The sequence below is a fragment of the Cerasicoccus frondis genome, from assembly GCA_031296915.1.
GTDB lineage: Bacteria > Verrucomicrobiota > Verrucomicrobiia > Opitutales > Cerasicoccaceae > Cerasicoccus > Cerasicoccus frondis.
The window spans coordinates 1-115343 of sequence record JAVDPC010000018.1 but is presented as its reverse complement, the minus strand read 5'-3'; the positions used below and the strand labels follow the sequence as shown (position 1 = coordinate 115343).

The window sequence follows — 115343 nt, the reverse complement described above, 5'->3', positions numbered from 1 at the left end:
GCCTCGACACCGATGTCGATGCCCTGAAAAAGCTGGGTGCTACGGAAATTCTCGCCCAAGCGAACGTACCCGGTCCATTAGCAGTGCCCAGCGCGTGTGACCTTCCAACCTCGCAAGTCAATGCATTTACAATTCTTACCACGGACTGGCAGATGATCTTGTCGAGTTTCGTTGGTCCAAATGGCTTTCAAGAGTGGCGGGGTGCCGACATTCCTACTGAACTAGTCGTTAATGATACGCGACCGGTTTCAACAGGCCATAACGTCGATCCCAGTGCCCCGGTGTTGGTAAAAGAACTCATCGGATTTGTTCTCCGTGCCTATAAAACGGGCGATGCACTTACTGAGGACTTCATACCGCATCGCGTAAACATCGAAACCAACGAACTCGGGAATATCGTCCGCATTTGGTTCGGCTAGAATTCAATCATCCAATAATAACAAAGTCTCTACTTACTCAGCCACTACTATGAAGCACGGAAAAAACAGCCCTTCATTCGTTCCATCATCTCCTTTCTATCAAGGGCCATTTGGCCGCTTGTTCCCAAGCTTACCGGGGTGGGTTCCAAATAATGCCCAAGGCTTGCCCATGCGTGAACACGAACTCGATGCCCATTTTCTCGATTTTGCTAACACTCAAATGATCGAAGCCCCTGGTGTGACTCCCCAGGATATTGCTGGCAATAATGATGAAATTGCACGTTTAGATGCGGCATTTGGTGCCGAGAAAACGCCAGCAGGATACACATACTTTGGGCAATTCGTAGACCACGATATTACCTTTGACCCTGCATCGTCTCTAGTTCGTCAAAATGATCCTGAAAAGCTCAAAAATTTTCGCACACCACGACTAGACCTAGATAATGTGTATGGTCGTGGGCCCGATGACCAGCCATACCTGTATGATCATGCCGATAAAGGGAAATTCAACATAGGCCAAATCGAAAACTCGCCGCTTCTGGATCTTCCCCGCACAAACCGTCGAGATGCACAGGGCAATCCCATTGGTCGAGCAATTATCGGCGATCCGCGCAACGATGAGAATAGCATCGTGTGCCAGGTGCAGTTGGCGTTTCTCCTTGCACATAATACGCTGGTCGACCGAGCAAAGAAACTCGGCATCCGCGAGGATTCTCGATTCGATGAGGCAAGGCGTGCCCTTACATGGTTATACCAGTGGATCGTTTGGAACGATTTCCTCAAGCGCATCGTAGATCCCAATATTCATAGTGCGGCGCTAAAGTTGGCGACAACACCCGACGGTAGACACAAGTGGGAACTTGGCTTGGAAGACATTTTCTCATGGCGCAACCAGCCTTTCATGCCCGTTGAATTCTCCGGTGCAGCATATCGATTTGGCCATTCAATGGTCCGCAACAGCTACCAAACCAACCAGCCGCACCAAGGCTTCGGCAACTTCATTCCAATTTTCAATAACACCGGGGATCCCGCAACAGTTGACCTGAGAGGTTTCCGGCCGCTGACCGAGCAGAACTATATACAATGGGATTGGTTCCTGCCAATGACGAGCTCTTCTGGGCCATTTCCTCAGCTTGCCCGACGAATCGATACAAAGCTATGCAACGCTTTAGCCTTTCTACACGAGCGACCCATGCCGTCACCGATGAACATTTTGCCCTATCTAAATCTGAAGCGCGGATGGTCACTTGGATTACCATCCGGACCAGAAGTAGCCAAAAAACTTGGCCTGCCCATCACCCCTTTGGGCACTTGGACCAATAGCAATGACGTAGAGGTGCCTGAACCAGAGTCACTTTGGTTCTACATCCTGAAAGAAGCAGAAGCTATTGACGGTGACCGTATGGGCCCACTTGGTTCGATTATTCTTTGCAGCACCTTCGCTGGTCTGCTCAAGGGCGACCCGAATTCGTTCATGAACCTCGACCCAAACTGGAATCCTGATGACGAGTCACTGCTGAATGCTGCGGTGGACCGAAAGGATTCTGGGGATGATTGGGAGTTGTCGAGTATTATTCGCCTATCTGGATTACCAATCGATTTCTCAAATGAGGATATTGTTCACCGAGCAGCCCTAGGTGCCACAATCTCTTAACCCATCCAATTATCGACATACTAGTCATCCAATATATCATTACGATGCGTGGCTTCGACAATGGTTTATGAGTGATGCTGCCCGTTTAAAACGACTCTACGCAGAGAGCATTGCTTCTCGCGCTGATTGCTGACACCACACTAGAAATGCGCTTACTTCGGATATACCTATTCAAATAAGGCGGGAAATTTGGAATAATGTGAACCTAAACGGCGAAATTCCCCCACTTATACCCCCACTAAATGCAGACTTTTGCAGTCCTTTCCTGTCACGGAATGACAATTTAAACGCCAGGCATCCAAACGTCTAAGTCGTTGAAAATGTGACACTTATCTCACTTCGACCCACACTGTCACGGACAGTCAAATGGTGCTCAGGGCGGGAGTCGAACCCGCACGCCTCTCGGCACTGCCGCCTGAAGACAGCGTGTCTGCCAATTCCACCACCTGAGCAAAGACAGAAGCGCGAAAGCAAAGACCGATGCCCAACCGGTGTCAAGTGCGCTTTTTTGAAAGAATCAACCCCGATTTCCTGACCTCAGGCAACCGAGCAATCGAACTTGCTGAACCACCTTAAAGCGACGCAGCGTAAGACCTCGACACTGTCGATGCCTGCCACTCAGTCGATAGCAGTAGCGATACTCATTGGGGGAAACCCGATGCAGCACACTATCAATGGCAAACGGCCTCTTGTTCACAAACAACCTCCACTGGAAGGAATCGCTAAAGTTATGCCCGCGTGAATTGCGAGAGTCGACAGAACAGAAACGGACCAATGGAGAGGTTGAGGAATACGAGATTGTCATTTGCACAATCCGGCCTATTCTCATGGACCATGAATTTGCCAGTTCGCCTTCTACGGCTCTCTTTGCCATACTTCATCCTGCTAGTGACTGTCTTGGCGCAAGCGCGCACCTTTACGATGAAAGATGGCGAAAAAATCGAAGGAACGGTCGTTTCCTTTAAAAACGGCATGATCGTCCTGGCCAAGGATGGCGGTGGTAAATCGCTTCACTCACTCGAAACCTTTTCGCCCGCAGACCAAGCTTACCTAAACGAAAAATTCCCCAGTGGCGATAAACGTGAGTCAGTCCGCGCAACCGCCACCGCAACGCCAGCGCCCACCCCCGGCCCCACGGTCGAAACCACTCCCCCCACCCCCAGGCAGACAGCGCCTCAATCAGCAACACAGGCCGGACACCCCGGGCTAACAAAGCTTCGGGCTGGTTCTCTGGCGCCTGAAGTAAAAGCGCGTCCGCAAGGTAAGCCTGACTTCGTAACTAATCGCGACATGACCGGGAAAATTGTTGTCGTGCATTTTTGGTCAACCAGCGTTCAACAATCTCTGGAAGAGTTAAAAGGCTTAGCCTACCTCTACCATAAGTATCATGATCGAGGATTTGAGTTGATCGGCGTGGCCATGGACTCCAGCCGTCGCCGCGTCAATGGCGTAGAAGAGGCGATCGGCGTAACTTGGCCAATGCGCATGGACGAAGAACGCGAGACAATCGCCGAATGGGGAGTTACTGCGCTACCAACGAATGTGCTCATCGACCAGGTCGGGGTGATACAGCGCCCTCATATATCTGCCCGCGAACTGCAGTATTTCCTAGCCGATCAGCTCGGTCCAGCAAACTAAAGGTACAGGCTGGACAGTTGGACCGAATCCAACGAGACTTCCATCGTTAGCAACTGCCTGCGACTACCAAACAGAATGAAACCTCGCAATCTACGTCACCGGCTGGAGAAAGCCGCAAAATTACTGGTTATTGTGCAAAAGCATCATCCCGATGTCTTGTGCCAATTTGCGGACGACAAAGGTCAAGATGGCCATCTCATGGTTCGGCTGCCCTTGGGCGGCGACCCATCTAAGCTCGGCGGCGATTTGGAGAGCAAAGGCTTTGCTTTCACCAAGGCCCGCAGCCCATGGCTTGGGGCTGAGATTTACCGCGGCGCCAAAGAAGGCCAGCCGCGCGTTATCATCGAAGTGGAAATACCAGCCAACCGCCTTAGCCGCGGACCTGAGGTTGCCGAGCTACCCTTCAGCTTCAAAAAGTAAGCATCATCTGTAGACGCCCTGGTGCACTTCCAAGAGATTACGGAGAGCATCGAGAGAGACGGGCTTCGGCAAAAAGTCCACCATGCCGCACTCCAGGCATTTGGCCCGCATGCCTTCGGACGCATGCGCGGTGACCGCGATGATTTTAGGCTCATTGCGACATACGCCCAGAATGCGCTGCGTCGTTTCAAAGCCATCCATTTCCGGCATGCTAATATCCATCAGCACAACATGATAATCATGCATGCGACAGCGCTCAACTGCGGTGGGCCCATCTGGCGCGGTCATGACATCGGCGCCGATCCTTTGCAAAAGGCCAACGATCAGCTTGCGATTGTCCGGATTGTCCTCCACCACCAGTATCCGTGTGTTGGCGAAAGCACGCACTGAGAGGTCGCTCAACTCGTCGACTGCCTCCTCACTGGACACGGCCTCAGCGGGAAGCTCAAACCAAAATGTTGAGCCCTCATCGACCTCGCTTTCAAAACCGATTTTTCCATTGAGCACATCGATGAGCTTTGCGCAGATGGCCAGCCCTAAGCCGACCCCTTCATAGCGGCGGGTATAGTTGGACTCGACTTGAGTAAATGGTAGAAAAATCGCGTCGTGCTTATCCCGGGCTATACCGATGCCGTTATCGATAATTTCAAAGCGGACAACCCCGCCAGCGCCACTGCGCCAACCGACGCGCAAGGTTACTTTGCCACGCAAAGTAAATTTAAAGGCGTTCGTGACCAGGTTCGCAATGATCTGACTCGTGAGTTCGTGGTCGATCAACACACTCGTTGATCCATCCACTGCGCCCGCCAGTTCCCCACAACCATTCACCACCTGAAATTCATTGCCATTGCTCAGCGATTCCAAGTCTCGCGAAACGGTTTGCGCAAAGGCCCACAAAGGCGCCGGCCGCAGGTCCACTTTCGTCTTCTGTTTATCGATGCCAATAAAATCTAATATATCCTCAATCTGATGAAGAAGCTTGTAAGCGGAGCGCTCAATAATTTCCAGTGACTCCCGGGTATCCGCGTCCTTGCACTCTTGAAGCAACATATTGGAAAAGCCGAGGATCGGATTCAGGGGAGTGCGCATTTCATGACTGATGACCGCCAGGAATTCATCCTTTGCACGGTTCGATGCCTCGGCGCGCTCCTTGGCTTCACGCAAGGCAAGCTGGGTCTGCTGCTGTTCCGACACATCTTCCGCGACTCCCAAGAACCCAATCAGTTCGCCATCGCCATCCCGCACGGCGGTCACAATAAGCTCTACCGGAAATTGTGACCCATCCTTGCGAACATAATTCCATTCACTGCGGTCATGCCGCCCTCGCTTCGCGAGCGCGATCAACGCCTCCATCCCGGCAATCGTTTCACCCAACTCCCGCGAAAGCTGCTGACCGTGAGATTCAATTTCCGACGCATCGTGAAATAAGATGGGAGTCGCCAGACCAACAACTTCCTCTGCGGCATAACCGAGGAGATTCTCGGCGCCTCGGTTAAACGTCGTAATCACACCATCTGTATTGGTCATGATGACCGCAGTTTGCGTCGCCGCATTCAGTAAGTTTGTCAGCTTGGTATTGGTGTCTCTCAGTTCCGCCTGGGTTTCGATCAACGGCGTCGCGTTGGCGACGAACCCTTCGAGGGCAATCACATCGCCTCGCGCGTCGAAGATGCCCATACCGCGCTCCCATGCCGTTTGTATTTTCCCCTCCCGCGTCTCATACTGATAATAAAGAGTAAAGGGCTCACGCTTCTGAATCGCCGAGATGACGGCCTCCCACACGGCTTGGCGATGCTTTTCGACAATGACATCGCCCCCCCATGAAATTTCCCCGGACTGCAACTGTTCGCGGGTGTAGCCCGTTAACGCCACCACCCCCTCACTGACATATTCCATTGTCCAATCACGATCCACCCGGCAGCGGTAAACCATGCCGGGAAGGTTGCCCAGCAGACGGTCGTGGCGGCGGACCCGCTCCGCCAATTGGTCAAATTCACTACGGCTGCTGTCCGCTGAGTCGACCGTGTTACCGAAGAGTAAGATCGTCCCTTGCTCACTGTCCACATCCGCCTCCCAGAGCACGCTACGGTTTGCCTTCGGGTAGTATTCAGCACGCGGAAAAAAATAATCCTTGTCTGACAACTCGATGGGCCAGGCATTGGCGGGTATGCTGGTTAGTAGTTGTTCACTAACGGATACGCCTTCCAGTCGCTCCAAGTTTAAGCCCAGCAACGTCGCCTTGCTCTTGTCGAAACGCAACAGTTGTCCGTTGAAATCTACAATGGCAAAAAAAGCGCCGAAGTTTTCTGATATCAGACGCGCCAATCGATCAAATTCAATAGAATCGCCGCTAGCCATTAGGTAAATTATCTAAACGCATTTAAAGAATAATGTCCAGAACCGCATACAACTGTTTTTACTTTGGCAATCAGGCCATTGTGCATTATATTACTCACAATATCTATCGTGAAAAACTTACTTATAGTATTCGCTTTTCTGACGCTCGCCGGTTGCAGCCCCAAGCCCAACGCCAACGCCACCGATGACGGCTTTGGCCTGCTTTACAGTGTCACAAGCCAACAGCAAAACGTGGATAAGCTGCTTTGGATCAAAGACCCCGGCGCGGACATAACCGCATGGATCGAACAGATCGCCCAATTCAACCAAGAGGTCACCAAACAGCTTGAGGCCTGGAAAAAGGCGGGAAAGATCACCAGCCTTAAAGCACTGGGGCTTCCTCCAGCCGAGCTCGAAGCACGCGAGCGCGCGACCAAACGCACCACGGGAGATTTACTCTTTAGCGAAGACGTCAGTTTGCGGTTATCGCTCGTGATCGCTCAACTCAAGGCGCTTGGCTACTGCTCTGACCTGTCCTACGCCATCGCCGCCGAAACACAGGATAAGGCGATCCAGGAAACCGCAACCCAATGGGAGTCCAAGTTCAAAGAACTCAATGCCCAAGGCATGACGCTACTGGAAACGCCCCAAATCACCTCGCCCGAAGAAAGTCCGGCCAAAGTTCCCAGCGCGCCCCAACACCGCTGAATCGACGACCACCCAACCGGCGCTGGCCAAAAATGAATAGTTCGGGATGACAAAGCGGAGTTGACGATTACCCTGTCGAAAATGAGCTCCGCCTTCGACAGTCATGAGCTTAACCAAAATGCCATTACACTGGCGAACAAGAACGGCTGGCTTTGCCAAACCATGCCAGCAGTTCAAGGCTACGCCCGGCCTTGGTTCCAACTTCCGGCGACTACGGAAAACCCGCTCCGCCTTTACATATCAGCCGGCATTCACGGTGATGAACCTGCTAGTAGCTATGCGGCTCTAAAACTCCTCGACCATCCCAACTGGTTCGCCGGGTGCGAGGTCTATCTTTTCCCGTTGTTAAATCCGCTGGGCATGGAAATGGGCACTCGGGAAAATGCACAAGGCATCGACCTGAACCGAGACTACCAGTCGCCGACGACCGACGAAACCCGTGGGCATCTGGCCGCGCTCGATCAATTGCCACGCTGCCACATCTACCTGCACTTACATGAAGATTGGGAGTCCACTGGCGCCTACCTATACGCAGTCAAACCTCTCAACGAGCCCAGCGCGACCAGGGTGCTGCTTGACGCGATGAGCGAATGTCTGCCCATCGAGCATGCCACCGAAATCGACGGCTTCCCGGCAGCTAATGGCGTGATCGACCGACCTCCTCCCTTGGCCGACCGCGAAGACTGGCCGGAGGTCTATTACCTGGATCACCTGCATGGCTCTTATCATGGCTACACCCTTGAGGCGCCCTCGGCCTTTGCCTTGGAGAAACGAGTCGGCGCACTCGTCCACGCAACACGCACATTGGCTCAATTTCTGCAGGACAATCGTGCGAAATTTGAGCGGCGGTAGGACCAAGTTTACGGCCAACGAATGCTCGCCATAAAGTATCAGCCGGAACCGACTTTCGATTGCGCTGTCACAGCAAGTCGTTTACTTACAACCACGAATGAAACGAGCCGGCATCTATACTTTGTTACTCCTGAGCAGTTGGGCGTCCCTGGCTTGGGGCAAGCCTCCCCCCCCTGCGGCCGATATAATGCCATTAGCCGAAATCAAACCCGGCATGATGGGAACTTGGCGCACCGTCATCACGGGCAATGACATTGAAGAATTTTCGTTCAAAGTCCTGGGCGTCTCCAATAACTTCGCCGGCCCGGATGCCCCGGTTATCATTGCGGAGGCAGTCGACGATTCTCAAATCCTCAGCGGCCCGGTCGGGGGCATGAGCGGCAGCCCCTGCTACATTGACGGTAAGCTGGTCGGGGCCTACGCCTATGGCTACCTCTGGCCCAAAGAACAAGCACTGATCGGCATCACCCCTATCGAGCAGATGCTTGAGGTGTTCGCTAAAGAGCGGCCTCAGGACCATATGGCGCCAGGCGCCGGACGCGCTAAACCCAGCGGCGCCATGCGTATCGAAGACCTCCCCCGCCCATCCATGCGACTCAAGGAATCGACGGCTTTCACTGGGCTGACTCAGCCGAGCAGCAGCAATTTTACCGACCTCAAACCGACCCCTACGCCATTGCTCGCCGCCGGCATTTCCAGCCAGGCGCTGGAGCCATTTCGCGCCTATGCGCAAACGATGAACTTGGACTTGATGAGTGCGCCTTCCGGCTCTGCTCCAGGTTTAACCGCCAGCGACATTGAGCCGGGCTCTCCTGTGGCGGGCGTGCTCCTCGATGGCGATTTCTCCGTCGTCGCCACCGGCACCTGCACTTGGCGCGAGGGAGACGACTTCCTGGCCTTTGGCCACCCTTTTCTGCAGGGTGGTCCCACGGATATACCCGTTGCCCCAGCGGAGATCATCACCGTTGTGCGCTCGGTGCCACGCTCGTTTAAGCTCTCCAACGCAGGCCCGATTGTCGGCGCCATCTATCAGGATCGCCTGACCGCCGTTGCTGGCGAAGTCGGGCGCAAAGCTCAGATGACGGACTATTCCGTCAGGATCACCGATCCCGGCGGCGAAACGCACGACTACGGGGGCAATTTGTTTCAGGACGACGCCATGTCCCCCTACATCGCAGTCCTCGGCCTCTACAGCGCCGTCACCTCCACCCTTGAATCCGAGCAAGACCTGACCTACCAGCTCACCGTAACCGCCGACTACGAGGGCTACGATCCGCTCGTCTGGCAACGCACCAGCCCGGGCAACATCCTTTCTGCGCTGTTCGAAGTTTGGGACATGCTTGGCATGCTGGCGGAAAACCCGTTTGAGCCAACCGACCTCACCAAGCTGAGCTTCGACGTGAAGCTCTCCGCGCCACGCGAGTCGACCATCATGGATCGCCTGCAAATACTCAGCGGCCAGGCCAAGCCCGGTGAGAACGTCGAGTTGGCAATCCGCCTCAAAAGCTACCGCGACGAGATCGCACGCGAGCTGATCAACGCGCCCATTCCCAGCAGCGCCGCCGGAGAAAAATTATCGCTCTTCGTGGGAGACGCTGCGGCGGCGGACCGCATTGACGACGGCTACTCGCCCACTGTATCGACCTTCGGCGAAATCCTCGACTACTACCGCACCCGCCGTGACAACCAGCGACTCTATGTGAAGCTCCTGCGCCCCGGTCGCGGCTACCGCGCCAAGGGGCAAAACCTCGAAGACCTCCCCCCCTCCGCGCGTTCGCTGCTCAGCTCATCGCAAACAGTGGAGCCCATTGCCTCAACTTACGAAATTACCGTCTGGGAAACATCCATTGAAACCGCCGGTTCCTTTTCCGGCTCCCACCGCTTCAGCATCCCAGTAGCAAATTAGACTGCCTTTTCATGAATCATCCGCGACTCACCCTGACTACGCTTTCGACCCTTGCGGCGCTCAATCTCCACGCCGTTCGCACCGAGCAGTTGACCCAAAATTCCTACACGGACTTCTTTACCGGCGAGCTGGAAAACGTATCGCTCGACAACCTGGGAACGCTCAGCGCCGGGCCAGAGCTGAAGGAAATCCTCACGCTTGACGACGCCAATATCTGGACCGCGATCGCGGGGCCCAACGGCAAGCTCTACCTGGGCACGGGCACAGACGGCGTCGTATACTCAGTCGATCCCGCCGCCGAAGAGCCAACAGCTGAGGTCATCTACAAGCCGGACACGATCATGACACGCGCTCTGGCGCTCGACGCCGATGGCAATCTCTATGTCGCCACCTCCCCCCAGGGCGCAGTCTTCCGCATCGCGCCAGGCGGACGGCCCGAAGTCTTTTTTGACCCGTCCGAACTCTACATTTGGGACATGACTTTCGGCGCTGACGGCAACCTCTATGTCGCCACTGGCGCAGAAGCCCGCATCTACCAAGTCACGCCGGACCACCAACTTAACGACGAGCTTGAGCCATATTTTAAAAGCGACCGCACCCACTTCACCCGCTTGGCGTGGGATGAACAGGGCGCGCTCATTGCTGGATCGGGCCCCAAGGCTTATCTTTACCGCATCACGGGAGAAGAAGAGGGCGAGGTCCTCTACAGCGCAGGCACCGATGAAATCGCCAACCTGATGGTCAACGGCGAAGACATCTACTTCACCACTTGGCACAAGGGCGGCGGCAGCGACAAACCACCCAAAGACCTCGCCACGCTACTGGCAAAGTTTCAAATGAAGTCTGCCGATGGCGATTCTGATAACGGCGACGACAACAACAGCGAAAAACCAGCTGCGGCCAGTGCGCCCAGCTTCCTGCTCAAGCTCGACGCAGAAGGCTTTGTCTCGCCCGTCTGGTCCCCCGGCGGCGCCAACATGCAATACACAACGCTCACGGACGAAGGCCATTTCCTGGCTGGGTCCGACATCGACGGCCGCCTTTATTCAGTGACCAGCGCCGACCAGTGGAGCCTGCTCAACGAAGCCGCACGCGGAGGTGAAGTATCCAGCATCCTGACCAACGTCGGCCCCGATAAGGCCACCTACGTATTCACCAGTAACCCGTCCGCCATTTATCAACTCACCGATCCTGCCGAAAAACCCAGCTTCACCGCAGAGCCGATCGACGCTGGCGCAGTCGCCCGGTGGGGACGCATTCGCCCACTCGGCGCGCCAGCGCAAGCTTCCGGGCTGACCATCGAAACCCGCACGGGCAACGCCGCCGATCCAGACGACACCTGGAGCCCTTGGACCGCCTTGGATAACCAAGCGGTTGCCTCCCCCGCCGCCCGTTATTTACAGTATCGCATCCAGTTCACAGGCAGCTCCACACTGCGTGGGCTAACGGCCTATTATGGCACGCGCAACTTGGCGCCTTTGGTCGGCGTCATCAATGTTCTGCCCGTTGGCTTAAGCATTTTCACGGCGGAGAACTCCTCGCCGACCACGCTCAATCCCAAAGAGCTGGCCTACTCCGCCAAAACCACCGCCGCGCTGAACAAAGAAAAACCAGACGGACAAAAGGTTCTGGTCTCTGAAGCAACCGGGCACATCTCGGTTGCCTGGAAGGCATTTGACCCCAATGGCGACACGCTACGCTATTCGGTGGCGCTCAAACAAGACAGCGAGAGCGACTGGGTCACGCTGGCCGACGACCTCGCCGACAGCGCCTACTCCACGCCGACTCGTGGTTTTGCGGACGGCTACTACAGCTTCCAAATCACCGCCAACGATTCGCCCAGCAATTTGCCGAGCGAAGTCCGTAGCGGCTCCATGGTCAGCCAGCCGTTCCTCATCGACAACACGAGCCCGGACGTCACCTTGCACAACCAGACAAAGGACGCCGATGGCGCAACCGTCCTCGTATTTGCCGCCAATGATGAGTGGGGCAACATTAGCAAGGCCAGTTACCGACTGGACGGCCAACCGGCCATTGATGCGATCCCGACGGACCTCCTGTTCGATTCCAACGAAGAAGTCTTCCGCCTGATTTTACCAGGCCTCAAGGCCGGCGCCCACAGCATCGTGTTCGAAGCGCTCGACGAGAATAACAACCGCGGATTGGCCAAGACCGTTTTCAAAGTCGAATAACGGCGACGGCCAAGCCGCGTTACTTCCAGCCACTTTTATTCGTGGGGCTGGCTGACTTCGCGACGACGCGGGATGTGGATCATCGCGTCCTCAATGTCGCTGGCGTCGATCTTCAACAGGCGCGCAATGCGGTAGCACTCGTCGATCTCTTCCTTCAAAATGCGGCCATCAGCGGCGGAAATCGCCAGCAACGTCTTGAGCATGAGCTTACGGTCAACATCGGTAGTGGCTTCGTAAAAGCGGCGAACGACCAACGCCAAATCAAGCTCACGAGCCGGATCGCTCTCCATGATGGCGAGCACGTAGTTGGCGACTTCCGGGCTAAATTTCCACCGGCGGAGCATGTATTCCTTCGCCACTTGCTTTTCAGATGGATCCAGCGAACCATCGGCATTGGCCACCACCGCCAGCAAACAACCAATCAGGCAAATGCGGTCACGGTCGCCTTGAGGCACGTCCAGTTGCAATCCTTGCTCAGCAAAAAATACGCTCACCGAGGCCGGAAATCCAGTCGTCTTGTCTTCGGCAAACTGTGAAAAAGGCGAAGCGCTGTAGCTTTGCTTAAGCCGGGCCAGATGCGCCTTGATGACATTGCTCATCTCGACGTCCGCATCTTCCTCGGTGCCTTGCAAGATACGCGTAATTTGCCGCGCAGCTTTCACTTCCTCGGGCAGCACACGCCCATCGGCCAGGAATACCTGGCGCACGGATTTAGTGACCAGATGCAGCTGTGTGTCACGCGTGAGCAAACGCCGCAATTCCTGCAGTAAGTATATCCGCTCCGCGTCATCAACCGGATCTTCAAAATAAGTCTGCAGCCCCTCCCAGGACGTTTCGTTCATGTGGGGGAGACTGAATACAAAGTCTTTGAGGAAGTCACGCTCGGCGGGCTGAATCTCACCATCCACCCATGCGGCCGAAATGAGCATTTTGGCCAATGCCAGCGAAAATTCAGGTGAGTCTGGAGAGTTCATGGCGCTTTCTGCAGAATTTAGAGGTTAATAAAGGGGTGATTATCAGTCAATGACCTAGTTGTAAACCTTCATCCACTAAGTGAGTGAATTTTCATAGATCAGACAGTGGGCTTGTAGGGCCGATAATGCATAACACGCAGCGGTCTCGGCACGCAAAACATGTGGTCCCAAAGTGACTGGCAGAAAGCCCTGCGAGCGAACCAAGGCGTATTCTTCACGCGAAAAATCACCCTCCGGCCCAATGAGCACGCAGACCTTCTGAACGCCTGGCTTGACCCGGCCAAGAAGCGGCGTTGCTCCGTCCTCCAAGCTGGCGACCAAGCGCAGTGCGCCTCCATCGCCTTCGCTCAGCCAGTCAGCAAGCGCGATAGGTGAGCGGACTTGAAATCCGGCGAGGTTGCCGCATTGCTTCGCCGCTTCAATCGCAGTGGTTCGCCAATGAGCGGCCTTGGATTCTGCACGACTGTCATCAAGACGCACCTCACTATGCTGCGTGAACAAGGGCACGACGCCAACGGCGCCAATCTCCACCGCGCACTTAATGACAGCATCGAGCGCCTTCCCTTTGAGCAAAGCGATCGCCAGAGTGAGCTCCACTGTTGGCTTGGCGACGGGTAATTCTGCCTCGATCCGCACCTGCGCCTCACGGCCAATGCTTGCCAACGCTCCCTGCCAAGCGTGGCCTGCCCCATCGAACAAGGTGACGGCGGCCCCCACCCGCGCACGCAGCGCCTTGGTCAAGTGACGGCCTTCGGCAGCGTCCAGCTCAACTAATGCGCCAGCAGTCAGGGCGCCTTGGGGATAATAACTGCGGAATCCAGCCACGCCCATAAACTATGCGCCTGAGGACGCATGTAAAGTCCGCGAAACGAACAAAGAAAAAGGCCGCCCAACGGGCGACCCTTCTCTAACCTAAATGCAAACTACAAACTAGACTGAAACTAACGCTGAACTAACTGGTGTTAGCTTACATAAAGTAAGACGACGCCTAGTTGAATTTCGTTCAAAAAAATCGGAGAAAAATTAAAAACTTTTTAATAAAATTTTTAAACAACTCTATACGAACGACTTAAAAAAGCGCACTCGCTAAGATTCCCACGGCGGTAATGGGGCCGCTGTCGTCAAAACGGCTCACCGCGCCGTTGACCTTGCTGAGCGTGTCCTGCGCTTGCACGTACAGATCGTCGTCGTTCAGGAAGCGGCCCAGCGAGCTTTCCTGTGAGTTCAGCTTGCTTGAAAACTCCTTCACGTTCGCCACAGCCACCTTGATATCCTCGCCTGTTTGCTGGTCGTAAATAATCGTGCCCAACGCGCCCTTGCCTTCCTTCACCTGATCGACGATGGACTGCGCCTCAGTCATGAGGGCCGAAGCGTTGTTCGCGGCGATTTTGATGTCGTCAGCCGTCGTCATGATCTTGTCGTAGGCGGCCGGGTCCTGGATCAGCTTGCCGATCGTGCCCTTGCCACTGGCGATGTCCGCACTGATCTGATCAAAGTTCGCCAACGTGCTTTTGATCGTTTCACGGTTCTCGATGACAATGGCGTTCAAATTGGAAAACAGGTCGCCGTCACCCGAGTCGTCGGTCGAACCGCCGCCCGTCAGACCGCTCAAGCCGTCTAAAGACCCTTCGACCTTGGCGAACACCTGATCAAGCCGCTCGCCGAGCTGCCCCACTTCCGCCACAACATCGTTGAAGCCGGGGGTCTTAAATGTCCCAATGGGTTGCCCCGCCGCCAGCATCTCCGTGGAAACGCCTGGCACGATGGCCACGTAATTGGTGCCCAGCAAACCAGCGGTGGTAATCGTCGCTTCGGAATCCGCAGGAATTTTGATATGGTCGTCGACGAGGAGCACCGCAACCGCCCGGGTGCCGTCGAGACGGGTTTCAGCGACGTTGCCAATGCGCACGCCGGCCATCCGAACCTCGTCACTGGCCTTGAGCTGTTGCAAGTTTTCAAAAGTGGCCTCAAGCCGGTAACCAGCCGCTCGTTCCAGGCGGCCGCCGGACAAGGTTTCATAGGCAATCCAGATCAGGGCGACGCCCAGGACAAAAAACAAGCCGACTCGGATAGACTGACTAGCGGTATTCATATGATGCAGACTTTAAACGAAATGTAATTTTTAGCAAGCGAGAGATGACTTGCGCAGTTGCATGATTGCGTTATCTGTTTTGAGCAGCAATATTTCTTTCATGGATCGGGAATTCGAAGTCGAAGCCGGCAACACAATCATCGAACAAGGTGAGCAGGGACAGGGTTTTTACATCCTGAAATCCGGCGCGGTCGAAATCTACAAAGACGGCCTCTTGCTGAATGTTCTGATGTTCCCCGGAACAATTTTCGGCGAAATGGGCGACATTCTCGGCAAACCGCGCACGGCGACCGTCCGCGCCAAGACGGATTGCCGCCTGGTCCACTGCGGCGACTCCGATGTGGAGTCACTCATTGCCCAACGCCCGCAAATCGCGGTGAAAATCATCAAAACGCTCGCCGCCCGCTTGGAGCGCACCACGCAAAAACTTGCCGACCAGTTTAAGGAACCACCCGTTTGGTCCGTTGAACCTGGTAATAAATAAAACACTCCCTCACGGCAAAACCAGTTTCACCCCTCCCAACGTTGCTCGTAAATCCATTAAGAATCACCCGTGCGATTCCATTCGTCCGGGAATTTGGCTGGCTCCTCTTGCTGGCCTCAACCACCGTATCGGCAGACCCCAATGCTTCGCTGGGGCTCCTGCAGGCCGTTAAAAAACAGGAAACGCCCGCCCTGGCGCCCACTGCGGTCCTCGACATGCTCGGGCTGCTTTATTTTGGCGCGGAAGGCCGGACTGAAGCCCAGTTGGGCGCGCTCTTTGGCGGCAAAAGCCAGGAGGAAGTCGCCGCTGCAGCCGCCAAGGCCCAACGACAACTCCCGGGCTACCAGCGCATTGGATCCGTATGGTTCGACGACCGCGTGGCCGTAACAACTGATTTTCTCAAAGCAGTTGAGCAGCAATGGCAGTTTTACACCAGTTCCGCACCTCTGCGCACGGACGCCCAAGGCGCCGCCGAGCAAGTAAACTTCTGGTATGGCCAGAAGACCAATGGCCACATCAACGAAGTGGTCACCGCCGCCAATCTTGCCGATCAGCCCGACATGCTCGCCGTCATCGCGACCGCGCTGGTCTCCCCCTGGAAAGATAAATTCTCGCCCGGCGCCACCTTCAATGGCTGGTTTTACCGTTCGTCGACCGAGAAATTTATGGTCGAGACGATGCAAGGCGTCGCCAAGCGGCCATACTTTGCCGATGACGCCTTGCAAATCGTCGAACTGGAGTTGGAAGCCAAGGATTTTGCCGTTTTAATCTGCCTCCCCAAGGACGCCAGGCAGTTTGACGCCGCTCTGGCGAAGCTTAATGGCGCCTACCTGAGCGATACAATGGGCAAGCTCAAGCCCACCGAGGTGAAACTTGCCCTGCCCAAAGTCAGCTTCAAAAACAGTCTGAACTGGCGCGAGGTCTTTGTGAACTCACGCTTGTCGGCGCCTTTCACTGCGGGGCAGGCGAATTTCTCGCGGATCAACAACAACGACCCCGCCCCCCTCTACATTGCCCAGTTGGTCGAGGAAGTCGAAATCCGCTGGAATGAAAATGGCGTGTCGGCCAGCTCCACCACCAATGCCTTGGCAGCGCCCTGGGGAGAGAAGCCTGCCGCAGTCACCGTCAACGCCAACCACCCGTTTGGTTTCCTCGTCTACAATAAGGCCGAGAAAGACATCGCCTTCGCCGGCATCATTCAGTCTCCCAGCCAGATGGAAGTTGCCCAATAGCGGTTCTTCAGAAAAAGCAAATGAGGGCGCAACTTTTGCGCGGACCATGGGTTACAGTGGGTAGTGATAGCTGCTCACTCCCAGATGCTTCCAGCTTGGCAATGCGCATCGGGCCACCCTAGTATGATCAATATGTCCGACGCCCCCCCCACGCCTGCCGACTCCACCGAGCCGGATGTCGATGCTGAGCGCATGCTCCGCGTGGCGCAGGGCGACCAACAAGCCCTACGCGAAATAATCGAGCACTGGCAGGGACCGCTGATCAACTTCTTCTACCGCTCGCTGCGTTCGGTGGAAGCCTCGGAAGACCTCGCGCAAACGGTGTTTATCCGCATTTACCGCGCGGCGGACCGCTACCAGCCCACCGCCAAATTTTCCACGTATCTGTTCCACATTGCGCGCCGCATCCTCATCAACGAATACCGGCGCCAAAGCCGCAAGCCGTTGGACGCAGTGGACCCGGCCGACCTTCACGCCAGCACGCCGGGCACCGATAAAATCCGCCTCATTGAGCTGGAGGAAGCTTTTGCGCTGGCGCTCGAAACCCTGCCCGAGAATCAGCGCACCGCAATCCTCCTACTCAAGCAACAGCAGCTCAGCTATGAGGAAATCGCCGCCACAATGGACGCCTCGGAATCCGCCGTGAAAAGCTGGATTCATCGGGCGCGCCAAAAACTAAAGGAAGAACTCGCCGATTTCTATCAACCTGAGTAAAGTTGCCCCGCAAGAAACATCTGCATAGATTTTTGAAACTTTTTTAGTCCGCCAGCGTTTGCGTTAAGTAGACAGCCAACCATGAAACCAGAACCCAACAGCCCGGATCCCCTGGATGCGCTCTTCAAGAGCCAGCCCGTAAAGCCCCCAGCGGACTTTGCGGAGCGCACGCTCGCGCGCCTGGAGGACGAACTTGCGGCCCGCCCCGATCCATCGGCGCTGGACGACGAGCTCGACGCGCTGTTGGCCGCGCAACCACTTCAGCCCCGCGCCAACCTCGCTGACCGCGTGCTCGCTGAGCTCGACGCTGAAACAGCCAAGGAACCGCAGGACAATAAAGTCGTTGGCTTCCCCTCCTGGGTTGTCGCGCTTGGGTCTATTGCCGCGCTCATGGTGCTCGGCATGTTCAGCTTCATCATGCTGTTTGACCACGCCAAGCAGCAACAAGGCGGCGCCAACGGCGGAACAATGGCCAAAGTGGAGCAACCGGCGTTCGATACGCCAGCAGTCAATGAGCTCGATCTCAATCCAGTGGAGACGACAACAGTGTTCGAGATCCCGGCCACTGAGACCGACACGATTGAATACTATGCTGAGGTGGAGCCCGCTGTTGGCGACATCCTCCCGGAAAATTCCGAAGTCGCCGAGTACGAGACCGTGCTCTCACTGGATGAAACCCTGGAAGACGCGCTCATGCTCGCCGATTTAGAAACTTTGAACAGCCTTCAGGCCTTCCTCAACTAGCCATGACGCCGCGCCATTCCATAAGCCGTTTCCTCCTGGGTCTGACCAGCAGCGCCTTGCTCATTGGAATGCTGCAGGCGGAAAATCAACGCTACCCCGGGCTGCACGCGCCTTTCGGTTCGCCACCGCATCAGATGGAGCAGGGTGGCGACAGTCTCCCCCCGCCCCCTCCTGGGATGAGGCCGGAAAGTGCGCAAGACCGGCAACAGGCAAAGAAGCTTCTGGACGAAATCAACGACTCCAGCGCTAATGCGGCATCGGCCGACGAACGCATCAGCATCGAGCAATTATACGCTCTTCAGCGCTTCCTTGAAATGCCTCCGGAGCAACTGGCGAAAATTCGTCAAACCATCGAGCGCGTCGAAACGATGTCCGATGAGGAAAAAGCAGCAATCCGCGCCAAGATCGAAGCCTTCCGTAATTTACAGGAGGACAAGATTCAGAAATTTCGCGATACGCACCGCATGTGGTCCGACCTCAAGCCCGAGGATCGCCGCCTCCTCCATCGCTACGTGATGAGCCTGCCCCGCGAAGAAGCGGAAGCCATCCGCGAGTCCATTTCCCAGATGAGCCCTGAGCAGCAACAGGCCGCCTTTCAAGCGCTGCTAGAAGACGCCCGCGTGGCTGAAGCTGAGGGCACATTGCCCTCCATGGCGGACAACATTCGCAAGTGGCGCAAAGATCGCCGCGAAGGCGATGACAACCGCTGGCGCAAGCGCGAGCGCGAACCCCAGCAGGAAGAGCCGCTACCTGGCCCCCCTCCGGAATTGCCCTGAGTCGCCCAACCCGAAATGGGCTGAGCTTGGCGCGCTGTGCGCTAAAAATTCTATCATCTGGATATGCCTGAACATGATGGGCTTGCGCTAGAATCAACCGCTTGTGTGCGATTCTTTTGAACGAGAAGCCTGCTTTCGCGTCTATATATGCGATACACCCCATCGTATTCGCACGCTCCCCTGTGGAGAGTGTAAAGTAGCGTAGCATAGCAACCGAAGTATCAGGCAGGACCTATTTCAAGGTATCTGTCGTCTGTGTAGAGCCGTCCTCCGCCCGGGGGACGGTTCAATGCATTTTAGGGAGTGTTTTCCGCTTTAGGCTTAGCCGACGAATAAGTTTTGCGGATTGAAACACAGTCGCCAACTGACTGGTGCCCGCTTAAGTCATCAATGCGGTTTGCAAAAAGGCGTTTCTGAGTTCCATTTCTGAAATCACTTTTTATTTTTACTTTGCACAACCGAAAATTCCATGAGCGGCATCGAACACGAGACACGACGCATCCTATTTATTTGCACTGGCAACTACTATCGCAGTCGTTTCGCAGAAGGCTTGTTTAACCACCATGCCAGCGAGCGTGGCTTGCCATGGTGGGCGTATTCCCGAGGGTTGAACATTAACTGGATCATCGACAACAGCCAGATCTCCCCGTTTACCGAGGAGGCGTTTCGCTCCAGAAACATCGACCTGAGGCACACCGGCACACGCCGCATGCCTCTGTCCTCGTTGGACTTAAAGGGAGCCGAGCGTGTTATCGCGCTCAAGCGTGATGAGCATTTTCCGATGCTCGCGCATCAGTTTCCCGGCTGGGAAGAACGCGTGGACTACTGGGCTGTTCACGACATTGACTTCGCATCGGCTGAAGTCGCATTAGCGGAAATCGAAAACCACGTCCACCAACTCCTCGACGAGTTGGTCGCCAGCGCTTAATTGCGGTCCAACCGATCCTCTTTCAAGTTGCCACGCAGTTGTTTCTCCAACCGGAGCTGGTCATTCGTTCGCTGCAAATAATCCAACAAACGTCGATAACGACGGCGGGTATCCAGAGTCTCCAGAAGCTGCTGCTTGGTGTCGCTGTCGTCGCATAGCGTGAAGCTAACCAGGTCGAGATAAGTCTCAGGATCAGCCAGGTCGTCAAGAAAGTCGTAGATCTCCGCAGGCTCCTCGGTGGCCAGGCATTGTCGGCTACGCACTGCATCGGCCAGTTGGCTACGCATGTCACTGAGCGTATCATCGCCCCCCCCAATAGAGCTGAGGGCTTCAAACTCCCCCAGACGATAAGGCTGCTCACGCACGATGCGGGAAAACTTCACGCGCGCAAGTCCCTGCAAAATCAAGTGCGAGCAACCATCGTCCTCCTGATGGCTGGCGCGGATGACCCCCACCGTCGCCACCGGAAAAGGGGGTTCGAATTCACCCGTTGACTGGCCACGCAGCACATCCTCACGGGCAACAACAAAGAGTCGGTCCCCCTGCAGCGCCTCTTCGAGCATCTGCCGGTACCGCGGCTCAAAAATATACAACGGCAACATCGCATGCGGAAAAAACACGGTGTTCGACAACGTCATTACCGGCAATGTCCGTGGGATGCATAGATCAGCGTTCACACCTTAAACAGTAGTCGCTCAACCGCAGATCGCAAACGAAAGCCTGCATATTTATGGAGCTGTCGGGGCAGTGGCGCCCACAGGCTTTGGCGGATCGATGAAGGTTTTGACGGTATTGAGCCACTCCTCCTGCTGCTCAGGCGTCGATAAAAACTCAAACCAATTAATGGCGCGCATGTAGTCCACCAAGTCTTCCAAAAAGCCGTAAGTCGAAAGCACTTCGTTTTGCTTCTGCACAAAGGCCTGGTTTTGCGCATCCAGCAAATCGACAATGCTCACCCGACCAACCCGATATTTCTCCGTGACAATGTCGAGGTTCTTCTGAGCGCGGTCAGCTGCGATACGGCTAAAGCGGATATCGCTGTAGGAAGAACTCAGCGCATAGAGTGAGTTCAGCACCCGCTCCTCGATAATCTGCCGTGTGAAGGAGCGGTCGTATTCGCGCCCACGAACTAACGCCTTTTGCCGCAACACATTATAGACGCGGTTGCCGCCTTCGAAAATCGGAATGCTTGCCTGGAAGACAAATTGCCATTCGTCAGTCGGCGTATTTGCACTGCTGGGCAGCGACTCGTAGGAGTCCTGCTGGAAAGTGTTCAGGTAATTGAAATTCACCCCCACGGACGGCACCAGAAAACTGCGCTTCGCGGCGCCCAGGCTCAGCTCTTGCGCGATGACGCGGCGGTCCGCTACGTCCAGCTCCGGCGCGTGGGACATCGCATACTGCATCGAAAACAAGCGAAAACGCTGAGCCCGCGATTCACTGGTGATCAGCTCGACGACGCGGCGCGATGTGGTGTCAAAGGAATCCGAACTCAGGCCGATTTCCTCAGCGTCCCAAACGGTCGCCAAATCATCGGCGCCCATCACGCGGTTCAATGCAGTCAGCGCGGTCTGCACCTGGCTTTCCGCCAACGCCACAGTTGATCGATCCGATGCCTCCTGCGCCTCAAAACGGTAAACTTCCTCCGGGCCTGAGGTGCCCACATCCAAACGCACCCGGGCGAGCCCCAGGTTGGTCCGAGTGACATCGAGGTTTTCTTTCGCAATCGCCAGGATTGACTTGGCCGCCAAGTAGCGCAGGTAAGCGACTGCGGAGACTTGAACCGTATCCGACTCCAAACTTTGCTCCTGATATTGAGCTGCCGCAGTCTCCTGCTCCGAAATGCGGTAGCCAGTCACGATATCGTCATCATAAACCATCTGCGAAACGCCGATGCCCACGCTGTTCGATTGGCGCGGAATGGTTCCCAGCGAATCGCGCGCCTTGGCGTCATTGTTGCGCGTGTATTGGTAGACCGCGCTGACCTGCGGCAACATCTGCGACAGCGCCTGCCGCTGCGCTTCATAGACCGCATCGGTGTCTTCGCGACGCGCGCGCAGTTCGTAGTTGGTCTGCACGGCAAAGCCCACGGCCGACGTCAGGCTCAGTGGCTCGGCATTGATGCTCGGCGCTTCTCCCCCCACCAGCACTGCGTCGAAGAGCATGTCTGTCGGCAGGTCGAAGTCGATGCCCGCTGCCGTGACAACGTTCACGTAGAGCTTTTTTTCCACCCGGAAAAGCGCGTCAATCTGAGTTGCGGTCCGACCTTCGAGTAACTCTTTGACGTTGAGCGCGGCGCGACGCGCCAGCTGTGTGCGCAGGTTTGGCATCGTGCCAAAAAGAAATCCCTGGGCCACACCCGTCTCACCAGTCATCGCAAATGTCGGGATGGCGCGCGCATTAACGCCCGTCACATAATCGTCCAGTTGGTCCTCGCTGGGGAAACGCAAAGGCGGGAAAAAGAAGATCGCCTCCGCGTGGTCAGGCGTCGCCTTCAATGAGTCAGCCGCCGTCGCGCTGAGCGGCACAAAGCCATGCTCGATGCCAAGCTCGGCATCCATTTGGTTGAGCAACGCCTGGACCGCGCTATCCCCCTGCACATCCTGCAAGTAAGCGTCCGTCACTGCGTAGAGAACTTTCTTAAACCCCACCAGTTCGTGGAACTGCTTCACGTCATCATGCAGCGATATGTCCGATACGATGACGGATAGGTTTGGAATGGTGGAACGGCCATTTTTAATGAACGGCGCCACGATTTTCGGGTCCTGCACATACGCGCCGATGCAGGGCTTTGTCAGTGGCAGAGCGCCACTGGCCGCCTCTTCCAAGCTGAAGTAGCCCTGTAAAATAACCATGTCGATGCTGGCGTCATCCAGCGCGCGCTTGAGCGCGATCCGGGCGCCGCCGGGAAACCAGTTGGCGTTGAAGTCCGCATCTTCGCGGAAGGAGACCTCGTATTTACTCTTAAGAAGCGCGGTGGTCTCCTTTTTGACCTCATCGATCATCGCATCGAGGATGTAAGATGGACCGTCCCGCACGATCGCAATGGTCAGCGGAGTCTTCACCTCTTCGATGGACGCATCGTTCTGCGCCAAACAGGGTGCGGCCAGAATCAGGCAGAGGCCCATTGTGCGCAGCAGCGCGTAAAAACAATTCTTCAGCAACATGATCAATCAGGAGTTTGCTCAGCCAACTGTGGCTTACGGCCAAATTTTTCAGAGACAGTTTGCACCACGTAATAAAGCATCGGCACGACGACCACGCTGATCACCGTCGCGACCACCATGCCGCCAAACACGGCCGTGCCAATCGCTTTGCGACTTTCCGCACCAGCGCCCGAGGCGATGAGCAACGGAATGACGCCCAAAATAAACGAGAAGGCCGTCATCAACACCGCCCGAAAACGCAGGCGCGCCGCCGTTAGCGCCGCATCAAATATCGGCATGCCCTCATCACGCTGCGCCTTGGCGAACTCGACGATCAAGATTGCGCTTTTCGTCGATAAACCAATCAGCAGCACTATGCCAATTTGCGTGTAAACGTTGTTGTCGTAGCCACGGGCCATCAGCGCAACCACCGCGCCCAGCAACGCCGTCGGCACGGAGAGACACACGGAAATTGGCAACGTCCAGCTCTCATACTGTGCGGCGAGAACGAGGTAAACCAAGATGATCGCGAGTGCGAAAATGATCGTCGTTCCACCTTGCGCAATCTTTTCCTGGTAAGATAAATCGGTCCAATCGTAGCCGAAGGCAGCGGGTAAATTACTGCTGGCCATGTTTTCAATGACTTCCATCGCGGCCCCCGAACTGAAGCCCGGCGCCGGGCTTCCCATGATTTTCACCGACGGATACATATTGTAGCGGGTGATGGTCTGCGGACCGAGCGTCTCCTCGACATTGATGAAATTCGCCAACGGCGCCATCTCCCCTCCGGGCGTCTTAATCTCCAAATTGCCGATGTCGGACGGCGTCGAGCGGTAGTCACTGCCAGCCTGAGCGTAGACCTTGAACACGCGCCCGAAGTCTGTGTAGTCGTTGATATAATTAGAGCCGAGGTAGGTCTGCAGCGCATCCCAAATACTGCCCAGCTGGATGCCGCGGTTCATCACCTGCTCGCGGTTTACATCGATGAACAGTTGCGGCACATTCGCCCGAAACGGCGTATACATGCCCGTCAGCGCGGTCTGCGCATTCCCGGATTCGATCACGTAATCGGCTGTCTGCTGCAACGTCTGCAAGCCAACCCCCTGACGATCTTCCAGCATAAAAGTAAAGCCGCCACTCAGCCCCAAGCCAGGCAAAGATGGCGTTGGAAAACTGAACGCCAGGCAATCCTGCAACTGGCTAAGCCGACGGTTCAGCCCCATGATAATCGCTGACTGGTGCTCCTCTGGCGGGCGCTCCGACCAGTCCTTAAACACCACCACGGCAAAGCCGGTATTTGACGTCACCGCGCCATCGATCAGCGAATAGCCGGAAATCGTCAAGTAGCGCGCAACGCCTGGCACGCCTTTGACCACGTCGTCCACCTGATCCATCACAGCCCGGGTACGGTCCAGTGCGGACGCCTCCGGCAATTGCACGCTGGTCAGGCAATAGCCCTCGTCTTCTTGGGGAACGAAGCCACCGGGCAGATTCACAAACCCCAAACCGGCCAGCACCACGAGCCCCACGAAAATCACCAAACCTATTGCCGCCTTGCGCAAAGCAAACTGCACCAAGCTGCCGTAGCGCTTCGTCGTGCCATCCATGCCTTTGTTGAACATGCGGAAAAACCATGGCGTCTTGCCCGAAGACTTACGCAATAACACACCGCAAAGCGCGGGGCTGAGCGTGAGCGCATTGATCGAGCTAAAGACCGTTGCGATGGCGATCGTCAGCGCGAACTGGCGGAACAAAGTGCCGGAGATCCCGCTTAAAAACGCAGTGGGAATAAACACCGCGAGCAGCACCAGGGTGGTCGCAACCACGGGACCGGAAACTTCCGTCATCGTTTTCATCGCCGCTTGCTTCGGGCTCAGGCCATGCTCCTCGATGTTCAGCGTGCAATTTTCAACCACCACGATGGCGTCATCGACCACAATGCCGATCACCAGCACCAAGCCGAAAAGCGTCAGCGTGTTGATCGAAAACCCCATCACCGCCATCACCGCAAACGTACCGATGAGCGACACGGGAATCGTGAGCGAGGGGATCAGCGTCGCACGGAAATTCTGGAGAAAAACAAAGACCGTGAGCACAACCAGCAGTAGCGTGATGAACAACGTCTCCACGACCTCGGCGATGGACGCGCGAATCGCAACCGTGTCGTCATACACGATGTCGTAAGCAACGCCCTTGGGAAAATTTTTGGACAACTCGGCGAGCTTAGCCTTCACGCCGTCGACCACCTCGATCGCATTCGCGCCCGGTATCTGGTAAATCGCAAACGCCGCGCAGTCCTGCCCATTGAAGCTCGACGCCAAGCGATAGGATTCAGAGCCAACCTCCACCCGCGCAATGTCCTTAATCCGCAGTGCGCCGCCATCACCGGTTGAGCGAATGATAATTTCCTCAAACTCGGCCGGGTCCACCAGACGCCCCTGCACATTCACCGTCAATTGAAAAGGTTGACCGGGCGGCGCCGGCGGCTCGCCAATAGAGCCCGCGGCAACCTGCACATTTTGCTGCTGCACAGCGGACACAATTTCGTTCACCGAGACCTTACGCGCAGTCATCTTTTGTGGGTCGAGCCAAATCCGCATCGCGTATTTGCCCACGCCGAACGTCTGCACTTCGCCAACGCCATTGACGCGGGCGACTTCATCCTTGATTCGCAGTTCCAGGTAGTTGGATAAAAAGACATCGTTGTAAGTCCCATCCGGCGAAGTAATCGCGACGTACATGTTGGCCACCGACGATTTCTTTTTTACCGTGACGCCCATCCGCTGCACCTCTTGCGGCAGCTGCGACTCCGCCTTGGACACGCGATTTTGCGTCAACACGTTCGACATGTCCTGATCAACCCCTGATTCGAAGGTAACGGTGAGGCTCATTGTGCCGTCATTCGCCGATACGCTCGACATGTAAATCATGTTTTCGACACCGTTCACCTCCTGCTCAATGGGCGAAGCAACTGTCTCGGCAACGGTCTGAGCATTGGCGCCCGGATAAACCGCCGAAATGGTCACCTGAGGCGGCGCGATTTCCGGGTAACGCTCAATCGGCAGCGAAAGGTAGGCAAAGCCACCCAACAGCATGATGACAATGGAAATGACCGCAGCAAAGATCGGCCGACGTATGAAGAAGTGGCTGAACATCCGCTTACTCCGGCTTCGGGGTGGCCTGGTCTTCGATTTTCACCGGCATGCCTGGTCGAGCCCGCTGGATGCCGTTGACAATCAACTTTTCGTCAGCCTCCAAGCCCTCGGTTAAAATGATGCCCTCCTCGACCCGCGCGCCCTTCTTCACGTAGCGGGTTTCGACGAGGTTGTCCGCACCCACGACCAGCACAAAGTCGCCGGCCAAGTCCTTTTGGATCACGATCTCCGGCACCACAATGGCGTCTTTTCGCACGTTGCCAAATTTCAGGTTGCCGAACAACCCTGGGTAAAGGAGACGATCCGGATTCGGGAACACCGCACGGATTTCAATGGTGCCCGTTAGCGAATCCACCTGATTGTCGGCATAATCAACCTCGCCTTCGTGTGCGTAGATTCCGCCATCGGCCAACTCCAGCGATACCTTGATGCGGGCGTCCTTGTCCTTGGCCTTGAGCGAGCGATCCAGTTTCTGGTATTTCAGGAAAGAGCGCTCATCCACATTGAAATAAAAATACATGGGGTCAAGGCTGACGACCCGGGCTAATGCGTCACTGACACCGGGCCCCACCAGATTCCCTGGGCTAACAAACTCGCGCGAAACCTGCCCATCGATCGGCGACTTGATCTTCGTGTAGCCAAGGTCCAATTTGGCGCGCTCCACTTCCGCCTTCGCTTGCTCCACTCCACCTTTGGCCAGATCGAGATCCGCCTCGGACTGCAGCATCTCGAGCTCGGATATTGCCTGAGTCGCAAAGAGCTCCTTGTTGCGCTTATAGGTGGTGTCCGCCAAGTCTCTCGACGCCACGGCGCTGGAGAACTTACCCTGAGCTGCATCAAAGTTTGCCTGATATTCGGCGGGATCGATGGTGAAAAGCAGCTGATCCTTGGCAACCTGTGCTCCATCCTCAAAATCCTGACTCTGCAAAAAACCCTTTACGCGCGCCACGACATCCACGATTGCCGCAGCGGCCGTCTGGCCAGGCATGCTGTCGTAGACCGTCACGGTTTGCGGCTGAACGACTTGAACCGACACAGTGGGCGGCGGCGGTTCAGCGAATTCGTTACGTTTAGGACATCCGGTCAGCGCAATCGCCCCCAGACCGATAATGACTAATTCACAATAGCGCATAGCAACAGTTTCACCTACACTATGTAGGCACTGATTCTCGCCACTGCAACCCCCGTTTATCGGGTGTAAGTTTTATCGCTTGCCGGGCAGGAAACAAAGCGGCGCCAAAACCAGCACGCCCAATGCGATCACAACATACATCAGCCCACTGAGATGGACGCCATAAAGCGCGAGCAAAGCGACCGCACCGGCGGGAAACACCATCAGCATTGAATACATCCCATTCCACTTCATGTCATTCAAACGACGAATGGCTTGAGTCAGTAAAATCGAGACGCCGAAGATCCCGACCAGGATTGCAAGGAAGATGATTAACCCGCTGAGGTGGTGGTTTGTGTGCAACCATAGGTTGATGCCTTCCGCCAAGAGCACAGAGACCACTGATATTATGAGAAACGAAGCAAGAAATCCAGCGGGCCCGCGCGTCCCGCGCATGTCGAGGTAGGAGTTAATCATGGGGCAATCAGAACTGTGGCTTATTGATTCGGTATGGCAACCACGGCTACATTGGAATAGGTCCCCGTTGTGCCCGCAGAGGAAACTGGTCGCACACGATAGGTATAGGTATTACCGGCCGATACCGACTCATCATCGTAACGGAAAGTGCCACTTTCCAACGGAGTCAGAAGCACACCTATCAGCTCAAAATCAATAGCAGTCCCCAATCGACGTTCTATGTGGTATGCGCCGTTAAGCGTATCGTCATTCGGGTCATAGACCGCAGCGCCAGTCCAGGTCAGAATTACAGACTCTAAAGATGAATCTTCATAATAGATGGTGCCAGTGAGGTCATCGGGCACGGTACTCGGTTGGGCAGAATTGGACTCAATTTGTAGTCGCATAAACCGCGCACCATCATAGGGCACCGAATCACGCACTGTAATACGAGCCGTGTAGACCTGCTGAACGCTCGAGACGTTCCCCTCCAGAGCCATAACCACAGGCTCATATATCAATCCGTTAAACCCTGTCAGACTCTGCTCACCATTCACAGCCGTGTAAGGCGGTGTAATGGACAGTATAGTCGAAAGATTATTCGGATCATCACCTGCTTGAACATTGATGGTCAAATCTGACGCACGAACATTGAAGTCAAAGGTCATGGCTAAGAAATCCTCCGAACCATACGGCTCAATGTTATAATTAAAGATGCCGTTTGCATAATCAGGACGATACAATGGTGCTGTTTGCGCGTAATCCTCCTCGCTGACTGGGTCATATCCAGGCGTCGGATTCAAACCCAGCGCATAAGCCATGAGAGCCGTTAATTCCGGATAGCCAGGAACTAAAGCAGCATTTGGATTCGTCAAGCTTAGCGCAGGATCAGCAGTAATGACATACCTACTGAAAGCAAATTGACTGGTGTATAAACCATAGTTTTCAAACAACAAAGTTAACACAGTATCATTAAAGGTAGCCTGATAGGTGACAGGAGTAATCGTAAAGAAAGAACTCGTTAACCAAGATAAATTAGTTTCACTCGATTCCAGAATATTGTCAAAAACATCGACGTTGATGATGAAGAAATATGAATATAATTCTATATCATAAAGGTTTTCATCTACTTCATTATCATCTTCGGAAGTTCCTGCTGGAATGGACCCAAGCGCGACCAAGATATCTCGGACACTGGGTATTTCGAGTTGGTGAACGACGTGTGAACTCCCCCCATTGGGATACTGCGCACTCAGTTCTGGCAAGAACAGGCTATGCTCGATAGCGTCATATATTTTAATGGGAATGCTGTTCGTGGCCTCATCGCTAGTACGCAATTTGGCATACATGCCGACCTCTACTGAAAATTCGTCAGACTCGGTTATAGTCCCTAGGCCAAGATTCCTGATGTCGTATTCAATGTAACTAAGCTGTTCAGGACGATAAGGGTAAGTATCTGAAAACGTAATTGCGTTGCCAATGGATAAATCCGGAGCGCGCACGATGACAAAGCCAGGTCCTTGGTTATATTCATTGTTATTGAGAGTAAACTCGCCCTGCTCAGCGGATGAATCAAAACGCACCAACACGTAGTAATTACCGGCTGGCGTCGTAAAGGGCAGATTCAGCTCAGCCTGGAAGATAATCTGATTGCCACTGCTCAGCACATTGGACTGAGCAAAATTGCCGAGATTAACGTCGTCGCTATTCCCGTAAATCTGGTCCAATGACAAGTGGACCGAAAGATTCGTGGGATCTAGAAAATCATCAGTCGTGCTTGCGGGCGAACCGACATCGAAGTTGGCGCCGACATTTTTGACCGAGACCGAGATGGGCAAACGGCCAGTCCCTTCAGCGTCATCCAAGATATAAGTGCCTTCAGTCAAGACAACGGACTGAATCGCCATATCGACATTGGATACCGGAACAAATATGAAGCTATATGCCGTCGGCGCAACACGCGCATAGGCGTCCCCGTCAGCACTGTTTTGCGTGTAGGTCCACTGAATCTTCCACGGATACGGATAGGCCGCGCTGTCATCTGCATCGTAGAGTTCCGATTTCTGATTGATCACAATGCTTTCCGTTTGGTAACTGGTGACGCCACCGACAAGCTCAACCGTAAAGGGACCTGCGCCACTCGCCGCAGGGATAGGTGCATCGTTAGCTGCAAAGAGTGTATAGCTCAGAGTATCAGCGTCTCCATCGTTCTCGCTCGTAGTGGAGCTGATCATCCAAGGCGCTAAGATGACGCCTGCACCATCCAATTTTCCATCCAAATCAGCAGCGCCCAAATCAAAGGTGAAGGACTTGGATTCAGTTTGAGGGACTCCACTGATTTCGTAGGCCTGCTCATTGGGCGCATTGGTGTCTACAATCTGGACCCAATCACCCGGATCAGAAATGACTGGGATCAGGTTTGGATTTGGATTCGTGCGATTAAACACATTCGTATCCGGTAATGGATCCAAAATCTGCAAGCCATCAATGTAGGCGTTCGCATTTGGATTATCGCTCGTTTTCGAGTAGCTCCAACGAAGCGTATGCGGACCTCCACTCACAATGAAGGCTACCTGCTGCCAGGCAGAATTCCCCGTCAATGTTGCGGTCGTAGCCGTCACCCCAAATGCCTTAGTGGGTTTCGCCTGAACAACGCCATCAATAGAGAAACTGAAGGTATCGAAACCTGCATCACCATCGGTGCGCCACCAGAATTTAACCAGGGACGTGCCAGTGAAATCATAACTCAGGTTCATGATAGCGCTGTCGCCTGCGGCAAAATCACCATCGTCAAGGTCAATTGAGACAACGCGACCATCGCCTAGAGGAGAGCTCTCATCGTCGACTCCAAGAAACACAAAAGAGTTGGAATCGGGCACAAAATTTGGCACCTCAAGATCGACTCGCGCATAACCGTTTACGCTGCTGCCGCCTTGTATGTAGGACCAAGTAATCGTCCATGGATAAGGATGGTTTTCCCCATCGACATACAAATCCGATTGTTGGTTGATGACAATTTCCAGCGGCTGGTAATTAGGCTCGTAGTAATCCAAAATCGGAGCGCTGCCTACAAAATCGATTGTGTTACCATCTGCATCAGTCAGTGAGTAACTGATGGAACCATCACCAGCGTTGAGTAGCCAAGGTGCGGAAACATTTGTAGGCCCAACAACCTGCAAAGACATCTCCCTGCTTTGGTTATAAGGGGACTGCAGCGCATCGCCATTGAGCGCGAATTGGTCAGAAATATATTCCCACTCACCAGACTTGCCAATATCATCTGATTGGCCCTGCAAATCGCCAAAACCGATGGCTGGCGCAACCGAGTTCGGAGATTTGATACGAACCACCTGCGTTAAGTAATTATTCTCGGTGACCCCATCTTCCTCCGACGGCGAGTCGCCCTCATTCACTACGAAAACAATCATGAAGTATTCACGACTATTTTGAGTATCGGGCACATCCAAAGTGCTGAAACCAAAATCGACCAATACTGGCGGGGAGCTGCCGATTTCTGCATTATAGGCATTCAGACCGCCGCTATAAATAGTCTCACCGGAAGGAATCAATTGGACGGACTTATCTGAATCGGTGAGTGTGTCCTCAGAAGGATCAAAATCCACATTATTGATCAAGTAAGCGCTGATGGTGATGTCCGTGAGCTCGGGCACGATGCCAATCGTGCCGTTTGTCATCTCCAGTGTAACGTTGGTAAAATCTTCGCCGTAATCGATGGTCGTGCCATCTTCAAAGCTGAGGTTTTGCAGCTGTATGTCCGGGCGCACGATCGTGATTGCAGTCGAGTCAACCGTGCCATCTGCAGGATTTACGCCCGTATCATCGGCAAAATAAACGCGACTAATCAGGTAAAAAGTTCCAGAGCTTTTGTCACCGGGAATGGTGACCGGGAAAAAGGGCAGCTCTTTACTATCGCCTACGTTCAAATCGTCCGAAACAGTGACCGAACCCAGTACATCGCCAGGAGAATTCGGATTATAAGTCGACGATGTCGACAGGTATAGAGTCACATAATAAGTCTCTTCAATGTTGACGGAGCCGGTGTTTTCAACCGTAACAATGACCTCCGTCGAAGCATTAACCCCCAACGTGGCAGAATCGATGGTCGTTCCAGAAATTTCGATCGATGCGCCATCAGCCGTCGTCTTGACCAACGTGTAGCTCGTTGAGTAGGAGGTTGAACCGTTGCCCAACTGCCCGGAGACGTTGCCCCCAAGTGAAAAAATGCCTTCTGCTTGATTCGTCGGCGTCCCTGCCAGCAAGGTAAAGCCGATAACCTCAGTGCCATCAGGCAAACTACCGCCTGAGCCAGCCACATCTCGGCCACCGTCAACGGAATTGAAAACACCCGAAGCCATCAGAGTTGGTGAAAGGAGCCGGTAATTATAGGGCATGCCAGATAGATTAACGGTCACATCAAGGCCAAGCTGCTCACTGCTATTCAGCCCCCAACCATAGGCCATGCCAGAAGAATTAATGGCATAACTTTGGCTTGAACCAGCGGCAATGTAAGTCCAATCAGAAGCAGTCCCGACACGGGTTGGCGTAGTTTTACTGGTCGTATTACCAAGCCCCAATTGGCCAACTGCATTAATGCCCCACGTATAAATCCGCCCATTCGTAGTCAAGGCAATCACATGGTTATCACCAGCTTCAACTTCGGCCCACGAAATGCCAGTGCTTCCAGTAACCTGAACTGGTGATAAAAAATTTGATGGAGTTAAACCGAGCACGCCAATGGCGCCACCGCCCCAAATCCAAAGCGTGTTGTCACTGCGCACAGCCACGGTGAACTGATTTCCAGCAGCTACATCAAGCCAGGTGGAGGTTCCAACGCGAATCGGCGTTTCCACAACTGTGTCATCGAGGCTTTCCGCTACTGGATCCTGAAAAACACCTAATCCCAATTGGCCTAATTCGATGCTGCCCCATGCGTATAGATACCCCAACGAGTTAATCGCCAATGCGTGATCAGCGCCGGCGGCAACCTCGACTGCGGAATTTGCGATGTTGATCGACGCAGGAGAGGACTGGCTCGTCGTGCTGCCGATGCCAAGTTGGCCGTAGGTATTACTCCCCCAGCCATTCAGATCCCCACTGTCTGTAATGCCAAACATGAAATCTGGCCCAGCCTCAACGAGGCTATAAGTCGAATTGGGGTCGATAACCGTAGGCACCGGATTGGTGCCTCCAGTTGTCCCCTGGCCCAATTGACCCGTATCATTGAGTCCCCATGTTCTGAGGGTGCCAGACCTGACGGAGGCCCCGAATTGGTCGCCTGCGGTGATCGTGCCAGCCCCATGCAACGTGCAAATCGCCATCAAGGCGCTCCCGATCAGACTTAGGGATTTAGCTGAATGCTTGAGAGAAAAAATAGTTCTAGAATTCATGACGTCTTCCTTTTGTGCAACGCGCCCCGGTAGTTTATGTAAATAACACAACGGCCTGTTTGTGAAAAGACAGATTCGCTGAGCGCGTGTGTTAGCATATCGGATTCACTAGAGTTTAACAGAATTCAGATTTGCGCAGGCACTTTACCTTATTCTTCCTCATCGGTTTCATCGGTCTCGCTGAGGGTGCTCACCCGCTCAAGCAACTCAAGCTGAGCCTTGTCGTTGGAGAATTTCGTCTGCAAATCCATAATTTGCTTAAACGCATTGGCTTGCTCTTCTGGAACTTGATAGCCCGGAATCTCGTTCTCCAGGATGCCCATTTGGTAAAGCACGCGTGGGTCGATGATGTCCTTGTAGGTCGTGCCGTCGGGATTCAGCGTCTTGGCGGTGATAAAGATAACCAGGTTGCGACGGGACGTGATTTTGGTCGTGGACTGGAACAATTCGCCCAAGAGCGGAATTTCGCTCAGGTAAGGCACGCTCGTGTCCTGGTCGTTGGTCAATTCTTCGATCAAGCCGCCAATCGCCAGCGTAAAGCCGTCTTTCAAGATCACGTTACTCTGCGTTTCCGTGGTCTGGATAATCGGGATGGTTGCGCCACCGGCGCCGCCGAAGGTCGTGCTCGTATCACTACGGGAAAGCTGCGGACGAACGTTCAGGCGAATAAAGCCAGCGCTGTTCACATTCGGCGTTACGGAGAGAATTGTGCCGATGTCTTTGTATTCGAAGCCGCTGACCTCGAAAGAACCGGTTTCATCGTTAAAGGTATAGCTTGGAATCGGGAACTGCTCGCCGATAACCAACTTGGCTTCTTCGCCATCGAGAGTAACAAGAGTTGGGTTATTAACCAGCTTGGCGTTCAGATCCTGTTGCAAGAAGCTCAAAATCACATTGAATGCATCTGCGGAGAAGACCGCAGTGTCCGTGCGGGCCACATCATTGAGCCAACTCGTATCGCCCAGTACCGCCGTGTTGAATGCGGAGTTCGCAACGGTCTGCAGCGAAGACGCCGTGTTGGACGAGAAGGTGCCTGGAATGTCTTGGTTGGTCGTCAAGGAATTCGTGCTGTCAGTCTCATTTTCAGTGATTCGCTCAGACTCCGTTGAATTCTCGCCAATGCGCCCGGAGGTCCGGGTGTATTCACGATTGAACGGGCCAGCGGTGACTTGATAGCCCTGCAATGACTGCCAGTTAATACCAGTGTCCTTGCGGTCGTCATCGGTGATTTCGATGAACTTCGATTCGATCATCACCTGTGGGTTCGGGCGGTCCAGGCGCTCGACAATCGCTTGAATGTCATTCATGCGCGAAGGGCGCTCAGTCACCAGCAACGCATTGGTGCGCTTGTCAACCTGCACGCGACCACCATTAGTGGAGTCGATCAGTGGAGCCAGGGAGCCTTGTAGCGTGTCGGCCACTGCGTAGTTGATCAGAAATACACGGGTAACAGTCGGCTCATTAGTGAGCTCGTCGATGCTCTTGATCTTAATGATGTTGCGGTCAACGATGTAAGTGTAGCGCAGTGGTTCGAGAACGACTTCAAACACTTGCCGCCAGGTAACGTTGCGCAGCTTAATCGAAGTGCTGCCCTGCAAGGTATCGGGGATGACAACGTTCAGGTCATAAAGATCGGCCACGTTGCGGATAATCGTCCGCACCTCTTCCTCTGGAAAATCAACCGAGATAGTGTCGTCCTCGCCCATGAGCGTTTCCATGTCGGCCTCTTCGGTGGGGAACTCTACCGTGGCGGTTCCGCCGCCACCGCTGAAGTCGATCTCCATGGCTGGAATCTCCACTGCTTCGCTCTTTACGCTTGGCGCGCCATTAGCGCCCAGAACTTCCTCGGTGACCGTCTTCTCCTCGTTGACTTCGCGGATCGTCATGCCAGACTGGTCTGGCGCGTAAGCGGTGGCGGGCTCGGCAGGCGATGCCGCGCTGCTGCCGCCAGAGGAACCTCCAGTTGAGCCATCAGCGGGGGCCGCCGGAGCTGGTCGGGAGCCAGTGCTGGCGCCCTGGACTGGATCAGAACCTTCCAGGCTCGACCCTGCGTAGGGGATATTCGTGTTGGGTGAGGGGATCGAAGTGCCGATCATGTCTTCGGCATCATCGTCCGTGGGCTCAACCGATGGGTCATCCGCCGCAGTCTTCGAATCTACCTCATCTATTTGTTCTTGAGTTTGTGCATAGCCCGCAGGCGTCCATGCGAGATTGGCGATAACTGCAAGCAGCGCCAGGAGCGAGAGATTCAAGTGCTTCATATCGATCAGGAGTTTGTCGTTCAGGCAGTGGCGAAAAATTAACAGGAGAGAATTACGAGTTGTGTGATTAATCACGTTTAACACCGCGACCGGAACCAGCATCGATCTTGCGAACAAGCGATGCGTCATCCAGCCGAAGAGTGAAGGAATCAGTGGTCACATCGGTGACCTTGATGATGTAAGGCTTGCCACCGTAGTTAACACGGATGGAGCTGCCATCGGCCAATTGGCCCTTGTCTAAAATAAGGACCCCCTTGCCACGCTGAAACATAACGCCAGTTGGCATGATTTTAGGGGATATCTTATCGAGAATTTCTTGATTGGAGACCTCAACAACCTCAACGACTGGCGCTGGCTTGTCGTTAACAATGACCGGCTTGGGGGCTTCCGGCGCTGGTTCAAATTCAAAGAGATAACGGACCGACGGAATTTCCTTCTTCGCCTCAGGGTCCGCAACCTGCAAGCATTGCCGACAGTCTTTGAGCAGGTTGATGCGCTTGGTCCGGGGCGTCACAACGTTGGCTGCCTGGGCCAGAACTGGCGCCAACAGTAGCAGCAGGATGATGCGATGGATATTTTTCATAGCGATGCTGCGTTACTTTTTCTTGCCCTTCTTTGGTTCTGCCTCCGGCCGTCTTTTGGCCAGACCTGAGATGTTCAGCGAGGCGACGACCTCATACTTGCCGCTGGAAGGCTTGGGGCTGATCGAAAGACTGTTCACCCGCATCAGGTAATCGCCAGTGCGCAGCTCATATAGGTAATTGAGCACGTTTTCGTAACTTCCCTGAATCGACACGCTGGTGAATTCAGCGGACGCGTAGGTTTTCAGGCTTGCCGGGGCCGAGTAGGATGCTGCGGGCGGATCGTTCGCGTAGCGAATCTTGGAGCGCTCCCCCATGGCCAGGAAATAACGGTAATTGGCAGTGATGGAATCGGCGTCAATCAGTCGTGAATCGACATTGGCGACAAGCTTGTTCAACTCGTCCAGATTGGCCGCCAGATCGACTGCATTGCTGCTATTGCGGCTGATGATATCCGCTTCTTCCTGCAGGGTGTCATACTCAGCGTTTAAATTGGGCAAGTTGCTGCTCCGCAGGTAAGTGAGCGCCAACATCACGATGACAATCAGCACACAGATGGCCGCCAACGGATATTGCTTGAGCTTTGTGAGTATCTGCTGGGAATTCATGACGCCTCCTTCAGGTTAATGACGATGGTGAACTCAAACAGACCAAGCTCTTCGTTACGTGTCGGCCGATCCTCATCAATGGAATCCACGCGATCCTTAAAAATGGGTAGCTCGCTCAAAATTTTCTTATAGGCGTTGACCTGTTCCAGGGATTCCTCGTCGTTTCCTTTCAGGACAACCCGCAGCGTGTAGCGCGGGGAAACCACTAATTGCGGGCGGCGCGTCGTCCCGACATTGCGCGTGTAACTACCCACCACCAGGCTTTGCAGAGCGATCGTCTTGGGGCGCGACTCAGAAAGCGCCATGATTACGTCCAGCGGGTATTGGTAGCCCCTGTAGAAAGACAATAAATCCTCAGCTTGTGGCGTACTCTTATTGAACTCGCTGCTCAGCTTGAGGTTGTTCCGATTATCCTTGGACTTGGCCTGTATCTGCGCCTGTAAGTCTTCGATTTGCGACTGGACCGACATCGCCTGGAACTCCTGGTAGATAAACCAGCCCGACACGATAATCGCCAGGGCCAACGCAATAAAATTGACCAGGAAGTTCGTGCGGACTGCCTTAACGTCCGGCAGCACATCATTGTCCCGGAAATTAGGACGCCAGTTGGGCGCGAATCCGCTGTTATCCTTAGCTTTAGCTTTTTTCTCGGCCATCGTGACTAGGATTTCGGCGCATAATCGCCCATGAGACTGAAAAGACCAAACCAACGCGGACCCAGACTACCCAGGTCAACGCCGCTTGCCACCTTGATGCCCTGGTGTTCGAGCCAGGACTCATAGTCAGGCTTGAGCACATGCACGCCCAAAGATTTGGACAATGTTGTGCCAATCCAACTGAGATTATCGGGCGCCAGCCCGAGGAAAATGTTGCCGATGGTCTGACCAGTTTGCACTTCGTAGAAGCCGGTCGAAGCTTGTAGCTCCTTCATCAACTTCTTGAGCAAGACCTGCCCCATCTCCGCAAAGTCAAAGGTGCTAGAACCAAAGAGCTTCTGGGCGGATTCCTCATCCTTGAGGCCCAATTCCTTTTGCACGATCGGATACATGCTGCGCAGGCCGTAGGGCACCGGACGCGCCACATCGAGCTACTTGCCATTGCACACGAGCACCATGGCGTCCTCGTAACCCATTTCCAAGATCAGCGTGGGTGATTTCTCACCTTTTAGCTGCTGGTAGTCGAGCACCGCGCCCACCGTAGCGACTGAGCCAATTTCCACACGCGTGGGGAAAATGCCAAAATCGATCAGGCGTTGCTGCTCAGCGGCCAGGGCGGCCCGTGGCGCGCCGCAGAAGACCAGCTCCTTACCCGACGCTTTATCCGTGCCAAACTCCCCGCCGCCAGCGGCGTTGAGCACCGACATCGCGTAGGTGGCGACATCGATTTTAAATTGATTTTTCAGGAACTCCGGCAAATAGGCCGGGTCTTTAGTTTTGGCTGGGTTATCCAGCGTCGCTCGGCGAATCACCCGAGTCGGCGGATAAATGCCACACACCGAATAGGCGTACTGTATTTTAGGATTCCCTACCAATGACAGAATCGTGGAGCGAATCGACTCCACCCCATCACTTAATGGAATCTCCTCAATACCTTCGATGGTAATGGGCGGCTCCAGGCTGGAGGCGCGCGCAACCAGAAGAGAAAACTCAGAAAGTTCTACAAATAGCGCTTTGGAACTACCCTTGGACATCGTTAAAAGGCGAATACTGACGCCGTCCCCAATAGGGTAAAGACGCAGCAATAGTTGGAGTGATCAGTGTGACGAACAGTTCGCATAATAGCCAGCTAGCGAAAAATTAACTACCCACCGGCCCCTTATTTCACAAGGAAAAAAAATTCATGTGACAACGTTTTTGTCCCGATCTATGAACGGTTTACACTTGTTTCACCAACTGGTGATTCCGAGTAAACCCAACCCCCTAGTTCGCAGGCAGAGAATAGGCTAGCCAATCACGCAAGGATTTCTGAGGGCGCTCCAACCGCGCACGCCCATTTCAACCACCAGCAAGCAAACCGGCCCAACATCCCCAGAAACACAAAAAGCCGACGGGCAATCCGTCGGCTGTGCATACAGTCGTCTCGCGGCAGCAAGAGCCGCAACCCGGATATTACCAGGTGCGCTTCTTGTGACGATTTGCGTGCGAGCGTTTACGACGCTTGTGCTTGTTCATCTTCAGACGACGCTTCTTCTTGAGATTGCCCATGAAAGGTAAGGGTTTTGTGACTTGTTGGTGCTAAGTTGGAATTTGGAAAAACCGCCTATCTTGCGCTGTGATCTTCGTTTGTAAAGGCCAAAGTCGAACAATCTGCGGCTACTTGAATTCACGCCAGATCTGCGCCAAACGCCCATCAACACGGCTCTCCACCGGCGTAAAGCCCTCCACGCCATCAATCGCCTCGATCCGCGTGAGGTGAATCAGCGGCCGGTCGACTATGGCGCCCTTGAGCCCCCGCTTGCCCAGTAAATCCTTCCAGGACAACGCCTGCGGGCCGCCATACAGCGGATCTCCCGGCAGCTTGAGCCCAATTTCCATGGCGTGCAGGCGCACCTGATGCAGCCGTGGCAAATGCGTGGTCGCCGTCCAGATTTCATACCCTCCGCACTGCGCCTTGCGGCGAAACTCCGTCCGGCTCTTCTTGCCCGTCTTGTGCGAAACCAACATCCGCGGTTCGGACTTGTGGCGCGCCTTGTGGCGGGCAACCGGCAACTCGCAGACAGTCCCGTCAGCCACCTCTCCGTTGGCGACAGCCAGAAATTCATACGTGAACACCAACTGCTGCGAGCCAAATGCGTTGCGCCAACGCTCCACCCCGGCGCGCGTCACGCCGAGCAGCAACAAACCACTCACCTCAGGCTCCACGTAATTAACCGCCAGCGCGACATCCATGCCCAGCCGCTGGAGCTCGGCCTTTTCCTCGCGCAACTGCGCCTGCAGGCAAGCGATCACACAGGGGAAATCCCGGTAAAATGGATGAGCGTCGGAGACAACTCCGCCCGGCAGATCCAGGGCCAGCAGACCTTCTGCGGGCTGCCCCGCCGCCAGGCGCACTGGCTCAGGCCCCAGCATGGGCGGCGGAAAGCCGATTTTCAGTTCGCTGTCAGCATTTAAGAGAAGGGTGTCGGGCATGAGTGGGTGCTACAACAGCACAGGCGGTTTAAGATGTATAGTTTTAAAACCAAGAAGGGACAACGCTCCAACGATCATTTGCACCATGTGCAAATCTTTGGCCGCAGCGGCGCGCCGCCAATCGGTCCAGCCAGAGGCTGGCGGCACATTGCCTGCAAAAAACCCCCACCGCCGCTGGGCAATGGGAGTTGGTAAATCCAAATAATGGACGCGCCTTACTTGGCGGCTTCGAAGATGTACTTCGAAATCGCGGACTTGTGGCGGTTGGCGGTGTTGGTGTGGATGATGTTGCGCTTGGCGGCCTTATCGAGCGCCGATGCGTACTCAACCGCAACCTTCTTCGCCTCTTCCGGTTGCTCGGAGAGGGACTGAACCTTCTTCGCCAAAGTGCGCAGGCGGCTGCGAACGGCGCGATTGCGATCCGTGCGAGTCGCGGTCTTACGAATGTACTTCTGGGCTTGTTTGGTGTTAGCCATGGTCTGGTAAAGGTGTTGGAATGTGGAAAAGCCGATCAAAAAATGCGGATTTTGGCGGCGTGTCAATCGTGAAAATGAAGGTTTTCGGAAAGCGTAAGCCGGATTCTGTGCGCCGCGGGCCGAAACCCATGGCGTGCTCCCATTCATCTGTAAGGCCGAAGCCTTGCCTCCGCCGAAGCGAAATGCGACTTACCCGGGGCTTTAGCGGGCGGGCAACCCGGCCCCCTACATAGTCTTGCACCGGATTGGGCTTGCCGTGCCGCCTTGGTTACCCAAGACGCGGTGGGCTCTTACCCCACCTTTTCACCCTTACCCTCCGAGAAGGGCGGTCTGTTTTCTGTGGCGCTATCCGTCAAACGGCGCTTGAACGCCGCCTGCCCCCACTTTCATGGGGAATCCTGCCCTGTGATGTCCGGACTTTCCTCAACTGTTTCAAAGAACGGCTGCGAGAGCTGCCTCCCGAAAACCAAGCGAGCATCCACGCAAATCGACGAGAAAAAAGCAATCATGGAAAAATAGGTTCGAATGTTTGGAAGTTCGGATGTTCGAAAGTTTGGGAAAACGCCCGTTATCCTTGATAGAACCTTCGAACTTCCGAACTTTCAAACCTAATTACTCCACATCCGCATTCGCATAGCGGGGGCCCAGGGTTGCGTTGGGGGCCAGGAAGGGCGCGTGGAAGCCCCAGCGCTTGCGGATGTCGTAAACGACGTCGCTGAAGTAAAAGTGCGACCGCCGCTTGTCTGTACTGGAGAAGATTTCCTCCAACTGCGGCAGCAAATAATCGTCACGGAAATACTTCGTGGGCTCGTTGTTCGGGAAATACGGCGCTTCGTGATACTTCGCCTGCAATTGCTCGTCGCGGTCGACTTCGAGGATGTAGTCGATGGCCTCGGCGTCGCTGGCGAAGTCCGCAATGTCGATAAAACTGGCGGGGTTAAAATCCTCCGCGACATCCGGGTTGCCCCAATAAATCGGGATGCAGCGCGCGGCCATCGAGTGGTAAAGTTTCTCCGTGGTGTAGCCCGGCATGGCGTAGTTCTCCATCGACAGGCAAAAGCGACCACCTTTGATGAACGCATGCTTGTCGGCCACCGGCCCGCCCACGTTGTTAAATGCGCGGCCACCGGAGTCCACATGCCGTTGCGCGTGGAGCTTGTGAAAAAATGACAGGCGTCGCGCCGTGCGCCGCGGGTTGGCGTTACTGGTGACAAACGAACAAAAGCGCGTGCGCCGGCCCCGCAGCGCCGCCTCTGCCGCCGCGTCCTGGCGGATGAGCGGCTCCGGCCCCTCGCCGACGAGCACATAGAACGGCAAGCGCAGGTTACGCGGGTCCTTCAAGTCGCGGAAGGTAAACGAGTAGTCGCACACGCGGTAGTTCGGCACGCGATCCTCAATCGCCACGTAAATCCGGCGCGCATCGATGTTGCGGTGCTCCTCCGCCTGCCCGTCCGAGTAGAAAACGAAGTCCGGATCATCGGATATCTCCACATTGCACAGCTTCTGGATCTGACGCACAAAGAAGTGCCGCTCCGGGCGAAAATTCTCCCAGAAATCCACAAACGCAATCTTCAGTTTTGGCCGTACCGTCTCCATCGAAGCGCCACACCCAAAACAGAAACCACCGCCGCGCCAACTTTTTTCAAAAAAATGTCCGCAGCCTATCGCCCAACCCCCGGAAAAGGCCAATTTCGGCGCCCACTACCACGAGTGAAAGCCACTCACTATTAGTCACTGGCTTTGGCTAATAGCAAAACGACGCATTTTGCGCCACCGAGGCCTAAAAAGCAGCCAACTGAGCCAACCAAGCCAACTGAAGCAACTGAGCCAACTGAGCCATTTACGGTTCTCCTGCACGTTGATATAATGCGGACCATGAACTCAATCAAACACTCCCCAGCGTCCCGCGAGGCCGATTCCCTTGCACATAGCGCAAATCCCACTCTCCCAGGAAGGCTACTTTCATCAAGCAGACAAGGTGGCGCGGATCGTCCGCAGTTTCATCCTGCAGCCAACAGAGCGCATGCGGATCGAGACGGTCCGCGCCCCCTTTGGCATTCAAAAGTGAAAACTTTTATCGATTGACCGAGTAATCTAGCAATAACAAGTTATATAAACAGCCTCCCCCCTCGAAACTCATTATACGTTATGCACCTCCCCCCTCTTACCAAATTCCTTGGCCCCTGGTCGCTCAAGCGCGGCGCCATCGCCGCATCCTGCCTGGCCGCCGCCATGGTCGCAACGTGCACGCTGTTTGCCCAACAGACTGCCTCCGATCTGCGCGTGGCGGAAATCTTCTCCAGCAACATGGTGCTCCAGCGCGACATGGACGTGCCCGTCTGGGGCTGGGCCAATCCAGGAGAAACGGTCAACGTCCGCTTCGACGGCCAAACCGTCAGCGCCAAAGCCGACGCCACTGGCAAGTGGATGGCCAAGCTCCCCCCCATGCAGGCCAACGCCGACGGCCAAACCATGACTATTGAAACCAGCAGCGGCGACAAGGAAACCTTCTCCGACGTTCTCGTGGGCGAGGTCTGGCTCGCCGCCGGACAATCCAACATGGTTGCGGGCGGGCCCGACAAACCCACCGGCGTCTACCCCTTCCACCAGAGCCCGAACACCGCGACCGCCCCCATGCGCTTCCGCGTCTTCGGCTTTGGAACCAACCAGGAGCCCGTTGAGCGATTCCCCGACGTCTACCGCGACGACGATGACCGCGAATGGAAAGAGCTCGAGATCCGCAACGAGACCGCCATCCCCCAGTATTTCACCCGCGTCGTCCGCGATGGCTTAAACGTGCCAGTGGGCATGATTCGCGTGGCCTTCCCCGGCACCAACCAAACCGCCTGGATGTCCAAGGAAACCCTGGAGCAATTCGACGGCCGGGGCGGTAATTACTACCTGGAATACAAGGGCATGAAGGACAAACAACTCGCCGAAAAGCCCAAGGAAACCACCGACGGCGAAACCATCTCCACTTTCGAAGCATTTACCGAATATCAGCAAAAGTGGATTCAGGACCCCAAAGGCAAAGGGCGTTACCCCGGCGGCAAACTGCGCGAAATGGACTTCGTTAACTGGCCCACCACCCTCTACAATACGCGCATCCACCCGCTGGCGCCGTTTGCGATCCGTGGCGTCATCTGGCATCAGGGTGAAGGCGGCCCACGCGGCGGCTACGACGAGCGACTGATCGCCATGTTCCAGCAGTGGCGTCAACTCTTCGGCCAGGACTTTTACGTGATCTGGGGCACCCTCAGCCGCGACAACAGCAAGAGCCCCCCCCTGGCCCCCGCCCGCAGCGATTTCTACCGCTCTACGACCAACAGCGAAATCCGCAACGCTATCCACCTGGCGGACGACAAGATGGAATACGTCGAGTTCTACGACCTCGGCCACTGGAACACCCACTGGATCGAAAAAGCGGAGTCCGGCCGCCGGATGGGCCTCGCCGCCCTGGACCTCGTTTACAACCAGGACCACCTCTACACCGGCCCCCGCGCCGTAGACATCAAGGCCGAAGGCGGCGCGGTTTACGTGAAGTTCAGCCACGTGGGCGAACGCCTCATCTTCGAGCCGTCCATCAACGGCAACAGCGGCGTCATCCTCGTATCACCGGAAAAGGAATCCCGCTGGGCTGAGGTGGAGGTGATCAACCAGGACACCATTAAGGTCTCCCACCCCGACATCGCCGACGTGGCCATCATCGCCTACGGCGACGCCGTCAACCCGCTGGAAACCTTGTTCAACTCCGCTGGCCTGCCCGCCTCCCCCTTCACGGAGAATTTTGCCGATCTGGGCCGCTACAAAGAGCCCGACCAACCCTTTAACCTCGTTGAACCCCTGGAGAAAACGAAAGCCAATCTGGGCATCGGCCACGTTCGTCGCGACGGCTACTCGTTTGACCTGACGGGCAAAAAGACGCCCGACGTGCAAGTGAAGGCCTACATCCCCGCCGAATGGCCCAACTTCACCGTCCAGACCCGCGGTAAGCCGGTCGATTTCGAAACAACCGAGGTCGATGGCCAGCAATTCGCCGTCTTCACGGTCAAGACCGATGGCGCCCCGTATGCAGTCACCAAGAAAGCAAGCGCGGCCAAGTTTGCCCCGATCCACCGTTATTAACAGGAATAGGCCTTATTAGCCGCCGCTCAAATACTTGATAGAGATTGACAGCCTCCGTGTGAACCCTTCTCATGCGAAGATGGTCTTAACGTTATGGTTAGGGCCTTTGGCGACTTCACGCATCACCTCCTTGCCCGGATTTACCCATGCCCAGAAAGAAAAAAGTTAACCTGCCTCTGATCGAAGTGGTTGCAATCAGCCTCATTGCCCACGTGGCTGGGTTGTTCGTACTCGGCGGCCTGACGATTTGGCAGGCCATGAAGCCCGAAAAGCCGGAGCTGGAAGCGCCCGCCATGCCCCCTCCCCCCCCCGAGCCGCCTCAGCACCAGGTAACGCTGAAGGATTCGCAAAAGAGCAGCGCACGCCCCAAGGCCCGCATCGCGGTGACCAACATTTCGCAGATCAACCTGCCCGACCTCGATGTCAACATGCCCGTCGTGGAGTCCAAGGTCGCCGTCGGCACCGGTGGCGTCGTGGGCGGTCGCGGTGGTTTCGATGGCGGCGGCGTGGACTTCTCCCGCTCCGCAGTGGACTTTTTCGGCATTAAGGACAACGGCGAAAACGTCGCCTTCATCCTCGATACCGCCAAGAGCATGGTCGAAAAGCAGCGCGGCGACGTCTGGGGCTACGATGTGGTTAAGACCGAGATCGCCGGCATGATCAACAACCTCAAGCCAGGCACCTTATTTAACATCTACGCTTTTGACGACAACCTGGAAGTCTTCCGCCCCAAGCCAGTCGCCGCCAGTGTGGCCAATCGCCAAGCGGCCGGACGCTGGATCGAGCGCTTTTGGAAGTGGGAAAACAACCGCTTCTCTTATCAGGGCGCGCGCGGATTCGACATGATCCCGGACATGACTGGCCTGCCCATTCGCCGCGAAAAGCTCGTTCGCGTATCCGGAGCCAAAGACGATCCCAAAGCCAAATTTGAACTCCAGCCCCTCTCCGAGGACATGCAAAAGCGCGGTGAAGGCAGTTCACGCATGGACATGGCCATTCTCGCCGCTGCCGAGAATGGCGCTGACGCCATCTTCATGATCACCGATGGCACGCCCAGCCTGGCTCGCGCAGTCGACGACAAAGACCTGAAGCGCTATCAGCAGGCTTACGAGGAATACCATCGCAAGAAGGAAAAATGGCACGCCTCCAAAGAGTGGAAGGAGTATCAAGAAGCCTTGAAGGAATTTCACAAGAAAATCGCCGATTATCAGGCGGACCGCAAACGCCGCGGCCTGCCGCCAGAAATCAAGGAGCATGGCTACCCGGGCGGTTTCAAGCGCCCTGACGCCCCCAAGGAAGTCGGCTGGCCACCCAGCTTCTGGCACCGCATGTCCAGCGAAATGTTCGTCGACATGGTGGGCGACCGCGTGAAGGAAATCTATCGCCAGGTCCACAAAACCCAGCTCCCCCCCCTCCACGTCGTAGGCTACTCCACTGGCGATAAAGAAAAGAAAATCATGGAGCAGCTCCAGCGCCCATTCCGCGGCGGCAAGTTCCGCAAGATCGAGGAAAAAGACCTCAAGGAATTTGCGGAAAAGGACGGCAAGGGAAGCCAATCCTAGGAGTAATTTTCAATCAGCATTTGCCCAAAGGCGCAGCCTCCCAAACGGAGCTGCGCCTTTTCATTCGAAGCTTTTCCGGCTGTTTATTCTTCGTCCAGTAGGCCAACCTCATGACAGGCGGCGATGTATTCACTGCACGACCAGGCTTGGTAGGCCTTGCCCATTGGCTTGCCCGTCACACCATGCGCCCATTCGTTGAATTCCCATTCAAACTGCGCACCCGCATAATTGATTTCCGCCAACTTGTGGAGCTGCTCGTAGGCCAAATCCTTGAGGCCCAACCGGCTTAAAAAGCGCACCCAGACGCCCCCCACCAAAGGCCAGATGCCCCCGTTGTGGTAATGATGCGGCAGGTTGAGCAAGTTCACCGTATAGTAGCGCTTCCAATTCGGGTCGCCCGATTCGACTGCCGGGTAGAGGTTTTTGGCCGGAAAGGGCTCCGTCACTCCAGCGCCCCACATGAAGCGGAACGCCGTCTGCGCATGCTCGTGGTCGATCACATTGAACAGGAACGCCAGGCAATTGCCGAAGACATCGCAACGCCAGTCGTGGTCAAAGGGCGTGATCTGCGCCAGCAGATAGCTGGTGTCCCCCATCGTGGCTTGGGAATCCGCAAAACTATAGGCGCGCTCTGGAGCCGATCGGAGCGAGGGCCAGAATGAGCGTTGGATTTTCTTTTTGATCGTTCCCGACCACCGCAGGTAATCCCCCGCTTTGCTCCATTGACCCAGGTATTCCATCAGCCGCCCATAGGCAATGTTCGCGCGGAACCACAGCACCTCGTCCACGAGCACATGATAGCTGCGCCCAAAGAGGTCCGTCCAGTCGCCAGCCTCCGGAATTTCCAAGAGTGCGTCATTATTGCTGTCGTGCGCGCTCAGCCAGTCCATCGCCTTTTGCAGGCGCTCCGCATGCTTGCGCAACAGCTCGTAATCCTGGGTGGCGCGCACATACTCAGCAAAAGCGATGATCACCCACAAGCCGCTGTCGATCGAGCAAATGCCGCCGACTCCGGAGTAGTCCGGCTTGCCCGTATCCAGGCTGACATTGGCCGGAATCTGCCCGTTAAGCGTCATGCAACTGAGCAAGGTATCGAGCGAAGCGCGCTGGCAGGCGCGGATGTCGGGATCGTCCAATTCGATGGTGCCAACGATGGTCACGCTGGCGTCGCGCGCCCACACGCTACGGTAATTTTCATCGGTGCCGCGCGTATTGTTGTCTGCCAGCGAACAGGCAGAGAAACCCTTGGGCGTGATGTTTTTGCGAATGCCCGCAATGGCTTTTTCGTAGCCCATCTTGATGAAGGCGCGCTGCGGCTCCTCCACCGGCGTGGTTTCTTCCACATCGAGCAAGTGCTGAATTTCCGGCGCCTGGCTGGGCGACGCTTCGCTCGGCGAGGCGTAAACCACCCCCTTGATCACGCCATAATATTGCAAGCCTTCGAGCACGCCATCAGCGCAGGCCCCTTCGGCCCGGTAAACTTCCTTGCGGCCGACCATGCGCTCCAGCAACTCCGGCTGCGCATTGCCTACGACAATTCCGCGCACCCCACGCTTGAGGAACATCGCGTTGTCATTTCCCGTATCGCCAGCCACCAGGCATTCCTCGCGTTGGATGTCCAGGAATTTGAGCAACCATGAAAGCGCATTGCCCTTGTCTGCAAACTTCGGCAGCACGTCCAAGTCACGGCCACTGGAGTAAATGACGTTCGTTTCCAGATTACGGGCAGCCAATGCTTCTTCCAGCCGCTCCAAGTCCTCCTGCTCGGACTCGGAATACCAACTGCTCTTCACCCCGGTTTGAAAGTGATCAGGCTGCTTGATCGCATCGGGCAGGCATTCGCGCACGGCGTTCTCGACCAACACCAAGTCCCAGCCTTCTTCCAGGATGACGGAAAACTCTTTGATCAGCTCGCCACGTTTGAAATCGAAAATTTCCACGCCCACGCCACAGATGCAGTAGTCGGGTTCAGGCAGGTGTTTTTTCTTAATCAGACGCAGCAAATCGTCGAGCATTCGCCCCGTGTTATAAACGAGCAGCGGTCGGTCGTCTTCCGGCAAGCTTTCCCACGTGCGGGAAAAGGACAAAGCGGAATCCGCCTTGCCCAACAATGTGCCGTCAACATCCGACGCAAACACGCGGAATTTTGTGGAGTGATCTTGAGCAGTAACGTCTCGAAGCATAGCGGGTAAATTAGGTTTGAAAGCCATTAGCCAGCAGCCGTTACTTCGAGTCGGGGCATGCCGCGACCTTCAACAACCTTGAGCAATTGCTGCGCAATGCCCGTCCACGTAAACAGACTGCGCACCTTGTGCGCGCCGTTGTAGGCAAGACGATTATGGATCGCCGGATGACGCAGCGCCTTCAGGATTGTGTAGCCGTAGTCCTGCGCGTCGAAACTGTCCGCATACAACGCGTCGACTCCGTAAGTCAGTGTGCGAAAAAGCCCGCCATGCGTCGTCACCACCGTGGGCGTGCCACACGCCATGGCCTCAATCGCTGTCATGCCAAAGGGCTCATAGCGACTCGGCAGGCAGAACACATCCGCAGCGCGATAAAAGTCCGGCATGTCCGGATCTTCCAGCGAGCCAGTCAACACCACCCGATCCTGCAAGCCATGCTCGTTAATCTTGTCGATGAGTTCCTTGAGCATTGGGTCCTCCATCGTCTGTTTGTTCTCTGACCCAACGGCTAAACGGAGAATCGCGCGGTCATCGCTTTTCGCCACAACCGCAAAAGCGTCCACGAGTAAGTCCATGCCCTTGTTGCGCGCAAGGCGCCCGATGCAGGCAACCACTTTGGCTTCCGGCGCATAGCCCATTGACTCACGGATCGAATCACGCGTCGCTTTACTCACCGGGAAGAAACGGTTGTCATCATAACCCGGCGGAATCATCACCAGCTTTTCCGCCGGTATGCCATAATCCTCCTTAAACATATCGAGCTGAATGGGGGACGTCGCCACCACCATCTCGCACTCACGGTAAAGAATGTTTTCGTGATGTATCCGACGCGAGAAATTATAAGTCTCCTCCAGCCGCTGCTCATCATCCGGGAAATCTTCGCGCATCAACTTCTGCTTCCAGGAGCCAATTGAATGCGGCGTGTGAATGTGCGTCACCCCCAACTCCTCGGCCATGTGTTGGCCGGCCAAACCAGCATCCCAATAATGCGAATTAATAAATGCGTATCTCAGCTTTTTCTTCTCAATATAGCGCAACGCATTTTCAGTCCACTGCGGCAACTTCTTATAAAGATACTCCTTGGGAATAAATTCGTTGCCACCACATTTCATGCGGATGATCTGTACATGATCATCGACTTTTTCCAGTTCGGGTTGATCTTCAAAACGCCGCGTCCAGATGTCGACTTGATAGCCGAGCTGCGCTAATTTTTTCGCCAACTCCAGGACATAAACGACTTGCCCTCCAGTGTCAGGCAATCCCAGTGGGGGCTCGGCGGCTACGTATCCATGCGTGGATACCAGCGCTATGCGTTCACGCTTTCGCGTGCGACGGCTGCGTTTCGCTTCGGGCGGCTTAAGGTAGATATCTTCCATAAGGCGCAGACAGAGTAGCCCAATCTACAACCGCTTGCAACCTTTGCTTGAAATTCGCTTATTTGAAAAACCCTAATATTATTTTTAAAAAATCAAATTGGGTACACAAGCTCATGGTTCTTTTTTAGTTTTCACCTAGCTGCACTCTGCTAAAAATGGAGGCATGCATCTGGATTTTTCCAATCTCTCCAAAGCGCAGTCTTACCATGTGATGACGCATTGCATCGTACCCAGACCCATTGCGTGGATCTTAACCACAAACGAAAATGGCTCTTATAACTTGGCGCCGTTCTCGTACTTTCAGGCGATCGGCAGCAAGCCCGCCACGGTCATGGTGTCCATTGGCTTCAAAGCCGATGGCGGCAAGAAGGATACACTCGTCAACCTTGAGCGTGAACAGCATTGCGTGATGCACATCGCAAATGTCGAGCAAGTCAATGCGGTCAACCTATCGGCCAAGCCACTACCCTACAATGAAAGTGAAACCGAACTCTGCACTTTGAGCACGACCACAGTGGATGGTTGGTCCTTGCCACGTTTGACCGATGCGTCGGTTGCGTTTTATTGCCGATTGATCGAAGTCAATGTCATCTCCGGCATGAACGTCGTCTTTGCTGAAGCACGATGCATCTGGATTGATGACGCCATTACCGAACCAGCTCCGATGGGAGGCGACGTACCCGATTTGCCCAACCCGAAAAAGCTAGACCCACTGGCGCGCCTGGGATTTCGCAGCTATGCCGCACTAGCTGAATCATTCGAGCTCGAACGCCCGACTTAAAACAATTGATTCATGCCTTCTCGTTAAAGACGATCAGTCACTGCCTGCAGTAAGCCAAGCAAACCTCTACCCGCAAAGTAAATTATGTCCGCCTCCCCCCAACGCCCCAACATCATCCTCATCACGACCGACCAGCAACGCTGGGACGCACTGGCGCTCAATCGCCCGAGCACTGAGTTACGCACACCGCGTCTGGATGAACTTGCTGCGGGCGGCCTTAATTGCACACGCGCTTACACGACATGCCCGGTTTGCATTCCCGCACGCCGCAGTCTGCTCTCCGGCCTACATCCGCAAACGCATGGCTTGTTTGGGTATCAGGACGGGCTGGATTGGGACGCGCCAGTTTCCACACCGGGCTTGCTCAGCCAAGCGGGCTATCAGACTCAGCTCATTGGCAAGCTGCACCTTTACCCACAGCGCAAACGCTATGGCTACCAGCACCAGATCCGCACCGAGAGCCCCAATGACCGCTGGGACACCGCAGTGCAGGGCGTAAATGACTGGGCGCGCTACCTGAAGCGCGAAGGCATTACCCAACACGTCAACAACATTGGCATCGATGGCAATGGCCGCAACGCGCGGGCCTGGGACATGGAAGAGCGCTACCACCACACGAGTTGGCTCACGGATCAGGCTGTGGACTTTGTCACGGAATTTCGTGACCCGACTTGCCCGTTCTTCCTCCACCTAAGCTACTGGGCTCCGCACCCGCCACTCATCCCGCCTCAAGCCTACTGGGACATGTATGCCAACCATTCAACCACCCCCACAATGGGAGACTGGGCGCCAGACCTCCCGTGGATTCCCGGCACTGGCAACACCGGCGCGATTGGCCCTTTTCGAGAGGATGAAATGCACGCCGCCATCCGCGGCTACTACGGCCTCATCACCCACGTTGATCACCGTATCGACTACTTTCTCTCAAGAGCCTTTGGCTACGGTTCGCCCCGCGCCAACGAGCCAACGCTCATCATCTTCACCTCCGACCATGGTGAGATGCTGGGAGACCACCATCTCTGGCGCAAGTCGTTGCCCTACGAAGCCTCTGCGCGCATTCCTTACTTCTTTGCGTGGCGCAACATGGACTTGAAGCCCGGCTCTTTCGACGGTCTGGTCAGTCTGGAAGACATCGCCGCGACGATCTTTGATATCTGCGGCCTTGAGCAACCTGCAGAATTTAACAACGAGCTGGACAGTCGCTCACTCGCCCCTGCGCTTCGCGGTGAAGCATGCCACACCCGCGATCGCCTCTTCGGCGAATGCACCGGCGTGGGCACGCACAATTACATCGTCGAAGGCGCATGGAAATACATCTGGTATGAAAAGACCAACGAGGAACAGCTGTTCAATGTCCTCGAAGACCCAGATGAACTCCATGACTGCTCCGGCTCAAACGCCGATCTGCTCGATGGCTTTCGCTCGCACATGGCAGATTACCTCAAGGACCGCACCGACCGCACTTATGACCGCGCTTCGCTGAAGCCTTGCGAGAATAAGCCGCCTCAGGTGTTTTGGGCTGGGCGCGTATAATGCCGAGAACGGAATCAACGCGTCGACTCACGAACGATCAACTCATGAAAATGCCGCACCAAGGCTGATTCCGGGAAGCGCCGCTTGTCACGGTATTCAAAGAGGTAACGGCTTGCACCAGCCACCATTTCCTCGACAGGGATATTCATAGTAGTGACCCCCGGATAGGCTGCAACGGGATGGGGGTCGTTGTTATAACCCGTAACGAGCACGTCGCTGGGAGTGCGGTAACCGATTTCCCCAAGCCACTGCGTCACTACGCCCGCCAATCGATCTGAGACACAGACTATCCCGGTTTTCTTGCCAGCGCCAATCGCTGCATCCAAAAACGGTCGAATAGCCTCAAGCTGCTGGAACGGCTCCGCATGCACGGACCAAGACACCGCCAGTAGCTGGCTACTTTGAAAACGCTCGGTGGTAAATTTATTAAATGCGCGCTCACGCCCTTGCAGGAAAGTCGTGCCCGGAGCGACATCTGCAACGTAAATGAGACGCTGGCAGTGCAATTGATCCACCAAGTATTCGAGCAGGTCGCGCATGCCGCGCAAATCGTCGTCCACCGCCTGATAAAGACCACTCGCCACCGGACAGCGGCGCCGGACCAACGCCACCGCAACACGCTGAGCAAGCAGCTTGGGGATGACTGTTTCGTAGTCCTGATGCGGGCAAAAATACAACAGACCTTTGCAACCCAGCACAGATTCGACGACCTCATTGTCAGCCATAAGCTTTGCGACATCCGCCTCCGTAAAAAGCTTACAACCGTGCCCACGGTTGGAGGCCATCGACATAAAAGTCGACACGGCGCGGCTATAAAAGGCCGCCTGCAAGAGGTCTGGATGCGGTAAAACCAGACCAATACAATCTGGCGGACGCCAATGCGGAATGACCAAGCCTTCTGGATTGGGGCAATCCATGACGGTAACATGCGAATTCATAACGGACAAAACTAGCAGTAGGAAGATGACGAGACCAAGGCCACAAGCCATGCCACAAAATTGGACAAAGGCAATTGACCCAACGATATTTACGCAAACGATTTATAGCAGCAAAGTTTGGAGCTCGAAATACCCGATACCCCTAATATTTTATGGCTTCAGCCCGCACCGCCCATACATCAAACCATGCTCAGCCCACACCAGTACCTGGCCTGCCTCTCACACGTTCTCTCGGATGCGGCGATTGGCCTGTGCGGTATGGTCGGTTTGTCCCTCGTAACGAGTGGTAGGCGGCACCAGCGCTATTCGTTAGAAAAATCTGCAAGCTATATTGAAGACTACGTGACCCTCTTTGAGGACCTCCTAGGCGGCCCAGGCTCATTTCATGGCCACGTATGCGAACTTGGCCCCGGAGACTCCCTGGGCGGAGGCGTGCTTTATCGCCTGCGCGGCGCAGCTTCCGTGACTTTCCTTGAACGTTTCCAACGCCAGGAGTCCGAGCGAGAAAAGAAAATTTGCGAACTCATTTACCAACGCGAGATAGATCGCAAAAGCTCTACGGAACAAAGCAACTCTGCAACGCAAAGCTTAAATCCGATCACAAACACCTTTCAGCTCATTCAAGGCGTCACAGCGGAGTCTCACTTGCGTGTAGACACCACGACATACGACCTGATTTTGAGCAATAGCGTTATCCAGCACACCACCGATCCACTGCCCCTGCTCCAGCTTTGCTATGATCGGCTCAAGCCCGGCGGGCGCATGCTGCATGTGATCGATCTGCGCAATCTCGGAATCTTAAAGCAGTGGGGTGAGCTCGCGTGGCTGGAGACGCCACCTGCGTTACATCGCCGCATGGTGCGCCACACAGGGCGCCCTAATCGCACGCGATTTAAGGACTACCGGAACTGGGCCGAATCAACTGGAGGAAAAATGACTGTCCGCATCCGTCACTTGGTCGGCTCGGATCAGCATTGGGGAGACGTCGCGCCAACGGATATTCCTGAGGACGCCTGGTCGGCCAGCCGGGAACTCGTCCGTGAAGCCAGGCCACGCTTTACTCCGATTTTCCGCAGTCACAGCACGCGCGACCACGCCGTTGCAACTTTTGTCTTCATTGTCGAAAAGCCAGAATAGGCCGCCATACCCGGGCAACCAATTGCCGAAAGCACACACGATTGTCATTTGACCGGACGGCCAAAGCGAATAGCGTTTTGCAACGTAACCCCATGAAATTCATATTCGCCCTTTTTCTGGTAGCTTTCGCGCAAGCAATTCACGCTGAAACTGATTTGTTGCCCCCGCTACTGAGCAATGGCGATTTCGAAGCTGGCGCCGAAGACTGGCCCTTACCCGAAGGCGCAAGCATTGAGGTTGAAGCAGACGGCAACCATTACCTCCGCCTTCAATACCTGAAGCCCGACTACTTTCTGGGATCACCGCGCAGCATCCCGCTTCTACCAGAACTGCAGGCGCTCCGGCTAAGCTATCGCGTCCGCTACGAGAACGTGCAGCAAGGCAAAAAACAATGGCACGATGGCCGCATCATCATAGACTTCAAGGACGCCAATGGTAAACGCATCGGCGGCGCCAGCCCACCCTACTTCAAACGCACCGCGAAGGATTGGAAAACACGCAGCCAGGACTTCGTCATTCCCCATGGAGCAACAACGCTGGAGATCATTCCCGTGCTGTTCCACGCCAAGAGCGGCACGCTGGAGTTCGACGACTTCGTGCTCACACCCATTGATGCCGCGCCAGTCATCGCTCAACAAGCAGCCGCTTCTCAAGCCCGCGAAGCAGAACAGCAAAGGCGCGCAGCCTTGGTGAAGCCGAGCGTGACCCGACCTGCCGCCGACGACATGCCGGCCGCACTCCGCGTACAAGGCAACCAGATCGTGACCGACGAAGGCGAAGTCGTGTGGCTACAAGGCGTCAATGTTCCGAGCTTAGAGTGGGTCTCTGGCGGCGAGCACATTTTGCGTTCAATCGAAGTGGCGCTAACAGACTGGCAGGCCAACTGCATTCGCCTACCCGTAAAGGGAAAATTCTGGGCGGGCAAAGGACCATACCAAAAGGACGGCGGCGCTGCCTACCGCCAACTCATTGAAGACGCGGCGAATCTGTGCGCCACGCACGACGCTTATCTAATACTCGACCTGCACCATTTCAGGGCGCCAGAACCAACCGATGCCGACTTCTGGCATGAAGCCGCCACACGCTTTAAGAATCATCCCGCAGTGCTGTTCGATTTACTCAATGAACCACACGACATCACTTGGGAGGTCTGGCGCAACGGTGGCCCGACCGGTAGCCAAAAGGTTGGAGTCAATGCAGACGAAGTCGGTGACGGCTTGCGTGATTTCGACTCCATTGGCATGCAGGCGCTCGTGGATACCGTACGCGAAACCGGCGCTGAAAACATTGTCATTGTTGGTGGCCTAGACTGGGGCTACGACCTATCCGGAGTGCTCGACGGCTACGCCCTGCAAGACCCCTCAGGCCGAGGCATTGTTTATTCATCTCACTTCTATCCTTGGAAAAACGGTTGGCAAAAAGCGTTCCTCGACGTTGCGGAAAAGTATCCTGTTATCATTGGTGAAGTCGGCATAGATTCCAAGCTGCACGATTTTCAAAACGACCAACAAGAGGCTTTCGAAACGTGGGTTCCTGACGCACTCGGCGTGATCCAGAAACATCGGCTACACTGGACGGCCTGGACCTTTCACCACAAGGCCACGCCACGCCTGATTCTCGATTTGGACACCTACGAACCGACTCCCTTCTGGGGCACACACGCCCAGGCTGCCCTCGCCGGTGAGCAATTCGAGTTGAAAGCACTGCGCTGACCCCCAGGAGGTGGTGTCAGGACACTACACGGGGTTACAGCTGTTAACGGAATCGGTTCATATTTTGAGGCATGGCGATTACAGGTTTAGCCTATTCATTTGAAGGATTATAAGGCCTTCGATTCATACTCTGGCCGGATACCCAAATCTGCCAAACGATGAGATGATTTGAGGCATTATGAAACTTATCCAAGCCTCCCTGATCCTCTTGCTTTCACTGCTCATCGCTGACACCATTTACGGCAGCAGCCCAGCGGTTAACATTCGCACCGATGTGCCCATGCCGCAGGCAATCGACGATGCGCTTGCCGCCGCAGAACACAATCAGCAATGGGTGGTAATGCTGGGCGACGGCCACTCGATGGCTCCTTACTATGGACGCGGTTCCGTGCTGATGGTATCGCCAATGTGCTTTTACAAACTCAAGCCTGGCATGATCGCAGTTTATCGTGACAACTCTGGCGACTTGATCGGACACTGGCTAATCGAAAGCGAGAATGGCAAATGGGTCACCCAAGGCGCAAACAACCGCCCAGTCGATCCTCAGTTAATGGAAAAGCACAACTACGTGGGGGTTGTCTTCGGCGTTCTGAATTCCGCAGGCATCTGCTCGGAAGGCATGGCCTATGCAAACGTCAATGGACTGGAGTGGGTAACCGGCAAGCAATACTGAAGCTATAGCTCGGTTAAGCCACTCACGATCGCATAGCGCGTTAAGCCGGCAGTATCATGAATATCCAACTTGTTGATAATGCGCTGGCGATGGGTTTCGGCGGTTTTCACACTGATGCCCAATTTTCCCGCAATCTCTTTGTTACTGTTACTCTCAGCGATTAACTGCAGCACTTCACGCTCTCGATTCGAAAGATCTTTGACGGAATTCGCCTGTTCCGGATGAAGCATCACCTCACGTAGGTGGCTGGAGATGTTAGGGCTGAAGTAAGTCTGCCCCGCCGCCACCATATTGATCGCGGTATCCAAAATCGTCAACGATTCAGACTTTTGCACCATTCCACTCACTCCGCACTCCAGGAGTTTTTGAACGTAGTCTCTATGTGGAAATGAAGACAGCGCCAACACACTCACGTTGGGCAGCTCGCGCTTCAACTTCTGCATGATGCCAATACCATTTAAGTTTGGCAGCATGATATCAATGATAGCGATATCTGGCTTTAATTCAGCAATCAGCTTGTAGCCATCGAGGCCATCTCCACTTTCCCCAACCAACTCAAGCATCGAGGAATCGCGTATCAGATTGGCAATGAACTCGCGGAACATCAATTCATCTTCGACTACAACGACTTTTTTCATCGGTTATATTTTAGGAGTAGGGGTTAAGTATAAAAGGAATCAAACAGCCGCAGCACTACAACCCTGAAAGAATGTTAACTGATTTTTGAGCCAACAAAAAGTCCACACACCAGCGATTACTTTTAAAGTTTAGTAAAAATGCAATTATTCTATGTTCAATAACTTATAGAAATTAAGAATATAGGCATTGGTAGAAAAATCAAGCTCACCATTAATTTTCATTTAAGTAAGATCGAGAAGTTACGAGAATTATTATATAAATACCCCTGAGCTCTAACTAATGTTCCCCACCCCAAAGAATGTACGGCATAGAGCAGGCCATTAGTTAATCCTTCACATTCAACTATTTTCAATCCGTGATAAATCTGGATATTGTAATCGCGGTTGTGGATGACACCTCGGAAAACCTCAAGGTGTTGCGACGACTGCTCGTACAAGCTGCATATAAAGTGCTTTGCTTCAACGATGCAGAGTCGGCTCTGCGCGCGTTCGCTAAACGCAAACCGGACTTAGTTTTGATGGACGTCAACATGCCCACAATGGACGGCTACGAAGCCTGTAGTGAAATGAAGGCTCAGGACCAATTGCGTGATATTCCAGTCATCTTCATTAGTGCTCTCTCCGACTCAGAAGACATTGTCCGGGGCTTCTCAGTGGGCGGCGCAGACTACATCGTGAAACCTTTCCGAGCACCCGAAGTATTGGCGCGGGTTAAGAACAATGTCTCTAACCATTTTTTGCAAAAATCCCTGCGTGAAAGCTATCAACAAGTGGTCGAACTTGAAAGTATGCGCGACAACCTCGTCCACATGATCGTTCATGATCTCAGAACTCCGCTTTCCACCATGCAGGGCTATGCGCAGCTCTGTGAGCGACGCATTCAAGATGGCGACATACCCCGCTTGGACGACATACAACGCATTAATGATGGAGCCGACCGCATGTCGTGCATGCTCAATGACATGCTATCCGTCAATCAGGTGGAGCGCAGCGGACTCAGGCTCAACCAAGGGCAATTTGACGTAACCGAGGAGTGTCGCCAACTCATCAGCCTGTTTCAAACGACCTACCCCAGGCATGCCCTGAGTCTCTCGGCTCCGGGATACCCAATCGTGCTTCAAGCCGATGAAGGCCTGATTCGCCGGGTGATTGAAAACCTGCTGGTCAATGCCGTAAAATTTACGCAAACCGGCCTTGAGATTTTGTTGGAAGTGAAAAAGGACGCGTCCGGCACAGTACACATCGCGGTGACTGATCAAGGCAAGGGTGTTCCCGACGAAGACAAGCAGCGCATCTTTAATAAATTCAGCCAGGCGCTAACCAGCGACACTCGCTACAAAGGCTCGATTGGCCTCGGCCTCACGTTCTGTAAATATGCAGTCGAAGCTCACAGTGGCGAAATTGGCGTTCAGGATTCCCCAAATGGAGGTAGCCGATTTTGGTTTTCCCTCCCAGACAAAACGTCGGAATCTAGTTCGTTTACCAAGGAAACGCTTTCGAGCGCATCCGCATGATAGTTCGCGATGGAGTCAACAGGCGAATCAGTCACACCAGACTTGAATGAATATCCGGGAGCTTCCCTGCAATTTCTTGGGTTGAATGATTCCAGTGGAGATAATCGCTTTGAGCAGATCACGAACTTGGCCTGCAAAGTGTTATCTGCCCAATTCTGCATCGTATCGCTGATCGAGAAAGAATACATCTGGTATAAACTGAGCGATGCCAAAGCAGACCCCATACTTGAGCGAGTAAACGCCTTTTGCTCACACGCTATCGTGCAAGACAGCTTTCTCGAGATTCAAGATACCCAAAAAGATTCGTGCTTCGAAAACCATCCCATAGTCCAAGACGGCACGATTCGCTATTGCGCCGGGCAACCGCTCAAACGAATCGATGGAAAGCACTTGGGAGGTTTATACTTATTCGATCACAAGCCGCGCAAGCTGACCGCAGCGGAACGCGAACTTCTCAGCGACTTCGCTCGCTTAGTTGAAAGCGACATCAACCGCGATTACTTGAGGCTGCAAAACATCAATGCCGAAGACTGGCAGTTGGACGAATACGGCCGTGCATTAGTCACCCAGCAACAGGAACAGGCCATGGCCACGACCATCATGGAAAACATGACCCATGGCATCGTGGCCTGTGACGCTTCTGGCAATTTAACGTTCTTTAATCGCATTGCCCGCGAGTGGCACAACTGCGACATTCGCAGGGTCCCCCCAGAAAGATGGGCGGAGTCGTTTGACCTCTATGAGGGAGATGGCGTCACGCCGCTGGCTACCGAACGCATCCCTCTGGTGCGCGTCATGAACGGTGAACGCGTTCGTAATTCCGATATGGCGATATGCGCAGAAGGACATGCGCCGCGGCTGGTCACTTGCAATGCAGATCTACTCTACGACGACACAGGCAACTTACTCGGTGGCGTTGTCGTCATGCATGACATTACGGAGCGCGTGAAGAATGAACGCGAGATTTCACAGGCCCTGGCAATGTTGGATGCCACACAAGACGGCTTGTTCATCTGCTCTCCCCAAACCCTTCAGTTTGAGTACGTAAACCTCGGCGCAATCAAGCAAGTGGGCTACTCCCGCGAGGAACTCATGCGCATGACGCCACTCGACATTAAGCCCGACTATGATGAGCACAGCTACCGCGCCATGCTGAACGCCATCAATCAGCATCCTGAGCAAACGCATCGCTTCACAACCGTGCATCGCCACAAGGACGGACATCATATTCCGGTCGAGTTAAACCTGCAACTGATCACTCCACCAGGAGGCTCCCCCCATGTCGTCGCCACCGTGCGCGACATCACCGAACGTGAACAAGCGCAGGCGATGCAGATCGCCAAAGAAGCGGCTGAAGAAGCCAACCGAAGCAAGAGCGCCTTCCTGGCAAACATGAGTCACGAAATTCGTACGCCGATGAACGCCATCTTCGGCTACACTCAGCTCATGCAAAATGAGTCGGGGCTGAACAATACCGCCAAGAGTTATCTGGACGTCATCAGCGGAAGCAGCGAACACTTGCTGAGTTTGATCAACGATATTTTAGACATGTCCAAAGTCGAAGCCGGTATGGTCAAGCTGGACATTGCGCCTCTGGATTTTCCCAAGCTGTTGGCCGAAACCGTTGACCTCTTCCGCCACCGCGCCAAGGAAAAGGGGCTCACGCTCAAGCTGGAATGCGTAACCCAGGCGCCGCGCTACATCGAGGGAGACGAAAATAAAATTCGCCAAATAATCATCAACCTCATCGGCAATTCCCTGAAGTTCACTGAGGAAGGCGAAATTTGCGTTCGCACAAGTCTGGACGAAACTTCCGCATCCATTATCGTCGACGTGGAAGACACCGGCTTTGGCATTAGAGAGTCCGATAGGGAATCCATTTTCGAGCCCTTCGAACAGGCTGAGCAGGCACGAATGCAAGGAGCTGGGTCAGGGCTGGGATTGTCGATCAGTAAGCACTTCGCTGAGTTAATGAAGGGGAATCTATGCCTATTGAAATCCTCGCCCCAAGGTTCGACTTTTCGATTTATGTTTCCCGTCATCAAGCATGACGAAGGACAAATCTTCGAGAAAACAGCCAGCCACCAGAAAATACTTTCCCTCGACGAGTCGCAAACCGACTGGCGCATACTGGTCGTCGACGACCGTGACACTAACCGGGCGCTGCTTGGCCACATGCTCCAACGCGTCGGTTATAACGTGCGGACCAGCGTTGACGGCGCTCAGGCGATTGAAGATGCATTGGCATGGCGCCCGCACCTGATTCTCATGGACATGCAGATGCCACAAATGGACGGCAAGGAGGCAACGCGTCGCATCCGCAGCCAATCAGAGATTGCCGAAACGCCTATCGTCATCGTCTCCGCCAGCGTCTTAGACGAAAACCGTGAAGAGGCGCTGGAATCCGGCGCCAATGGCTTTATTCGCAAACCGTTCCGCGAAAATGAAATCCTGGAAGAAGCAGCACGTCAACTGGGCGCTGAATACATCTATGCGGAGCCGCCAGAAGGAGCCAGCAGCATGGACTTCACGCAACTCAAAAACCTGATTTCCTCACTCATGTCTGATCAACTGCGACAGGATTGCCTGGACGCCCTCGACATGGGAGACGTCGATGAGCTTGTGGACCACATAGCCAATCGCATGGGGGAGAGCCAACCAGTGCTCTTGCAAACAATTTCCGCCCTCGCTGACCAACTCGATTTCACCTCCCTGCGAAGCCTGCTGGAAGCAGAGTAAGCGGGAAGGCATCCAAGGATATAGCAAGCTGCATCCTGCATGAGGCGTTCGCTAAGACGACTCTGTCTGTTCGTTGACGTAATAATCTTTCAGCCCCTTCCGCAGCATTTCGGCGAAGGTCTCGAATTCATCAGGAGATGTCTTCAGCAGGATCAGCGCTTGGTAGGGCCCAAGTTCAAACCAAAATTCACCTACGGCTTCAGCCTCGGGCGTATCCGGGTTCAATGTGTAGTCGATCTCGTAGAAGACCTGGCCAAATATCAATGGCGTACGGACACGCTCACGCGTGCCAACGACCTCTCCTTTTCCGTTATAAAATTCGCGCACTGAACGCTCGACCGGAGGATTGACGCGGACGGCGCCATCTTCATCACGCACAAAAGTCGCTTTAACTCCAGGCATCGCCTCCAACGCGCTAGCGTAAGCACGGATTGAGGTGGGCAAGGCGCCAGGCGCCATCGCCCCCTCTGGCATGAGATAAAGCGCACATTGGATCTCCTCCCGGTAAGGCATCGACATGCTGACCGACTGCCCATTCTCTCCAGAGTATAATTGCCATGGCATTGGCGGCGGCCCTGAAATGCTGATGCCCTCAGCGCTTAGCGTCATACGACTAGCGGTATAGCCATCCACAATCTCCTCCTCAACCTCAACGATGGCGGGGATGGTGCGGTCCAGCGGTAAACGAAAGATTTGGGCATGCGCCGAAAAGGCGAACAACCAAACAAAAGCGAGGCAGAGCAATCTTGGGGATACAGCAACAGTCATCATGGATTATTTATAAAGACCGGCTAGGCCGTCGTCGTATTCACTCGAATTGATGTATTCAAAGGAGACGCGACGGTAAGTGCGCACCAGAGGCGTTCCGGGCGGATAACTGCCTTGGGCAAAGAGCGAATTGAAGCCCCAATTTCGATTCGGCGGGACGTAATAGTCATTGAAGTTATTAGGCGCGCCTTCTGGACGCACCTCGCTTTCGAACAGCGAAACCAGTGAGCCGCGAATAGTCAGCGTCCGACCAGAACCCCAGTATTCCAGAAAACGTGGAAGATTGATGACCCCGAGGCTTTGCGGACGATTGGGATCACGGTCGCCGTAATAGGGCCCTTTCAGGTCTGGAGGAGTTCCGCAAACCATGGCCGCCGCAATCTCCATATGGCTAACTGCCGGACGTTTGCTTTGAATATTATTACGGCCATCCACGTCACTGTGTTTGCGGTTGTTGGGCCAATTATCGGAAAGCACTGTGATGCTGTCCGCCATAATTGCAGCCGGAAGCTCCGAACTATTGTCCGGCTTGGTGGGAGCATCGCTTTGTTTACTTCCGTCCGCGTTAAATGAACCCACCGTGTAAAGTGGCGCGTTGGTGGAAATGGTAAAACCGGGATCGGTCTGTCCACTGGGCTCGGGTATTTCTTTGGCGTCGATCAGCATCAACGCCATGTCATCCATGGCCTGTGGAACGATATTATAAGAGTTCTTCCCTGTCGATGACCCGTAGTCGAATACGCCATCTCCATCACTGTCAGTTGTGCTGGTCGGGAACTCAACATAGACGACGCCATTCCAATGCTTATCCACATCGTAAGTGCCGTCAAAGCCGGTGCTGGAGTTGTCCTTGCCATCAATGTATTCCGCCAGCTTACCGACATCCAAATAGACCACATCGATCTCTTTGTTCTCACGATGATCATACATACCGCCAGATACGCCATCTCCAGCTGTCGTGTAAGTCGTGGTCTGCTCCTCGTAGCGATAGACAGGGGTTTGCACTTCTACGGTCTTAAGTTTCCATTTGCCCTTCTTCTTCACCCACTTCTCTTCGTACGTGGTCTCATAGTGGTCCAGAACCTGAACCGTTTCCGTGACCGTATGCGTCACTGCGCCGTCATTAAAAAATTCTGGATGTGGCGCATCAATGGCGTTCATGCTTGAATTGGCGTCACCGATGATATCCGGCGGCAGGTCGACCGCGACCAAGACGGGGTTATTGTTCTCATCCACCTTTGGCGCACTGAGCGAATCACTGGAATTGGAACGTTCATAGCGATAGCCGGATAACTTATAATAGTCCTGTTGGTTGGGATCACTTTGCGCCAAGTTATGCTCCACTTTGATAATCAGACCAGCCTTGTAGGCCATTTTCTGGGCGCGCAAATCATCGTTTTTACGATCAGCATGGCCATTGGGCAAGAGTGGCTCGATCAGCGCATAGCCATTGTTCTCACGTTCGATTCCCGGAGTCGACTGGTCATCCTGAACGGAGTCATCGAACGCCACAATATTTTGAGGTTTCACGCCGAGGCTTCCATCTGCGACCCAACCCTTCCAGCGCTGCGGCGCCTCGGAAAGCCAGTCGTTGCTTAAGGAATCAAAACCACTCATTGCGGTTTGCTGACTGGAGGACTTCGGGAGTTTGGTCGTGCCAGTGCCTTCAATTTCGGTGATATCGCCAGTGGCGGTTACCTTGCCATAAATCGTCAGCGTATAGCCTTTATTCGGCCCCAACTCCATGTTGCCATTGGCATGAACCGGGCCGTAAATATCCAGGTCATAACCAGGCTGCGCCCGCATATCGGAGTTGTAAAAAATCGCATTGGAGAACAGCGGCGCGTCACGGATTTCAAATACCTCACGTGCATAGGAGGTGATTTTATCTCCCATCGCAGTCATAGCGCTGCCCATGCCATATATCTGAATGCCGCGCACGAAGATACGCTTGCCCCGCATTTCATCGAGTTCATTTGAAGGATCGTCCGGATCGATAAACTTCCACTCACCGGGCGGAATGACGCCCCCCTGCACGCTTAGTGATGAGCCATCGACTTCATTCTTTTCATAAAAAGTTTTCGCACTATCCGGAATCGAAAGAGGGTTATTTTCCGGCTTCAACACATAGGTGTCAAAAGATGACGATCGGACAAATCGCGACGCCAAGTCGGCAGCGCCATACTCCAAGGACGCCTCGGCAGCATTTTGGGCTTTCAGCCGAACAACATGGCGATCATTCAGCTTCATTTCGGATACGGTGCCAGTCATGAGACTGGCGACAATAATGCCCAACACCGTAGTCAGCACCAGTACCACCGCCAAGGCGGAACCGCCATGCGCCGAAGTTGAGAGGTGTGGTTTCATACTCAAATCAGGTTCAGGTAAATGATTATTTTGGTTAAATGCTATCCCCGTGGAGATATCGTAAAGTTATAAGTGCCGGTGACTTCCTTGGCGTCATTGCCATGAATAATTTTACCGTTCACGAGCACGCTCTTGCCGTGGATATTATAGAAGAGGAACCCATTCGCCAAACCATTGACCATGCTGATGACCTGCGTAAATTCTTTCGCTTCCTCTACGGAGGGTATCAACGTCTCAATGGATTTCGTCTGTGACTCTTTAGGTATGTCCAAATCAAATTTGAGCACTGGCGCTTCAGCGCCGACCACTTCCCGGTCATCACGAAAATAACCAATAATTCGCGTAATCGGCGCAGGCGTGTCGTCGTAGTAGTTATCATCTTCTCCGTAGTAAATGAAGACGACAAAATCCCCCTCATGATCCGCATACTGCCGGTAATCAGTGGCTTCTACGCCGTTGGGGGGGGAGCGAAAATCACCACTAGGCGAGAAATCTTTAGGCAGCGGAAAAAAGCTCTTATAAAGTACAAAGCTGTTGGCCTGCCGCGCCTCGCTGGACATCTCACTGGTCACGGAGCGAAAGTCCCGATTAATTTCCAGCTTCTGCTGGGTGATAAAACTCGCACGAAAATTCTGAATAAAAAACGTGCTAACTCCCGTCATCAGGAGACCGAGCACGCTTGTCGCCATCAAGAGTTCGACCAATGTCAGACCGCGGCGACGAGGTTGGTGATGATTCGCTAAGTGCATGACTAATAGATAGGAATTACCGATTTAACAAAACATACGCTGCCCGATTTCCAGCGCTTGCCCTGCCCCGAGGGCGCCTGGTACTCGTAGTCGATGCGTATTTCATACGCTTGGTAAGGCTTACTGCCTGAGTTCAGATCATTGGCCGACAACTGAATACGCATCGGCATCGTAACTTGCTGTATTTCCTCTCCATCGCCACGCAGATCAATGACGATTGACTTCTCCACCACATTGGTTGCCCCAAAATATAACTCATCGTCCACAGTATTCGAGTTATTCTCCAGCGACGGCGTAACGGCTTTCAACGTCAGCGGCACACTGTTGTTTTTCACACTGGGCTTGATGTCTTCATCATAATCCAGGGTCATGATCTGCTCGGCATAACCCTGAGCAATATCATGCGCAGTCACCATGTAGATGTTACCCTCGGCCATCCGACGGGACATGAGCACGGAATTCGTTGTGACCAGAGCCAAAATGCCGAATAGCACTGAGGCTACCAGCACCTCGACCAAGGTCATACCGACAGATTTACGAGGCACTGTTGCACACCCAGTTCGCTTATGAGCCGAAGTGTGAAAACTCGCCCTAAGTTGGCTTCTAGCAGGAAACACCCCAACACCGTAGGGGTGTTCAGCTCATATGTCAAGCATTATACCCCATTTCCGTTGTGCCATTAGACATCCACCACCCGGGAAATAATTACTTTAGAATTAACATATCCAAGAAAATTACGCCCAGGCCCCCTCAATCACAATTGCGCGAGTATCGCACTCGCCATTTCCTTGCGGCTGTGCCTAAACACAAATTGCAAGCCGCCACTGCGTCCATCCTCCAGGAACAAGGGAACCGTCAAAGCCGGACAACGCCCCAGGCTGGCAGGCGTGTTCAGGCTGAGTAATTGCACGCGAAATTCCTCCGTCATATCTGCCTTGGTAGGTGATGCAATCGGCGTGACCGGCAAGGCGATTACATCGTAGTCGGCGAAAAGTTCGTTCCACATCCCCTCCACGGCCGCCTCTTTGCGCACTGCCCAATCAAACTGCTCCTGTGTCCAATGACGGCCACGATTAATGCGCCCCCAGATCACCGGATCATAGCGCTCTTCATAGGCGTCCAGCCAAGGTGCATGCAAGGAGTAAGCCTCCGTGCTCCCCAAAATGTTGTAGGCGTCAAAGCACTCTTGAAAGGCCGTACGCACCAGCGACATGGCAGCCAACGACTTTGTCGCGCAAAGTCTGCTCAACAGGGCATCCCCCGCCATTCTCAAATGCGGGTCCAGCCCCTCAGCGTAGTCAGACAAATCCAGGATACGCAACGAAGCAGCGAATTCCCCCTTCGGCAGCATCACATCGTTGAGCGTTTGCAAACTAGCGGCATCGGCCGCGAACCAGCCCGGCGTATCAAAGCTTTGGGCTAATGGAAACACGCCTCCTTCGCCGAACATGGCCGGCGTATCGCGCCAGGAATATAAACCGCAAAAGGCCGCCGGAACACGCGTTGAGCCACTCGTGTCGGTGCCAATGCTGAAGGGCAACAAACCGCGTCTGACCACATATGCGGAACCATTGCTCGATCCACCTGCCAATGATCCGGCTAGCGTTGGGTGCGGCACATCGCCATACCAAGCATTTTCACCCGACATCCCATAGGCGAACTCCACCGTCGCCACCTTCGCGGCAAGAGCCGCGCCATGAGCTTGCAACTTCTCCACCACCGGCGAAGTCTGCACAATATTAGAACGCACTTCGGCCAGAAAATCAGACCCAGCCGTCGTCGGAAGCCCCGCAACATCAAACAAATCCTTCGCGCCGAATGGTAATCCAGCCAAGGGTAATTCAGTTGCCGCCCCTTTTGCCATGGCCTCGCCCAACGTAATGCGATCAGGCGTCCAATAAAAAACTGCCTGCCGCTCCGCTTGCGGCAACGCGGCAACTCCAGCAAGGAATTCGTCCGCTACTTGCTGCGGATTCGCTCGTATGTTTTCACGCCATTGCTCGAGTGTCAGCATGCCGACTAATCATTGATCAACGCCTTTGAAACGCAAGCGAGCATGCGCGGTTAACAAGCGCGTGGACAGAATTCTTGAATCAGTTCACGCAAGTGCGGCGCAATTAAGTCACGCAAAACCGCATTCCCATACGCTGCCCAGCCAATCGGACTCGTTGTGTCCATCGGTCCACACACGCCTCCGCCCGAAATCGGATCTTCCAGCACAACGCCTGCCGCTTGGGCGACCGGCCAAATGCCGATGTCATAGGGGTGGCACGTCAGGCTGGTCTCAAGCCCAAGCTCATGAAACACCCATGGTCGCAAATCCGCAATAAACCGGTCGCGCCCCATCATCAGCTCGTAAAGTTGCCCTCCCGTACTGATGTATTGATCCGAGAAAATCGCGAGCGTTGCTTCCCGCCCCGGCGCAATGCGGCGCCATAACTCAGCTTCAATTGTTGAATGCAGCTCCAGCCCCGCCGGCAAGAATCGACACAGGGTCGAAAAACCATGCTCCAGGCCTTTCGCTCCAGATGGCTTTACCAGCAAAGGCGCACGCTCACCCGTCAGCACGTTGATCGAGCTGGCGTATAGGGGCTGGCCGAGCACAACGCTCAGCTGATCCGCACGCCACTGCTTGGTGGTGGGCAGCTCAGTCATCGCGGCGACAAAGATATCGCTCAACTGGTTCGCATCACCCAATTGCGGAGCCACACCCGCAAGCGTCCATGCCGAGCGCTTGTCGTACATGATGCCTCGTGTGCCGTCGATGGGATCGAGGATACACTTAAACATCGTCGCCGACACATCAACTTGGGGAAAGGTGAATGGTCCACGCTCTTCGAGCCCCTCCATCACAATTTCCACCGGCCAGTCCGTGGGCCAATGCTGCTCAAACCATTCTAAAATCGCGTGTTCGCTGATCTTGTCGATTCGGTAGATCGTATCGGCAGGGGTAACCTCCGAGATCCCATGCATGGCTTCCGTGGAAGCCGCGCGCTCACGCAGCACGACGGCCAGCAAGTCATCCTGCAGAGCACAGAGCAACCGACGGATCTCATCCATTTGCTCTACACTGATTTTTTCGACAGACATACTTTGTTTTGCAAAGTTACTTTGCCAAGCAAAGCTTAACGAGCCATAATGCTTTGCGTCATGTTCAAAATACTCATGACGATCGCCAGCGTCAGCACAAAGACCAAAGTGAAGGCAAAGCCCAGCGCAAGCCCAGCGATCAGCTTGGTCAGCACGCTTAGTCGATTCGACAGCTCTTCAGAGTGAGTGTTGTAAATTTCATTAAAGCTCGGCGCGAGGCTTCCAGTATTCTCACCGATGCTCAAGATGTCCTGATCAAGGTCGGGCAACAACCCGTAGCGCTTGAATGCCGCAGAGAACGGAGCACCGTCATTCACCATCGTTCGCGCGGCCACGTATTTTCCGACCAATACTTTGTTCTGCAAAGTATTCTCCGCCAAACGCAAGCTCTCGGTGGTGTTCACGCCATTGGAAAGCAACACATACAGGATATTCGAAACACGGCAAATATCGGCATTGTAGTAAAGGCCAGAGATGATCGGTAACTTCAGCGCCCAGGCGTCCGTTGCGAAACGTCCTTTCTCCGTCTTGCGCCAGGACACGATTGACAACGCCACAACAAACAACGCCACGGCAATGAACGGCCCCTGCACAAGGGCAAAGTCTGCCCCGCCAATCATGATGCGCGCTGCGAGGTTTAACTCGCCACCCATCGAATCCAGCATGTTCTGAATGCGCGGCAACAAGTAGAAGAGAAAGAGTGCGACAACGCCTAACGCCACTAGGCAAATCATAACCGGGTAGGCCATTGCGGCTTGCACTTCTTTTTGCAAGGCCGCCTTACGCTGCAAGTGATCGATGATGTTCTCAAGAATAGGCTGCACATTACCAGTCGCTTCACCGGCCTCGATCAAGTACGCCATCGTTGGCTCGAAATACTCAGGCATGGCCCGCATGGAACTGGCCAGCGTTCGGCCCTCGCTCAAGTCACGGTAAACGGCGTTGGATAAATCTTTCAGCGCGGGATCCCCCATACGCTGACTCATGATCTGCATGGCGTCGCCAATCGGCATCCCGCTTTTATGCAGTTGGTAAAGCTTACGGAAAAACGGTAATGCCTGCTTGCGGCTTGGACGGTTGCGCGCAAAAAGGCGCCGCGATTTTTTATCACTGCTGCTAGCGGTGAAACTTTCCGTTTCCTCGGCGTTTCCTTTGACGGGTTTCGCCTTCAAGGCGCCTGCTTTGCCTTTCCCCATCTTAACATCGATGGGGCGCACTTTGCCGGCGCGGATCTTGCGCAAGGCCTGCTTACGGTCAACAGCCTCCACGACTCCATTCACGGTGGCGCCGCCAGAATCGATCCCTTTATAGCTGAAGCTCGGCATGGTGCAGTCTCAAGTTAAGAGGGGCTGTTTCCCGGTTGTTCCGCACTGGCCTTCTCTTCTTCTTCGCTGATCACATCAGCGTAGCGCAAGACTTCGGGTAGCGAGGTGATGCCGCGCTTGACCTGATTCCAACCACTCACCTGCAACGTCGCCATGCCCTGAGACTCCGCCAGCTTGCGGATTTCCCAAGCGGAAGCGCGGCGAATGATCAGCTCATGGATCGCGTCGTTGATGCGGAGAATTTCAAATAAGCCAACACGTCCGCGGAAGCCCAGACCACGACAACGCTCGCAGCCCACCGGTTTTTTCACCAAATGGCCTTCGGTTACTTCGGAGGCCGGGATGTGCATCGCCATGAGGCAGGAGCTCAGCTCCTGCAGCGGCACGTCGGCGGGCGCCGCACAATGCGAACAAAGACGTCGCACTAAGCGCTGGGCAATGACCATTTCCACCGACGACGCGATGAGGAACGGTTCAATGTCCATGTCGATCAGACGCGTAATGGCGCCCGGCGCATCATTCGTGTGCAGAGAGGAAAGCACCAAGTGACCAGTGAGCGATGCGCGGATCGCGATGTCCGCCGTTTCACCGTCACGAATTTCCCCCACCATGATGACGTCCGGGTCTTGACGCAGCACCGAACGCAAGCTGTTGGCAAAGGTTAAGCCGATCTCGCTTTGCACCTGCGTTTGGTTGACGCCGTCGATCTCATATTCGACCGGATCTTCAATCGTCACAATGCGACGGCGCGGATCCCGGATGCGGCGGATGAACGAGCTAAGCGTCGTCGACTTACCGGCGCCGGTTGGTCCTGTGGCGAGGATGATTCCGTGTGGTCGCTGGAGAATGGTGTCCAGCATTTTGACGTCAGCTGGCATGAAGCCAAGGTCTTCGATGGTGACTGGCTGCGTCTTGTCCGATAACAAACGCAAGCTGATGCTTTCGCCATACATCGTGGGCAGCGAGGAGATGCGAATGTCCAGCTCTTCGTTGCCATAGTTAAACCCGATGCGGCCGTCCTGTGGGCGACGACGCTCGGAAATGTTCAACTTCGCCATGATCTTCAGGCGCGAAATGATGGCGCGCTGAAACGTCTTTAAATTCTCCGGCACACGTACGGGCACGAGCACGCCGTCGATGCGGTAGCGGATGTTGAGCGTTTCCTTCTGCGGCTCGAAATGGATGTCTGTCGCGCGGTCAGCAATCGCCTTGGCGATAACTTCATTAACGAAACGGATGAGCGCGGCGTCTTCATCTTCTTCCTCCTCGTTCTGCTCGGAGTCGGCAAAGCCTTCCATGTCCTGCTCGTCGAGGCTGCCGGAACCCACGCCATAGGCTTGGGTAATGAGCTCGGCCACATCCGATGGATCGCCGATGAACCAGCGTGGCTCACGGCCTGTGGCCGCAATGACCCAATCCGTCATCGTAAGCGAGGGTGGCCAGACGGTGACCAAGCACAACTCGCCTGGATGCTCCTCCACTTGAACGGGCAGGCATTGGTACTCGTGAATCAGGCGTAAGGGCAACGCGTCTTCCGGCGCTTCCGACTGCTGAATGACCTCCAAGACCATTGTCTTCGTTTCTGCGGCCAAACGCTGGAAAACATCGGCCTCCTGCTCCTGCCAAATCCCCGCCAGGTATTTTACGCGGTCCTGGCGCGGAGCTTCGGCAAAATGCTCCTGCTGCTCTTCATCAAGCCGCTCGAGCCAACTGTTGGGCACATCATCCATCAATTACCTGAGTAGGGGGAGCGTTTGGCGGACTTCTTCTGTTCGGAATCCGACAGCGGCGCATTGACGTTAAACGGATGTCCTTCTCCAGTTTCAGTTTCCAGCTCCTCCGATTGCTTCAGCGCGTCGATGCGTTGCACCTTAGTCACTTGGGTCATGTCGTCGGTTTGCAAGAAGGTGCTGACGTCACTGCCGTTATCCAAATGACCGATTATCTTTTGCGCATGCTTATGCGCATCCTCCGGGCCAAAGTAAACCGTTGGCCGGATAAAGATCATGAGCTCGCGACGTTCGTTGGTCTCCGATTCCGGGTTGAGCAAATCTCCGATGATCGGGATGTCGCCAATGATCCATAGTTTGCCGTCACTGGTGTTAAACTGCGTGGACTGCAAACCCGCCAACACAATGACCTGCCCATCCGACACGCTGACAAATGAAGTCGCTTCGCGCTTACCGATGATCGGCTGATCCGTGCCATTAATCGGCGTCGTGTCCACGACATTTTCCACGATCTGCTCAATCTCCATCTGGATGATGCCATTGCTGCCGATGAGCGGCTTAACCGTCAGTTGAATACCAATGTCGCGGTATTGGACGTCGTTGGATGTCGTGCCATCCGTGTTATTCGAGGTGAGGTTCGTGACCGAACTCGTGATAATCGGCTGCGATTGCGAAACGTTGACGTTCGCCTCCTGGTTGTGCGTGGTGACGATATTCGGCACCGATAAAATGCGGATGTTCGTGTTTTCCGCTGCGGTTCGCAAAACGGCCTCAAATGTATCTGGATTCAAAGACACATCAATGCTAAACGGCGCAGCGGACAACTGCCCCTGATTGACAGCAGTGGATGCGGTCAGGTTTGAAGTCACCGCTGAACCTTCGAGGCTAAACTCACTAAAACCACTCGCTGAATTATCGGTAAGGGTCACTTCTGCGATTAACACTTCGATGTAGACCTGGGCGAGCAAGACGTCGATCTGCTCGATCAGGCGGCCAATCTGAATGAGGTCGGACTTCGTGCCATAGGCCACAATCGAGTTTGAGCGTTCATCCGCAACGACCGTAACGAAATCCGAGAACTGCAAATTCTTCCCCAACTCGGCCACCACCAGACCACTGTCCGGCGAAGGCATGGGGGCAGCGTCAGCCGCAAGCGCATCCTGCCCCCCCGGCCCTACTGCGGTGTTGGACTCCGGTGACTGCTGTTTGTTCTTGTCCGCGCTTTCAGATTTGTTGCGCGCGTTTTGCTGACCGGTGATCACCTCTTCCAACAAGGAATCGATCTCGGTGGCCTGCGCATGCTTGATGTAAAACACCTCGCTGGATGTGATGGGCTCAACGTCCTTATCGAGCTCCGCAATCAGGTTTTCCAGAATCACCTTATTCGATGGGTGGGTGATCGCGATGAGTTGGTTCGTGCGCTCGTCCGCCTCGAAGGTTGTGTTGTTATTAAAGTAGCGTGCGATGCCGGAAGTGCCCGTCGTCAGCTTGGTGAGGCGCTGTGCCAAATCGGGCGCCTTAATGTGCTTCAGGTTAAAGAAGAAGATGCGCTCATTGTCATAGTCGGGCATATCCGCCGTCTCCAGCACTTCCTCCATGCGTTGCAAGTTCACGAGCATATCCGTGACGAGCAGGGCGTTGTTTTTCGGAAAAACCACCGGCTGAATGCCGCCAGAACTCAGGGACTGCACGACAACCGTGCCTTCCTTTTCCGCATCGAGGTAGTTGAACTTAAAAAACTTGGTGTAGTAAGCTTGGCTCGGCGGCAATCCCAGCGTTGAACCGTGGATAAATTCCGGGACTTGCGCCGTTGCGCCCGAAGCGCCTGCTGCCGGGACGGCCTTGATCAGCCCCTGGCCCAGATCTGTCACGATGACTCCATTGAGCGCGAGCAAACTCTTAATGACGAGGATCGCCTCGTCCTTGCTCATCGGCCCTTGCCCATTGAAATTAATCTTCACGGCGGGCAGCGATTGCGAGCGGATGATGGGCTTCTTCGTCAATTGCTCCAAGTTGAGCAGCACGTCGTTCAGCTCCATATCGACCATGATCAGCTCCACTTCTTGCGCGGGCTGTGCGGTGGTGGGTTCGCTGCCCGAAGCCTGGGCATTAGCAGCCTGCAAGCTGTTTCGCTGCGCCGACGGGACACGTGACGAGGTGCGCGGATTCACTACAGGAGCGCCACGACCACCAGGCGCGCTGACTTGAGGCGGCTCCATCTCAAGATCAAACTCAGGCACAGGTTCATCATCGGGCTCTGGTTGGGCAAGCAACTGCGATGCGCTCAGAACGCACATTGCGGCGATAACGAGCCACAGGCGAACTAAAGGGGTTGCGATAGCGCTCAGGGACATAGTTTATTAGTTGGCGGTCAACCCGCTCGGTTTAAGTTCGAAAGAGTTAAGAACAATGGTGGCGTCGAGGAGTTCAGAATTATTTCGGTCTGACTTCAGACTGACGCTGACTTTGTTGATGTAAGGCGACTCACGGTTGAGCGCTTCATCCAACGCCATCAGTTTATCGATCGGCGTATCACGGACATTCAAACGCATGGTGTGCGCCACATGGATGTCCTGATCCTCGCTGCCGGTGTTGAAGGTAAAGTTGGTAATCCCGGCCTGCTTGGCCAATTGGTCAACGCGACCAGTGAGGGAAGCCAGGTCAAAAATGCGATCCGAGTTGTAGAACTCCAATTCTTTGTCGAGCGCGGCGTTGGTCTCCGGCGCCTGGTCGAGCAGCGCTTTCTGGTCTTTCAGGACACGGCCCGTGGATTGCCAACCATCGACAAATACGCGGAAGTCACGCAGTGCGAAGCTAAACACAATGATCAAGATCACCCAAACGAACGCCACGAGCAGCGTCTTTTCACGGGAAGTCATCCGCTGAAAAAGTTGACGCATCTTCATTCGTCGCCTCCTTGGTTGGGCGTGGGTTCCAGCGCCGCGAGCGGTTGGCCCGGATCAGCCAGCGCGCCGGTGTAATCCATGCGCAAAGTAAATTCGTAGACATTGCCTTGCCGCTTATAACGGGCGGTCTCCCGCATTTTGAATTGGCCGGTGTTAACCAACGAACGCCAGAAGTCATTCACTTCGTTGACACTATTCGCGTAGCCCTGAATCGTGACGCCGTCCTTGCTGTCCACTTCCGCCGCACGATACCAGATATTTTTCATTGGGCGGATCTGGTTAGTGATGCCCAGCACCTCGTATGGCTGCAAAGGGCGCTCCGTAAAGCGACGCAAGTCGACGAGGAAATTTGAATTTTGCTCATACGCCATCACGGCGGGATCCTGCGCCACGATCTTATCCTGCCGACGCTGCACCAGCATACTGCCCACGATATTGAACAGCACCATAAAGATCAAAAAGATCGCCGCCCAGCCGGACCACTTCAATGCGCTCCAAAGGTTGTTCTGCCAGCGGCGCGAACGCTGCTCGGAGGCAATAAACTCCGGCGAACGCAAATCCGCCCACCAACTTGCTTCGGCATCCGCCAACTCCACAACTGGCTCGGACTCAGCGTCGGCTTCGTCGCGGCAAATAACAAAAGCGACCTGCCGATCCGCGCTCACGCGCGTTTCCTGGAGCGTATAAACCGGCGTCGTGGCAGGGTCCACTCCCTGACTGCGTAAAAACTCGGCGACTGCCTCGCGGTGATCCTCCGCCGACTCATCTTCTTCGTCGCGCTCCTGAAGGCGACGATGCCGCAAACGGGTCGGGAAGCGTCCTCCCTCCGCGAACTCCAAAAGCAAAATTTCTTGCTCCGAGCGCCAGGCCAGATGCCTGGGCGGCTCACGGAAGGTTAGCAATAAAGGCAGAAAAGCCGGAAATACATGCTCGGCGTCATCCCAATCATCCAGCACGCTTTGCCCGATGCGAGGCCGACAGGCCGCATAAAGCCACAACTCGCGCCGGGCCTCATCAACGAGGAACCCCCAAGCCAATTGCTCCAGCGGGAAAGGCGCGCACTCCTCCAGAGTTAACTCCGCCAAAGACTGATACTCAGCCGCCGTCAACTCCTCCGGAAGCGGAACCAACCGACTAAAGAAATATCCGCCAGGAGTCAGCAGCACCTCGGGCGCGCGGGCTTCGGCTACGCGGATTAAATTGTCGGGGAGTTTCAACATTGCGAAAATTGCGAAGTATCAAGACATGTATTCAAGAAATCAACCGTCTTCGGGGCGATTCTCATTAAGCTCCAGGAAACGCCAGTCTCCGTTGGTATAAACGATTCGCGGCTCCGAACTGGAGGTGGACGAGCCGGATTCAGACTCATCACCTTCCACCACGGTGTCCGAATTTACGCTAATCGACGGCGAGTTGTTCCCACTGTCCTGCGCGCTGATATTGCGGTCGTTTCGGTTGGTGTTAGTGGAGTTTTCACTGGAATTATCGGAGCCTTGGCTGCCGCCATCGTCCACCAGCGCTGAAAGTTGAAATTCCTTCCCCCCCTGCTCTACCCGCACTGTGATGCGGAAAACATGAGCCTCGTAGCCGACGGAGGCATCGGAATTGATCGTGATGTCATCCGAACTCGCCGACCAGCCATCGTCCTCGGTGCCGGCTTGTTGGTCCAACCCGTACTGCAAATCCTCCAACGAATGCCGGTCGAGACCAGAGTTTTCCTCAAGCATTCCCAAGACAGATTCCGTAGCGGTGTTGATGTTCACATCGTACTCATGATAGAAGGACGTCGCGTCCTTAAAACGCTTAAACAGCGCGTTGGGCGCTCCATTCTCGGAGAAAAACAACTCGTCGAAGCCCTTGATGTAGCGAAATGCGTCGTGCGATGTGATGGGTTGGTTCGCAGGCGTCCGAGCAGGCGTCAGCCGTTCATAATAATCGGCCTCAGCGCCATTGAGTCGTTCCAAATCGTCCTCATCCACCCAATCCAGATAGGCGTCAATCAGCTCCTGCGTCTGAGTAAAATCGACACCGAGTTGATCGAGCAACTGCTCCAAACGGTCGCGATTGGGAGGGTTGAGGGGGATCTTGCCCGTCTCATCCGTAATCGTCACGCTGACGGTGACGCCGTTGGGCCAAGCGACCGGCGAATAGCCCACCGGATTGCCCCAGCCCTGCGAGGGGCTGTGTAATTTGCCGTCCAATTCCTTGATTTCGGACAGCGTCGCCAAGGAAATCTCCATGGCCGAAAAGGCCGCCAATCGCAGGTCATCTCGCGCCGATGCGGTAGCCGACGACCGAATGTTGCGCAGCATGCTTTCGGTCAGCGATACCGTGACAATGGACGCGATGAACAGGAAAACCAGCACCATCAGGAGCAAGAAAGCAGGGCGTTGGCCAAGCACTGTATCAGCACGTTGCTTCATAACCTGGGAGTCCCTTCATCACTAGGGGGCAGCAGCAGCAGCGCCGTTTTGGCATCATCCCGTTCTTCGCCAAAGGTCAGGCGAATGAATTGCGGGGCGTCATCGCCGCCTTCGTCGTTTTCTTCAAGCTCCTCAGAAATTTCCCATGTCTCGTCATTGTCGTCGTACCAGAGGTATTCCAACTTGGACACGAGGGGGGAGACCTGACTGCGGCGCACGTCATCGGTGTTCTCATTGGCCATCGCATCCGATTGCCAGTAAATGTAGAGCCCCTCATCTTCGACCAGCTTCAGGTAGCAGTCCACCTCAGGCGCGTAGAGTTCGCTATCACTAAAAAGCGGAATTTTGCCCGGAAGCCTGAAGGCAAGCACTTTGTCATTCAGCCCGCTGCTGCCAGGAAGATTACGCCACGACACGGCCTCTTCCGGCGCCGTCCCACCCTCATCACCCAGATTTTGGATAGGCTCTGCCTCCGCAAAAATATACTCCATGAAACGACGCACGTTCGCAATGTGCTCTGCCTCCTGAGGCCCCGCTTCTGCGCTGGTTTTCAACGTCATCAGGCCAAAAACCAAACTCGCGGCCGCAGTAAGCAGTAGGCCGGATAACCCAACGACCAAAATGAGCTCCAACAGCGTAAAGCCCCGTTGAGTCTTCATTGGCCTAGAATCCATCACGACGCTCCTCCAGTTTTTCCCGGCGATCATTGAGCAGCCCCTCGCGATCTCCATCGACCGAGCTCCAGTCTGGCCGATACAAATAGACCTCAAAGGAGCGCGGCTCGTCCTCGTCTTCAAGCGTGATCTGGATACTCACCCGGAACAGGTCAATCATGTCAGCGTCCTCAATCTCCGCCTCCCAGTTCGCCAACGTGTCGTCCGGCAAATTCCAATCCCCGCCATCCTCCATCGTATCCTGCTCTTCAATCGCAATGATCGACCTCAGCACATAGCGGTAGTACTGCTCTTTGTCAGAATTGTTTTGCACCGCTTCGTAAGCGTAAATCGAGCTGTACGCAGCCTGAATCAGCATCGCGGACGCAAGCGTAAACAAGCCAATGGCCAGCAATGCCTCGATTAAGGTAAAGCCGTTACGACGATGCTGGCGACTGGATATCATGGAGAAAGCCCGCACGTAGGACTACAGGCGCTCGAGGTTGTTTCCGGAAATCTGTTAAAAGCCAACCCCTTCATCACGAGAAAGTTGCGGGCCGCTGGAGAATCGATCCAAACTCAGGGTCTGTTCATCCCCTCCCGAATAACGCAACGTGACGACAGCTGGCGTCGAAACCCCGCTGGGATGAAACACCAGGTAATGCAGTGGCTCGGCAGAATATTCAGCCTCAGGAATGCCCAAGCCATCGCTCTCGGCCCGGATGCCGCGGAATTCCACTTCCAGCTCATCTTCATACACTGGGAAATCAGTGCGACCGCCTTCTGGCACGACCTCGGCTTCCTCCTCCTCGTCAATCAGGTAACCATAGCGGTCAACCTTGGGCAGAGTTCCGAAACGCTCCTCCTCAGGCTCGGCGGTGACCGCATCCGTCCGCAGCAAAAACTGCTGCCCCTCGGCGTCGAATGATAAATAGACCGTGGCGGCGCTGTTGATCGCCTGCAACCTCGCTTCATGCGAGGCCTCGCGAAAGACCTCATAGGCTGGTTTGGCGCCATTGGAAGAAATCAGTGACTCCATGTTGAGCGACGCAACGATGCCTGCCATGAGCGTAATCATGGCCAGAACGAAAACAATTTCGAGCAATGAGAAGCCACGCCGACGGCTGGGCATATCCTGGCGTGTAAGACAGACCATAGCCTCGCGGGCCCCGAAATTACTTGTCCCAGTTGTTCACGTCGTCGCCGCCACCCTCTTCGTTTTGGCGATTCGGACCACTGGACCAAATGTCAGGCGTACCGTTCTTGTTGTTCGTTCCCGGGTAACGGTAGTTGTAGGGTTGCCCCCAGGAATCCACCGCTTCCTTGTCCAAATAAGGACCTGACCATTTGCTGCCCGCGCCGGCTGGCGCAGTCAAGAGCGCAGCAAGCCCCTGCTCCGAACTGGGATAATCGCCCATGTTCAGGCGGTATGCCATCAACGGAGCCTTAACTCCTGTGGTCACAAACTGGCGCTCGATCTCGCGTTGGCCAGCGTTACCCGTGCCCTGCAGGCCGACGATCAAGGCGCCTGCAAGGGCGGCAATCAGGCCAACCACGATGATAATTTCCAGCAGCGTGAAGCCTGCGGCTTTCTGTTGCGCACGGCGAAGGGGGGGGGTGGCGGTAAATTTCATGATAAGTAAGAGGTGGATCGGGCAGGAATGTTCCCTAATGAAATAATATAACCTAACTAGAACAGGCGCCGTCGTTGGACAATAAAAATCCCCCTAACTTACGCCAGGGGGATTTCGTTTTTAAAATGATTTAGCTTACGCCTTCTGACGACGACGATAAGCCACCAAGCCCAGTGTCATCACACCAGCCAAAAGCGCATAAGTGGAAGGCTCAGGAACTGTATTGGCGAGAATTCCATTTTCACCGCTTATGCTACCCACTAATGCTGTGCCAGTGGATTGAAGCTCAGTAGGTGCAAGTGTGGCGTCACCGATATCAGTGTTAGGCACAAGCCAAGCAGTGGAAGTAAATAGACCAAACTCGTCAGTATTCAATGTATTGTATACAAGAATATAAATTTGATCGCCAGTAGTAGGCGTGGGATCACCAGCCATGGGCTCAAACGGAGACCCAAACTGGTCTGTAGTAAAAATACCACCTGATGCATCAAAATCCTTCGTCTGGGTCGCATCAGTTGATAGTAAGCTACTGACAGAAGAGAAATTAGTCTTCAGGTTATCAGGCAACGCGTTGTATGAATCGATGTCAAACACGCCATACTGCAACTGATAATCAGCATTAACTAGTGTAGCACCGTCAGACTGTAGATAATTACCAAAACCGGACCCAACAATATTGTTAATCGTAAAAGAAGCTTGAACGCTAACAGCGGCAAACAGAGCAAAGGATGTGAAGCAGATTTGTCTTAGCATGACGAAACTAAATTATTATATTTAAAAGGTTGTAAAGTTTATTCGGTGTATGCTGCAGGCAGTGACAAGAAATTTGAAGAAGATTTAACAGTAACAAGAACCCCCTCACCAGGGTAAACGATCGTGCCGTCTCCTTCACCACCAACAAACGCAGAACCGGAAGAAATCAATACACCGCCACTCAGCAAGGTGCCAGGTTCAAAGAATTTCACTGATCCAGTAAGACCGACGTCGCCAGCGATACTAAGCCCCCCAAGAGTCTCATCAACGGGAGAGCCGCTAGCCACGAGGTTAATTGCGCTCGGCGATACGCTGGTCGGAACTACAGGGACTTGAGTTGCTGTGTTCTTCACCGTTCCGGTTGTGGTAATTTCAACAGTGGCTTTAAGTGTGGCAAGGAAGCCAGTCCCTGGATAAATTGGATAAATATCTCCATCGGTTGATCCAAACCACTTTGAACCATTCCAGATAAAAACTTTTACACTACCATCACTCAGGAAAAACTTCGAACTATCAGTAAGAGACAATCCAGATGCACCGTCAAAGAACTGACCAAGCGTGACATGCTTACGGATAGCAAAAACCTGTTCTACAGCCAATCCCTGGTCTGAGATCAATCCCGCAACAGTTATCGAGTCAGAATCATTAGAAATGATATCGTAACCAAAACCTTCATCATCACCACCGATAGATTCAGCGTAGTAAAGTGGGTAATCGGCCTCGTCAAATTCTCCAGCAGTAAAAGTCGCGGACTCAAAAGTGATTGTAGTCGTATCAGCACCTTCATCCACAGATGTTGACTTACCTTGGAACTCGTTAGCGTTGACAAACAAAGGCGCCACAATTGTAGCCCCCGCAGGGATCGTCATTTCCACGACACCTACTGGGACGGTCGAGACTATCACTTCGGCTGAGAGGGTTGGAAGAGCCGCGACTGCGACACCAGTGAAAAATGAAAGTGTGGAAAGTAGTTTCATGACAAGATTTAGGATATTTCTAGACCTGGTAGGTGGTTTGAAGCATAGACTGTGCTCAAAAGTGAATGAGCGCAACCAAATTTTTAATCTGAATAGTGATATTTATGGATGTGTTATCCGGGGCCAAGCTCATAGTGAGCTGAACACGTTACAGACCAGTAAATATCACGTTACCAAAGAGAGAGTCGAGGCAGGAGACGTTTATTCCGCATTTTTTACGAAAGCCAAATAACCGGCCCGCCGCCCGGCGCCTGCCACACCTCCTGCGCCTGGAGATCGAGGACACATACAGCCTGCCACTCCACCCAAGCAGGCGAATCATCGCCGCCATAAGCGCCCTCCATCGGCTGTCGGCGAATGCGGCGCGTCAGAGGCAGGGCCAAGTAACGGCCATCGGCAGTCAATCGGGGGGGGCGGGCGCGGCTGACCTCCGCGTAGCGATTACCGGCCACGGCCAGCAGGCGCTCGCATTGCCCATCTGCCGTGCGACGCCATAAGTCACTGCTGCTTTCGGCGAAATACAGTTGCTGGCCATCGGGCGCCCAAACCGGATTCAGTCCCCGCTCGCGCAGCTGGATAAACTCACTTTTACGGCGCACCAGCATGAGGCTTCCACCACCCAAAACAATTTCTTCTGGATTTAGCGGATTAAAGCATCCACCCCTGCCCTCTGGTAGCCCCTTAAGGCCCAGCCGCATAATCCGCCGCCCGGAAAAATCAACCACTTGGAATCCTTCGGCGCCATGAAAAAGGACCTGCTGACTGCCGCAATGCATTGCGAGCGGGTAAAAGCAGTCACGCGGCAAATTCACCAGCAGCGACCGGTTCTGCTTCAAGTCATACAGCCCCAATTGGTGCTGGATGACGACCGTGCCATCGTTCTTGCTCGGCATTTCAGTGGCAATGAGAGCGGCCAGAGAATCGATTTCAGAGACATACTGACACAGCCAGAGCGCCCATTTATTCAGACCAAGACCAAAGAGCCGCTCGTCATCGCCCCCTACTGTGCTGACACGCCGAAATTCGCTGGCGTCCCGACGATCTCCCCATTGGGCGCAGTGGTAGCGGTAGAGTTGTTCGCGGGTGGGGTCATAGGCCACAGGGCAATCAACGGGGCTGGCGGCGCCGATGCTTACGGGATCCGCAAAGTCCGTATCGGAAAGCCACCAGCGATTGCCCTGCTTCCAGACCAGGCGGCGGCCCGTCGGACGCGGGGGGACATTTTTCCATCCGGCAGCTAATGTGAGAGGTAGGGAACCTGCCTGCATGCCAACAACTTGCAAGGCGGTTGGGCCGCTGGCAAGGCCGGGCTCGACATTTCCTGCCCGAGGCGTTGTGATACGCCCCAACACCGCCCTCGCCGTGAGTAAAATCAAGACCGCTACTGTGCGCCGCAGCATCGCCCTGCTGATGGCGGCGCTGCTCATCCTCTCCCTCACCCTCTGGTTCGGGACCCGGGAGCGCATGCCCGAGCGGATCGTCATCGCGGGCGGCATCCGGGGTGGCTCATTCAACCACCTGAGCCAAATGCTGGCGCAGACGCTGGAGCAGTCCACTGGCGTAGACGTCGAGGTGATTTACACCGATGGCTCCATTGCCAATCGCAACTTACTGGCCAGTGGACAGATCGATCTGGCCATGGTGTCGGCCGACACCTTGCTGAGCCAGGATATGGCCGTTGTCGCCCCGGTGTATGACGAGTTCGTCCACGTCATCGTCCGGCACGATTCCCATGTGCGCAGCATCACCGACCTCAACGGCAAGAACATCATCTATGGCCCACCCGGCTCGGCGGACCATGCGCACGCCGAGGTCATCTTCGAGCACTACGGCGTCACCCCATCGAAGGAGTCCGACCAATGGGGCGAAACTTACGAACTGCCACTGCTGCCCGAAGTGGAGGCCGCCATTGAGATCACCAGCTTGAGCAGCCCGGGCCTGCGGCAAATGATGACCAGCGGCGATTACCGGCTTTTACCCATCGACGACGCGCGCGCCATTGCCTTTGATCACAGTTTCTATGCCGTCGATGAAGTGCCCCGCGGCCTGTATTCCGGGCAACTGGCCATCCCCCCTGTTCCCATCCAAACCCTGTCCTGCACTGCGCGCCTCGTTGCCCAACGCGATGCGCCAAAGCCATTGATCAATGCGACGCTCGACGCCATTTTTGGTGAGCAAATGCAGCGCGAATTCCCGGGACTGCTTTCGCAAGCCGAAGCCGAGTCACGCCTGGCCCCAGGCTGGCACGCCGCAAGCCATAACTACCTGCAGCCCTATGCCGGGATCGACACGGTGGCCAGCTTTCTGGAATCCCTATCTGCCGCCAAGGAGCTCATCGTCGCCTTCGTCGCCCTATTTTGGCTGGGCTGGCAGCGCTACCGTCAGCTCCGCGAAGAGGAGCGCAAAGAGAGCCTGCAAATCCAGAAGGAGCGCCTCGACATTTTCGTCAACCGCACGCTGGAGCTCGATAAACAGCTCAACGACACCACCTGCACGGAAGAGCTGCGTGACTTGCATCGCAAGACGACCGAGCTCCAGCATATGGCGCTAACCGAATTGACCGGCGACGACCTCATCGGCGACCGCATGTTTTCCATCTTCCTGGAACAGAGCAACAGCCTGTGCCGCAAAATCGAAAACCGCCTGCTTTCGCGCCGCCTCCTGGCGCTGCACCCCGATAGCCAGGCAATGGATGCAGACGCCTCACCACAATCCAGCTAGCTCTGCCCCGCCCAGGCGGTGACGTTGACCGCCGCCACGGACAGGTGACGTTTGAGTGCGCGGGTCTCATCGAGGCGGGTCGTTTGCAGCGCCCAAAGCGCGGCGGAGAGGCGGTTCGAGCAGCCCGTCTTGCGGTAGACGCTCTTCACGTGGTCTTTGACCGTGTAAACCTCGATGCCCAGAATGATGGCGATCTCCTCATTGCTTTTGCCCTCGGAGACCAGGTAGAGCACGTCGGCCTCGCGCGGGGTCAGCCCAGCCCGGCAAAGCGCGGCCGCCTTCGCACTGGCGATGGAAAGATTGTCCCGCGCCTTGGCGATCGAGCGTGCATTGCCCAGGAGTGATTGCGCCAACCGCAGCAAGTCGCGTTCGTCGGTGGTGTAATCCGTCCCGCCCTGACGCTCCACGCCGAAAAAGGGGATCTCCCCGCTGACGCCCGGCACGTGCACCGCGCAGTGGTCATCGATCCCCAGCGGGCCATATACCTCGCTAAACATCGAGGTGTCACGAAACTGCCGGTTCGAGAAGAAGTCACTGCGAGTGAAGGGTTTACCATCGTTGACGGTGTGGTCCCAATCCCACAGCTTGTAATCCGCCATCAGATGGCCATAGGCGGTAATGGCCCGCGTCCAGCCGGTGATTTCCTTGTTCACGGAGATTTCGAGCACCTGCGTGCGCGGGTCCAGCGTACCGAAAATGACAAACTCACTCGATAGCAGCGTGTCGATAAACTCAAAGGAACGCTCCGCGTAATTGTCCAAGCCAAGGTCGGGCCGCATCAATCGTTCCGACGCAAAACAGAACTTCTCAACTTGAGCGTGACTTAAGGGCATAACGAGAATACAGGTAAACTACTCATCCGAATGGGTCAACGGTTTACGGTATTCACCGCGCGTCTGTCGTGTTTTCCGTCGCCGCCACACCAAAACGCCGAGCCCACCGAAGCCCGCCAGCGCAATGTAAGTCACGGGCTCCGGCACCGGCGTTACCGAGCCGACATTGAGCGTGATCGTGTCGTTGGGGATAGTCCAGGTGTAGGAACCGGGATTCAGCTCCATCCCGGCGATCGATGTACCAAGAAAAATGCTGGATCCAGACAAAGGGCCTCCTGCATAGCCACCGGGAACGTAAAAGGTATCATTGCCATTGATCCCGTATGTATCACCGAGAATACTATCGGCTCTGCTATTACCACCGTCCCCCAAATCATGCGTTCCACCCGCGAGATCGTAGAGATCTATATCCCCCAAGGCGTACTGACGAAGCAGATCTGCCCTCGGGCGTAGGAGTTGCCGCGGGTCCGAGTTGTTGAAGCTGGTTCGCAACACAGCGCCCGTCATGTCCAGCGACCCACTGGCGGTCACCACGACATCCGGCCCCACCTCCTGAACGTTGATGACCAGAGCCCCTGGGGCAGTCGGCGAAGCTAAAGCGAGCATGAGTAGGATTATTGATTTTCGCAGCATGCCAGTAGTCTAGCGCATTTCCCTCATTTGCGGTATCCCTCCTTGGAGGGATAATAATCGACTATCAGCAATGGCCAGCGACTACGCCTTTCGCCGAGCGAGTCGTCGTCGCCACACGAGCAATCCCAGCCCGCCGAAACCTGCCAGCGCAAGGTAAGTCGCGGGCTCCGGGATCGGGCTCGCGGCGACGACATTAAGCGTGATCGTGTCGCTGGGGATCGTCCAGGTGTAGGAGCCGGGGATAAGGCCAGTGGTGGCAATCGTTTCACTACTATAGATGGCGGAACCGGATAATGCCCCGCCCGTGAATCCACCCGGAACATAGAATATAGAATTACCACTGACGCCAAAAGTATCGCCAGAAATACTATTCGTAATGGTGTTTCTCCCTGTCCCCAAATCATGGGTTCCGCCCGTAAGAAAATATAAGTCGACATCACCCAAGGCGTACTGGCGCAGCCGGTCTGAATCGGGCCGAATCAACTGCCGTGGGTCCGCATTATTGAAGCTCGACCGGAACACGGCGCCAGTCATATCCAACGATCCGCTGGCGGTCACCACGACATCTGCGCCGACCTCCTGAACGTTGATGACCAGAGCCCCCGGCAGGCTGCTCGCCGCCGCAATGAGAAATGTAACCGTAGCTGGAAGTAGTAAGTAACGCATCGGCGCACTATAACTCATGTCCGCCAGCCTGAACATCCCTCCTTGGAGGGAGACGCCCTGAAAGCGCCCCAGCCCCGCAATCCCCCAATCTTTAGACTTTAATCACGCGCCAACGCCTGACATTGTCTCCGCTTTTCCCATGAGTCAGATGATGGACAGCGCCGCACTCCGCCAGTCGTTCCTCGATTTCTTCAAATCGAAGGAGCACCAGATCGTGCCCTCGGCATCCCTTATGCCGAGCAGCCCGAACCTGCAGTTCACCAATGCGGGCATGAACCAGTTCGTGCCCTACTTCCTGGGCGAACAAGCAGCCCCCTGGCCCCGCGCGGCCGACACCCAAAAGTGCATCCGCGCCGGCGGCAAGCACAACGACCTGGAGGATGTCGGCTTCGACACCTACCACCACACCTTCTTCGAGATGCTCGGCAACTGGTCGTTCAACGACTACTTCAAGGCCGAAGCCATCGCCTGGGCTTGGGAGCTGCTGACCGATGTCTGGGGTCTGCCCAAGGAGCGCCTTTACGCGACCGTTTACCAGCCCGGCGAAGGCGATCCGGCCGAGTTCGACCAGGAAGCCTACGACCACTGGGCCGCCATTTTCGAGAAGGAAGGCCTCGACCCGAAGGTCCACATCCTCAACGGCAACAAGAAGGACAACTTCTGGATGATGGGCGACACCGGCCCCTGCGGCCCGTGCTCGGAGCTCCACATCGATCTGACCCCAGCGGGCGACACGCAGGGCAAGCTCGTCAACGCCGACAGCCCCTACTGCATCGAGATCTGGAACCTCGTCTTCATCCAGTTCAACGCCGAGGCCGACGGCTCCTTTAAAACACTCAAGCAGCGCCACGTCGACACCGGCATGGGCTTCGAGCGCGTGGCCGGCATCATCGCCACGACCAAGAATTTCACGGACTACTCGCAGCCGCCGAGCAACTACAACAGCGACCTGTTCCTGGACATCTTTAAGCACATCTCCAACATGAGCGGCCGTTCCTACGGCTACACCATGCCGGAGAACCGCGACGACCTGTCCGGCGACGAGATGAACGACGTCATCTTCCGCGTGCTCGCCGACCACATCCGCACGCTCAGCTTCTCGATTGCCGACGGCATCCTGCCGGGCAACGCCGACCGCAACTACACACTGCGCCGCATCCTGCGCCGCGCCGTCATGTTTGGCCGCCGCCTGGACCTCAAGCCCGGCTTCTTCACCAAGCTCGTCGACCCGCTCGTGGACAAGCTCGGCCCGTTCTTCCCCGAGCTCGAGAAGCGCCGCGAGATCATCCGCGAGGTCATCGCCGGTGAGGAAAAATCCTTCGACCGCACCATCGACCGCGGCCTCCAGCTCTTTGACCGCATCAATGACCGCGCCCTGGTCCGCGACCTCGAGCACTTCGAAGGCGTCATTGCCGACATCCAAAAAGAAGCTGGTGAAGACGGCGATATGGACGCCATTTATGCCGAGCGCTACGGTCACAGCGACCTCGCCGCGATCAAGCGTCTCTACGAAGGCCCGTCCAACGGCGTCATCTACGGCACCGAGGCGTTCGAGCTTTACGACACCTACGGCTTCCCGCTCGACCTGACCGAGCTCCTCGCCCGCGAGCGTAACCTCGTGATCGACCTTGTCGGCTTCGAGGCCGAGATGGAAAAGCAGCGCGAACGCGCCCGCAAGGCCCAGGTCAAGACCATCGTCAGCGTCGTCGACCAGGACGAAAAGCTGCACAGCACGCAGTTTGCCGGTTTTGATCTGAACGACCTGACCGGCTTCACCACCGAGCTGGTCGGCACCTTCAGCGGCGATAACGCGGACTTCCTCGTCACCGCGCAGAGCCCGTTCTACGCCGAAATGGGCGGCCAAAAGGGCGACACCGGCACGATTACTTTTGCCAACGGCACCCAGGTCGCAGTGACCGACACGATTACCGACGGCGTTGGCCACCACCTGCATCGAGTCGCCAAGGGCGAGTATCAGGACAAGGTCGGCTCGACCGTAACGATGGACGTGGACGTCGCTCGCCGCCGCAAGATTCAGCGTCACCACAGCGCCACGCACATGCTCAACTGGGCCCTGCGCGAAACGCTGGGCGACCACGTGCAGCAGGCCGGCTCACTCGTCGCGCCCGATCACCTGCGCTTCGACTTCCGCCACCACGCCGCGATCACCCCGGACGAACTCGCCCAGATCGAGCGCATGGTCAACGAACAGATCCTCGCCAACGCCGGCGTCAACTGGTTCGAGGTGCCCTTCTCCGACAAGCCCGACGACGTCGTCGCGGTCTTCGGTGAGAAGTATGGCTCCGTGGTTCGCGTCGTCGATATCGGCGGCTACTCCAAGGAACTTTGCGGCGGCGCCCACGTGCGCGCCACCGGTGAGCTGGGCCTGTTCAAGATCAAGCACGAGTCGGCCATCGCCGCCGGCACGCGCCGCATCGAGGCCGTCTGTGGCGAGTCCGCCTTCGAGCTGGCCACGCAAAACTTTGCCGAGCTTCACCACATGGCCAACAAGCTCTCCTGCAAACCGGCCGAGATCGAGGAGCGCCTCGAAAAACTGCTCACTCAGAACAAGGATCTGGAAAAGCAGCTCCGCGCCATGGAGCAAAAGCAGGCCGCGGCCCAAGGCGGCAACCTGATCGACACCGCCGTGGAAAAGGACGGCATCAAATGGCTCGCGGGCAAAGTCTCCGTTGCGAACCCGAACGACATGCGCGGCCTCGGCGTGGACCTCCAGAAAAAGCTCGGCCCGAGCGTGGTGATCCTCGGCGGCGTCTTCGGCCCCAAGGTGACGGTGCTCGCGCTGTGCTCCCCGGAAGCCATCGCTGCAGGCATCAAGGCCGGCGACATCATCCGCAACCTCACGGCCAAACTCGGCGGCAAAGGCGGCGGCAAGCCCGACTTCGCCATGGGCGGCGGCTCCGACGCCTCAGCCCTCGACAGCGCGCTGAAGGAAGTGGTGGCTTGAGCTAAAAATTTACATGCCGACTACCGATTACAGCGATGATTACGCTACCTGCTCTAGAACCTATGCAACCTTCCGAGTCTATCTCGATGATGTTGATCCTGACGATCTAACAAGACTGTTAGGCATTCAGCCCACGAAAGTTCAAAGAAAAGGCCAATTCGATACTTCCAAAAAGTATCCGAAGCTTAACGGATGGTTTCTTTCCACTAAAGAAAAGTGCACATCACGGGACTCTCGTCGGCATATCGATTTGCTATTACTAGAGCTCGAAGGGCAAAGGAAAGCCATCGACGCAATAAGAGCTCAGGGTGGAAGTTGCCAAATTAGTTGCTTCTGGGCGTCAGCATCCGGACACGGCGGCCCAATAATCCCAACGGATCAAATGCGACGTCTGGCGGCGCTCGATTTAGAGCTCTGGTTTGATATATATATGGGTGGAAGCGAATAGGCCATAACACCAATTCCCACACGATTAAGAAATCAGCCACACCAAGCCCCCCCTCGAAGAATAACATTGCGTCGGCTTCCCGCTCTTCCCGATCTTACTGTTTAATTACACACACCAACAATGCTCACCTCTGCCGAAAAGAAACAGCTCCGCGGCGCGGCTCAGCGACTGCCCGCTGGCGTCCACGTTGGCAAACAAGGCCTCACCGACACGCTCATCGCCGAGCTGGATCATCTGCTCACGCGCGATCAACTCGTGAAGGCGAAGTTCATCGTCGACCGAGACGCGCTCAAGGCCGCCATTGCGGAGATTGAACAGCGCACCAACTGCGAATGCGTGGGCAGCGTGGGCAAGACCGCCGCGTTTTACCGGCCAAAGGCTTAGTCACGCCTACGGCGCCAGAAAGCCGCTCCCACCAATGCCAGGATGCCAATCGCGGCCGCGTATTCCGAGGGCTCTGGCACTGACATCGTGAACGCGCCAACGATGTGACTGCCGGTTACCAATTCGTAATCTGACGTGTAGGGGAGATCGCCATGGTATTGCTCGTAGCTCAGCAGCAGCCCGCCACTTTTGTCGTCATGGTAAATACTGCCAGTGGTCACCTTGGGACCTGAGCTGGGCAAATTGTCATCGCCATAAAATGCCGGGTCCAGTGGGTCGATGAAGTGGAGCAACGCGTTTTCTGATTCCTGGACAATGCCGTCGTTGTTGGCGTCGTCCCAGTCAATCCCCGTCAAAAAGAGCTCGTGCCCGCCCCCGTTGGAATATTCGATGGAAAAGATGGTGGCCAGCCCCTGGTAAAGCCACTCGGCGAAGTAGAGGCCCGAAGGCACGCCGTCGAGCATGTAGCTGGGTTTGTCGTAAGGGCTGTCGCCCCAGGTGTCCACAGGGTAAATGCCGCCAAAATTGACCTGCGTGAAACCCTTGTCCTCGCGGATGTATTTATTCAGGGCATACGGGATATGGTTGTAGTAAGTGCCACCGTCAGGATCCGGGGTAGTGTCCATGTAGTCCGGCCCGATGAGCGTCTGGTCGGTTGCCTTCCAGTCCTCATAGGTTGTGCCCGTGAGGGCAGTTCCGAAGTACTCCGGCGCCGTGTTCTGCAGGTATGTCATGGCGTTGGTCGACGAAGTGGGCACGCAGGCTTCATTGCCCACAAAGTTGTTACTGGTATCCAGACTGTATTGATCCAACCAACCCGCATTGGCGGTGATCAGCGAGTAAGAATAGACCGCGCCATCGCTGGGGATGCTGGGCACACAGAGTAACAAGCCGGCAATAATACTCGGCGATAAATGTAATAACTTCATGGCAGTAATGTGTGGAAACTGCATCGCTAAACTTCAGGCTGTCCCTTGCAATCAACCTTCTGACCCATGCAGAACTTAAAGATGGACCATTGTGCCCCAAAGATAAAGAACACTTTGCCCTATATTTAGGGTGCCCCTCCCCCCTCATCGAGCGGGGCAACGTACCCATTTCAGCGGTTTCATTGGCGGTACGACTGCACAATACTCCCGTCCTCCGGACCAGTTGGCTCAGCTGGTGCGCTGGGAGGAAAGTTTTTTCTTGCATTAACGGAATGAAACGCTTTGCTGGAGCGTTTTCCAATTTATCACCATGAGCGAAGAAGCAAAAAAGCAAAGCCGCACGCCGCTGGATTTCGATTACAATGACGTCGAACAACTTTCCCGTTTTGTCACTGACACGGGCAAGATCCTTCCGCGTCGCATCACCGGACTGACCGCCCTTCAGCAGCGCCGTATAACCAAGGCCATCAAGCGCGCGCGCAACATGCTTCTGATGAAGTAGGTTGTTGGCCTAAAGAAAACCCGAAACCCTCAAAAAGCGCCGCATGGCGCTTTTTTTATGGACGGAACTGCACTACCAACCTTCCTGAGCGGCGATTCCGCCGGCATCCGACAGGCAGCCGAGCTCCTTCAGGCTGGCCAGTGCGTCGCGACACCTACGGAAACCGTCTACGGCCTGGCGGGCGATGCATTTAATGAGGCAGCGGTGCGCAGCATTTTCGCGATCAAAAACCGCCCATATATCGACCCGCTCATCGTCCATTTTCATGAGTTGAGCCAGTTGGAGCAGCTCACCCAATTGAGCGCCGCCCAGCAGACAGTAGTCCAGCAGCTCAGCGACGCCTTTTGGCCAGGGCCGCTCACGATGATATTGCCCAAGCAACCCGAAGTCTCCGGCTTGGTCACCGCAAACCGCGAAAGCGTCGCCGTGCGCCAACCAGCTCACCCAGTGATGAGGGAATTGCTTAAAGTCAGCGGCCTTTATCTAGCAGCGCCCAGCGCAAACCCTTTTGGTTACATAAGCCCGACGACCGCCCAGCATGTGCGCGATTCTCTTAAAGAGCGTTGCCCGCATATCCTGGATGGTGGAGCGTGTATCAGCGGCGTTGAATCCACGATTATCGACATACGCAAGCCTGATGCTCCCTGTCTCCTGAGGCCAGGGCCGATTGGAGCCGAGGAGCTGGCGTCCGTATTGGACCGCCCAATCACCAAGCCAACCCCGCAGAGCGATGCATCACTCGCCCCCGGAATGCTGGAGCGACACTACAGCCCACGAACCGGATTGTCGCTCTACAACCAAGGTGAACTGCCAGAGCTAGCGCCTGGCGAAGCAAGAATCTTCCTAAAGCGCCCCAGTCCCGGAATTTCCAGCCAGAGCCGGGATTATTGGTTCAGCGAAACGGGCGCCCTAGATGAAATTGCCCACTGCCTGTTCGGCCTACTACGCGCCTTGGATACAGACAGCGAAATCGAACGCATTCATTGCGAGATTCCGCAGCCCGGACCAGGCGTCGCCGACGCCATTCGAGATCGCCTTACCCGCGCCAGTAAGCGCTAAAGCAGTCCACCGTTAACTACGGGGGACCGCTTCGTCTTCAGATTTGGCACGACTTGGCTTCTTGATCGGCACATCGATCGCGTCGCCTTCCTCGTCGTGGCCATAGTAGCCAGAGTAGGACTTATCGTAGTAGTTCGCGTAGTAATACGACGCAACATTTACGCTGATCTGGTTAAGGACGGCGCCAAACACGGGTGTATTCGACTCAATAATGCGACGCAGGTTAGACTTCGCCGTCTTGCGCTTTACCGCATTAAACTTGATGACATAGATGATGCCATCGGCAAAAGGCAGCACGGTAAGCACGTCACTCACAACCGCAATGGGCGGCGTGTCGATGAAGATACGGTCGTATCGCTCACTCAGGGTGGCCAAGAGCTCCTCGAAATCCGGGCTGTTGAGGATTTGAGTCGGATTCTTGGCTTTGATGCCTGCTGGCATCACGTCCAAATTGGGATACAGCTCGCTGATGATGGCTTCGTCCAGCGTACAGTCACCCGCAAAGTACTTAACCACGCCCTCGGTGCGGTCCTCGATGTTCAGCGATTTGCCAACATTCGGCATGCGCAAGTCTCCATCCAAGATCAACACGCGCTCTCCGTGAATCGCAAAGGTAATCGCTAAGTTTGTGGAAACAAAGGACTTACCTTCCGAAGGCGATGTGGACGTAGTCAGGATGATCTTAGCCTTTTTGCTGGCCTCATTCAGCTTGAGAGCAGAGTGAATGGCACGGAATGCCTCGGTGACGCGGCGTTCGGCATTGGACGCAACTGCCTGCGCTTTTTCAGGAGAGTTCAGGCGCTTAATGCGTGGCACAATGCCAATCAAAGGCAGGCCAACTGCATTTTCGATGTCGTAAGCGCTCTTGATGCGGTCATCAAGCAAGGCGATCAGAAACACCAAACCAGCCCCACAGAAAATGCCACCAAACATGCCGATGGCGAGATTCATTAAAATATTGGGCTTAGCTGGTTTGCTGGAAGGCGCGGCCTTGTCGATAATCCGAGCATTAGCCGTCACCAAGGCAACCTGAGCCATTTCCGTTTGGTAACGGGACATCATGGCTTGGTAAAGTGCGTTATTGACCTCTAAGTCATCCAGCATGGAATTATACTTCACGGCAATTTCTCCAAGGTCCATCATATCGAGCTCCTTGGCAGCCAGACGCTTACTAGACGATTCGTATGTTTTTTTCGCCTGCTCGTAGCTGATGCGCGTTTTTTCGATGGCCGAAGAAACCGCCTTGCTCAGCTCTTTCTCGGTTTCTTCAATGGCGCGCATCGCTTCAATCATACTTGGATGCTTCTCGCGATAGCGCTTCTTCAAAGTCGCTACAGTGATATTCTGCTGCGAAAGCTGCGAAAGCAGATCCGAAATTCGAGGCATATCAGCGATGAAAGGAATATCCCATAGTGGGCTACCAGATTCCATGTACTCCTGAACCAACTGCCAATGACGTTCGGCCAAGGAAAGAATGCGCTCATCTTCGATCACGGCGCTTTTCAGGCTGAGGAGCTCCTGGGCTTCGAATCCAGCATACTCTTCCGGCGTGAAGCTCAAGCGCTTAAACTTTTTCTGGTACTCATTGATTTCCTCGCGAATCTCTTCAACTTTTTCCCGCTGGTGATCCGCACGATTCCGCAGGTCTTCCACTGCCCGCATCGAGGTCTCAATGTTCAACTTAACGTTGTAGTTGATGTACTCATCCGCAAAGTAGTTCGCGACCTTGGACGCCATGGTTGCATCCGGGTGCATATAGGACACCGCGATGATCCAAGTCATGCGAAGCGGTGAGACAGACAGGTTTTTAGCTAAAACCTCCTCCAAGGTAAGCGGCCCAGAAAGACTAAACTGGTCCTTGTAGGGGGCCATGAAGATTACGCGATCCTCATCCTTAATGCGATCCGCTACGGCGCTAATCAATGAACCGCTTTGCAAAATGCCAACCTGTGTCTGAAAGTCTTCTACGCCACGGATTTGGTTATCCAAAATATCCGTATTGTCATCCAGAATCTTAGGATCGTCACGCAGGACCTGAACAGTGGCGGTGGAGCGGTACTCCTCCGTTACGTTAAACGTATACAGCAGGGTTGCCGTAAATATAATGAAAAAAGTAACAACGAGATACCAAATCCGCTCACGCAGGATAACGAGATAATCCTTTAGTGATCGCGAGGGGCCTTGATCGGCGCCACCATAACCTGGATTGTTGTAGCCATATCCATAATAGTAACCGCCACCACCATAGTTGCCATAGGAACCATAGCCCTGATAGCCGCCATAGGAGCCCGCTGATTCGCTGGAAGCATTGCGTTTATCGATGTCGCTCATATGAATGCAGTGAGAAAATTAGTTTGCTGGGATTTTAGAGCCACACCTAGCTTAGATGATTCGCTCAGGAATAAAGATCGAGTCACCATCCATAATGATGATGTCTTTCGCCTCAGGGTCCTCTAGAATTTCATCGAAATCCAGTTCAAACACCGTCTTTTTGCCATTCTCATCAGTCCGCGTAACACGAATCGTATCACTGGCCAAACGCGTCGTGCTACCCGCTGCGCTAATGACTTGCGATAATGTCATGGTTTCTTCCGGAGGGATAATCACCGGACCAGGCCGATTGACTTGGCCATGGACATAGGCGCGTCGCTCAGTGTAGGACAGCAAGAGAAGCGTAATTTGCGGATTAACGAGGTAATCGCGGTTGTAGAGGTCCGTAATCAAAGTGGTGGCGTCATTGATTGACATACCAGCAATGTGAACTTTGCCAACCAATGGCAGAATGATCGTGCCTTCCTGGCTGATGCGGACTTGCTGCTCAAGCTCTGGCTCTTTGTATACCGTCATCTGGAGGATATCCAGAGGTTGAAGCGTATAGTTAGATCCAATCAGGCCTCGATTTTTGCTGGCGGCGCTATTTTGAGCACTAGCAAGCAAGGGCATGAGACAGGCGGCAAGAACAAGACAAAAGCCGGTGAGCGATTTCATGGAAAAGACTGGGTTATCAAAAAAGAGGAAAGGAAGGCACTGCAATAGACCTTCCTTTCCGGAAAATGTTCAAACAGACTTTATAAGACCGAATCTTAGTATCGGAAAGTAGCTTGCAGGTTTATCGTGTGTGCCTGGAAGTTCGCGCCTGTGTTGACACCGTTGTTCGCATTGGAATCATTGTTGATATAGGTGTAGCCTGCGCTCAACTGCCAATAAACATTAGGCGTGTAGACGACGGAGAAACCAGCGGTAGTGGTCAAGTCATCGCGACCCCCAGTGTTTGAGTATTCCGAGTTCTCCATGCCAAACTCAGCATTGGAGGAGATGTAGCTGTTGAAGAAGTATGTCGCGCCGATATCACCGCCGAGATTCGTGGTCGTCTGACCTTGGGCGCCAACGCCAAAGTCGTGATAAAGAGATGCGTAAGACAGTAACTTAGGCGTGATTTCGTATTCTACGTCGCCGATAATCGAGAACTGCCCACGTGAATCCTGAGGAACAGATGCGCCGAGAGAATTAATGAGATCACGGTTTGGATCGCGAAGCTGATAACCTGCATTCAAACCAATGTCCAGCTTCGGCATAATCTCACCCTTAACGGCTACATTAAAAAAGTAGTCATTGTAATCAGCTGGCGTGCCCAGGGCATTGCTGGTTGGATCGGTGTAGCGATAACGGAAGCTAGGACCGACGCTAAGTTTGGGCGTCACACGCCAGAAGAAGGTCAGCGGAACGGTGTAGTAATCCACATCCGAATAACGATTACCGAAGTCTTGATTATTGGTGTAGTTCCGTTGGCGCCAGTCGAAACCGCCGCTCACCCAAGCTTTGGGGGAAATATCATAATCCGCATCGATGTAAGCATTGTAGTTGTCGGTTTCTACCAGGTCCGCCTGGAAAGCGCCACCAGCAGTATTTGCGGTGTTTTGCTGGCTTTGCACGAAGGAGAAACCAGCCGAGGTGTCGAGATTGCCCCAGTTGTAAGTGCCATCGACGTAAAGGTTAGCCAACTCGGTGTTGAGCTCATCGCTATACTTAGAATAGAACAGAAAGTCTTCACGGAAATAAATCGTCACGTTCGCATTGCTGTTACGACCGATGTTTACTTCCAAGCCTGGCGATACATAGAAGACGAAGGCGCTGTCTTTGGGGCGACGAACGCCGGCATCGTCAATACCGTCAGTATAGAAAAGGTTGGAGCGCCATTGAGCATTGGTGCTGCCGTTGAAAAACACGTCAACGGAATCTCCAATCGACACCAGCGGGGCTGCTTGGGCGATGGAGCCAGCGCTAAAGGCTGCGGCAGCTGCAATTAGGGTTTTCTGAGCAAAGGATTTCATAATTTATCTATGTAGCTGGATGATTTTCCGAAGATAGCAAAACTTCGTCTGGTAAAGGCTTTGAGGACCACTTTGGGCGAAAGAATTATAAAAATCAAGCCCAAGTACCACCCAGAGAGGGAAAATTCCAATATTTTCCCCATCAACTGCTTGCAAATGTAACATTCAGGTTACCACCCCCATTGCCAAGCTGATTCTAATACACACAGAGCGCTGTATTTTACTTGGTTTCGGGAGGGCAGCCCGCCATGCCGCACTCACCGGCCCAAGCGGCGCAAACACAGACCAAAGTACCATAAAGAGCGCCGATCTCTGCTTGTATCGGTGTAAATCACGCTACCAACGCCCTCCACTCAGCCCCAAAAATAGCAGGGGTTAGGCATTTCTTTTAGATTGACCCGCTAAGGTGGGTCGCAAACCTCGAAACCATGAGTAATGCGACCCCAGGCTCCAATAATCAGCAACGTAGCGTACTACTCGGATTCGCTGTTCGAAGACGCGGCCCCAGCGGTCGTTGGCAAATCCGATTTCGTTGGGGACGCATCTTCGCCGTCTTCGCAGGCTTGGTTGTCATTGGGTACGTGACCTTGGCGACGGCGTTGTATTTCTTCTTCAAGGAGGTGCAAAAGTTTGATGACGTCGAGTACGCCGACATGTTTACGATCCTCTTCCACCGCGATGAGCACCGGGCCAAGGTTGGAGACTACCAAATCGAGATGGCCAAAACCATGCTTGAGGATGGCAACTACGGCGACGCCTTTAAATTCCTGCGTGAAGGGGTGCAGCGCTCCCCTCAAAACCTGGAGGGGCGCCTCCTCGTCAGCGAGTATTTCATCTACATCCCCAATCTGCGCGACATAGACCGCGCCGTGACGCTCTTGCGCGAAGGCCTGCCCTACGCCCACGAGGATCCAGCCTACCTCAAGCGCTACATCCAGCTCATGCTACGCCAGCAGGAGGACCAGGAAGTCATTGACATTGCCGATGAAATTCTCGCCGAAAACCCTAACGAAGAAATCGCCACGCTGCTCTCCACGGCCGCAGCCACCGCGCATCTTTATCGGGGCAATTTCGATGAAGCAGAGGACTTCGTGAAGGAATATGACTTGGAGTCCGATATCGAGGGCCTCTTGCTTTCGGCTAAAATCTCTTGGGAGCGCGGAGCACAGCGGGCGGCAGTCGCGAAACTGGAGGCCAACCTGGGCAAATTTCAGACCAACGAACCCATTTACGCACAGCTCAGCCAATACTACCGCGATCTTGAGGAGTATGAAAAAGCCCGCCAATACGCCGTATTGCGCAACATCGACGCCCCACTGGCCGTATCACCCCGAGTCGACTTGCTCTACACACTCAGCTTGACCGGGCAAGATGAACGCGCGGAAGCGGAGGCCAATGCGATCCTCCGCCAATTCCGTAATGACGAGAAAGCCATGCTTCGTCTGGCCAACTACGCCACTGACGAAGGAAAAATCGACCTTGCGCGCCGCATTTATGAACAGGCGCTTGAGAATGACTTCCCCATCGCGCCTTTTGCCCTGCTCCTGATCGAGTCCCACATCACCGCCAAGGACTTCGAGGGCGCCATCAGCTTCAGTGAAGAACTCGCCAAGGAGCGCCCAGACTGGCTTGAGCAAAATCTCCCCATCTTCAACAGCCTGCGCTCCGTCGCCTACTACGGAGTCGGAAACATGAATCTGGCCGACATCTATATCAGCCAATTTCTCCAGGAGCCAAACCTCCGCGCCGAATCTCTCATGGCGGTGTCGCGGCGCTTTACCCAGCTCAATGGCGACGCATTGGCCCGACGCGTCCTCAAGCAAGCCTACGAGAACAATCCCAAGAACCAATCAGCCTTATCCAACTTGATCGAGATCGAGATCAAAACGGGTAATGCGGCCGAACTGGGCAACTACTTGAAGAAGCTGCTGCAAATGCGCCGCCCTTCAGCCGTCATTCTGGAGCAAGCCTACGAAAAGCTCGGCAGCGACCGCTTTATCTACACGCCCGACCGCGAAAACCTGCTGATCGAGCTCAACACCGTGCTCAACCCGCAGGAGCAGGCCAGCTAGCACCGATCGCCCATAGCCTGCCTGATGATGAAGTTCGGCAAACAGGCTCCACCGCCCTGCCCTGTTGACGAAAAATCCAATACGGCAGTGGTTGAAGGTTGAGGATTTTCGAAAGCCTGTTCTGTTGGTAGCCGTGAACGCAAACCCCACGATGCCAGCCAGAATGTCTCCAGACACCGAAGTATCCGAACAAACGCTCAAGGGCCTGCGCTATACCCGGGCCATTGGCGTGGCCACTGGCGCATTTCTCATTGGCTGGATCCCCTTCAACGCTAGCCGCTGGATGGGGCAGGCGCCAGGCGGCCTCCTAGAGTTTGAAGCCGTGTATTTCTGCCTCTTTGGCGCGCTGCTCATGCTGCCCTGGGGCCGCATCGCCAACCCAAACGCGTGGCGATCGCTCTTCATTTTGCTTTGTGTAATGACCATTGGCTTCGGATTCCTCATGGTCATCGACCTGATGTTTCTTTACATGCTGGCCGCAAACGCTGGGGAGAAAATCGCGCCACCCGCCTTTCAGAGCCTACTCTTGTTTACCGGTCTCATTCAGGCGCCAACGGTATATTTCGTCAGAAAACCCCAAGCACTGAGCTGATCGAGCCGCGTTAACCCCTCACAATCAGCAAGATATAAATAAGTGAACAATTTACCACAATGAACTTGCGTCCCCACAAAAACCATGCTTTGCTCTTTCAATAATTAACTTTAATAAAGAACCGTCTACATCGTAACCTCATGGCCGCAAAGAAAAGTACCAAAACCACCACCACTCCCGACAAGCGCGACAACAAGGCGCTCGATTTGGCGATCTCCGCCATCAACAAACAATTTGGCGACGGCGCCATTATGAAGCTTGGCGAAGCCGCCAAGAAGAACATCGACGTCATTTCGACCGGCTCCGTCGCGCTCGACTTGGCGCTTGGCGTCGGCGGCCTGCCCAAGGGCCGCATTTGTGAAATCTATGGCCCGGAATCCTCCGGTAAAACGACCTTCTGTCTCAGCGTGATCGCCGAGTGCCAACGCCAGGGCGGCAACGCCGTGTTCGTCGACGTGGAGCACGCGCTCGACCCGCGTTACGCCAAGATCGTCGGCGTCGACCTGGAGAACCTCATGGTCGCTCAACCGGAGTCCGGCGAAGACGCGCTCAACATCACTGAGACGCTGATTCGCTCTGGCGCGGTCGACATCATTGTCGTCGACTCCGTCGCCGCTCTGGTCTCCAAGAACGAGCTCGACGGCCAATTTGGCGACTCAACGGTAGGCCTGCAGGCCCGCATGATGAGCCAGGCCATGCGTCGCCTGACCGCCGCCATCAACCGCACACAGTGCATTGCCCTCTTCACCAACCAAATCCGCGAAAAGATCGGCGTGATGTTCGGCAGCCCGGAAACAACCCCCGGCGGCCGGGCGCTCAAGTTCTTCTCTTCAGTGCGCATGGACATCCGCCGTATCGGTCAAATCAAGGCCACCGACGGCAAGGTCATCGGCAACCGCACCCGCCTGAAAGTCGTCAAAAACAAGGTGGCCCCCCCCTTCACCGAATGCGAATTCGACATCATGTACAACGAGGGCATTTCCCGCACGGGCTCGATTCTCGACCTGGGCATCGAGCATAAGATCCTCGAAAAGAAGGGCGCATGGATCAGCTACAAGGGCGACCTGATTGGCCAAGGGCGCGAAAACGCCAAGGAATACCTCGGCGAGCACCCGGAAGTCATGCAGGAAATCACGGACATCATCCTCGGCAAAGTAGAGGTCCATGGCGGCGACGCGATTGGAACCGACGATGAGGCGGAGGAAGAGCTGCTCGAAAGCTAGAATAGCACAACCAATCCTCAAAACGATGGCGGCAATTTCGTAGTAAAAGAAATTGCCGTTTTTCGTTTTATGGTATAACAATAGATCATGAACGCAGTCATCACCAAGCACCCATTCCCCCTGGCCGCCAAGCCAGACCATTGGTTGCTGCCAGCCATGCTGGCTCCCAGCTTCTATGTGATGTTCAGCTTCAGCTTCTATTGGGGCTCTGGTAATCCAGCACTGTGCTCCCCTACCCTGCTCATGCTCACGGGCTTGATCGCGCTGGCCTATTGTGGACGCTCGATCTACCGGGACAAAAAGCAGCCGCTACATCGGCAGGTTTGCCATTATTGCGCGCTCGTCCTGCTCGTATACCTCCAGTTGCTGCTTCCGCGCCTCTGGGGCTGGCCAGCAAACTAACGCCACTTTGTGGACTGGCCGCTTTTTGCGTGAATTTTCCAGCGAGGCTGTTTTAATGCGCCGCCATGCCTTTAGGTGACACCATTGTAGCCCCAGCCACGCCCTACGGAGAATCCGCGATCGCCGTCGTGCGCGTGTCTGGCCCCTTGTGCCCGCAATTGGCCAGCGAATGCCTGAGCGCCACGGTCGTCGAAAAGCCACGAATGGCGCATCTCCACGCCTACAAAGCACTGGACGGCGTCACCCTGGACAGCTGCCTGGCGGTATATTTTGCCGACAAGCGAAGCTACACCGGCGAGCCCTCTCTGGAATTGTCCTTGCATGGCAACCCCCTGATCGTCCAGCGCGTCATCGAGGACTTGCTTGCCCGCGGCTGTCGCATGGCGGATCCCGGCGAATTCACCCGCACGGCATTTCTCAACGGCAAACTGGACCTCAGCCAAGCTGAAGCCGTAACCGACCTCATTTCCGCCCGCAGCGAAAAGGCGCTGCAGGTAGCCCAACGCCAGTTGGATGGCTCCATTGGCCGGAAAATGGCGGACATGACGGATCGCCTCCTGGGCATCATTGCCGCAGTGGAAGCCTACATCGACTTCCCGGAAGAAGACTTACCGCCCGAAGACCAAGCCGGGCCGACCGCCGCCCTCGCCTCCCTGTCCGCTGAATTGGGCGAGCTGATCGAGACCAGCCACTACAAAACACTGCTTCACGAAGGCATCCGCACAGTCATCATGGGCGAGCCCAATGCCGGCAAAAGCAGCCTGCTCAATGCCCTAACCGGCGAAGACCGCGCCATCGTCAGCGCCGAACCCGGCACCACGCGCGATTTCCTGACCGAGCGTGTGATGATCGGCAGCTACGGCCTACAGTTGGTCGACACCGCTGGCATCCGCGAATCCGAGGGCGATATTGAGCGCCAGGGCATTGAGCGCACGCTCAAGCAAGTAAAGGATGCGGATTTCCTACTCGTCGTGCTCGACCAATCTGCCCCACCCCCGCATTTCCCTGATGTAGTCACGGATCGCTTGGCGCAGCATCGGGTGCTGCTCGTGGAGAATAAAACCGACTTGCCCACCCACTCGGAATTTCAGGATGTCCTCCCCGGCCACCCCAGAGTGCGCGTTTCGCTGACCCAAAGCCTCGGCCTGGATGATCTACGGATCAAGATCCAGGAAACGCTGGAAGCAGACCGGGTGACGCCAGCTGCAGACGAGCTGATGGTTTCCACCCGACACGCCAATGCGCTGAGCCGGGCCCGAGCCGCCATCGACGAAGCCCGCGCAGGCCTTCGAGACGAAATACCCGCCGAGCTGGCTGCCGCTGGCCTTCGGGACGCACTTGCTGGCTTTGGCGAGGTCATTGGAAAGGTAGACAACGAAGATATGCTCGATAAGCTCTTCGCTAATTTTTGCATCGGAAAATGAAACCACCACTTAAATTTGGCCCACAGCAGCCCTATGAAGCCATCGTGTGCGGCGCAGGCCATGCCGGGTGCGAGGCTGCGCTAGCCGCATCAAGACGTGGCGCGGACACGCTCATGCTAACGGGCAACGTCGACACCATTGGCCAAATGAGCTGCAATCCGGCCATTGGCGGTCAGGCCAAGGGCCACATGGTCCGCGAGATCGACGCGCTAGGCGGCGAGATGGGCATCAACACCGACACGACCGCCATTCAGTTTCGCCTCCTCAACGCCTCCAAGGGTCCGGCCGTCCAGGCGCCGCGCGCGCAATGCGACAAGAAGGCCTACCAATTTCGCCTGAAGCATATCCTGGAGCTGCAACCCAACCTGACACTGTTTCAGGCTATGGTTGAAGGGCTGATCTTTGAGGGCGACCGGGTGATCGGCGTGCGCACCAGCTTTGGCGTCGATTTCTATGGCAAAACGGTCGTGGTGACCACGGGCACCTTCCTACGCGGGTTGATGCACATCGGCAACCAGAAGAACGAGGGCGGACGACTGGGCGATTTCTCGGCCCGGGGGCTCTCTGGCAGTTTCCTGGAGGCAGGCATCGAGCTTCAGCGACTCAAAACCGGCACGCCGCCGCGCATTCTCGGCTCCAGCATCGATTTCTCCCAATGCGAGCGACAAGACGGAGACGCCGAGCCCACGCTGTTCTCATTCTACGATACGCGCTTTGGCGAGGAATTGTTCCACGTGGAACAATTACCCAAAGATTCGCCGGCGGTGGACGCATTGTTCCACGTGGAACATTATGGCCAACGCAAGATGGGCTGGCAGCCCGGACGCGACCAAGTGAGCTGCTGGACCACTGAAACCACCGAGGGCACGGCGGAGACCGTGCGTTGCAATCTGCACCGCTCAGCGCTTTATGCAGGCGAAATCGAGGGCGTTGGCCCGCGCTATTGCCCGAGTATCGAGGATAAGTTCGTCAAGTTCGCCGACAAAGCCACGCACAAGGTCTACTTGGAGCCCGAGGGTCGCCATACCGACGAGTGGTATGTCAACGGCGTCAGCACGAGCCTGCCATTCGACGTCCAGTTGGAAATGATGCGGAGCATCCGCGGCCTGGAGCAGGTCGTTATGCTGCGCCCGGCTTACGCCGTAGAGTATGACTTTGCGCCGCCGACACAGCTCTTTCCCTCGCTGGAGTCCAAGAAAGTGGAGGGCCTGTTCTTCGCCGGCCAGATCAACGGCACCTCCGGCTACGAAGAGGCGGCGGGGCAGGGGTTGATCGCTGGCGTGAACGCCGTCGCCAAGATTCGAGGCGAGGAACCATTGGTCATCGGGCGCGACGAAGCCTACATCGGGGTCCTGATTGACGATCTCGTGACCAAGGGGACGCGCGAGCCTTACCGCATGTTTACGAGCCGCGCTGAGCATCGCTTACTCTTTAATCACGGCAGTGCGGAAATCCGCCTGTTGAACAAGGTGAAGCAATACGGACTCGTCGACAATGCACGTCTGGCGCGCATTGAAGAAAAGGCGCAGGCCGTTGCCTTCTGGATGGAGGAGTTCGAGCGCATTCGCATCCCTGGCGGCTTGGCGGGCGACATGGTCCGCAAGCACGATGATTTGAGTCAGGTTGAATTGCCGCCCACTTTCCTGGCGCTCAGCGAGCCCATCCGCCAAGAGACGCTCTACCGCGTGAAGTATAAAGGCTACCTCGACCGCGAAGAGAAGCATATCGCACGTTTGCGCAATCTGGAGAAAGTCAAGGTGCCGCAGGGGCTCGATTTCCTCCAGGTGAGGGGACTCCGCAAGGAAAGCGCGCTTAAACTGAACGAAGTGAAACCACGCACCTTGGCTCAAGCGGGGCGAATCAGCGGCGTAAACCCCGCAGACATCAGCCTTTTGTTGGTCGCACTGCAATCTGGGCTGGCGAAATAATTCGGTTTGCATCCGCGCCTAAATGGCGGTAAAAATGCCTCGCAAGCGGCGTCACATTGGCGTAACGTCTCCGTCACAAAGAATTTGCTAAGTGCAAAGCCCCATTCAAGCTCTTGTTTGATAAGACTTTGCGCAACTGCCACCCCGTCAAACCACCCTGAATAAGGGCAATTGTAACTTTCGTTATTGGCCAGCGACACTCGATTCACCTATTTCAGAACGTAATTATGAACCCGGATGGTGAAAAACGCATTCTTGTTGTCGATGATGAACCCGATGTCACCGAGCTGGTGGAGTACAAACTGCGCCAGGCAGGTTTCAAGGTCGCGACGATCAATGATCCGTTGCTGATCATGGGCACGGCGCGGGAATTCCAGCCGGACCTGATCATCCTCGACATCATGATGCCCGAGCTAAGCGGCATCCAAATTTGCCGGATGCTGCGCGCAGACCCCAGCATGTGCGAAATCCCAATTGTGTTCCTAACCGCGCGCGGCGAAGCCGAAGACCGCGTGAAGGGGCTCGAGACCGGGGCGGATGACTACATCGGCAAGCCATTTGACTCGCGCGAGCTGCTCCTGCGGGTTTCTGCGGTGCTCCGGCGCATTGAGCGCCCAACCGAAGAGCCGGGCAGCACACTGAGCATTTCCAACGTAACCCTCGACGTAGAGAAGCACCGGCTGACGCTTTCAGGCAAGCCCGTGGAGCTGACCGCGACGGAATTCAAGCTGCTGCGCCTCCTTATGGAGCGCAAGGGCCGGGTGCAAAGCCGCGAACACTTACTCGTCAATGTATGGAACTACGAGGCTGACATCGAAACACGCACTGTGGATACGCACATACGCCGTCTACGGGAAAAGCTCGGCGCCGAGGCAGGAATTATTGAAACGGTTCGTGGAGTCGGCTACCGTGCGGTTGATGGACAATAGTCCGCCCACCGTTCATGACGACGTTTCTCTGCATTGTTTTCGCGGCGATCGCTGCTTATTACTACCACCGCCACCGGAAGGTGCGCCGCATCATGTGTTCCATGGTCGACGCCATCGAAGAGCGGCGGACGTACCTGTTTGAGGAGGAAGCCGGTTGGGCCAAGGAGCTCGGGCTGAACCGCCTCTCATTGCAGCTGAACGAGCTGCTGGCCGAGCATGAGCGATCTTCGCGGCAGGAGTTAGGCTATCTGCGCCAAATCGAGACCACACTCAGCAACCTGACCGAGGCCGTGCTGATCGTGGACGACCGCAGCCTGCTCGTGATGGCCAACACCGCCGCCCGGGAATTACTGTCCCTGGGGCCCGATTGCGAGGGCCGACGGCTGGAAGGCGTGTTGAAGAGCGCTGGCTTCCTGGAGTTCATGGAACTGGCGGAGGAGGGGTCGGCGCCAGCCTGGCAGGAGATCGAAATCGTCCGCGGGCGCGAGAGCCTGTTCGTCGAAGTGACCGGCGCGCGCATTCCTGAGACTGGCTCGGAGAGTCGCCCGCTGACGCTGTTCGTCCTACACGACATCACCCGCCTGAAGCGCCTGGAAAACGTCCGCCGCGAGTTTGTGGCCAACGTTTCCCACGAGCTGCGCACGCCGGTGACGGTCATTAAGGGCTTCACGGACACCCTCATCGAGGACCACGAACACCTGCGCAAGGAAGAGCAAATCCGGTTCTTGAACAAGATTTACAAGAACGTCGAGCGCCTGCACCTCCTGCTGGAAGACCTGCTGACGCTTTCGCGCCTGGAGGGGGAGGCCATCAACCTCAACCGCCAGACGTGCTCGGTGCGCAAGATGATCCACGATATAACGGAGAATTTCCTGCCCCGGCTGAACCTGGAGGAGCAAACGCTGGTCTGCGATCTCGACCCCGAGCTCGACACCGTGGTCGTGGATGCAATCAAGATTTCCCAGGTCCTGCAGAACACGCTCGATAACGCACTGCGCTACGCCAAGGGCTTTTCCCGCATCACGGTGCGCACCAGCCGCGACTACAATTACTTCCTGCTGGAGGTGGAGGACGACGGCTGCGGCATTCCCGAGAAGGACATGGCCCACATCTTTGAGCGCTTCTACCGCGTGGACAAGGGGCGTTCACGCGAGTTGGGGGGGACTGGTCTGGGCCTGAGCATCGTCAAGCACGTCGTGCAGTTGCACGGGGGGACCGTCGCGGCGCGCAATGTGCCAACGGGCGGCCTGTGCATCACTTGTCGCATCCCGATGAAGCCGCCGCCGCTCAAGTCCAGCATTGGCGCCATCGACTCAGGCGAAGAAACGGTGTAATCCCAGCGTCCCTTCATGAGGGGAGGGGGGGGGGCATTTGCCGCCTGCGTCACTTTTTGCTTTAATCTTTCGGCGATACGCATAGTCCATCCCTGCATGTCGGAAGGATATCAACAGGCACTGAAGTTCCGCGCTGAGCGCATTGAACGCCTTCGAGAATGGTGCGTCACCCATTTGGGCGACGCGGAGCGGCGCGTGCTGGAGATAGGCTGCGGTCATGGGCATTTCCTGACGGCTTACGCCACCGAGCACCCTGAGCAATCCTGCGTGGGCATCGACTTGGTGACGAAGCGCATCGATAAGGGCAACGCCAAGGCCGAAAAGCGAAACCTCACGCAGTTATGCTTCCTGAAGGCCGAGCTAAGCGAGTTCCTCGAAGCCCTGCCGGAGGGAATGCTGTTCGAGCGCGTCTTCATGCTGTTTCCCGACCCATGGCCGAAGAAGCGGCACTTTAAAAACCGCATGATTCAGCCCGCCTTTCTCGAGCGCCTGGTGGAGATCACCACGCCCGAGGCGGACTTCTGCTACCGCACAGACCACGAGGGATACTTTGCCTGGACCGTCGAGCACATCGAGGCGAGCCCGCAATGGCGGATCGACCCCGAGGCGCCTTGGCCACTGGAGGAAACCTCCTTCTTTCAGGACATGATGGACTCCTGGCAATCACTGATCGCGGTGAAGGCGTAAGCGGATTTCGATCCCGCAACCCACACAGGGGAGGGGGGGGCGCCAGGAGCGCGGTATCCGGGTTATCAAAGAACAGCAACCCTGCCCGGTCGCTAAGCAGCGCAGGCTGGGAGTTACGAGCGCAAGGCGCCGCCGGATGGGCAGCACGATGCAACTTCATGTTATCTCTAGCAGGCAAATCGTCGGCAAGGCAGGCGGCGGGTGGCGTCAATCCGGGCAAAGCTGGCGCTGGTCCTAAAGACCGGCATTTAAGCCTGCGGTGAAGGCGGCGTCTGTGGCGCAATCACAGGCAGGACCCAGCTGAGCGCTCAAAATTGCCCGTCGGGCATTGGCGGCAAAACTAGGCGCAGGGCAGACGCTATGGCGGGCGGCCTGGCGAACGGAATGGAGAGATTGGCGGTGGATTCATAACGCCAAGCATTCTCTCAAAACACTCACTAAACCACAAACAAAACGTGAACAAGCGAGCATTTTATTAGTGATTATTAACTCGCCTTGGAGACCAACAGTTTAGGGAACTTTCTGCATGGTTTTTGCAAGTTCACCTGACCGCATGCGGCTCCATTTACGCACGCCTGCGACGAGGAGAGCACCCTGAAGTGGACGCTACTCCTTCGTGAGTTCGCCCTTCATGGCGATGGTGGCGGTGGCCATGGCGTCGCGCACTGCTTCAAAGCCCTCGATCCTAATGCAGGGCTGCCCGTTGATCTGGGTAAAGGTTTCGCGGGTAGACGAGCTGAGGGTGTTAACGGCGTTCGCGATGTTCCAGCTAACGCTTTTGCCGTCTTTGGAAACCGTGCCGAAGAAAATCCGCTTCACGCCGTCCTGCTCCACTTCGGTAACGAGGCGGCCAAAGTAAAAGTAGGTGAGCGAAGAGGAGTAGCCGATGATGTCGCCGGAGGCATAGATGCTCTGGTTCTTGAGGACGCGGGTCTCGCCAACCAAGTCCCACTCGTAGGAAGAACGCGCGTCCATATGGGTCAGGACCTGGCCACGCATGGTGGTGATTTCATAATGCCCGTTCCAAATGCCAACAAACTGGTTGAGGAAAGTCTCGACGTAGGCTTCGGAGTAATTGCCTGGCGCCTGGCCAGCGCTGATTTCGCCGCTTTCCAGCAGGGCGCCCGCCGTCAGGTCGTCCTCGTCAAGCTCCCCGGCGTCTGGCGTCGCGATCTCGCTCAACGGAAGCGTGCGCGCGCTCTGCGACTCAGCAGACAGCGATGTGGCGGCAAACGCGAACGTTGCCAGGGCAAACAGGCGCCAAAGGGATTTCATAGGTGTGAGTGTTACTCGACACGATACGTCATTGCAAGTTCCCGCGCAGGCGCTTAAGGCTAACAGCATGACTGACAGCACGGCTACGGTTTCGACGATAAAGCAGCGGGTGAGCGCGTTTGCCGAAGAGCGCGACTGGCTTCAGTTTCACTCCCCGAAAAACCTCAGCATGGCGCTGGCGGCCGAGGCCGGCGAGCTGATGGAGCACTTCCTCTGGACGGACTCCGCCGCCTCCCATGAACGCGCAAGCGACGCCAAGCGACGCGCCGATATCGAGGATGAACTGGCGGACATCGTGATCTACGCGCTGGAGTTCGCCAACGTGACCGGCATCGACCTGGCGTCCGCCATCGAGGCCAAGATGGCGCAAAACGCCGCCAAATATCCCGTAGAAAAGGCCAAAGGCCGCTCGGATAAATACACGGAGTTGTAGGGGAGGAAAAAGGAAAAAGATTAAAGGAAAAAGGGCAGGGTGCTCTGGCTTTGCTGGCGGAGTGCGCCGGTCCTCTGGCGCCTTAGCGACGTTGAGGAGGTGCGTTGTTTGCCTTCCCAAAGGTTGCGCGCCTTACTGCCGCCATGCTCGAAGAATTTCCAAAGCGCCAGAGGCCGGCCGCACCTCATAACCGAGGTCGCACCCGCTGCCTGTTACCGATCTCGCGCCACCGTCCTCAACTTTTTCCTTTTTCCTTTTTCCTTTAATCTCTAAAACTCAAGCATGCGACAGGCATTTCAATTTCTCGTTCTCCTCTGCTTAGCCGCCACGGCCAACCTTCACGCTGCTCCCATTGTGGAGCTGGCGGCGCGCAAGCAGGGCGACGCCTGGCTCGCAGTCGTGGATCGGGGGGAATATGGCGAGGCCTGGGCCCGGAGCGCTCCGTTTTTCCGAATCCAGATTGAGCGCGAGGAGTTTGTGAAGTCGCTGGCGCAGATCCGGGAGCAATTGGGCGAGGTGGAGAAGCGCGAACTCGTCCGCCTGTTTTACACCGTGCGCCTGCCCAACGCGCCGGAAGCACATTACGTGATGATGCAGTATAAAACGAAGTTCAGCGGGCGCGACGAGCCAGTGTTGGAAATCGTCACGCCACTGTTGATCGACCCAAATGGCGAACCAGTGCCCGTGGTGGACGACCCACTGACGGCGGTGGGCGAATGGCAAGTGGCGGGCTACTACATACAGTAGGCGGCGAAATAGACCCGCTCCGCATTTGCGAAAAACGGGCGCATCTGGTATGGTTGAAGCTGGAAAGCACATCAACCATGTTCCCGGATTGCCAGGCAGTCTTATTCGACCTCAGCGGAGTTCTGTATGAGGGCGATGATGTATTTCCTGGCGCGGTGGACGCCGTGCGCGCCGCCAATGACGGAGGGAAGGTGGTGCGCTTTGTCACCAACACAGCCACCCGCAGCACCGAAGACATTTTGCAGAAGATGCGGCGGTTGGGGATCCCAGTGGAGACTGGCCAGCTCTTTACGGCGCCCATGGCGGCCCGGGATTACGCCGAGGCGCGGAACTTGAAGCCGCTTTGCCTCGTGCACCCCGCGATATTAAGCTGTTTCGATGGCTTGGCCACGGAGGATGAGCCAGACTGTGTGATCATTGGCGACGCCCGCGAGGGCCTGCACTATGAGTCGCTGAACCGCGCATTCCGCGCCTGCCAACAGGGCGCTCCGCTGATCGGGATCGGGCGCAACAAATACTTCAGCCGCGACGGCCAGCTAATGCTCGACGCCGGGGCCTTCATCCAAGCCATTGAGTGGGCCGCAGGCGTAGAGGCAGTCATCATGGGCAAGCCAAGCGAAGACTTTTTCACGCAGGTCGTGGCGTCCACCGGCTGCAAAGCCAGCGCCTGCCTGATGATCGGCGACGACGTGGAGGGCGATGTCGTCGGGGCCGTAAACGCAGGCCTACAGGGCTGCCTGGTGCGCACGGGCAAGTACCGCTCCAGCGATGATGACGCCCTCCCGGTGAGCGCCCGGGTTGTCGACTCCATCGCCGCCTTCGCGCGCTAGAAAGTAAATTGTCGCCCTGCCTTAATCCGACCGATAAAGACGCAAGCCGGTGTCAAAATGTTTATGGTATGATAAAAATTCATGTTGCACATTGAAGTTGCGCGGACGCAGCCAGTTTACCAACTTGGCCTCGTGACTCCCCAAAAATTAGCTTACCGTTATTTCGGCGGTGAGGGTAATCCTCCCATTGTCCTGCTCCATGGGCTGCTTGGCTCGTCGCGCAATTGGGTTAGCGCGGGCAAGGAGCTGACAGGCCAATACGAAGTGTTTGCGCTCGACCTGCGCAACCACGGAGACTCCCCCCACTGCGACTCCATGGATTTCGGCGAATTGGCGGCCGACGTCCTTCGCTTTCTGGACGACCATGATCTGCCCCAGGCTCACCTGCTCGGGCATAGCCTGGGCGGCAAAGTCGCCATGCGCCTGGCGATGGATGCCCCCGCACGACTGAGCAGCCTCGTCGTGGTCGACATTGCCCCGCGCGCTTACCCGCCGTATCACCTGCGGGACTTCGACGCAATGAACGCCCTGCCACTGGCCGAATTGACCAATCGCAAGGACGCCGATGATCGCCTGGCCGAGGCCGTGCCCGACTGGGGGCAGCGACAGTTCCTCCTCACCAATCTGGTGCGCAAGGAAGACCGCTTCGCCTGGTCCATCAACCTGCGCGCCTTGACGGCGGCGCGGGATGTGATGCGCGCAAATTCCGTGGGCGGCGAGGACTCCTTTGCCGGCGCCACGACATTCATTCTGGGCGGGCAATCGCGCTTTGTGCTGCCGGAGGACTGGCGCATCATCAACCGGTATTTTCCCAAAGCGCGCATCGAAGTCATCGACGAGTCCGGGCACAACCCGCACATTGAAAAGCGTGACCGCTTCCTGGCGGCGATTGAGCGACATCGCAGCGCCGACTGGGGCAGCATGGTATGAAGCATCGCGACGCGTTCATCATCTGGGGTTTGGTGGTGCTCGGCGCCATCCTCGTCGGCGTCTGGAAATTTAAGCTGCTGATGGATCTGCTCAGCACGAACTGACGCCCCGCAAAAAAGTTCTACGTGGAACACTGCTCTTCCACATGCTTTGGGTTGGGAACTTCAGCGACAGCGCAGGGTCTGGTGCTGCATGCAAAAAACGCTGACTCTTGCCCTTATGATGCTGACCATGTGGTCGCTACAGGCGGATGATCAAATCGAAGATGTCTGGATTCCGCTAAAGGCGGATCACACGCTCACAGAGGGCGAAGTCATTGCGCTCAAGGTAACTTTCCCAGATTCCCATGAGCCGGAGATGATCTATTACCGCACACCGAGTAAGTCGCAGGAGGGGCAATATCGCTTGCATCCTGGTGCAAGGCTGCTGGCAGAGGGGCGAACGATTGCCGCAGTCGATGAGCTTGCAATCAAACATTACCAGAGGCTGTATCAAGACCCGGTTACCATTGAATATTTTCTCGTGACTGACCCAGTGGGCATCATCCACTTGTACGGCAATGTCATGAGGCCAGGGGCATATCTGATTTCCACTGACGCCGAATACCGCCTGAGCGACGCGATCAAGCAGGCTGGAGGATTGAACCGACTTGCGTGCTCAGACTTAAAGATTACCCGTGCAGTCAACGGCCAAAAACAAGTGATTGAAGCGCCGATTGATGAAGTATTGATGGGGAAAGTTGAAGATATCGTGCTAAAAGATGGCGATGTCATTTACTCGCCGGAGCGTTGTTTCTAAAGCTGCTTTACCCACCCAAAAGCCCCGCTCGCACTGGGCAAGCGGGGCTTGGAAATGATGCTTACGGGAGCGGTTACTCGGTCAGCGCCTTGAGATCCCAGATCTCCTTGGCGTACTGGTGGATGGTGCGGTCGCTGGAGAACTTGCCGACGCAGGCCGTGTTCATGATCGCCATCTTGGCCCACTTGGTCTTATCGCGGAAGGCTTCGTCTACCTTCTTTTGGGCGTCGATGAAGGCCTGGTAGTCGGCGCAAACCAGGAACGGATCGCCGCCGTCGAGCAGGCTCTTGCGGACGGGGGACAGCGCGTTGGGATCGCCCGGCGTGAAGTAATCCGACGCCAGCCAATCGAGCGCCGCTTTCAGGCCGCTGTTACTGTTGTAGTAATTATACGAGTTGTAACCCGAGGCGCGGAGGCGCTCCACTTCCTCGACCGTGAGGCCGAAGATGAAGATATTGTCGTCGCCGACTTCTTCGCCGATTTCCACGTTGGCGCCGTCGAGCGTACCGATGGTCAGCGCGCCGTTGAGGGCGAGCTTCATGTTGCCGGTGCCGGAGGCTTCCTTGCCGGCGGTGGAGATTTGCTCGGACAGGTCGGCGGCGGGGACAATCTTCTCGGCCAACGACACACGGTAGTTCGGCAGGAAGACAATCTTCAGCTTGTCGCCCACGCGCTCGTCGTTGTTGATTTTCTCGGCGATCTTGTTGATCGCGAAAATGATCTCCTTGGCGAGCACGTAGCCCGGAGCCGCCTTGGCGCCGAAGATGATCACGCGCGGCACAAAGTCGCCATCCGGATTGTGGAGGATTTCCTTATACCGGTTGAGGATGTGCAGGATCTGCAGGTGCTGGCGCTTGTATTCGTGGAGGCGCTTGATCTGCACGTCGAACAGCGCATCGGGGCTGACCTTGACGCCACAGTCCTTCTCAATGATTTCGGCGAGGACGACCTTGTTGTCCCGCTTGATCTTCATGAACTTGTCCTGGAACTTCTTGTCGTCGGCGTATTTGACGAGGCCCTTGAGCTTGTCGAGGTCCATCGGCCAATCGTCGCCAATGGTCTCGTCGATGAGTGCGGAGAGTTCCGGGTTGCAGGCCTTGAGGAAACGGCGCGGCGTGATGCCGTTGGTCTTGTTCTGGATCTTGCCGGGATACAGGTTGTCGAAGCTGTTGAAGAGGTGGGCCTTGAGCAGCTCGGTGTGCAGCGCGGCGACGCCGTTGACGGTGTGGCTGCCGATGACGGCCAGGTAGGCCATGCGGATCATCTTGGGCGTGCCTTCTTCGATGATGGACAGCTCCATCTTCTTCTTGCCGTCGCCCGGCCACTTGGCTTCGACTTCTTCTTCGAGGAAGCGGCGGTTGATCTCGTAAATAATCTGCAGGTGGCGGGGCAGGACCTTTTCGAATAGCGGCACGGACCACTTCTCGAGCGCTTCAGGGAGGAGGGTGTGGTTGGTGTAGGCGAAGCAGGCGCGGCCAATTGCCCAAGCGTCGTCCCAGTCGAGCTTTTCTTCATCGATGAGGATGCGCATCAGTTCGGCGACGGCCACGGCGGGGTGGGTGTCGTTGAGCTGGATGGCGGCCTTCTTTGGGAAGTCCTTCCAGTCGCTGTTCTTCTTCTTGAAACGGCGGATGATGTCGTGCAGCGAGCAGGTAACGAAGAAGTATTGCTGCACGAGGCGGAGTTCCTTGCCGGACTCCGTTGCGTCATTCGGATAAAGGACCTTGCTGATCGTTTCGCTGATCGCCTTTTCGCGGACCGCCTCGGTGTAGCCGCCGCGGTTGAAGGCTTCGAGGTCGAACTCAGTCGAGGCGCGGGATTCCCACAGGCGCAGGAAGTTGACCGTTTGCGCGCCGTAGCCGACGATGGGGATGTCCCACGGCACGCCGATGATTTCCTTGGCGCCGACCCAGGCCGGAGCCCAATCGCCATTACTGTCGGCCTTGTACTCGACGTGGCCATAGAGCGGCACGCGCACCTCGTATTCCGGGCGAACAATGTGCCACGGGTTGCCGTGCTGGAGCCAGTTGTCCGGGCGCTCATGTTGGCGGCCGTTAATGAACTCCTGGCGGAAGAGGCCAAACTCATAGTGGATGCCATAGCCGACGGCCGGGTAGTCCAGCGTGGCGAGCGAGTCGAGGAAGCAGGCGGCGAGGCGGCCCAGGCCACCGTTGCCAAGACCCATGTCGACCTCGGCGTCGCTAATGTCGCGCAGGTTCATGCCTAGCTCGGCAAGAGCCTTTTCGGCGATGTCGAACATGCCGCAGTTGACGAGGTTGTTCTCCATCAAGCGGCCCATCAGGTACTCCAGCGACAGGTAATACACGCGGCGCGCATTGTTGTCATTGTGCACGCCTTGGGTGGCGATGTAGCGCTCGAGGATGCGGTCATTCAGGGCGTGGCAGGTGGCGAGCCACCAGTCGCGCGGCGTGGCGGTCACGGTGTCACGCGCCAGTTCGTGGACAAGGTTCTCTTCAATCCGCTTCTTGAACAACTCCACCGAAGTATCGATGGCGAAAGTTGATTTCTTGGCAGCGGCTTTTTTAGCGGCCTTCTTGGTCGCCTTTTTCTTTTTGGTAGCGGGCATAGTTGCGATTGGTGGTGGTGAAAAATTAACAACAGGAACGTCGTTGAAGCAGGCGTTATGCCGTGATTTATGCCCGGCGTCAATTGTAGTCAAATCGACGGACAAGGAAATTGCTTCATCGTTTCGATGAGCTTGATTCTCAGCAAGCGCACGCCGCCGGCTTCCCATCTATTTTTAGGGGAAAAGCACTTGCCAAATCTTCGAATATGCCGATCATGGAATATTAACAATGGAAGTCGTCAAAATCTATAAATGTCTGTGCGATGAGCAGCGGTTGCGTATCCTGAATCTCTTGCGGGAGGGGCCACTGTGCGTCTGCCATCTGATGGAGATCCTGGATGCCGACCAGGTGAAGATTTCCAAGCAACTGCGCTACATGAAAGAGCAGGGGATGGTCGAGGCTGAGCGCAAGGCCCAGTGGATGATTTACCGCCTCGCCGACGCCGAGAACCCGCTGCTGATCGAAAACCTGAAGTGCCTGCAGGACTGCGTGGGCGAACGACTCTGCTTCAGCGAAGACGCCCTCAAGCGCACCGCCATCATTACCCGCTTTCGCGCAGAGACGCCCGAGTGCGCCTGCGATTTTTAACCACCAGCAAGACCACATCATGAGCACCGAAAAAACCGTTAAGGACGACAAGAAGGCAGAGGCCAAGCCTGGCTTTTTCACGCGTATCGTTTCCAAGCTCGATTCCTCGATGAAGGAAAAGGCCGACGCCAAAGCGCAACAGCAGAGCAGTTGCTGCGGCGGTGATGGTAAGGGCGGCAAATGCTGCTAGAGCAATCTCGGCAAAGTCAGCTCTGTAATATCACCTGCTTGAAAGGTGGAGCCTGGTGTCCCGACCAGGCTTATCTGCCTCACGGCAAACAGGTTGAATCAGCCCGGTAGGGACACCGGGCTCCACCTTGTTTATGATTTTAGAGCACTTTTCATCTAGATTGGCCGATCAGGCCGCAGTGATTTTTCGTGTCCAGCAAGGCGGCTTGAGCGTCGC

97 protein-coding genes, 1 tRNA gene and 1 other RNA gene (1 of these 99 running past the window's edge) are annotated in these 115343 nt (G+C 55.4%); 46 read left to right on the top strand and 53 right to left on the bottom strand.

Annotation, left to right across the window (positions count from 1 at the left end):
- On the top strand, positions 1-419 hold the 3' portion of the coding sequence (locus RBB63_RS14680) for an I78 family peptidase inhibitor (protein ID WP_309385584.1). It extends 67 nt beyond the left edge of the window; the window shows 419 of its 486 coding nt (coding positions 68-486); the start codon falls outside the window, past its left edge; its stop codon occupies positions 417-419.
- 49 nt (positions 420-468) lie between these two features.
- The gene (locus RBB63_RS14675; protein ID WP_309385581.1) at positions 469-2073 is read left to right on the top strand and encodes a peroxidase family protein; all 1605 of its coding nucleotides are present in this window, start codon (positions 469-471) and stop codon (positions 2071-2073) included.
- A gap of 367 nt (positions 2074-2440) precedes the next feature.
- On the opposite strand, the gene RBB63_RS14670 is transcribed toward RBB63_RS14675, so the two are convergent.
- Positions 2441-2525 (bottom strand) — tRNA-Leu (locus tag RBB63_RS14670).
- A gap of 382 nt (positions 2526-2907) precedes the next feature.
- Here RBB63_RS14670 and RBB63_RS14665 point away from each other — a divergent pair.
- Positions 2908-3711, top strand: coding sequence for a TlpA disulfide reductase family protein (locus RBB63_RS14665; RefSeq protein WP_309385578.1), 804 nt, complete (start codon positions 2908-2910; stop codon positions 3709-3711).
- Positions 3712-3786: 75 nt separating this feature from the next.
- Positions 3787-4131, top strand: a complete 345-nt coding sequence (locus RBB63_RS14660; RefSeq protein WP_309385576.1) for a hypothetical protein — start codon at positions 3787-3789, stop codon at positions 4129-4131.
- A 3-nt stretch (positions 4132-4134) separates the two neighbouring features.
- On the opposite strand, the gene RBB63_RS14655 is transcribed toward RBB63_RS14660, so the two are convergent.
- Positions 4135-6489 carry a hybrid sensor histidine kinase/response regulator gene (locus RBB63_RS14655; protein WP_309385573.1) on the bottom strand — a complete coding sequence of 785 codons (2355 nt, stop codon included), beginning with the start codon at positions 6487-6489 and terminating at the stop codon, positions 4135-4137.
- Between the two features lie 108 nt (positions 6490-6597).
- On the opposite strand from RBB63_RS14655, the gene RBB63_RS14650 reads away from it, so the two are divergent.
- The 4 genes from RBB63_RS14650 (at position 6598) to RBB63_RS14635 (ending at position 12126) form a co-directional block, all read left to right on the top strand.
- Positions 6598-7176: a hypothetical protein gene (locus RBB63_RS14650; RefSeq protein WP_309385571.1), complete on the top strand. Its 579-nt coding sequence runs from the start codon at positions 6598-6600 to the stop codon at positions 7174-7176.
- 81 nt (positions 7177-7257) lie between these two features.
- The gene (locus RBB63_RS14645) at positions 7258-8028 is read left to right on the top strand and encodes a M14 family metallopeptidase (RefSeq protein ID WP_309385569.1); all 771 of its coding nucleotides are present in this window, start codon (positions 7258-7260) and stop codon (positions 8026-8028) included.
- A gap of 97 nt (positions 8029-8125) precedes the next feature.
- Positions 8126-9934: a hypothetical protein gene (locus tag RBB63_RS14640; RefSeq protein ID WP_309385566.1), complete on the top strand. Its 1809-nt coding sequence runs from the start codon at positions 8126-8128 to the stop codon at positions 9932-9934.
- Positions 9935-9945: 11 nt separating this feature from the next.
- Complete coding sequence (locus tag RBB63_RS14635; protein ID WP_309385564.1) at positions 9946-12126, top strand: NHL repeat-containing protein; 2181 nt, start codon at positions 9946-9948, stop codon at positions 12124-12126.
- Positions 12127-12161: 35 nt separating this feature from the next.
- Here RBB63_RS14635 and RBB63_RS14630 read toward each other — a convergent pair whose 3' ends face one another.
- From RBB63_RS14630 to RBB63_RS14620, 3 genes are all read right to left on the bottom strand, one after another.
- The gene (locus RBB63_RS14630; protein ID WP_309385562.1) at positions 12162-13100 is read right to left on the bottom strand and encodes a tellurite resistance TerB family protein; all 939 of its coding nucleotides are present in this window, start codon (positions 13098-13100) and stop codon (positions 12162-12164) included.
- Positions 13101-13175: 75 nt separating this feature from the next.
- The gene (locus RBB63_RS14625; RefSeq protein WP_309385561.1) at positions 13176-13925 is read right to left on the bottom strand and encodes a 16S rRNA (uracil(1498)-N(3))-methyltransferase; all 750 of its coding nucleotides are present in this window, start codon (positions 13923-13925) and stop codon (positions 13176-13178) included.
- Between the two features lie 244 nt (positions 13926-14169).
- Positions 14170-15192, bottom strand: a complete 1023-nt coding sequence (locus tag RBB63_RS14620; protein WP_309385560.1) for an MlaD family protein — start codon at positions 15190-15192, stop codon at positions 14170-14172.
- Between the two features lie 100 nt (positions 15193-15292).
- On the opposite strand from RBB63_RS14620, the gene RBB63_RS14615 reads away from it, so the two are divergent.
- The 6 genes from RBB63_RS14615 to RBB63_RS14590 all read left to right on the top strand — a co-directional run bounded on the left by RBB63_RS14615 (position 15293) and on the right by RBB63_RS14590 (position 20070).
- The gene (locus RBB63_RS14615; RefSeq protein WP_309385559.1) at positions 15293-15676 is read left to right on the top strand and encodes a Crp/Fnr family transcriptional regulator; all 384 of its coding nucleotides are present in this window, start codon (positions 15293-15295) and stop codon (positions 15674-15676) included.
- 41 nt (positions 15677-15717) lie between these two features.
- Positions 15718-16908, top strand: coding sequence for a serpin family protein (locus RBB63_RS14610; protein WP_309385558.1), 1191 nt, complete (start codon positions 15718-15720; stop codon positions 16906-16908).
- A 132-nt stretch (positions 16909-17040) separates the two neighbouring features.
- Positions 17041-17622 (top strand): RNA polymerase sigma factor, encoded by a 582-nt coding sequence (locus RBB63_RS14605; protein WP_309385556.1) that lies wholly within the window; start codon positions 17041-17043, stop codon positions 17620-17622.
- 81 nt (positions 17623-17703) lie between these two features.
- Positions 17704-18366, top strand: a complete 663-nt coding sequence (locus RBB63_RS14600; protein ID WP_309385555.1) for a hypothetical protein — start codon at positions 17704-17706, stop codon at positions 18364-18366.
- 2 nt (positions 18367-18368) lie between these two features.
- The gene (locus RBB63_RS14595; RefSeq protein ID WP_309385554.1) at positions 18369-19142 is read left to right on the top strand and encodes a DUF3106 domain-containing protein; all 774 of its coding nucleotides are present in this window, start codon (positions 18369-18371) and stop codon (positions 19140-19142) included.
- Between the two features lie 469 nt (positions 19143-19611).
- A complete protein-coding gene (locus RBB63_RS14590; protein WP_309385553.1) occupies positions 19612-20070 on the top strand; it encodes an arsenate-mycothiol transferase ArsC in 459 nt (152 codons plus the stop codon).
- Here the strand turns inward: RBB63_RS14590 and RBB63_RS14585 are convergent.
- The 16 genes from RBB63_RS14585 to RBB63_RS14510 all read right to left on the bottom strand — a co-directional run bounded on the left by RBB63_RS14585 (position 20067) and on the right by RBB63_RS14510 (position 41996).
- On the bottom strand, positions 20067-20747 hold the full coding sequence (locus RBB63_RS14585; RefSeq protein ID WP_309385552.1) for an LON peptidase substrate-binding domain-containing protein: 681 nt from the start codon (positions 20745-20747) through the stop codon (positions 20067-20069). The two genes, RBB63_RS14590 and RBB63_RS14585, sit on opposite strands and share 4 nt — an antisense overlap.
- Positions 20748-20798: 51 nt before the next feature.
- On the bottom strand, positions 20799-23237 hold the full coding sequence (locus RBB63_RS14580; RefSeq protein WP_309385551.1) for a TolC family protein: 2439 nt from the start codon (positions 23235-23237) through the stop codon (positions 20799-20801).
- A 2-nt stretch (positions 23238-23239) separates the two neighbouring features.
- Positions 23240-26371: an efflux RND transporter permease subunit gene (locus RBB63_RS14575; RefSeq protein WP_309385549.1), complete on the bottom strand. Its 3132-nt coding sequence runs from the start codon at positions 26369-26371 to the stop codon at positions 23240-23242.
- Between the two features lie 4 nt (positions 26372-26375).
- A complete protein-coding gene (locus tag RBB63_RS14570; RefSeq protein ID WP_309385547.1) occupies positions 26376-27503 on the bottom strand; it encodes an efflux RND transporter periplasmic adaptor subunit in 1128 nt (375 codons plus the stop codon).
- Between the two features lie 72 nt (positions 27504-27575).
- Positions 27576-27959, bottom strand: coding sequence for a hypothetical protein (locus tag RBB63_RS14565; protein ID WP_309385545.1), 384 nt, complete (start codon positions 27957-27959; stop codon positions 27576-27578).
- Between the two features lie 20 nt (positions 27960-27979).
- On the bottom strand, positions 27980-33346 hold the full coding sequence (locus tag RBB63_RS14560; RefSeq protein WP_309385540.1) for an RCC1 domain-containing protein: 5367 nt from the start codon (positions 33344-33346) through the stop codon (positions 27980-27982).
- 149 nt (positions 33347-33495) lie between these two features.
- On the bottom strand, positions 33496-35607 hold the full coding sequence (locus RBB63_RS14555) for a type II secretion system protein GspD (protein ID WP_309385539.1): 2112 nt from the start codon (positions 35605-35607) through the stop codon (positions 33496-33498).
- A gap of 67 nt (positions 35608-35674) precedes the next feature.
- Complete coding sequence (locus tag RBB63_RS14550) at positions 35675-36190, bottom strand: hypothetical protein (RefSeq protein WP_309385537.1); 516 nt, start codon at positions 36188-36190, stop codon at positions 35675-35677.
- A 12-nt stretch (positions 36191-36202) separates the two neighbouring features.
- Entirely contained in the window at positions 36203-36796 is a 594-nt protein-coding gene (locus tag RBB63_RS14545) for a hypothetical protein (protein ID WP_309385536.1), read from the bottom strand.
- Positions 36793-37452, bottom strand: coding sequence for a hypothetical protein (locus tag RBB63_RS14540; RefSeq protein ID WP_309385534.1), 660 nt, complete (start codon positions 37450-37452; stop codon positions 36793-36795). The genes RBB63_RS14545 and RBB63_RS14540 overlap by 4 nt, the downstream gene beginning before the upstream one ends.
- A 5-nt stretch (positions 37453-37457) precedes the next feature.
- On the bottom strand, positions 37458-37877 hold the full coding sequence (locus RBB63_RS14535) for a hypothetical protein (RefSeq protein ID WP_309385532.1): 420 nt from the start codon (positions 37875-37877) through the stop codon (positions 37458-37460).
- Between the two features lie 6 nt (positions 37878-37883).
- A complete protein-coding gene (locus RBB63_RS14530; protein ID WP_309385530.1) occupies positions 37884-38486 on the bottom strand; it encodes a hypothetical protein in 603 nt (200 codons plus the stop codon).
- Between the two features lie 622 nt (positions 38487-39108).
- The gene (locus RBB63_RS14525) at positions 39109-39924 is read right to left on the bottom strand and encodes a pseudouridine synthase family protein (RefSeq protein ID WP_309385528.1); all 816 of its coding nucleotides are present in this window, start codon (positions 39922-39924) and stop codon (positions 39109-39111) included.
- Between the two features lie 215 nt (positions 39925-40139).
- Positions 40140-40400, bottom strand: a complete 261-nt coding sequence (gene rpsT, locus RBB63_RS14520) for a 30S ribosomal protein S20 (protein ID WP_309385526.1) — start codon at positions 40398-40400, stop codon at positions 40140-40142.
- A gap of 78 nt (positions 40401-40478) precedes the next feature.
- An RNA gene (gene rnpB / locus RBB63_RS14515) (RNase P RNA component class A) lies at positions 40479-40865 on the bottom strand.
- A gap of 147 nt (positions 40866-41012) precedes the next feature.
- Positions 41013-41996 carry a glycosyltransferase family 10 domain-containing protein gene (locus RBB63_RS14510; RefSeq protein WP_309385524.1) on the bottom strand — a complete coding sequence of 328 codons (984 nt, stop codon included), beginning with the start codon at positions 41994-41996 and terminating at the stop codon, positions 41013-41015.
- Positions 41997-42321: 325 nt separating this feature from the next.
- Between RBB63_RS14510 and RBB63_RS14505 the strand changes: the two genes are divergently transcribed.
- The 3 genes from RBB63_RS14505 (at position 42322) to RBB63_RS14495 (ending at position 46087) form a co-directional block, all read left to right on the top strand.
- The gene (locus RBB63_RS14505) at positions 42322-42468 is read left to right on the top strand and encodes a hypothetical protein (RefSeq protein WP_309385522.1); all 147 of its coding nucleotides are present in this window, start codon (positions 42322-42324) and stop codon (positions 42466-42468) included.
- An 80-nt stretch (positions 42469-42548) separates the two neighbouring features.
- A complete protein-coding gene (locus RBB63_RS14500; protein ID WP_309385520.1) occupies positions 42549-44525 on the top strand; it encodes a sialate O-acetylesterase family protein in 1977 nt (658 codons plus the stop codon).
- A gap of 146 nt (positions 44526-44671) precedes the next feature.
- Positions 44672-46087, top strand: a complete 1416-nt coding sequence (locus tag RBB63_RS14495; RefSeq protein WP_309385518.1) for a vWA domain-containing protein — start codon at positions 44672-44674, stop codon at positions 46085-46087.
- An 83-nt stretch (positions 46088-46170) separates the two neighbouring features.
- Here RBB63_RS14495 and RBB63_RS14490 read toward each other — a convergent pair whose 3' ends face one another.
- Positions 46171-48270, bottom strand: a complete 2100-nt coding sequence (locus RBB63_RS14490) for an HAD-IIB family hydrolase (protein WP_309385516.1) — start codon at positions 48268-48270, stop codon at positions 46171-46173.
- A gap of 26 nt (positions 48271-48296) precedes the next feature.
- Complete coding sequence (locus tag RBB63_RS14485; RefSeq protein ID WP_309385514.1) at positions 48297-49646, bottom strand: glycosyltransferase; 1350 nt, start codon at positions 49644-49646, stop codon at positions 48297-48299.
- Positions 49647-49809: 163 nt separating this feature from the next.
- On the opposite strand from RBB63_RS14485, the gene RBB63_RS14480 reads away from it, so the two are divergent.
- Both RBB63_RS14480 and RBB63_RS14475 read left to right on the top strand, forming a co-directional pair.
- Positions 49810-50427 carry a flavin reductase family protein gene (locus tag RBB63_RS14480; RefSeq protein ID WP_309385512.1) on the top strand — a complete coding sequence of 206 codons (618 nt, stop codon included), beginning with the start codon at positions 49810-49812 and terminating at the stop codon, positions 50425-50427.
- Positions 50428-50511: 84 nt separating this feature from the next.
- On the top strand, positions 50512-51960 hold the full coding sequence (locus tag RBB63_RS14475) for a sulfatase-like hydrolase/transferase (RefSeq protein WP_309385510.1): 1449 nt from the start codon (positions 50512-50514) through the stop codon (positions 51958-51960).
- 14 nt (positions 51961-51974) lie between these two features.
- On the opposite strand, the gene RBB63_RS14470 is transcribed toward RBB63_RS14475, so the two are convergent.
- Positions 51975-52898 carry a substrate-binding domain-containing protein gene (locus RBB63_RS14470; protein WP_309385508.1) on the bottom strand — a complete coding sequence of 308 codons (924 nt, stop codon included), beginning with the start codon at positions 52896-52898 and terminating at the stop codon, positions 51975-51977.
- Positions 52899-53084: 186 nt separating this feature from the next.
- Here RBB63_RS14470 and RBB63_RS14465 point away from each other — a divergent pair, with 186 nt between their 5' ends.
- The 3 genes from RBB63_RS14465 (at position 53085) to RBB63_RS14455 (ending at position 56420) form a co-directional block, all read left to right on the top strand.
- Complete coding sequence (locus tag RBB63_RS14465; RefSeq protein WP_309385506.1) at positions 53085-54035, top strand: class I SAM-dependent methyltransferase; 951 nt, start codon at positions 53085-53087, stop codon at positions 54033-54035.
- Between the two features lie 92 nt (positions 54036-54127).
- Positions 54128-55747, top strand: a complete 1620-nt coding sequence (locus RBB63_RS14460; RefSeq protein ID WP_309385504.1) for a glycoside hydrolase family 5 protein — start codon at positions 54128-54130, stop codon at positions 55745-55747.
- Between the two features lie 178 nt (positions 55748-55925).
- Positions 55926-56420 carry a S24/S26 family peptidase gene (locus RBB63_RS14455; RefSeq protein WP_309385502.1) on the top strand — a complete coding sequence of 165 codons (495 nt, stop codon included), beginning with the start codon at positions 55926-55928 and terminating at the stop codon, positions 56418-56420.
- Between the two features lie 2 nt (positions 56421-56422).
- Here the strand turns inward: RBB63_RS14455 and RBB63_RS14450 are convergent, their stop codons facing one another.
- Positions 56423-57058, bottom strand: coding sequence for a response regulator (locus tag RBB63_RS14450; RefSeq protein WP_309385500.1), 636 nt, complete (start codon positions 57056-57058; stop codon positions 56423-56425).
- A gap of 356 nt (positions 57059-57414) precedes the next feature.
- On the opposite strand from RBB63_RS14450, the gene RBB63_RS14445 reads away from it, so the two are divergent.
- Together RBB63_RS14445 and RBB63_RS14440 are read left to right on the top strand one after the other, a co-directional pair.
- A complete protein-coding gene (locus RBB63_RS14445) occupies positions 57415-58572 on the top strand; it encodes a hybrid sensor histidine kinase/response regulator (RefSeq protein WP_309385499.1) in 1158 nt (385 codons plus the stop codon).
- A 9-nt stretch (positions 58573-58581) separates the two neighbouring features.
- Complete coding sequence (locus RBB63_RS14440; RefSeq protein ID WP_309385497.1) at positions 58582-61311, top strand: response regulator; 2730 nt, start codon at positions 58582-58584, stop codon at positions 61309-61311.
- A 51-nt stretch (positions 61312-61362) separates the two neighbouring features.
- On the opposite strand, the gene RBB63_RS14435 is transcribed toward RBB63_RS14440, so the two are convergent.
- The 19 genes from RBB63_RS14435 to RBB63_RS14345 all read right to left on the bottom strand — a co-directional run bounded on the left by RBB63_RS14435 (position 61363) and on the right by RBB63_RS14345 (position 82062).
- Positions 61363-62082, bottom strand: a complete 720-nt coding sequence (locus tag RBB63_RS14435; protein ID WP_309385495.1) for a hypothetical protein — start codon at positions 62080-62082, stop codon at positions 61363-61365.
- 3 nt (positions 62083-62085) lie between these two features.
- Positions 62086-64446: a pilus assembly PilX N-terminal domain-containing protein gene (locus tag RBB63_RS14430; protein WP_309385493.1), complete on the bottom strand. Its 2361-nt coding sequence runs from the start codon at positions 64444-64446 to the stop codon at positions 62086-62088.
- Between the two features lie 41 nt (positions 64447-64487).
- The gene (locus RBB63_RS14425) at positions 64488-65195 is read right to left on the bottom strand and encodes a PilW family protein (RefSeq protein ID WP_309385491.1); all 708 of its coding nucleotides are present in this window, start codon (positions 65193-65195) and stop codon (positions 64488-64490) included.
- A 2-nt stretch (positions 65196-65197) separates the two neighbouring features.
- Positions 65198-65740, bottom strand: coding sequence for a type IV pilus modification PilV family protein (locus tag RBB63_RS14420; RefSeq protein WP_309385489.1), 543 nt, complete (start codon positions 65738-65740; stop codon positions 65198-65200).
- Between the two features lie 209 nt (positions 65741-65949).
- A complete protein-coding gene (locus tag RBB63_RS14415; protein WP_309385487.1) occupies positions 65950-67209 on the bottom strand; it encodes an amidase in 1260 nt (419 codons plus the stop codon).
- A 50-nt stretch (positions 67210-67259) separates the two neighbouring features.
- Positions 67260-68285, bottom strand: a complete 1026-nt coding sequence (locus RBB63_RS14410; RefSeq protein ID WP_309385485.1) for an FIG domain-containing protein — start codon at positions 68283-68285, stop codon at positions 67260-67262.
- 35 nt (positions 68286-68320) lie between these two features.
- Positions 68321-69610: a type II secretion system F family protein gene (locus RBB63_RS14405; RefSeq protein ID WP_309385483.1), complete on the bottom strand. Its 1290-nt coding sequence runs from the start codon at positions 69608-69610 to the stop codon at positions 68321-68323.
- A gap of 14 nt (positions 69611-69624) precedes the next feature.
- On the bottom strand, positions 69625-71340 hold the full coding sequence (locus RBB63_RS14400) for a GspE/PulE family protein (protein WP_309385481.1): 1716 nt from the start codon (positions 71338-71340) through the stop codon (positions 69625-69627).
- The gene (locus tag RBB63_RS14395) at positions 71340-73694 is read right to left on the bottom strand and encodes a secretin N-terminal domain-containing protein (RefSeq protein WP_309385479.1); all 2355 of its coding nucleotides are present in this window, start codon (positions 73692-73694) and stop codon (positions 71340-71342) included. The genes RBB63_RS14400 and RBB63_RS14395 overlap by 1 nt, the downstream gene beginning before the upstream one ends.
- Positions 73695-73700: 6 nt before the next feature.
- Positions 73701-74246, bottom strand: a complete 546-nt coding sequence (locus RBB63_RS14390; RefSeq protein WP_309385477.1) for a hypothetical protein — start codon at positions 74244-74246, stop codon at positions 73701-73703.
- On the bottom strand, positions 74243-75466 hold the full coding sequence (locus RBB63_RS14385) for a PilN domain-containing protein (RefSeq protein WP_309385475.1): 1224 nt from the start codon (positions 75464-75466) through the stop codon (positions 74243-74245). Before RBB63_RS14385 ends, RBB63_RS14390 begins: the two co-directional genes overlap by 4 nt.
- Before the next feature lie 39 nt (positions 75467-75505).
- On the bottom strand, positions 75506-76669 hold the full coding sequence (locus tag RBB63_RS14380) for a type II secretion system minor pseudopilin (protein ID WP_309385473.1): 1164 nt from the start codon (positions 76667-76669) through the stop codon (positions 75506-75508).
- Positions 76666-77328 carry a prepilin-type N-terminal cleavage/methylation domain-containing protein gene (locus RBB63_RS14375; RefSeq protein WP_309385470.1) on the bottom strand — a complete coding sequence of 221 codons (663 nt, stop codon included), beginning with the start codon at positions 77326-77328 and terminating at the stop codon, positions 76666-76668. The genes RBB63_RS14380 and RBB63_RS14375 overlap by 4 nt, the downstream gene beginning before the upstream one ends.
- Before the next feature lie 4 nt (positions 77329-77332).
- Positions 77333-77788 carry a type II secretion system protein gene (locus RBB63_RS14370; protein ID WP_309385468.1) on the bottom strand — a complete coding sequence of 152 codons (456 nt, stop codon included), beginning with the start codon at positions 77786-77788 and terminating at the stop codon, positions 77333-77335.
- 54 nt (positions 77789-77842) lie between these two features.
- Positions 77843-78454: a pilus assembly FimT family protein gene (locus tag RBB63_RS14365; RefSeq protein ID WP_309385466.1), complete on the bottom strand. Its 612-nt coding sequence runs from the start codon at positions 78452-78454 to the stop codon at positions 77843-77845.
- 43 nt (positions 78455-78497) lie between these two features.
- Entirely contained in the window at positions 78498-78956 is a 459-nt protein-coding gene (gene gspG, locus RBB63_RS14360) for a type II secretion system major pseudopilin GspG (RefSeq protein ID WP_309385464.1), read from the bottom strand.
- A gap of 135 nt (positions 78957-79091) precedes the next feature.
- Positions 79092-79709, bottom strand: coding sequence for a PEP-CTERM sorting domain-containing protein (locus tag RBB63_RS14355; protein ID WP_309385462.1), 618 nt, complete (start codon positions 79707-79709; stop codon positions 79092-79094).
- Positions 79710-79747: 38 nt separating this feature from the next.
- On the bottom strand, positions 79748-80686 hold the full coding sequence (locus RBB63_RS14350) for a hypothetical protein (protein ID WP_309385460.1): 939 nt from the start codon (positions 80684-80686) through the stop codon (positions 79748-79750).
- A gap of 215 nt (positions 80687-80901) precedes the next feature.
- Positions 80902-82062 carry a TolB family protein gene (locus RBB63_RS14345; protein WP_309385458.1) on the bottom strand — a complete coding sequence of 387 codons (1161 nt, stop codon included), beginning with the start codon at positions 82060-82062 and terminating at the stop codon, positions 80902-80904.
- Between RBB63_RS14345 and RBB63_RS14340 the strand changes: the two genes are divergently transcribed.
- The gene (locus tag RBB63_RS14340) at positions 82049-83407 is read left to right on the top strand and encodes a TAXI family TRAP transporter solute-binding subunit (RefSeq protein WP_309385456.1); all 1359 of its coding nucleotides are present in this window, start codon (positions 82049-82051) and stop codon (positions 83405-83407) included. The two genes, RBB63_RS14345 and RBB63_RS14340, sit on opposite strands and share 14 nt — an antisense overlap.
- Here RBB63_RS14340 and RBB63_RS14335 read toward each other — a convergent pair.
- The 3 genes from RBB63_RS14335 to RBB63_RS14325 form a co-directional block, all read right to left on the bottom strand.
- Positions 83404-84240, bottom strand: a complete 837-nt coding sequence (locus tag RBB63_RS14335; RefSeq protein ID WP_309385454.1) for a response regulator transcription factor — start codon at positions 84238-84240, stop codon at positions 83404-83406. The genes RBB63_RS14340 and RBB63_RS14335 overlap by 4 nt on opposite strands.
- 18 nt (positions 84241-84258) lie before the next feature.
- Positions 84259-84846 (bottom strand): PEP-CTERM sorting domain-containing protein, encoded by a 588-nt coding sequence (locus RBB63_RS14330; protein WP_309385452.1) that lies wholly within the window; start codon positions 84844-84846, stop codon positions 84259-84261.
- Between the two features lie 108 nt (positions 84847-84954).
- Complete coding sequence (locus RBB63_RS14325) at positions 84955-85539, bottom strand: PEP-CTERM sorting domain-containing protein (RefSeq protein WP_309385450.1); 585 nt, start codon at positions 85537-85539, stop codon at positions 84955-84957.
- A 148-nt stretch (positions 85540-85687) separates the two neighbouring features.
- On the opposite strand from RBB63_RS14325, the gene alaS reads away from it, so the two are divergent.
- The 3 genes from alaS to RBB63_RS14310 all read left to right on the top strand — a co-directional run bounded on the left by alaS (position 85688) and on the right by RBB63_RS14310 (position 89336).
- Complete coding sequence (alaS, locus tag RBB63_RS14320; RefSeq protein WP_343219133.1) at positions 85688-88504, top strand: alanine--tRNA ligase; 2817 nt, start codon at positions 85688-85690, stop codon at positions 88502-88504.
- 13 nt (positions 88505-88517) lie between these two features.
- Positions 88518-88952: a DUF4279 domain-containing protein gene (locus RBB63_RS14315; RefSeq protein WP_309385446.1), complete on the top strand. Its 435-nt coding sequence runs from the start codon at positions 88518-88520 to the stop codon at positions 88950-88952.
- A 120-nt stretch (positions 88953-89072) separates the two neighbouring features.
- Entirely contained in the window at positions 89073-89336 is a 264-nt protein-coding gene (locus RBB63_RS14310; RefSeq protein WP_309385444.1) for a YhbY family RNA-binding protein, read from the top strand.
- Here the strand turns inward: RBB63_RS14310 and RBB63_RS14305 are convergent.
- Positions 89333-90265: a hypothetical protein gene (locus tag RBB63_RS14305; protein WP_309385442.1), complete on the bottom strand. Its 933-nt coding sequence runs from the start codon at positions 90263-90265 to the stop codon at positions 89333-89335. The two genes, RBB63_RS14310 and RBB63_RS14305, sit on opposite strands and share 4 nt — an antisense overlap.
- Positions 90266-90575: 310 nt before the next feature.
- Between RBB63_RS14305 and rpsR the strand changes: the two genes are divergently transcribed.
- Both rpsR and RBB63_RS14295 read left to right on the top strand, forming a co-directional pair.
- Positions 90576-90767, top strand: coding sequence for a 30S ribosomal protein S18 (rpsR, locus tag RBB63_RS14300; RefSeq protein ID WP_309385440.1), 192 nt, complete (start codon positions 90576-90578; stop codon positions 90765-90767).
- Positions 90768-90824: 57 nt separating this feature from the next.
- A complete protein-coding gene (locus RBB63_RS14295; RefSeq protein ID WP_309385439.1) occupies positions 90825-91826 on the top strand; it encodes an L-threonylcarbamoyladenylate synthase in 1002 nt (333 codons plus the stop codon).
- Positions 91827-91838: 12 nt separating this feature from the next.
- On the opposite strand, the gene RBB63_RS14290 is transcribed toward RBB63_RS14295, so the two are convergent.
- The 3 genes from RBB63_RS14290 to RBB63_RS14280 form a co-directional block, all read right to left on the bottom strand.
- Positions 91839-94157 carry a GumC family protein gene (locus RBB63_RS14290; protein WP_309385437.1) on the bottom strand — a complete coding sequence of 773 codons (2319 nt, stop codon included), beginning with the start codon at positions 94155-94157 and terminating at the stop codon, positions 91839-91841.
- Positions 94158-94208: 51 nt separating this feature from the next.
- The gene (locus tag RBB63_RS14285; protein ID WP_309385750.1) at positions 94209-94769 is read right to left on the bottom strand and encodes a polysaccharide biosynthesis/export family protein; all 561 of its coding nucleotides are present in this window, start codon (positions 94767-94769) and stop codon (positions 94209-94211) included.
- A 140-nt stretch (positions 94770-94909) separates the two neighbouring features.
- Entirely contained in the window at positions 94910-96157 is a 1248-nt protein-coding gene (locus RBB63_RS14280) for a hypothetical protein (RefSeq protein ID WP_309385435.1), read from the bottom strand.
- A gap of 428 nt (positions 96158-96585) precedes the next feature.
- Here RBB63_RS14280 and RBB63_RS14275 point away from each other — a divergent pair, with 428 nt between their 5' ends.
- From RBB63_RS14275 to trmB, 9 genes are all read left to right on the top strand, one after another.
- On the top strand, positions 96586-98229 hold the full coding sequence (locus tag RBB63_RS14275) for a tetratricopeptide repeat protein (protein ID WP_309385433.1): 1644 nt from the start codon (positions 96586-96588) through the stop codon (positions 98227-98229).
- A gap of 151 nt (positions 98230-98380) precedes the next feature.
- Positions 98381-98821 carry a hypothetical protein gene (locus tag RBB63_RS14270; RefSeq protein ID WP_309385431.1) on the top strand — a complete coding sequence of 147 codons (441 nt, stop codon included), beginning with the start codon at positions 98381-98383 and terminating at the stop codon, positions 98819-98821.
- A 140-nt stretch (positions 98822-98961) separates the two neighbouring features.
- Complete coding sequence (recA, locus tag RBB63_RS14265) at positions 98962-100044, top strand: recombinase RecA (protein ID WP_309385429.1); 1083 nt, start codon at positions 98962-98964, stop codon at positions 100042-100044.
- Positions 100045-100131: 87 nt separating this feature from the next.
- On the top strand, positions 100132-100446 hold the full coding sequence (locus RBB63_RS14260) for a hypothetical protein (RefSeq protein ID WP_309385427.1): 315 nt from the start codon (positions 100132-100134) through the stop codon (positions 100444-100446).
- A gap of 65 nt (positions 100447-100511) precedes the next feature.
- Positions 100512-101870, top strand: coding sequence for a tRNA uridine-5-carboxymethylaminomethyl(34) synthesis GTPase MnmE (mnmE, locus tag RBB63_RS14255; protein WP_309385425.1), 1359 nt, complete (start codon positions 100512-100514; stop codon positions 101868-101870).
- On the top strand, positions 101867-103798 hold the full coding sequence (locus RBB63_RS14250) for a tRNA uridine-5-carboxymethylaminomethyl modification enzyme MnmG/GidA (protein WP_309385423.1): 1932 nt from the start codon (positions 101867-101869) through the stop codon (positions 103796-103798). Before mnmE ends, RBB63_RS14250 begins: the two co-directional genes overlap by 4 nt.
- A 227-nt stretch (positions 103799-104025) precedes the next feature.
- Positions 104026-104727 (top strand): response regulator, encoded by a 702-nt coding sequence (locus RBB63_RS14245; protein ID WP_309385421.1) that lies wholly within the window; start codon positions 104026-104028, stop codon positions 104725-104727.
- A gap of 92 nt (positions 104728-104819) precedes the next feature.
- Positions 104820-106061 carry a sensor histidine kinase gene (locus RBB63_RS14240; protein WP_309385419.1) on the top strand — a complete coding sequence of 414 codons (1242 nt, stop codon included), beginning with the start codon at positions 104820-104822 and terminating at the stop codon, positions 106059-106061.
- Between the two features lie 96 nt (positions 106062-106157).
- Positions 106158-106748, top strand: a complete 591-nt coding sequence (gene trmB / locus RBB63_RS14235; protein ID WP_309385417.1) for a tRNA (guanine(46)-N(7))-methyltransferase TrmB — start codon at positions 106158-106160, stop codon at positions 106746-106748.
- A gap of 606 nt (positions 106749-107354) precedes the next feature.
- Here trmB and RBB63_RS14230 read toward each other — a convergent pair.
- Entirely contained in the window at positions 107355-108023 is a 669-nt protein-coding gene (locus RBB63_RS14230) for a hypothetical protein (protein WP_309385415.1), read from the bottom strand.
- A 67-nt stretch (positions 108024-108090) separates the two neighbouring features.
- On the opposite strand from RBB63_RS14230, the gene RBB63_RS14225 reads away from it, so the two are divergent.
- The 5 genes from RBB63_RS14225 (at position 108091) to RBB63_RS14205 (ending at position 111761) form a co-directional block, all read left to right on the top strand.
- Positions 108091-108456, top strand: coding sequence for a nucleotide pyrophosphohydrolase (locus RBB63_RS14225; RefSeq protein WP_309385413.1), 366 nt, complete (start codon positions 108091-108093; stop codon positions 108454-108456).
- 282 nt (positions 108457-108738) lie between these two features.
- On the top strand, positions 108739-109203 hold the full coding sequence (locus RBB63_RS14220) for a DUF4019 domain-containing protein (protein ID WP_309385411.1): 465 nt from the start codon (positions 108739-108741) through the stop codon (positions 109201-109203).
- A gap of 77 nt (positions 109204-109280) precedes the next feature.
- Positions 109281-110033 (top strand): TIGR01458 family HAD-type hydrolase, encoded by a 753-nt coding sequence (locus RBB63_RS14215; protein WP_309385408.1) that lies wholly within the window; start codon positions 109281-109283, stop codon positions 110031-110033.
- 81 nt (positions 110034-110114) lie between these two features.
- Complete coding sequence (locus RBB63_RS14210; protein ID WP_309385405.1) at positions 110115-110963, top strand: alpha/beta fold hydrolase; 849 nt, start codon at positions 110115-110117, stop codon at positions 110961-110963.
- Between the two features lie 192 nt (positions 110964-111155).
- The gene (locus tag RBB63_RS14205) at positions 111156-111761 is read left to right on the top strand and encodes a polysaccharide biosynthesis/export family protein (RefSeq protein WP_309385403.1); all 606 of its coding nucleotides are present in this window, start codon (positions 111156-111158) and stop codon (positions 111759-111761) included.
- A 73-nt stretch (positions 111762-111834) separates the two neighbouring features.
- On the opposite strand, the gene RBB63_RS14200 is transcribed toward RBB63_RS14205, so the two are convergent.
- Positions 111835-114348, bottom strand: coding sequence for a glycogen/starch/alpha-glucan phosphorylase (locus tag RBB63_RS14200; protein ID WP_309385401.1), 2514 nt, complete (start codon positions 114346-114348; stop codon positions 111835-111837).
- A gap of 229 nt (positions 114349-114577) precedes the next feature.
- Between RBB63_RS14200 and RBB63_RS14195 the strand changes: the two genes are divergently transcribed.
- Together RBB63_RS14195 and RBB63_RS14190 are read left to right on the top strand one after the other, a co-directional pair.
- The gene (locus RBB63_RS14195; RefSeq protein ID WP_309385399.1) at positions 114578-114937 is read left to right on the top strand and encodes an ArsR/SmtB family transcription factor; all 360 of its coding nucleotides are present in this window, start codon (positions 114578-114580) and stop codon (positions 114935-114937) included.
- A 19-nt stretch (positions 114938-114956) separates the two neighbouring features.
- A complete protein-coding gene (locus RBB63_RS14190) occupies positions 114957-115127 on the top strand; it encodes a hypothetical protein (protein ID WP_309385397.1) in 171 nt (56 codons plus the stop codon).
- Positions 115128-115343: the final 216 nt, after the last annotated feature.

Bases quoted from the DNA above. Each gene is read 5' to 3' on its own strand.
- RBB63_RS14675 (WP_309385581.1), top strand. From the start codon at position 469: ATGAAGCACGGAAAAAACAGCCCTTCATTCGTTCCATCATCTCCTTTC.
- RBB63_RS14665 (WP_309385578.1), top strand. From the start codon at position 2,908: ATGAATTTGCCAGTTCGCCTTCTACGGCTCTCTTTGCCATACTTCATC.
- RBB63_RS14660 (WP_309385576.1), top strand. From the start codon at position 3,787: ATGAAACCTCGCAATCTACGTCACCGGCTGGAGAAAGCCGCAAAATTA.
- RBB63_RS14655 (WP_309385573.1), bottom strand. From the start codon at position 6,489: ATGGCTAGCGGCGATTCTATTGAATTTGATCGATTGGCGCGTCTGATA.
- RBB63_RS14645 (WP_309385569.1), top strand. From the start codon at position 7,258: ATGAGCTCCGCCTTCGACAGTCATGAGCTTAACCAAAATGCCATTACA.
- RBB63_RS14640 (WP_309385566.1), top strand. From the start codon at position 8,126: ATGAAACGAGCCGGCATCTATACTTTGTTACTCCTGAGCAGTTGGGCG.
- RBB63_RS14635 (WP_309385564.1), top strand. From the start codon at position 9,946: ATGAATCATCCGCGACTCACCCTGACTACGCTTTCGACCCTTGCGGCG.
- RBB63_RS14630 (WP_309385562.1), bottom strand. From the start codon at position 13,100: ATGAACTCTCCAGACTCACCTGAATTTTCGCTGGCATTGGCCAAAATG.
- RBB63_RS14620 (WP_309385560.1), bottom strand. From the start codon at position 15,192: ATGAATACCGCTAGTCAGTCTATCCGAGTCGGCTTGTTTTTTGTCCTG.
- RBB63_RS14615 (WP_309385559.1), top strand. From the start codon at position 15,293: ATGGATCGGGAATTCGAAGTCGAAGCCGGCAACACAATCATCGAACAA.
- RBB63_RS14605 (WP_309385556.1), top strand. From the start codon at position 17,041: ATGTCCGACGCCCCCCCCACGCCTGCCGACTCCACCGAGCCGGATGTC.
- RBB63_RS14600 (WP_309385555.1), top strand. From the start codon at position 17,704: ATGAAACCAGAACCCAACAGCCCGGATCCCCTGGATGCGCTCTTCAAG.
- RBB63_RS14595 (WP_309385554.1), top strand. From the start codon at position 18,369: ATGACGCCGCGCCATTCCATAAGCCGTTTCCTCCTGGGTCTGACCAGC.
- RBB63_RS14590 (WP_309385553.1), top strand. From the start codon at position 19,612: ATGAGCGGCATCGAACACGAGACACGACGCATCCTATTTATTTGCACT.
- RBB63_RS14580 (WP_309385551.1), bottom strand. From the start codon at position 23,237: ATGTTGCTGAAGAATTGTTTTTACGCGCTGCTGCGCACAATGGGCCTC.
- RBB63_RS14575 (WP_309385549.1), bottom strand. From the start codon at position 26,371: ATGTTCAGCCACTTCTTCATACGTCGGCCGATCTTTGCTGCGGTCATT.
- RBB63_RS14570 (WP_309385547.1), bottom strand. From the start codon at position 27,503: ATGCGCTATTGTGAATTAGTCATTATCGGTCTGGGGGCGATTGCGCTG.
- RBB63_RS14565 (WP_309385545.1), bottom strand. From the start codon at position 27,959: ATGATTAACTCCTACCTCGACATGCGCGGGACGCGCGGGCCCGCTGGA.
- RBB63_RS14560 (WP_309385540.1), bottom strand. From the start codon at position 33,346: ATGAATTCTAGAACTATTTTTTCTCTCAAGCATTCAGCTAAATCCCTA.
- RBB63_RS14555 (WP_309385539.1), bottom strand. From the start codon at position 35,607: ATGAAGCACTTGAATCTCTCGCTCCTGGCGCTGCTTGCAGTTATCGCC.
- RBB63_RS14550 (WP_309385537.1), bottom strand. From the start codon at position 36,190: ATGAAAAATATCCATCGCATCATCCTGCTGCTACTGTTGGCGCCAGTT.
- RBB63_RS14545 (WP_309385536.1), bottom strand. From the start codon at position 36,796: ATGAATTCCCAGCAGATACTCACAAAGCTCAAGCAATATCCGTTGGCG.
- RBB63_RS14540 (WP_309385534.1), bottom strand. From the start codon at position 37,452: ATGGCCGAGAAAAAAGCTAAAGCTAAGGATAACAGCGGATTCGCGCCC.
- RBB63_RS14530 (WP_309385530.1), bottom strand. From the start codon at position 38,486: ATGTCCAAGGGTAGTTCCAAAGCGCTATTTGTAGAACTTTCTGAGTTT.
- RBB63_RS14525 (WP_309385528.1), bottom strand. From the start codon at position 39,924: ATGCCCGACACCCTTCTCTTAAATGCTGACAGCGAACTGAAAATCGGC.
- rpsT (WP_309385526.1), bottom strand. From the start codon at position 40,400: ATGGCTAACACCAAACAAGCCCAGAAGTACATTCGTAAGACCGCGACT.
- RBB63_RS14510 (WP_309385524.1), bottom strand. From the start codon at position 41,996: ATGGAGACGGTACGGCCAAAACTGAAGATTGCGTTTGTGGATTTCTGG.
- RBB63_RS14500 (WP_309385520.1), top strand. From the start codon at position 42,549: ATGCACCTCCCCCCTCTTACCAAATTCCTTGGCCCCTGGTCGCTCAAG.
- RBB63_RS14495 (WP_309385518.1), top strand. From the start codon at position 44,672: ATGCCCAGAAAGAAAAAAGTTAACCTGCCTCTGATCGAAGTGGTTGCA.
- RBB63_RS14490 (WP_309385516.1), bottom strand. From the start codon at position 48,270: ATGCTTCGAGACGTTACTGCTCAAGATCACTCCACAAAATTCCGCGTG.
- RBB63_RS14485 (WP_309385514.1), bottom strand. From the start codon at position 49,646: ATGGAAGATATCTACCTTAAGCCGCCCGAAGCGAAACGCAGCCGTCGC.
- RBB63_RS14480 (WP_309385512.1), top strand. From the start codon at position 49,810: ATGCATCTGGATTTTTCCAATCTCTCCAAAGCGCAGTCTTACCATGTG.
- RBB63_RS14475 (WP_309385510.1), top strand. From the start codon at position 50,512: ATGTCCGCCTCCCCCCAACGCCCCAACATCATCCTCATCACGACCGAC.
- RBB63_RS14470 (WP_309385508.1), bottom strand. From the start codon at position 52,898: ATGAATTCGCATGTTACCGTCATGGATTGCCCCAATCCAGAAGGCTTG.
- RBB63_RS14465 (WP_309385506.1), top strand. From the start codon at position 53,085: ATGCTCAGCCCACACCAGTACCTGGCCTGCCTCTCACACGTTCTCTCG.
- RBB63_RS14460 (WP_309385504.1), top strand. From the start codon at position 54,128: ATGAAATTCATATTCGCCCTTTTTCTGGTAGCTTTCGCGCAAGCAATT.
- RBB63_RS14455 (WP_309385502.1), top strand. From the start codon at position 55,926: ATGAAACTTATCCAAGCCTCCCTGATCCTCTTGCTTTCACTGCTCATC.
- RBB63_RS14450 (WP_309385500.1), bottom strand. From the start codon at position 57,058: ATGAAAAAAGTCGTTGTAGTCGAAGATGAATTGATGTTCCGCGAGTTC.
- RBB63_RS14440 (WP_309385497.1), top strand. From the start codon at position 58,582: ATGGAGTCAACAGGCGAATCAGTCACACCAGACTTGAATGAATATCCG.
- RBB63_RS14435 (WP_309385495.1), bottom strand. From the start codon at position 62,082: ATGATGACTGTTGCTGTATCCCCAAGATTGCTCTGCCTCGCTTTTGTT.
- RBB63_RS14430 (WP_309385493.1), bottom strand. From the start codon at position 64,446: ATGAAACCACACCTCTCAACTTCGGCGCATGGCGGTTCCGCCTTGGCG.
- RBB63_RS14425 (WP_309385491.1), bottom strand. From the start codon at position 65,195: ATGCACTTAGCGAATCATCACCAACCTCGTCGCCGCGGTCTGACATTG.
- RBB63_RS14415 (WP_309385487.1), bottom strand. From the start codon at position 67,209: ATGCTGACACTCGAGCAATGGCGTGAAAACATACGAGCGAATCCGCAG.
- RBB63_RS14410 (WP_309385485.1), bottom strand. From the start codon at position 68,285: ATGTCTGTCGAAAAAATCAGTGTAGAGCAAATGGATGAGATCCGTCGG.
- RBB63_RS14405 (WP_309385483.1), bottom strand. From the start codon at position 69,610: ATGCCGAGCTTCAGCTATAAAGGGATCGATTCTGGCGGCGCCACCGTG.
- RBB63_RS14400 (WP_309385481.1), bottom strand. From the start codon at position 71,340: ATGGATGATGTGCCCAACAGTTGGCTCGAGCGGCTTGATGAAGAGCAG.
- RBB63_RS14395 (WP_309385479.1), bottom strand. From the start codon at position 73,694: ATGTCCCTGAGCGCTATCGCAACCCCTTTAGTTCGCCTGTGGCTCGTT.
- RBB63_RS14390 (WP_309385477.1), bottom strand. From the start codon at position 74,246: ATGAAGATGCGTCAACTTTTTCAGCGGATGACTTCCCGTGAAAAGACG.
- RBB63_RS14385 (WP_309385475.1), bottom strand. From the start codon at position 75,466: ATGTTGAAACTCCCCGACAATTTAATCCGCGTAGCCGAAGCCCGCGCG.
- RBB63_RS14380 (WP_309385473.1), bottom strand. From the start codon at position 76,669: ATGAAGCAACGTGCTGATACAGTGCTTGGCCAACGCCCTGCTTTCTTG.
- RBB63_RS14375 (WP_309385470.1), bottom strand. From the start codon at position 77,328: ATGAAGACTCAACGGGGCTTTACGCTGTTGGAGCTCATTTTGGTCGTT.
- RBB63_RS14370 (WP_309385468.1), bottom strand. From the start codon at position 77,788: ATGATATCCAGTCGCCAGCATCGTCGTAACGGCTTTACCTTAATCGAG.
- RBB63_RS14365 (WP_309385466.1), bottom strand. From the start codon at position 78,454: ATGCCCAGCCGTCGGCGTGGCTTCTCATTGCTCGAAATTGTTTTCGTT.
- gspG (WP_309385464.1), bottom strand. From the start codon at position 78,956: ATGAAATTTACCGCCACCCCCCCCCTTCGCCGTGCGCAACAGAAAGCC.
- RBB63_RS14355 (WP_309385462.1), bottom strand. From the start codon at position 79,709: ATGCTAAGACAAATCTGCTTCACATCCTTTGCTCTGTTTGCCGCTGTT.
- RBB63_RS14350 (WP_309385460.1), bottom strand. From the start codon at position 80,686: ATGAAACTACTTTCCACACTTTCATTTTTCACTGGTGTCGCAGTCGCG.
- RBB63_RS14335 (WP_309385454.1), bottom strand. From the start codon at position 84,240: ATGCCCTTAAGTCACGCTCAAGTTGAGAAGTTCTGTTTTGCGTCGGAA.
- RBB63_RS14330 (WP_309385452.1), bottom strand. From the start codon at position 84,846: ATGCTCGCTTTAGCTTCGCCGACTGCCCCAGGGGCTCTGGTCATCAAC.
- RBB63_RS14325 (WP_309385450.1), bottom strand. From the start codon at position 85,539: ATGCGTTACTTACTACTTCCAGCTACGGTTACATTTCTCATTGCGGCG.
- alaS (WP_343219133.1), top strand. From the start codon at position 85,688: ATGATGGACAGCGCCGCACTCCGCCAGTCGTTCCTCGATTTCTTCAAA.
- RBB63_RS14315 (WP_309385446.1), top strand. From the start codon at position 88,518: ATGCCGACTACCGATTACAGCGATGATTACGCTACCTGCTCTAGAACC.
- RBB63_RS14310 (WP_309385444.1), top strand. From the start codon at position 89,073: ATGCTCACCTCTGCCGAAAAGAAACAGCTCCGCGGCGCGGCTCAGCGA.
- RBB63_RS14305 (WP_309385442.1), bottom strand. From the start codon at position 90,265: ATGAAGTTATTACATTTATCGCCGAGTATTATTGCCGGCTTGTTACTC.
- rpsR (WP_309385440.1), top strand. From the start codon at position 90,576: ATGAGCGAAGAAGCAAAAAAGCAAAGCCGCACGCCGCTGGATTTCGAT.
- RBB63_RS14295 (WP_309385439.1), top strand. From the start codon at position 90,825: ATGGACGGAACTGCACTACCAACCTTCCTGAGCGGCGATTCCGCCGGC.
- RBB63_RS14290 (WP_309385437.1), bottom strand. From the start codon at position 94,157: ATGAGCGACATCGATAAACGCAATGCTTCCAGCGAATCAGCGGGCTCC.
- RBB63_RS14285 (WP_309385750.1), bottom strand. From the start codon at position 94,769: ATGCCCTTGCTTGCTAGTGCTCAAAATAGCGCCGCCAGCAAAAATCGA.
- RBB63_RS14280 (WP_309385435.1), bottom strand. From the start codon at position 96,157: ATGAAATCCTTTGCTCAGAAAACCCTAATTGCAGCTGCCGCAGCCTTT.
- RBB63_RS14275 (WP_309385433.1), top strand. From the start codon at position 96,586: ATGAGTAATGCGACCCCAGGCTCCAATAATCAGCAACGTAGCGTACTA.
- RBB63_RS14270 (WP_309385431.1), top strand. From the start codon at position 98,381: ATGCCAGCCAGAATGTCTCCAGACACCGAAGTATCCGAACAAACGCTC.
- recA (WP_309385429.1), top strand. From the start codon at position 98,962: ATGGCCGCAAAGAAAAGTACCAAAACCACCACCACTCCCGACAAGCGC.
- RBB63_RS14260 (WP_309385427.1), top strand. From the start codon at position 100,132: ATGAACGCAGTCATCACCAAGCACCCATTCCCCCTGGCCGCCAAGCCA.
- mnmE (WP_309385425.1), top strand. From the start codon at position 100,512: ATGCCTTTAGGTGACACCATTGTAGCCCCAGCCACGCCCTACGGAGAA.
- RBB63_RS14250 (WP_309385423.1), top strand. From the start codon at position 101,867: ATGAAACCACCACTTAAATTTGGCCCACAGCAGCCCTATGAAGCCATC.
- RBB63_RS14245 (WP_309385421.1), top strand. From the start codon at position 104,026: ATGAACCCGGATGGTGAAAAACGCATTCTTGTTGTCGATGATGAACCC.
- RBB63_RS14240 (WP_309385419.1), top strand. From the start codon at position 104,820: ATGTGTTCCATGGTCGACGCCATCGAAGAGCGGCGGACGTACCTGTTT.
- trmB (WP_309385417.1), top strand. From the start codon at position 106,158: ATGTCGGAAGGATATCAACAGGCACTGAAGTTCCGCGCTGAGCGCATT.
- RBB63_RS14230 (WP_309385415.1), bottom strand. From the start codon at position 108,023: ATGAAATCCCTTTGGCGCCTGTTTGCCCTGGCAACGTTCGCGTTTGCC.
- RBB63_RS14225 (WP_309385413.1), top strand. From the start codon at position 108,091: ATGACTGACAGCACGGCTACGGTTTCGACGATAAAGCAGCGGGTGAGC.
- RBB63_RS14220 (WP_309385411.1), top strand. From the start codon at position 108,739: ATGCGACAGGCATTTCAATTTCTCGTTCTCCTCTGCTTAGCCGCCACG.
- RBB63_RS14215 (WP_309385408.1), top strand. From the start codon at position 109,281: ATGTTCCCGGATTGCCAGGCAGTCTTATTCGACCTCAGCGGAGTTCTG.
- RBB63_RS14210 (WP_309385405.1), top strand. From the start codon at position 110,115: ATGTTGCACATTGAAGTTGCGCGGACGCAGCCAGTTTACCAACTTGGC.
- RBB63_RS14205 (WP_309385403.1), top strand. From the start codon at position 111,156: ATGCAAAAAACGCTGACTCTTGCCCTTATGATGCTGACCATGTGGTCG.
- RBB63_RS14200 (WP_309385401.1), bottom strand. From the start codon at position 114,348: ATGCCCGCTACCAAAAAGAAAAAGGCGACCAAGAAGGCCGCTAAAAAA.
- RBB63_RS14195 (WP_309385399.1), top strand. From the start codon at position 114,578: ATGGAAGTCGTCAAAATCTATAAATGTCTGTGCGATGAGCAGCGGTTG.
- RBB63_RS14190 (WP_309385397.1), top strand. From the start codon at position 114,957: ATGAGCACCGAAAAAACCGTTAAGGACGACAAGAAGGCAGAGGCCAAG.